The following is a 115,343-nucleotide window of genomic DNA, read 5'->3' on the forward strand; positions in this document are numbered from 1 at the left end:
AACTTTTGGTGCTATTCCTATACGATAGGTCTTTAAGTCCTCATCGTAAAAAGGAGTGATTCGCATCTCTATCTCTTCTCCATCACGTTGCAAGACAAGATCAAATGCTTCTCCGTTAGATTGTTGAAGATAGAAAGTTAAATCTTCAAAGATATGAACTTTATCTCCATCAATTTCTTTTATGACGTCTCCTGGTAGTAATCCCGCTTCTTGAGCCGGTTTTCCATCTTCTATAGTATCTACTGTGTTACTAATGTACCCACTGCTAATTGCAAAGATGAACAGAATACTGAATGCTAGTAAAAAATTCATAAATGGTCCAGCTGCTATAACAGCCATTCTAGCACCTACAGATTTTTGGCTGAAAGAACGTTCATCATGTGACTCTTCTTCTTCACCAAGCATTTTGCAAAATCCTCCCAAAGGTAATACGCGTAATGAATATTCTGTTTCACCTTTCTTAAAACTGAGGATTTTAGGTCCCATACCGATTGCAAATTCTTCTACAAAGATACCATTTTTCTTTGCAACAATAAAGTGACCAAATTCATGAACTAAAACTAATATTCCAAATACGATAAGAGCTACAATTATATTTATTCTGACCACCTTCCTTTCACAAAATTTCTAGTCCAATTCTCAACCTCTAATATATCATCTAATGTTGGCTCTAATATGTTTCTATGTGCATCCATTGATTGAAGAATAATTTCTGGTATATCAAGAAAACTGCATTGGTTATTTAGAAATAAATTAACAGCCTCTTCATTAGCTGCATTTAATACAGTAGGTTGAGTTCCTTTTCGAGCTAGAGCATCAAAGGCCAATTGAAGACATTGAAATGTTCCTTGATCAGGTTTCTCAAATGTCAAATCCTTTAACCCAGTAAAATCCAACCTTTGAAAATTGTTTTTAATACGTTTTGGATAGGTCAAAGCGTATTGTATCGGAACCCGCATATCCGGCTGACCCAATTGGGCCATGTAAGAACCATCCTGATACAATACCATGGAATGAATGATACTTTGTGGATGCACCACTACTTCTAAATCCTTTATATCCAAATCAAATAGCCACTTAGCTTCAATTACCTCTAACCCTTTGTTCATTAAAGTTGCAGAATCAATAGTAATCTTTTTGCCCATGCTCCAGTTAGGATGATTCAATGCATCACTTAGTGTTACATTTCTAAGCTCATTTATAGTCTTGCCCCTAAAGGGTCCACCAGATGCAGTAAGTATAATTTTTTCTACCTCTTTTGCATTATTACCTTGAAGACATTGGAAAATTGCAGAATGCTCACTATCCACTGGGTAAATCATTACACCATGTTGCTTAGCAAGTGGCATGATTAATTCGCCAGCAGTTACAAGTGTTTCTTTATTAGCTAAAGCTATATGTTTACCTGCTTCAATAGCTGCAACTGTTGGTCTTAAGCCTACCATCCCCACAATTGAAGTAAGTACAATATCAACTTCATCAAGAGTTGCTACTTCTATTAGCCCTTCAATCCCAGAAACAACTTTTGTCTCGACTAAATTGGTTCTTAATCTCCTTCGTAATTCAAGAGCTTTTTCATGGTCAGTAACCGCAACAACTAAAGGCTGTAATTCATAAATTTGTTGCTCTAAGAGTTCTATATTTGAATGAGCAGTCAGCCCAAGTACTTCCATTTTCAAGTTTTTTAGCACATCGATTGCTTGGGTACCAATGGACCCTGTTGAACCTAAGATGCTAATTTTCTTCATTCTATCACCTCAAATGCTTATATATCTTTGGTGTAATTGTAGCACTTCATAAGTTTACTTCTTAATTAATATATGCACTATACCACTATGGTTATGATGATATATACAAGAGGTGCTGTAAATAGTATGCTATCAAATCTGTCTAAAATGCCACCGTGCCCTGGTAGCAGTTTTCCAAAATCCTTAACATTAAAGTGCCTCTTTATAGCTGAAGCAGACAAATCACCAATAACACCAAATACTGATCCAAAAAGTCCAATAAGAACTGCCATAACTGGTAGCTGTGGGATTTGTACGCCAAAACCTCTTTGAATAATTAATCCGTAAACCAAACAAACGACTATACTACCAAATATGCCACCGATCAGACCTTCAACAGTTTTTTTGGGGCTTAGCTTTGGTGCCATTTTCTTCGTTCCAAATAAACGTCCCGCAAAATATGCAAAAGTATCACTGCTCCAAGCACTTAAAAAAATAAACCACACCAAGTAAAGTCCATTATCTCCGGTTCGAATAACATAAATTAATGACAATAAGACAGGCACGTAAATCAGTCCAAAATAAGTTGTACCTATATCTAATATACTATATTTTGGGTATGTGAATACTAGTGTTCCAAACAAAGTCACTATAAAGCAAAAGGATAAAACAAAAAAAAGTTGATTGTTAGGACCATACTCCACTAAGAAAAAGTAAAAAATAACAGTCGCCAACAACCCTAATGACTTAATTGGCTTAATTGGACCTTTAATAGCATTGTAAAACTCAAATAGACCAATTAAACTAATAGCACACAGTAATAAAACTAACATAGGACCACCTATGTAAATAAACGCAATAAATATAGGCGCTGCTATAATAGCTGTTAAAATACGAGTTTTCATAAAGCTTAGCCTCCTTAAATTGCACCAAAACGGCGATCACGAGTTTGATAATAATAAATCGCTTTATAAAGTTCTTCAGCATCAAAATCTGGCCATTTTGTTTCTGTGAAATAGAATTCAGCATAAGCTAATTGCCACAGTAAATAATTACTTAGACGCTGCTCTCCACTTGTTCGAATCAGTAAGTCAGGGTCTGGGAAATCCTTTGTATCCAGATGTTTATCCATAACATGCTCGTCTATTTCATCAACCATGAGAGAACCTTCTTTAATGTCTTGGCTAACTTTTTTTACAGCACGAACAATTTCGTCACGACTACCATAATTAATGGCTATGACAAGATTAAAAGTTCTATGATGCTGTGTTGCCTTGACTACATTTGCTATCTTCTTCTTTAAGTCATCATCCAGTCGTGATATATCGCCAATTACACTGATTTTAATATCACTATCCATTGCATCCTTACGATATTTATCTAATCCTTGTCTAAGAAGATTCATTAGATAAGATACTTCTTTTTCTGGTCTACTCCAGTTTTCAGTTGAAAATGCATAAACAGTCATATACTTTATACCACAACGAATTGCTGCATCTGTTACCTTCTTAAGCGTTTTGGATCCTTCTTTATGACCTTCCATCCGAAGTTTATTTCTTTCCCTAGCCCAGCGGCCATTACCATCCATGATGACAGCAATATGTTTTGGGATACTATTTTTATCTAGTTCATTATACCAATTTTTAGACATATCTAACCTCCAAAAACAAAGTATTGAAAAACTTTCCTATTCCAAAAAATCCCCCTCTGGTTAGAGGGGAAATTCTTACTTCATTACTAAACGGATAAAATATCTTTGCTCTTGTTATCGATATGCATGTCAATGTCTTTAACAAATTTATCAGTTAAGTCTTGAACTTCTTTTTCGTAATCAGCTAAATCGTCTTCAGTTATTTCATTATTCTTTTTCATTTTTTTGAAATGATCTATAGCATCACGACGAATATTTCTAATAGCTACTTTAGAGTTTTCGCCTTTTTTCTTGATGTCTTTAACAAGGTCTTTTCTACGTTCTTCTGTTAATTCAGGGAAAACAAGTCGAATAATTTTACCATCACTATTTGGTGTGATACCAACATCTGATGCTAAAATAGCCTTTTCAATTTCTTTAATGATACTTGCATCCCAAGGTTGAATCTGTAATAAACGAGCTTCAGGAACTGTTATATTTCCTACTTGCTGTAATGGAGTTGGTGAACCGTAATAATCAACTGTAATTTTGTCTAAGACATGTGGGTTTGCACGACCAGCTCTAATGGAGTTATAGTCGTTTTCAAGAGCATGAATCGTCTTTATCATTTTTTCTTCGTATTTCTTTAGTGCTTGATCAGGCATTTAACCATCTCCTCCTATTGAATAAGTGTATAAATAATAGTTTTACTACGTTCGAACTATAGTACCGATTTTCTTACCTTCTATTGCGTTGACGATACTATCTTCTTCATTGAGTCCGAAAATGAGTACAGGCATATTATTATCAGAGCATAAACTTGCTGCAGTTATGTCGATAACGCGCAAACCATTCTTTACAATATCACTGCACTGAATTTCGTCATATTTCTTAGCCTCAGGATTAACACTTGGATCGCTGTCATATACACCGTCGATATTTTTTGCAAACAATAAGATGTCACAATCAGTTTCAATACCACGCAAGGCTGCACCAGTGTCAGTCGAAAAATAAGGATGCCCTGTCCCACCAGCAAAGAAAACAACTGTACCATTTTTAAGATGTGATACTGCACTATCTTTAGAAAAGGTTTCTGTCATGGTTCCCACTGGAAAAGGAGTTTGAACTACTGTTTTAATTCCTACCCCACGAAAAACTTCAGATGCATAGATAGCATTCATAATAGTGGCCATCATACCAATCTGGTCTGCTTTTGTGCGGTCCATTCTTTCAGAACTACGCCCTCTCCAGAAGTTACCGCCACCGATAACTATTGAAACTTGTGTACCTTTATTCAGAATACGTTTGACTTGATCAGCAACGATTAATACGTTACCTTCATCAAAACCAAATCCTTTTTCTCCAGCTAAAGCTTCTCCGCTTAATTTAAGTAATACTCTACTGTACATGAGCGAACTCCCTTCAATAATAATGTATCACAGTTAAGTCTATTTGTCGAGTATTTTTAGACACCCATAGAAAGGGGAAGACCAATGATCTTCCCCCAGTAAAATACATTCACGTTTATTATTGTCCGATTTGTCTAGCAACTTCTTCAGCAAAGTTCTCTTCTTTTTTCTCAATACCTTCGCCAGTTTCAAAGCGAACAAAGTTCTTAAGTGTTACTTCAACACCAGCTTCTTTAGCAGTATTAGCAATATATTTTGCAACAGTTAAATCACCATCTTTAACATACGCTTGATCTAAGAGACATACTTCCTTAAGCTGTTTATTTAAACGACCAACAACCATTTTTTCAACGATTGCTTCAGGCTTACCTTCATTTAATGCTTGTTGCTTTAAGATTTCAGTTTCTTTTTCAATATACTCTTTAGAAACTTGTTCTCTTGATAAATATTTAGGATTAATAGCTGCAACTTGCATAGCAACGTTTTTACCCATTTCAAAAATAGCTGCATTAGGCTCAGAGCATTCTAACTCAACTAAAACACCAATTCTACCGCCACCATGAATATAATCAACAACCACTGTATTATTATCAATTTTTTCAAAACGACGAATAGATAAATTCTCACCAATCTTAGCTACTTTTTCTACTAAAACGTCTTTAACAGTCTTGCTTGCTTCAGCTGACCAAGCTTCAGATAAGAACTCATCAATATTAGCAGCTTTAGTATTAAGCGCTTGCTCAGCTACTTCTTTAACATATACTTGGAAATCTTCATTCTTAGCAACGAAATCCGTCTCTGAATTAACTTCTACTATAGCACCAACTTTGTGATCATCTGAAACAACAGTCTTAACTAAACCTTCAGCAGCAACTCTTCCTGCTTTTTTAGCAGCAGCGGCTAACCCTTTTTCTCTTAGAAATTCAACAGCTTTTTCAATGTCACCATTTGTTTCATTTAAAGCTTTTTTACAATCCATCATACCTGCGCCAGTTTTTTCACGTAACTCTTTAACCATGCTTGCAGTAATTGCCATATTCGTTACCTCCATTTATCTTCGTATCATTTACGTTTATCCTACACTCAGCTCTAACCATCTTTTACCTCTATAGGAAGATTTGAGTATTTAGTATGTGTAGACAAAAAGCTTCAACCGAATACAAAGTTGGCTGAATCGGCTGAAGCTTAATAACTTTTAAAGTTAAATTATGCGTTAACTTCTTCAGCTGCTGGAGCTTCTTCTGTAGCAACTGCTTCTTCTTCTATATGCTCTTGGCTTCCTTGATTTGCTTCTACAACAGCGTTAGCCATTGTTGCAACAATTAACTTAACAGCACGAATCGCATCATCATTACCAGGGATAACATGATCAACTTCTTCTGGGTCACAGTTAGTATCTACAATTGATACAATTGGAATACCTAAAATGTGAGCTTCTTGAATAGCAATTCTTTCTTTTCTTGGGTCAACGATGAAAATTAAATCAGGAAGACCATTCATGTCTTTAATACCACCAAGGTTTCTTTCAAGTTTGTCCATTTCATGTCTTAACTTGATAACTTCTTTTTTAGGTAAAACTTCGAATGTGCCATCTTCAGCCCATTGCTCTAATTCTTTTAATCTTCTAATTCTACCTTGGATTGTTTTGAAGTTAGTTAACATACCACCTAACCATCTTTGGTTAACAAAGTACATTCCACATCTTTGAGCCTCAGATTTAATTGCATCTTGAGCTTGTTTCTTAGTACCTACGAAAAGCACTTTGCCGCCTTCTTCAACAGTTTTTCGTACTACATCATATGCTTCGTCGATTTTTCTGCTTGTTTTTTGTAAATCGATGATATAGATACCATTTCTCTCTGTGAAGATGTATGGAGCCATTTTAGGGTTCCATCTTCTAGTTTGATGTCCAAAATGTACACCAGCTTCAAGTAATTGTTTCATTGAAATAACGCTCATAATATACCTCCGTAAATTGGTTTTTTCCTCCGCATTCTTCCACTAGAACAAAAGTAACTCCGCTACGTTTGCGCAGCAACTTGTTTCGGCAGGAAAGTTTCATTGACGTGAACGAAGACGCTTTTACTTCATTCACTTAATTCTGAGAGCTTTCCTAGAGAATTAGAAAACCCGATGGGCACCTTTCTAAAAATCCGAATGCGTGTGTTTTCTCAAACGCTATATAGTATAACACATGTTATGTGGTAAATCAACTAGTTCAAAGAATTTTTTACCTTTACTCTTAATGTTCTTTAAAAAAGAGTGAAATCAATAATTGAACTTCGCCCTTTCCTATATTGAGAGTTTTAGCAATTGTCTCGATATTCATACCTTTTTCATACATATCTTTTACACGTTCTCGTGTTGATAACTCTTCATCAAGAGTAGAAGGATCACTAATGACTTTTTGATTTTTCATAGGCTCCTTCAAAGGTATTTCTTGCAATTCTTTTAGTTTTCTTTCTTTTTCATCTATAATATCATATATTAGCATTAGTTCTTTCTGCTTTTTATTAAGCTCACTCATCATGTATTCATGAAGTTCATTAAGGTCTTTAATGGCTTGATTTGCTTCATCTAAACTTGGTTGCAATGCCTCATACTTCTTATCATTGTCATCATTTTTATACTGTTTAGGATGATCTTTTTGCATTAAAGATATAATGATGAGTACGATACCTATAATGAGTAATAAAATAATAAGAAAACTGATCTGTTCCATCCATTACACCTCATACTTTGACATCAAAATGACCTAAACTATAGCCACTATCCTTTTTCTTACTTTGTTCCTTTTTGTTCTTTTGCTGTTTACCTTGTTTTTGTTCCCTATTTCGCTTCTCTTGTTCTTTATTAAACTTAACTCCATTACTTTCATCTTGGGCTATGACTTTTTGTTGATTCTTCTCATTTTGCTTATTTTGAGCCATAGAGAGATTAAACTGTTCTTGATTAAACTTATGAGACTCTTGATGACTTTGTTTACTGATTTGGCTTGATTTCGGTATCATTACTTGCATATCTAAAGGTCGAATTGGCATAGAACCCCTCCTTAAAATGCGGCAACTCTTACTTCTCCGCCTTCCAGAACTAAAGTACATCTGTCAAGTTGATTACGTATAACTAATGATTGAGAACCTATAGTAGCTACAGTTCCAGGATAAATTGATGTTGCAGCTCTTATTTTACCTTCTCGCACATTTTCAATAAGAGGCAATAGCTGCATAACAATATTTTCAGCAGCCTTTGATTCTTTGATCAACTTTTCTAATGTTTTATGACTTTTTTCTAATACTTGAATGCGATCAGGTTTTATTATTCCCTTTTGACGTCTGTCTTCTAATACTTTTATAATTTGCTTTAACTTTTTAATTTCATCTTCAAGTTGACTTTTTTTCTCCTTGAACTCATGGTATTTTTCCATGATATCTGGGTCAACACCCACCTCTATAAAGGTTTTAGTTCCCATGGAAGTTCCAATTACTTTTGTAGAAATTTCCCGGTTTGCCTGTACCTTTCCTCCAGATATCAGTCCCTTGCCATTTACAATAATAACATCATTACAACTAACTTCACTATGTAAAATGGAGTTGGTGTTAATAGCAGCATTAGCTTTAACGAAAGCATTGGATATATACTTAACCACCAAACTTCCGTTACATATGACTCTTGCTTTGTCCATTCCCTGTACACCACCACGAATGACAATATTTCCACCCGCTAGTAATGTAGCACCTTCAACGAGTCCCAGTACCTCTATATTCTTCTTTGCTTTAACTGAGAAGCCACTCAATACATTACCTGTTACCATTATACTACCATTATAATTAACATCACCTGTAGCATGATCAACATTACCATTGATGGTTAATACCTCATTGACCACCACTTTATCATAGATGAGGTCTACATGACCTTCTACATCCGATACCAGAGTTTTTCCACCATCACTTGTTGAAATATTAGGACCATGTTTCGGAAGGATTGCCTTTTTCACTGGCGGTGGCTGTATTGCTTCACCATATATATCAGTACCTTCTTCACCTTCTTGTTCAGGTTGTATCCTAACAATCACATCTCCTTGTTTAACATTATTAATGAGGTTTAGATTATGAAAATCTACTGAACCATCATCAAGGAGTGATGGTTTGATCAATTTATTTGTATTAAATTCATAAATTATTTTACCATCGATACCGTTTTTGGCGACTTCACCATGAGCAATCTCATATGCCTGATTTAAGATAATCTCTTGCTTTAATTGCTCAATAACTTGAAGATCTATACCAAATACAATCCCACTTTCACATATAACTTCCTCAATGTGTTCAAATGTTATTTCTTCTTCATCAACTGGAGGAAGTACAATTAATGTTGCGAGTAAATTATCTTGTGAAATACTTAATTGTATGCTATCCTTCATTTACATCCCCTCCAAATTTTATCTTAGACATACGAAAATAAATAACTTGCATATCTGTTTAATGCTTCTTAAACTGTTATGTTACTGTATATTAACTCCATTCAGTTCAATAGGCTATTACTGAATTTTCCTAGTACATCAACGTTTCTATATATAATGTCATATTAATTGCGAATAAAAGCTAATTTACCACGTAATCGAGATAAAGCCTTTGAGTGTAACTGAGAAATACGGGATTCTGATACGCCAAGTATAAGACTAATTTCTTTTAAAGTCAATTCTTCATAATAATAGAGTGTAATAACAATTTGCTCTTTTTCAGGTAAAAGATCAATCATATCACCAAGTATATGAATCGTTTCATTTTTTTCCATGACTTTTTCTGGTTGATATTCTGAATTATCTTTTAAATTAAAGTGATTACCATTATGCTGCTCAACATAATCCTCTAAGGATACAAGATTGGATATATTGGTATCGGAAACTAATTTATTGAATTCTTTCATATTCATATTGAGTTGGGCTGCAACTTCTACATCTGTGGCTGGTCGGCCAAGTTCTATTTCAAGAGATGTATATGCTTTTTCTAGATCTTTTTGCTTCTGTCTCAAGGATCGGGGTACCCAATCAATCTTTCTTATATTGTCTAAAATAGCACCTCTTATACGAAGTGAAGCATATGTCTCAAATTTAACACCCTTGTTTAAATCATACTTATCCAATGCGTCAATAAGTCCAAAATAACCGTATCCAAGTAAGTCATCATATTCAACATTGTTACCAAGATAAATATTAAGTCGGCCAGCTACATACTTAACTAATGATACGTATTCCTCTATAAGCTTTTCTTTACTATCGCTACTATGAGTTTTTTTATACTCAATCCATATTTTCTCAATATTTTTATCTGGCATAGCTGCCCCCAATACTAGAAGTTATTTATTCTTCACCTTCTAAATTTTGTGGTGTAGTTTCTAACTCTTCTGTTTCATCGATCATTGCTTCATCTAAATCATCAACCACTTCTTGATCATTTACATTCTTCATTATATTGAACAACATCTTTCGTACAAATAAACCTATAAAATAAAAGCTTAATATAGCCAACACAATCTTAGTAAAGAAAGTTATGACATCATCTTTAACGGCAATACTTACAATTCCAATAAGTATACCAGCAACTAATGCTAATATATGATGAATATATCTTATCATTATATATCTCCTTAAATGGTCTTTATCCCCTTACCGATACTTTTAACAATGAGATCTCCATTTTCTGTATTAAGCTCTATGGTCCGCCCATAGTTTTCCCCTGTATCTTCTGCGACAATAGTTATCCCTAACTCAGCTAAGTTTGCTTTTGCTGCTTGAGCATTTCTGTATCCTATTTTCATTAAATCACTGCTTGTGTCGAATTTGAACATTTGGGCACCACCTGCTAGTTTAGCCCTGATTCTGTTCTTATTTGCTCCAAGTCTAATCATGTCATCAAGTAGTTTTTTGGATCCAGTGTCAACAAATTTGGCGATATTTTGGTTATTATTGATGAGTTTACTATCCGGCAACATAGCATGTGCTAACCCGCCTATTTTAGTAATAGGGTCATACAGTACTATTCCAACACAAGAACCCAGTCCAAGTGTTGTCAAACGGTCTGGGTATTTACATGTTTTTAAGTCTGCCATTCCTACTTTAATTACAGTACTCACGTTATATGACCCCTAAAGAACCTAACACAATATTAATGGAGTCTATGTCAGGCACAAAGAGAAAATAACCTTGTACTTTATCAACTTCATCACCAAAATCTGTTTGTATTAATAATACTGTATCACCAATTTTACCAAATTCTATCGCTGGAACACTTAGTATGGCTGCTGCCATGTCCATAGCCAAATAAGGAACTGATGCAATCATTTTCTTATTTGTAAGCTGCGCTAAAGAGTTTAAATAAGCCCCCGCAATAATGTTCCCTATCTCCTGTAATGCAGAAATCTGCATTTCACTAAGTTTATCATCTGTTGATTCCATTCCCATTAGCAGATTAACAAGTCGTGTAGCATCTGCTATGTCTAATACAAACATCATGATGCCATTAACATCACCAGTGACATTTAATAAGACGGCAGCAACTTGCCTCTCTTCACCACCTAAGACATTAGCTACATCTTTAAAGTCTAAAATATTGACTTTAGGAGTGGCCATGTCTACTTTTTGATTAATCAAACTGGATAAAGCCGTTACAGCATTACCTGCACCAATATTACCCAATTCCTTTAGAACATCAATCTGCATATTATTTAAGTCGTCATAAGTATATTGCTCCATCGAAATCTCCCCGCATTTTTAGATTTTAATTATTGTCCACTAAACCACTAACATTTAAAATGACAACAATATCACCGTCTACTTTTCCAAGGGCTTTTATGTACTCTGAATTGATTTTACTTGAGAATTCATGAACATTTTCCATATCAGAAGTGTCTAAATCCATAACCTCTTTAACTTCATCAACAATTAAACCCATAACATTTTTCTTCGTCTTCACTATGATAATACGTGTATCATTGGTATAGTCATCTACACCCATATTAAGCTTATCACGAAGACTCATCACAGGTATAATATCGCCTCTTAAGTTGATTACCCCCTTAATAAAGGTAGGCGCTTGAGGTACACGAGTTATCCGTGATAATCGCTCAATAACTTGTACTTGCTGTATATCTACACCATATATTTCTTGGTCTAATCTTACTATGACATATTGTTTTTGTTCCATAAAACTCCCTCCAACTATACAAGTGAATTAATATCAAGAATTAATGCAACCTCACCATCACCTAAAATTGTTGCCCCAGCGATTAATTTAATGTTGCTTAGGTATTTACCAAGAGACTTAATAACAATCTCTTGCTGACCAATTAAGTCATCCACAACAAAGCCTGCAAGTTTTTCACCCTTTTTAACAATAACAACTGTAATTGCATCTTGATCTTCTTGATCCTTCTTCACATGTAAGATTTCATCTAATCGAATAATTGGTATAACCTTGTTTCTTAAAATAATAACTTCATTATTTTGGACCATTTTAATGTCCTTAGAATCAATTTTTTCTATTGTTTGGATAGTATTTAATGGAACTGCATATTTCTCTAATCCAATGTTCACCATTAAAGCTTGAATAATCGCTAAAGTTAATGGTAAACGAATCGTGAAGGTACTTCCTTTACCTGGTTCTGTATCAACTTCAATGCTTCCTCCTAAAGCTTGGATTTTAGTCTTAACCACATCTAAACCAACGCCTCTACCAGAAACATCTGTAACTTCCTTCGCTGTACTGAAACTAGGCATGAATAAGAAGTCCATAATTTGTTCTTTCTTAAGATTTTCTACTTCAGTCGAACTGATAAGCCCATTATTGATAGCTTTCTCTTTAATCTTATCTAAATTAATGCCTTTACCATCATCTTTTACTTCAATAAGCACGTTATTACCATCTTGGAAAGCTCGAAGTTTCATATGACCTTCTTTGTTTTTACCTTTGGCTACCCTTTCCCCAGGGGTCTCTAGACCATGATCGGCTGCATTTCTTAAAAGATGTAATAGCGGATCTCCTATTTCATCAATAACAGTTCGGTCAAGCTCTGTTTCTTTACCAGACATCTCAAGCTTAATTTCTTTGTTGAGTTTTTTGGATAGGTCTCGAACCATTCTCGGGAAACGGTTGAAGACTTGCTCAACTGGTACCATTCGAACTTTCATTACTGCATCATGAAGATTAGTAGTAATTCTTTCAAGATATTCTACAGATTCATTAAAACTACTGTTTTGCTTTAATCCATCTATGTTCTCGAGAGAGTTCTTAATGATAATAAGCTCGCTGGCTAAATTCATTAAGATGTCCAAGCGTTCGATATCAACACGAACAGTTTTTGCTGTTTTAGGCTTCTCTTTCTTTTCTTTTACAGTTTTCTCTTCTTTTGTAGCTTGTTTATCAACTACCTTCTCAACAACTTCTTCTTTAATCTCCGCTTCATCAATTAAAACTTTTTCTATTTCAGATAGATTTTCTACGACACTGAGTACTTTCTCTTTAGATTCTTTAGTTAATACAAAGAGGGAAATATCTAAATCGAACTTTTCATCTTCAATATCCTGAACTTCAGGTATTGTCTTAACAATCTCGCCGATCTCTTCTAATGCCTTAAAAAGAACAAATGCTCTTGCAGACTTTAAAACACACTTTGGTGATATATACACAGTTAACCCAAAGAAATTGAAGTTTTGAGATTTAGCTTGTACAACAGTTCCCCTTACATAATTATCAAAATTAACTTGGGTAAACTTCTTTTCATACTCATTTTCTTCATCTTCCAATGTTTGTACTTCTTCCACTACTGGCTCAGCAACCACCTCTACAGCTGCAGCAGCCTCATATGTACCTTCAAGTATTTCATTAAGTATACGTATAAGATCATTATGCTCTTCAGCACCTTCAGAACCTGTTGAAGCAATCTCCTCATTATACCCTTCTAAAGCATCAAGGGACTTAAATAAAACATCAATTAATACCGTTGTAACTTTAAAACTACCATTTCTTATTTCTGATAAGACATTCTCCATATCATGAGTTAATTTTTGCATTTTTGTAAAACCCATGGTTCCCGCCATACCTTTGATGGTATGTGCAATTCTAAAGATTTCATTAATTAAGTTTTCATCTTCTGGATTGTTTTCAAGTTCAAGAATACTCTCATTGAGATTCTGTAAATGCTCTTTAGCTTCCTCAATAAAAATATCTAAATATTGTTCCATATCCATTATATCACCCCAATTTTATCATTAAGTATATGGCTAATATTCTTTAAATCAGTTACTTCATTAGCAAGGCCAAGATCTATAGCAGCCTTTGGCATCCCAAAAACTACACAGGAATCTTTATCTTGCGCTATAACATAACTCTTTAACTTTGTTGTTAATTCCTTTAGACCTAAACTGCCATCGGCTCCCATTCCAGTCATAATAACATCAATAGTATGATGCTTAAATTCATTGGCAACAGAAGTCATCATAACATCACATGAAGGTTTATGACCTCTTACTTTTTCAGAGTCGTCTAGCAATATCTTATACTTATAAGTACTCATACGTTTAATGACCATATGCTTATCCCCAGGTGCGATATAAGCAACACCTTTTTTCAGTATCTCACCATCTTCTGCTTCTTTCACATGTATTTCACTCATAGTATCTAATCGTGAAGCTAATGAGGCTGTGAAACCTTTTGGCATATGTTGTACAATAAGTATTGGTGCATTAAATCCTTTATTAATATGACTAATAACTGTTTGTAAGGCTTTCGGTCCACCTGTTGAAGTCCCAATTGTGACTAATTGATCAATGTGATCACTAAAAACACTCATATCAAGGTTTTTATCTTGCTTAACTTGTATAGGTTTAGCTTGTATTTTAAATTGTGATTTTGCAATCTTCCATGAAGGAATATTAGCAGCTGTCACAACCTTAGATATCAAATCATTTTTAATTTCCTCTGAATTAATACTAAATATATTTTCTGGTTTTGTAATAAAGTCAACTGCTCCTAAACTTAAGGCTTCTAAGGTTTCTTTTGCTCCCTCAGTAGTTATTGAACTGATCATAATTGCAGGGATTTTATCAGTCTTGTATAATTCCTTCAACATTTCAATCCCATTCATTTTGGGCATTTCCACATCAACTGTAATAACATCAGGTTTATTATTCTTAATCACTTCAATAGCTTCAAGCCCATTAGAAGCTTTACCGATGACATCACATCTTCCGTCTGACATGATGAGATCGGAGAGAATCTTTCTCATAAATGCTGAGTCGTCAACAACAACTACTTTTATCTTTTCTGTCATGTTATCTCTCCTTATTTGCCCTTCTGTTTAACTTGTTGTTCGAAAACATACCGAATGATTTGCTCACGATGTCTAGGTGAAATATTAATAATTTTTACTCGATTCACATATCGTTTACTGGCATCATACAAGGATTCAGAATCAATAACTGTCCCCTCTACAAACACTTCTACTAACTCATCTCTTATTTCTAATTCCATTTGTAACTTAATTGTTGTACCTTTTTCATATTGATTCTTTGTTAAGAATTTAAAGCCACCACCACTTATATTTACAATAACCGCCTCTTCAGGTAAGTCATTGATGAGTTCTTTTTTAGGTCCCTCAATAATATAGTCTGTGATTTTTATGGGTACTAGGCAATCTATCCTGAAATAATTCCTTCGCTGAATCTTTCGCATATCATCAACATCTATTTTAATATGAAGTAAAAATAAGTTCCCTTCCCTGCTTCTTTTAACAATTTCAGGGTTTGTTCGATAAATGGCTTGATCTGTATATATGTCAAAGGTATATCCCTTCCCTACAGAAAGTGGTAGAACACGACCAAGCTTTATTGGGGCTGATATTAAAATTTCCTCACCCTTAATTTCTTCTACTTGACTAAGATAATAAGTTTCACCCTTTTTATGAACAGGGTATATTTTAACTTTATCACCGGGTTGAAAAATATTTTCTAGCATGATGACCTCCATTAAATTCTAATACCAAGAATGCTCTTAACTATGGATTTAATTGATTTCTGTTCTTGATTAGTTTCTGCTGTTTCGATTAATTCTGTTGCAATGTCATGAATTGATTTTGAAGCTTTACTATTTGGAGCTGCTATAGTCACTGGAGATTGTTGCTTCACAGAGCTTCTTAAATGCTTGTCAAATGGAATATATCCTAAAGGATTTATTCGAATATCAAGAAATCTAGTAATAGCTGTATTGAGTCTTAAAAAGACTTCTTCAGACTCTTTGTGATGATCCACCATATTAGTTATAAGATGTAACTTCATTTTTTTTTCATTATAAACTTTTTCAGCGATTAAAGATTTTATTAGAGAATAGGCATCAGTAATGGCTGTAGGATCAGGCGTCGTTACAACAACAATATCATCAGATATACTCATAAAACGAAGTGCTGTATTTTGCAAGCCTGCTCCAGTATCAATTATTAAAACATCTGCATTCTCAGCTAGCTGATTAAAACCACTTATCAAATTTTCATATTCTTTATCTTGAACGTTTTGAAGTTTATGAACATCGTATGCACCTGATATAAATTGAACTCCTTCTGGTCCTGATGTTAATACTTCTGTAATTGGCATATTCTTTTTAATCAAATCTATAAAACTATTACGAGCAACAGTGTTGAGGATAACATCAATATTAGCGAAACCAAAGTCCGCATCTAAAATAACTGTTCTTTTCCCCATACGCTGAAGGCTTATAGCTAGATTTGCTACAAAATTAGATTTACCTACACCACCTTTGCCACTGGTAACAGTAATGATTTTCATGTTGTTGTTTACCCTAGTTGTCTTATTTTCTTTCATCATTTGACGTAACCGAGTAGCTTGATCAAGCACCAAAATCGCCTCCTAATAAAAGCTTTGCAATGTGATGGGGATCGACTACTTCTATATCATCAGGTACATTTTGGCCTGTTGTAATGTAAGATAGTTTGACACCATACTTACTCTTAATATTTAAAATACTACCTATTCCATTCGTTTCATCCAATTTGGAAAAGATAATTTTTATGTTACCAAAATAACTGTAGCGTTCCACAATGTCTATCATATCTTCATACTTAGTTGTTAAACTAATAACTAAATATATCTCCATTTCACTTAATGTATTAATCATTTTAATTGTATCATTAAATTGATCCTCATTCTTCTGAGAAGCTCCAGCAGTATCGATTAATACAATATCTTTATCATTAAAATGTTGAATAGATTCGCGTAAGTCAGTACTAGAATACGCTACTTCAACAGGGAGGTTTAGTATTTTTGAATAAGTTTTTAATTGCTCAACTGCCGCTATTCGATAGGTATCTGTTGTGATCAATCCTATTGTTTTATTTTGATTAATTAGAAGCTCAGCAGCTACTTTAGCAATGGTTGTTGTTTTCCCAACACCAGTTGTCCCTACAAAGATAATAACCTTCTGATCTGAAGAGGGTTTGATTATTTCAGGCTCATCTAGCAATTTAATGATTCTTTTATAAATTGTTGTTACAACATCATTCATATCTCGTGACTCAATGCCTTTAATTAACATTAAAGCTAAATCATCATCAACATTTTTTTCTTTGAGGTGATTGTAAATTAATTCTACGACCTCATTTTTATATTTTATATTATTATCGTCATTTTTTAAGGATTTCTCCACCTGAATTAGCTTTTCACTCATAATATTTTCTAATCTGTCTAATTTCTTTTCCAAATTTGTAAAATTTTCTGATTGCATAGGTATATTGTCATCTGTATTCTTATCCTGTTCCTCTACAGCAGCTAGAACTTCGACTGAAGATTTGACAAAAAAACGCTTAAAGCCCTTTGGTTCTATCTTTTTAATATTCAATATAACTGCATCAAGTCCAAGATCCAATTTGACTTGTTCGATAGCCTGTTTTTCAGTTGATGCTGTATATTTTTTTATGTTCATGCTATTTTCACCATCCCCACTGCTTGAACTTCTACACTAGAATCCAGTTCATTATAGGATAATACGATCAAGTCAGGTAAGATATTTTCTGTCAATCGTTTGAAGTATAAACGAACGATTGGTGATGATAAAACAATTGGCTGCTGACCTGTCGATGTAACTTTTGCAACTTCTCTTTTCAATCCATCATAAATCTTTTGAGTTGTCAATGGATCAATTGCAAGATAGGAACCTTGCTCTGTTTGTTTAACAGAATCCATAATCCTTTGTTCCAACCCAGGATCTAATGTAATGACATTATTCTTAGGGTTATCTAAGAAAGTCTTAGAGATGTTTCTCTTCAATTTCTGGCGTACATACTCCGTAAGAATATCAACGTCCCTATTAGAAGCACCATAATCGGCTAATGTTTCAAAGATTGTTACTAAGTCTCTAATAGAAATACCTTCATTTAATAAGTTCATAAGTACTTTTTGGATTTCTCCAACACTCAATAATTTGGGTACCAGCTCTTCTACAAGAGTAGGGTGCTTTTCTTTTACTGTATTGATAAGTGTTTGCACATCTTCTCTTGTAAGCAGTTCATCTAAATTACGCTTAATAATTTCTGTTAAGTGTGTTGCAATTAATGATGGTGGATCTACAACAGTAAAACCTAATGCTTCTGCTCTTTCTCGTTGGCTTTCAGAAATCCATAAAGCTGGCAAACCAAAAGCTGGTTCAACGGTTTGAATACCATCTACCTCTTCTTCTATATAGCCCGGATTCATGGCCATATAGTGATCAAACATTATTTCACCTTTAGAGACTTCTACACCTTTTATATTAATTGAGTATTCATTTGGATTGAGTTGAATATTATCTCTCAGACGAATGACAGGAACAATAGCACCTAATTCTAGAGCAATTTGCCGACGTATCATAACAACACGGTCAAGCAAGTCACCACCTTGATTCACATCAGCCAAAGGAATAATACCATAACCAAACTCTAAAACGATTGGGTCTACGTTGATTAAAGAAACGACATTCTCAGGTCGTCTTATTTCTTCAACATCCGTATCATCTTCTGTTATTTCCTCCTCAACAGATTGAACCTTTAACTCTCGAATCATGCGATACCCTGCAAAAAGTATGAGAGAGCCCACACCCATCATAAGAATTTTGGGTAGTGGTAAGAGTATCCCCAAAAGAATCAAAATACCTCCAGTTAGCATAAACACTCTTGGCATCGAAAACAATTGCTTTTGTATTTCTTCACCAACGTTGGCGTCCTTCGATGCCTTCGTAACTAAAATACCCGTTGCAAGAGAAATCATTAACGCAGGAATCTGACTTACCAAGCCATCACCTACGGTCAATATGGTATAGTTGTTTAAAGCTTCATTAAAACTACTACCATTCATCATAATACCTATACCAATACCACCGATAATATTAATGAAGGTGATAAGTATCCCAGCAATAGCATCTCCTTTAACGAACTTACTGGCACCATCCATAGCACCATAAAATGAAGCTTCTTGTTGTATTTTCTGACGTCGTGTTTTAGCTTCTTGATCATCTATAAGACCTGCATTCAAATCGGCATCAATGGCCATCTGTTTACCAGGCATCGCATCCAAAGTAAATCTCGCTGATACTTCAGCAACCCTTTCAGCACCTTTAGTGATAACCATAAATTGTACAATAATCAAAACTATAAATACAATAATACCTACTATAAAATTACCACCAGCAACGAATTCACCGAATACTCGAATGACTTGTCCTGCTTCACCATAAGTCAAAATCAATTTCGTTGAAGCAACATTCAAAGAGAGGCGATAAACCGTCGCAAAGAGTAACATAGTAGGAAAGGTAGACATTTCAAGTGCTTCAGTTGTATATAATGCATTAAATAATACAAAAAGTGCAATAGCAATGTTAAAAATAATAAAGACATTAAGTAGTTCACCTGGTATAGGTACAATCAATAAGATGACTGCCCCTATGACAAACAGACCTACTAATATATTGGATGGCTTCATACCTAAACGTCCTCTCTATACGCCTTTATGTTTAAGTCGATAAACAAAGGCTAATACTTCAGCCACGGCCTGATATAATTCAGGCGGTATCTCGCCACCAATGTCAACTGTATAATATAAAGTTCTAGCCAAAGGTTTGTTCTCAACAATCTCTATTTCATGATCTGTTGCTATTTCTCTAATTCTTTTAGCAACTAAATCTGCTCCCTTAGCTAAGACAATTGGCGCTGTCGATACATCGGCATCATACTTAATGGCTACAGCAAAATGTGTTGGGTTCGTGATAACAACATCTGCTTTAGGTAAATCCTGCATCATTCTTCGCATAGAAACTTCTCTCATCTTCTGACGAATTTTACGCTTAATCTCGGGATTACCTTCTTGCATTTTATATTCTTCTTTAATTTCTTGTTTGGTCATCTTTAAATTTTGCTCATGTTCATACTTTTGATAAGCATAATCAATACCTGCTACGACCAAGTAAAAGACCCCAACTTTCAGACCAATCTCAACTGTGAAATCTATTAAAATAGTTGTAATCTCTATCACTCTATAATCAAAGAGATTTAGAATTAAATCCATTTGGTCTATAAGAGTTGAATAAATAATAAATCCTATAATTGTCAATTTAAGTACTGATTTTACTAATTCAACTAAAATCTTAAGTGAAAATAATCTCTTTAACCCCTTTATTGGATTCAATCTGCCAAAGTTAGGTTTTAGAGGTTTTAACGTTGGATGCCATCCAACTTGAATAAAACTGGATATAAATGCTACTAAAAAACCGACTAGCATAAAGGGCAGTACGATAAGTAAAACTTCTTTAAAAGCATCACTTACAAAAGTAGAAACAAAACTTGGATTATGGAAATCCGTTGTTTCACTGTATTGAAACATTTGAAAAGATTTATAAAAAACCTGTTTCATCTTTTCAAAGCAATAAGCAATAAATATTCCCACACTGGCAAATACAGCAATAAAACTTAAAGCGGTGCTAATTTCATTACTTTTAGCAACTTGTCCTTCTTCTCTTGCTTTTCTACGACGCTTTGGGGTGGGTTTTTCCGTCTTTTCTCCACCTTGTCCTTCTTTCGCAAAGAATTGCAAATTATACGCTATGATTGGATATGATTTCATTGGATCAATCCTTCTAAAACATTAAAAAATGCATCATTCATCATTGTATACAGATAGTCCGCTATATTAATGATAATCGGACTTGTTATTAGCAATATGATTAATCCCAAGATGAGTTTGATTGGCAAACCCACTACAAACATATTCATTTGTGGTACAGCTCTTACTAATATCCCCAGAGCTACATTTACAATAAACATACACACTAAAATGGGACTTGCTATTTTTACTGCTAAAATGAACATGGTTGTAAAAAACTCGACTAACGTTGTAAATAATCCTGATGTAATTCCTGCTTCGCCCAGCGGTAAAGCTTGGAGACTAAATACCATCCCTTCGATGAGATAAAGATGTGCATTAATCACCAACATGACTGTTAATAGTAATAAATAGTAGAAATTACCCATTAAAGGTACTTGTATCTTAGCTACTGGATCCAGCACGTTAACCATGCTAAACCCTAAATTGAAATCCACTATTTGACCAGCTAGATATAAGCAAGTAAAAACCAAATAAACAGTAAAACCTAAAGCTGCTCCTGTCATGAATTCCTTTAAAATAATTATTGCATATTCAAAATCTGTTTGAAAGACCACTGTATAGTCAGAAGGTAGAGTAAAGTAAGCTAAAAGGCTTAAATAAAAAGCTAATGCTACTTTTACATAGGGTGGTACATTACTCCCACCATAAAGCGGTGCTAACATGATAAAGCTAGAAAATCTAACTAAAATTAATAAGAATATTGTTAAATCTACCATTTGATCCATGGACAATTACCTTATGTATGTTGAGAAATTAGTAAACAACTCAACTATTAATCCTTCTAGATTACTTAACATATAAGGCCCGAATATTAACAAGCCAGCAAACACAGCAAGTATCTTTGGTACAAAGGCAAGAGTTTGTTCTTGTATCGATGTAACCGCTTGAAAGATACTTACAATCAGTCCTACACTTAACGCGAGAAGCAATAAGGGTGCTGCAGTGGTTATAACTGTCCATATAGCTTTTGATACGATTTCTAAAATCACTTCTTCTGACAATTAAAACACCTCTTTACTGAAAGGTTTTCATTAATTCTCCAATAACTAAACCCCACCCATCAACTAATATAAACAGTAATATCTTAAATGGTAATGATATCATTACAGGTGGTAACATCATCATACCCATTGACATAAGCGTAGAAGCAACAACCATATCAATGACAATAAAAGGTACATAGATGATAAATCCTAAAATAAAAGCTGTTTTTATTTCACTGATGATAAATGCTGGTATAAGGACAGTAGTTGGCAGTTCTTCCCTTGTAGGATACCCGTCATAGGCTGTTGGCTCTAAGACTTCTATTCCAGCAATATCACTAAATAAAGCTAATTCATCAGCACCAACTTGACTAAACATAAATTCACGCATGGGTTCAATAGATCGCTCCATGACTTCTTCTTGGCTAATAACTCCCTCTGTATAAGGTTGGAAAGCATTTTCATTAATTTCACTTAATGTTGGTCCCATAACGAAAAGTGTTAAGAATAAAGCAAGACCAATTAAAACCTGGTTAGGCGGTGATTGCTGTACACCTAACGCAGATCTAACAAAGCTTAATACAATAATAATCCTTGTAAAGGATGTTGTTGTCACAAGAATAGCTGGTATAAGTGCTATGATCGTTAATAAAAATAGCATTTGAAGAGAAGGAATTACAGACTGATCATCACCAGAGTTAATGGTCACTTCCATTAAGGAATCCACCGCTTCTGTAGCATGCACTTCCATGACATAAGAGTTTCCTAAAAAAAGGACTGTTAAGAAAAGTATTCCTACAATCAGAAGCCGTTTACTCTTTATTGTCTTCATTACCTACTACCTCCTGATTGTGTTCTTTAGTCATATTATGCAATAATCTTTTAAATGAAACTTCTTTATGGGAAATCTCTGTCAAATCAATCTCATTTTCATCAATCTCATCTATTTTTGTGATGTTATCTTTTGTAACAGCAATAGCATAATACTTATTTCCAACTTGAATCAATTGTATCATTTTATGAGGTGCTATTTGTACAGATTCAATGACCTTCAAATTTTTCTTTCTCTGAAGGCTTGAATTCTGTACAGATATAAATTTACTGGCATAATAAGCTAATGCTAGTACAATTATAAAAACAATTAGCATAAAGGCCAAGTCTAAAACACCAGTTTGTGTACTTAAAAGGCTATGTATACCCATAGTTTCCCTATCCAATAACCTTATTAACAGCCTCTATAACACGGTCAGCTTGGAAAGGTTTTACGATAAAATCTTTTGCTCCAGCTTGAATTGATTCAATTACCATTGCTTGTTGTCCCATTGCAGAACACATAATAATATTAGCATTACTATCTTTTGAGCGAATTTCTCTTACTGCATCAATACCATCCATTTCAGGCATTGTAATATCCATAATCACTAAATCAGGGTTTAATTCCTCAAATTTTTGAACAGCTATTGCTCCATTTTCTGCTTCACCTACGACATTATAGCCGTTTTTACCTAAAATATCTTTTATCATCATTCTCATAAAAGCTGCATCGTCAACAATTAAAACATTTTTCCCCATTGTTTCTCCTCCAACTAATAAAGATTTATTTTCTTATTAATAATTTCAGTAATTCTTATAGCAAAGTTCTCATCGATTACAACAACCTCACCTTTAGCAACCATCTTACTGTTCACTAATATATCAACAGGATCACCTGCCAACTTATCTAATTCTACTATGCTACCTGGTGCAAATTCTAATATCTCCTTAATGGGTCGTTTTGTTCGACCAAGTTCAACAGAAATCTGTAATGGTACATCCATAATGAGATCAATATTTTCGTTATTACCAGGCGCGCTATGGGTCTCAAACTGTTGAAATTGAACAGGCTGAACGTCGACATTTCTGCTAACATTGTTCATAGTATCATAATTATTATAATCTACATTCATGTTATCCACCCTTTGATTATTTTGATTGACTGGCGGCGGCATTGGTGGTGCTTGTGGCGGCATTTGACTCTTAACTTCAGGTTGCTTTACTTCGCTTTGTTTGACTTCATTGCCAAGTTCTTGTTTGATCTCTGTATCTTGTGATTGCATCGCCTCATTACTTATACCCTGCGATTGTATTAAATTGCTATATAAATCCTTAGCAAATTCCACAGGATATATCTGCATCATAACACTATCGATGAGGTCACCTATCACCATATCAAATTGTATTTGAACAAATTTATCACCCACTAGTTGCGCTAAATTTGTATCTTTCATGATTTCAGGTAAGTCTTGTAATTCAAAATCAACAATCTGTGCATGTGGGGGTTGAATATCTATTTTTTTATTAAACATGGAAAACATTGAAGTCGATGCTGATCCTACCATCTGGTTCATTGCTTCACATATTGCTGATAAGTGTAAATCTCCTATAGGTTCATCAAAATCTACATTTTTGCCATCACCACCCATCATGAGGTTAGTAATAATCTTGACATCAGTATCCTTTAATATCATGAAATTAGAACCAACTAGACCTTCTTTGTATTGTACTTCAATGACAACACATGGCCGAGTATAGTTCTTGCTGAACTCTTTCCAGTCCGTAATATTGACACTAGGGGTCGTTATACTTACCTTCTGATTAACGAGGGATGATAGGGTGGTAGCTGCTGTACCCATATTGATGTTGGATACTTCACCTAAAGCATCCTTTTCATCTCCATCTAACATCGCTTCGGCTTCTGGTTCATCTTCCTGCATATTCAGTCCTAGTAGAGTATCTATTTCTTCTTGCGATAACGCATTACCCATCGAACTCCTCCCCTCTGATGACTTCTTGTATTTTAATAGCCTTATGATTATTCACAACACCAGGGCTACCAATATACTTCATAAATGAGTCGACAAATACTTCAATATGATCATCTACCGCTTTATCGAGCTTTACTACATCACCAACTTGTAGATTTGCAAACTCGCCTACAGTTAACTGTGTAGTACCAAGTTCTGCACGACACATCAAATTCGACTTCTTGATATTTTTTTCAATGACTACATCATAGTTACTTTCATCTTTCTTCTGCAAATTGGAAAACCAATGCTTGGTGTTTAATTTATCCATAATCGGCTCTATAACCATATAAGGTATACAGATATTAAACATTCCTTGTACCTCTCCAATTTGCAAGTCAATCGTTACCAAAGCAACCATTTCATTATATGAAATCATTTGAGCATATTGCGGATTAGTCTCTATCTTTTCAAGGTCTGGTCTTAACTCAATAACAGACTCCCAAGGTTCAACCAATAAATCACTACATCTTGACATGATTCGTTCAAGGATTGCAATTTCTATCTCAGAAAAATCACGCCCCCCATCCACGGTTTTACCTTCTCCACCAAGTAATCTATCAATTATAGAATAACCGATATTATTTGATATTTCAAGTAAAATTGAGCCTTTCAAAGGATAAAAATCTACAATTGCTAGTATCGTAGGAATCGGTAAAGAGTTAATGAATTCTTGATATGCTATTGCCTCAACACTTAAAATCTCTGCGCTTACTGGGGACCGAAATAGGACAGTGAAATTTGTCACCATTAAGCGAACATAATTTTCAAAAAGCATTTCTAATGTTCTTAATTGCTCTTTAGAAAATTTGGAAGGTCTGGCAAAATTGTATTCTTTTATCAGTTTCTCATCACTTTGATTGCTTTTCTTGACCTCATCGGCATCTATGCTACCAGAATTCAATGCCGACAGCAGATCATCAATTTCGCCCTGTGATAGGATCTCAGACAACAACATCACCTCCTAGCTTAGTCGTGAAAATACCCCGGAAGATCAACTTCTACAAAACAATCGCTATTAAATTCCTTTTTTAATAATTCAAGTATTTCTTCTTCTAAAATTTGTTTAGAGTCTGTTCTCTTTATCTCTTCGTAACTCTTAACACGAACAATATCATGGATATCGGATATGATCATATCAATTTTATTCGTGTCTAATAAAAACTCTTTAACACTTTCATAGTCATCATGTTTAGTGTTAAGCACAACAGTAATATCCACTCTAAGCGTATGTTGTTTACCATTTTCTATGGCATACACATTGCTTATTATTGAGTCTGGTAGTTTTACAGGATCAATATCTTGTTCTGTCAGGGATATCTGCCCACTATCGTATTCTTCTTCTGCTGTTTTATTGCTATCGCCACCTAATGTAATCAATGCAAAGATAACAAGTGCGATTGCGATAATAACAGTTAATACAATATTAATGGTTATCATACCTTTAACTTTGTCCATAAACATTCTCCCCTTGCTAAATATACTGAATGATCAATATATTAGTAAATATTTAGGGCATATACAATAAATTCAAACTAGTAAAGATACTGCTATGCCTTATTCAGCAAGAATTTCGTCAAATTCATCCACGTAGATATATATTTCTACACGTCGATTTTTAGCTCGCCCCTCATGCGTGTCGTTAGAAACGATTGGAGAATACTCGCCTCGTCCATCTGCTGAAATTTTCTTTGGATCAAAACCTTGTTCTTCTATTAAATATTCCGCAACAGATATAGCTCTAGCAGAGGATAAATACCAGTTGGACGGATATTTTTCAGTATTAATTGGAATATTGTCTGTATGACCTTCGATTTTAATCTGATTTTCTCTATACTTTATTAATTCTTTTGATAAAATTTCTAATATGCCAATAGCATCAACTTTAAGCTCTGCTTGACCAGTATCAAATAAAATTGTATCATCAATTAATTGAAGCTTTATGTAATTGTCTTTAGCCTCAACAGCTATTTGATCTTCTAAACCATTTTCAGCTATAAAATCCTTAAATTCCTGCACCAATTCTTCTAAATTATCCCCTTCTACTTCAGGGTCCATATTAAGGTGCTCATAATACATAATCTCAAAATCAGGTAATTGATTAATACCATTACCAATAGCAGTTCCTTTACCAACTGTTTCTGCTCCCATAAACATATTGACAGAGTTATTAAAAGAGTTAATAAACGCTTGAAATTTCTCAGCATCTATGGATGACATGGAAAACAATACAGCGAAAAAGCATAGAAGTAATGTTACTAAATCAGAGTAGGTAGCCATCCACTCAGGTGACCCCTTTTTAACGTTACCCTGCTTCTTTCTTTTCATCTAAGCACCTACTTCCTCACCAGCATCCTCTTGAGCACCAATAGATTCTCGAACTGATGGAGCTAAGAAAGCTTTGAGCTTTTCTTCAATAATTCTTGGGTTCTCACCAGCTAATATAGATAACAACCCTTCAATGAGTAATTCTTTAGTAGCTATTTCAGAATCACTACGTTCAGCAAGCTTAGCAGCAATAGGATTTGCAACAAAGTTTGCTAATAGGGAACCGTACAATGTGGTTAAAAGTGCTACAGACATGTTCGGTCCAACTGAAGCTGGATCTTCTAACTGCTGAAGCATATTAACCAAACCAATGAGGGTACCTATCATCCCCCATGCGGGTCCAAAAGTTGCTACGTCTTCCCAAAATTTTTGATTTTTCTTATGTCTTGATTCAATAAAAACCAATTCTGTCTCAAGTACATTACGCACAAGCTCCGCTTCCGTACCATCAACAATCAGAAGAATTCCTTTTTTGACAAACTCATCTTCTAATTCTACAGCTTTTTCTTCAAGAGCTAAAAGCCCTTCTTTTCTTGCAACATTGGCAAGATCAATAATCATGTTAATAATGTCTGGTTCCTCAACAGTATCCTGATGAAACGCATGTCGAATAACCTTAAGACCATTCAGAAACTTTGTCAATGGGTAGGAAATAAGCATCGCTGCTGCTGTACCACCAATTGTAATCATGATGGATGCCGCATCAAAGAATGTCGTTAACTGCCCTTTTAAAAGTATAGAAATGACAATAAAAACAATTCCCGATACAACTCCAATAATAGTAGCTAAATCCAAAGTTTACACCTCACTCTATTATGAAATTCAGAAACCCCTAACCATGATGATTAATCATGTCATAAAGCTGATCAACCTTCTCCATGACAATATATTTTTTACCTGTTGTAGTCTTAACGACTGTATCGGGTGTTTCTTCAATGGTTTCTATAAGCTTTTCATTGAGTAAAATTCTTCGTCCACCTAATAATGTCACATAGATCATTCTTTCACCTCATCATGTAAGGAATGCTAAGGTAGGTTGTTACCTACCTTAGCAGCCACATTTATCGTACAAGACCTACTAGCTCTTGTAGCATTTCATCGGAAACAGTGATGATACGTGAATTGGCTTGATAACCTCTTTGAGTTACGATCATATCTGTAAACTCTTTAGAAAGGTCTACGTTTGACATTTCAAGAACCCCAGATGTTAAAGCACCGCCAGTAGAAGTAATATCATCCCCAATGCCATCAAAATCACCTGAGTTAGGTGTAGCTTCAAAGAGGTTGCTACCTACTTTTTGTAAACCAGCAGGGTTACTAAACGTAGCAATAGCTATTTGCCCCAAGCTTTTTGTTTCACCATTACTATATTTACCAGTTACAATTCCATCTGCTCCAATGGTAAAACTAGATAAAGTACCTGCTTCGCGACCTGCTCCAAAACCTTGTGAATCCCCTCTACTAGACTCAACATTGCTCTGTCCAGCATACATTGTCATACTGCTAAAGTCAATTATCAAATCATTAGGAAGAGAATCCTTAACAACATCTAAATTTGCAATAGAAATAGAATCTGTTACTGTTGCAGAGTCATCACCAATACCACTGAATTTACCTGTAGTTGTGTCGAAGAAGATCACAGTATCAGTGCCTAAACTATTAACTCCTTGCATCATTTGAATACTTGCTGGTGGTGAATTTTCAAAATCTACAATAATATTACCATCAGAATCCTTAAGTTTTTCTAAATTTAAGCTCACCTCACCTGGATTTGATCCTGGACCAGACGATTCTTTAGCTAATGAATATTCCATAGTATATTTATAGCCCATCTCATCGTAAAAACTTGTAGTAAAAACATATCCAGTTGTGTTACCAGAATCTAACCTTTCATCATTCTCTTCAATATTACCATATACTGTTGCCTTAGTCGTACCAACAGGTTCAGAATAAGCTTGATCAGGCGAATAAATCTGCAAAGGATCTACTTGACCTTGAACAATTTTTCCATCTTCATCAACTGGCCATCCTTGTAAGGTCATCCCATCTGGTGTCGTTAAATAGCCAGCAGAGTCCACTTGAAAAACCCCAGCTCTTGTAAAATATGTACCTGAAGCATCGCCTACCACAAAGAACCCATCGCCTTCAATCTTCACATCAAGTGGGTTATCGGTACGTTGTGCTGCTCCCTCTGTCATCAAAGTATCAATGGAGTTAATACTTACTCCTAAACCTATTTGCATGGGGTTTGTACCACCAGATTCTGTTTCAGGGTTTGATGCTGAAGCCCCTTGCAATGTTTGATAGTACATATCACTAAAGGTAGCTCTTTCAGATTTGAAACCAACAGTATTAACATTGGCAATGTTATTACCTATAACATCCATTTGAGTCTGATGAACACGTAAACCCGATACACCAGCATACATGGAACGCATCATAATGTTTACCTCCTTATGGGTGCATCATTACTTCAATCAATCGGTAATGAATAGCTTCCTCAATGAGGTCCAGCTATATTAAAATTGCACCATCAATTTTAGAAAATATTTGATTCTGTTGTTCTTTCTTGACAGCTGTAATGACTGTCTTATTCTTTACGTTAACAACTAAAGCTACATCATCAATTAAAACTAAGGAATCCTTTATTCCCTTCTTTTCAGCTTCTTTAACACCTTCATTAATACGAGTCAATTGTTCATCTGAGAAATTAATATCTCTAGCATTTAAACGCATTGACGCATGCTTAGTAAATGTTAACTCCTCTTTTTTTAATAATTGCTGGGATAGTACTTGATCAAATGTTGCTTGTGCTTTAAAACTGTTGGGACGTTGAGATTTTTTTGCTATGTCATTAACGTTGTTATTATTAATCCGATTTTGTATAACCAACATGTCTTTACTTAACATAACAACATCTCCATAACTTTTCTTTAAGCATCACCGTCACCTGACTCAGGTGTTTCAGCTGGCGCTTCACTGAGTACTTCTTTTACATTTGATAAGTCAATCTTATCTTCACCAATGGACAAATAAAATCTACCATCTTCTAAAGTTACCTGTTCAACAATACCTTTAACTTCTTCAACCGTTTCAGTTGTTTCACCATCTTCAGATTCAACATACTTCTCCCCAACAGCATACTTACCAATAAGAGAAAAAGCATTTCCTGCCTGAAGTTGCTGGATCTTAGCAAGTTCTTCCGCAACTATTGCATATTCAACCGCGCTCACAGATTCTAATGGAACCTCCTTTTGGTCAATAACCACATAGGTTTCACCATTTTGATAGAAGGTACCTTCTATAACGCCTTGAATATACTCTGTTTCACTGGTATTAGGATTCATATAAGCAGCATAACCATACTTACCAATCATGGCATTACCATTGTATTGACTAAATTGTGTATTAAGATTCTCCATTTGCTCTAAGGATGAAAACTGAGCTAATTGAGCTAAATAATCTGTGTCTTCCATAGGATTAAATGGGTCCTGATATTGCATTTGAGTAACCAAAAGCTCTAGAAAAGCATTCTTTCCAAGATCACCACCAACGGGTTCAGAAGTTGTTTGATAGATCGTGCTCTGGTTATTTGAAGTCTCTATAATTCCATTATTATTCGTAACATCTACATAACTTGTATTATCTGACATTTTTTCACCTTCCTTCTAAGCTGAAAAATCCACAGTATGTTGCTCTTCCATTGCAATATTTTCTTCTACGACTTCCTCTTCTTCTTCGGAAGTTCCAGGGATTGAAGCAATTCGTCTGTTATTCTGATTTTGATGTTGTTGTTCAAAACTGGATTGTCCATCTTTTCTCTGATCAAAATAACCATTATCAGCAACAGACACTTCAATATCATCTACATTAATGCCTTGCTGTTCGAGGGTAGTTTTTAATTGGAAAAGATTCATCTCAATAGCTTCCTTAACTGTGTTATTTTCAGCAACAAATTGAGCTGTAACAGTACCTTTATTCGTTGAAACTGAAAAAACTAGATTACCAAGATGTTCAGGTTTTAATCGAATTGTCATTGAAGTCATATCAGCTGAACTTGTAACTGCAATACGATTAACAATTTGCTGGACAATTTCTTGCTTCAATAACCTTTCCATATTCTTATCTCCCGTTTGATCAACTATCTTATCTTTCATCACTTCAATAGTATTCAATTTGTTAAGAAATAAGTTAGTTTGTTCTTTGGAAGATCCATTTGATTCACTTTGATCTTGTTTAGCAGTATCTTGGCTTGTTTGTTGTGGTACCACATCGTTGTTATCCTCAACTTCTACTACAATTTGCTCATTTGTCAAACTAGTTGACTGATCAATCATCTTATTCTCTGTCTGGCTCATCTGCTCTAAAAGTTGCTGAAACATTGGATTTTCATCAACTAATGTAGCATCAACTTGCTTCAAATCAACACCAGTAGCTAATAAATCTTGAAGCTTTAAAGCTATGTTTTGTAATTGGTTAAGAGTTTCCATTAAATCAGGCTGCAAAAGTAAATCCATTGGACTCTCTAACTCATACTGATCAACTAAAAACTGAGTGAGAACTTCCATATCATTTGACTGAAGAAAAGCTAATAAAGCTTGTATCGTTTCATTAGGTTCTAATTCTTCATTATCCATAAGCTTTTTAATGGCTTCAGATATGGCTTTTATCTCTTCTGTAACCTCATCAAGATCTGTGAGCTCTTCTTCTTTTGATGAAACCTCTTCTTTCATACATGAAGTCATCTCATCTTTAGTATCCTGAACTTTCGCCTCTTGCTCATCACTTACTTGAGGTTTTTCTTCTTCAGCGTTAATCGCCTCATTTGACTTCTCTTGTTGATCCAGATTATCCTTATAAACATTTTCAAATTCTTTATCAGTGGAAGCTACATTACTAATTGGTTGATTTTGAACCTCTTGTGTTCTAGGTTGCACTAACATAATCCCTTGACTCATTTCACCCCTCCTTTCATCATTAATAAGTTACTTATTTATCATAAACCTAATGGTTTATAACCCATGTTTATGGTTGGCTTGGAGCTAAATTCTTAGTTATTCTTGCCGCGTTGTTAGGATCCATGTTTTCCATGATTTTAGCTCTGCTTTCTGTACTTATATTCTCTAGAATAAGAATAACAAGTTCCATATCTGATGAAGTAATTTCAGTTAAAACTGCTGCCGCACTCTTCTCATCCATTTCTTCATATGTCTTTACATACTCATCAATATCCTCAGAATATTTTGCATCTGTAACTGCTTCCTTATAGAGTTTTTCTGCATTTTCAGGATACATGACCTCGTAAAATTTGATATATTCATTGACAGCAGGTGCATACTCACTGTTGACAAGCATAGCATCAAATTCTTCCTTCTGCTTTTTAAACATAAGTTGCTCATCTTCAAAAGCCTGTAAACGCGTTATCTCTTTATCTTTATCTACACTAGCTTGCTGAATTGTATTAACCTCTTCCTGGAGAGCTTTTATTGTCGCCTCTTTCTCATCAATGAGAGCTACGAAGTCTTCTTCAGTCCACTCAGCATATGGCGATACTTCTTCAACAGGTACTAGATCTTCAAATAATCCTACTTTATTGAGGGTTGGTACTAAAAATTTATCCGTAACCCCTGCCACATTGAAATAAAATAAAGCAATTATACCTGCAATAATTGCCAATGTTATAATACCAGCAATCATCAGCCCTTTCCCAGAGCTTTTTTCTTCATTTTCAAATTCATCCATGATTTCACCTACCTATGATGTAGCGTACTTGTAAGAAACAAGTTGATCAATCATCATTTGCTCTTGCTTTTTAAGGACTTTTTTATGAGCCTCCATGTGTTGCTCCTTAAGTACTTGAACTGATTTCTTTTTTCTCATTGCATCAAGCATATCCGATTTTTTTTCCTCTACAATGATTTGATGCTTTTCTAAAGAATCCTCATGCTGGATAAGCTCTTCCTTCTTATGATTAAGATAGTGATGAAACATCATTAAATCTTTTGCATTAATAACGCCAGTAGATGCTTCTCTTGAAGAACGGATAATACCATCAATCTCATTTTGGCAACAAGAAATATGTTCCTCTATACGGTCTTTTTCTATTAGCGCATGACCATATTCAGTTTTCTTTTGCTCTTCTACAACTTCTCGATAGTCAAGAACAGGTTGTAAACGGAAATTAAACTTACTCATCTATATCACCTATGATATACAATTTATAAGACCTTCTAAAGAGGCATTATAATCAAAATTTTCATCAACGGATTGTGTCAGGTAATTCTTAATGTTATCTATTTTTGATATCGCTTCATCAATTTTTGGATTACTGCCATTGACATAAGCTCCAATGTTAATTAAGTCTTCTGCTTCTCCATAGGTTGCTAATAAGTTACGCAGTTCTGAAGCTGCTTGCTTGTGGTCAGGAGAAACAATATCATTCATCACCCTTGACACACTCTGAAGTACATCGATACAAGGATAGTGGTTCTTATGTGCTAATTTCCTAGATAGTATGATATGACCATCTAAAATACCACGAGCTGTATCGGATATCGGCTCATCCATGTCATCTCCATCCACTAAGACAGTATAAAGGCCAGTAATGGAGCCTGTATCTGAATTTCCCGCACGTTCTAATAGTCTAGGCATAAGACCAAATACAGAAGGTGGATAACCTTTTGTAACAGGTGGTTCCCCCGTTGCTAAACCAATCTCCCTTTGAGCCATCGAAAAACGAGTAAGTGAATCCATCATTAGTAAAACATCTTTACCTTGATCTCTAAAGTATTCTGCTACAGCTGTAGCCGTATAGGCCGCCTTTAGGCGTACTAACGCAGGTTGATCAGAAGTAGCAACAATGACAACGGATCGTTTCAAACCTTCTTCACCTAAAGACTTATCCATGAATTCCTTAACTTCCCTACCACGTTCACCAATTAAGGCAATAACATTTACATCTGCACTCGAATCCCTTGCCAGCATTCCCAGTAATGTACTCTTACCTACTCCTGAACCAGCGAATATACCAACACGTTGACCTTTCCCTATGGTTATTAATCCATTCATTGCTTTAACACCCATATTCAAGGTTTCATCAATTGGCTTTCTCTTCAGTGGATGCGGTGCACTATTGCTAATGCTATAGGACACACTGGTATTTAAATCACCATAGTCATCAATAGGATTGCCTAAGCCATCTAAAACCCGACCTAAGAGTTGCTCCCCTACATCAACAGATAGTGGCGTACCCGCCGATTCAATAATACTACCAGGATGAACACCACTCATATGACTTAATGGCATGAGTTGAATATTATTTTCTTTGAAGCCGACCACTTCTGCTAACAAGTCCTCAGACCATTTAGATTTAATCTTACATAAACTCCCTAAAGGTACCGATGGTCCTGATGCTTCAATAGTCAAACCAACAACTCGTGTTATTTCTCCATAGCGTCTTACGTAATCTTTTTCTAGCAATTTATAATACTTATCAAAATTTATTGTCTGATTCAAAACATCACCTTTTGTGATTACTTTTTTCTACTCTTCTAAAGCAATAAGGTCTAAATATTCTCTGACACCTTTTATCTGGTCTTTTACACTAACATCTAAATTACCAGCTGGTGTCTCGATAATACAATCGCCCTTTAACATGGTTTGATCTTCTATAATCTCAATCTCAGTATCTTCACTTATACCTGAGTACAACATGGATTTATTGTCTTTAAGGAAAGTGTACTGTTCTCTACCAACTTTTACTTTAATACTTTTACTAAGCTTTAACTCGGAAAAGGCTCTTCGTATCATAAAAATTAATACATCATCATTGTACTTGACTTGTGTTCCAATGACTTTGCTGACTAACCCCTTAAGGAGTTGAACCATATGAGGTTCTACTGCAGCAATCTTCATATCAGCTTCTTCCTTTGCATGTTTCAGGGTTCTTTCAGCCTCATCAAGAAAACTCTTTGCTTCTCTAGCCGCTTCCTCTTTACCTGATTCATACCCTATGCGCTGAGCTTCTTCCAATGCTGTCTGCCGCTCTTCTTGTATCTTTAGCTCCGCTTCATCAAGCAATTTCTTAACTTCAGCTTGTGCTTCAATGAGCATTCGCTGAGATTCCACCTTTGCTGATTCCAGTTCTTTCTCAGCTTCCGCCAAAATAGCTATTCTTTTCTTGTCTAGCTGATCAATATCTTCTGATAGACGTTGCATTGAAGCTACAGCTTCAGTGGCCAATAGAACTTTTTCATTACCCATGATTATCTGATTAGCTTTTATTAAACTAGACAATTATTTCATCTCCTCCACCACGTGAAACGATGATCTCACCAGAATCTTCTAATCGTCTAATTGTATTAACTATCTTTTGTTGAGCTTCTTCAACGTCACGTAATCTTACAGGTCCCATGTACTCCATATCTTCTTTAATCATCGTTGCTAAACGGCTTGATAAATTTTTAAGAACAACATTTTGAACTTCTTGTCCTGATGATTTCATGGCTAAAGCTAAGTCTGCATTGTCAATTTCTCTTAGTACACGTTGAATTGAACGATCATCAAGTGTAACAATATCTTCGAATACAAACATCTTTCTTTTAATTTCTTCAGCTAATTCCACGTCATCCACTTCAAGCGTATCAAGAATATGTTTTTCTGTTCCTCTATCAACCGAACTTAAAATATTAACAACTGAATCGACGCCACCAACGATGGTATAATCTTGACCTTCGATTGATGATAACTTCTTCTCAAGTACTCGTTCAACTTCTTTAATTACTTCTGGAGAAGTCCTATCCATTTGCGCAATTCTCTTAGCTACATCTGCTTGTTTTTCCTGTGGTAAGGCTGACAGAATAGCTGACGCCTTATTAGGTTTCAAATAACTCAAAATCAGAGCAATTGTTTGTGGGTGCTCATTTTGAATAAAGTTAAGGATTTGACTAGCTTCTGTTCGTTGAATGAAATCAAAAGGTCGAACTTGTAAAGCAGAAGTAAGACGGTTAATGATTTCATCTGATTTATCATTACCAAGTGCTTCCTCAAGTAATTGCTTAGCGTAGTTAATACCACCTTCTGATATATATTGTTGCGCCAAACAAATTTCATAAAACTCTCTAATGACTTCATCTTTAACTTGTGGTGAAACACTTCTTATATTGGCTATTTCAAGAGTTAACTGCTCAATTTCCTCTTCTTTTAGATATTTAAATACTTTTGATGACTTTTCAGGACCAAGAACAATTAATAACATTGCAGCTTTTTCTAATCCTGAAATACGTTCTCCTGTCATATTCATTCCATCACTCCCAATCTTGGCCTAACCAATTTCTTAATAATTGGGCAGCTGCTTCTGGTTTTTCATCAACAAATCGTTCAATTTCTTTCTTAATACCTGTGCTTTCATCGTCCTGAATTTCTTCTACTTCTTCTTCAATGTTCTTGGACAATAATTCTTCTACAGATAATTCTGGTATAATTTCTGTTACTTCCACAGGCTCAGTACCTTTGTAGATGACATAAGCAAGCATTACTACAAGAAAAGCAACTATTAAAATTAACAAATACTCTTGATAAGGTATATCCGTCGTTGCTTTATCTATAAATATAGGTTGAGTCACACCATAGATTTCAACTTTATTAATACCTGTTGCATTTTTACTGATGCAATGACTGGGTCATTGACAACAAAATCTTCTTCTGTAATCGTAGCCTTATAATCTTCCCACGTCGTTCCTGCTAATTGACCACTTTCTTCTAAAATAGCTTCATCATAGATTGTATAATTAATTAATTGAACTGCAATAGAAGAGTTATCGTACTTAATTTCACCAGGACTGTTAGATTCATAAGTTACGTCTTTATTATATATATAGTCTGCTGATTCATTTTCTGTTTCTGATTCTGATTGTGTACCTGAATTGCTGGTGGCATACTGTGTTGCTTCTCCTGGATTAGAATCGATACCAGGTGCACCACCGGTTTGCGTATTTGTAGTGGATGAGCTTGAATTAGTTTCTGAATTTATTAACCCTGTATCAGAGCCATCCCCTGTCGGATTACTATAAGTTTCCTTGGTGGATTGATACTCGTTATAATCAAATACTAAATTAACCTTTGCAGTTACCCGATCATAACTTGATGCTAGAAGTTCTTCTATCTTTTTCTCTAGCAAATCCTCCTGCTTAACCTTGTTTTGAAATTTTTTATCAACAATAGCTGATTCTTGATCTAAATCTCCACCATACAAAGTATCACCATCATGGTCAACAATTGTTATGTTTTCTTCTGATAGATTTTCAACACCATTGAGGACAATACCAACAATGCTGTTTACTTGACCTTGCTCTAACTTCTTGGATGTTGTTAAAACAACACTAGCCTTAGATTCTTTAACATTGTTTTGATACAAACGATCATAATCTGGAATTTCTAAGATAACGTTAGCATCTTCAATTCCATTTATTCTGATTAATGTTTGCTCCAGCTCTGTTTCCATGGCTTGATGGAGTTTCTCTTGTTTAATATTTTCAGTATCTGTCATGCTACTGTTATAAGCATCTTCATATGTATAATCACTGGAAGGTAATGTCGTATCAGCTAACAAATATTTAGCTTGCGTTTGATACTTATCTTCAACCTTAATAGTCCTTCCATCATCTGTAGCTTCATAAGCAATACTATTTTCCTGTAACACTTTGGTAATAGCCGAAGCTTCTTCCATCGTCATCCCTTCATAAAGCGTCACCATATTGGGGCGAGTTGCAAAATAAACAGCAGTCGATAAAAATATAATGATTAAAACCCCTAATACGATAATAGTCGTTCTTTGTCTATTATCGAATTTGTTCCAATAATCGATGATCTGCTTCGAAAGCTTCTCAAAAAACTCGCTCATTCATTCTCCTCTTTCCTGTTCATTCTGCACTAAATCTGCATCCTCATGATCTCATTAAAAGCTTCAAGCATAGTATCTCTAACTTTCACGGTAAATTGAAGAGCAACATTTGCTTTCTCCGTTGCAATCATGACACTTGCAATATCATCGGTTTTCCCTAGTACAAAATCAGTGCTGATTTGCTCAGCTTCTTTTTCTAGTTGATTCGTACTATTCCAAAGATTTAGTGCTTGATCAAGATACGTATCAAAGGCAAGACCCTTAGTAGACGTCTCTTGAACCTGGGCTATCTTCGTAACCCCAGAGGTCACACCATTAATCTGCATTAACAATTCCCCCAATCATCTACTTTCCTATTTCAAGCGCTTTCATTGCCATGCCTTTAGTTCCGTTTAATACAGTAACATTGGCTTCATAAGCACGACTGGCAGATATCATATTTGTCATTTCTTCGATTATATTTACATTAGGCATATTAACATACCCTTCAGCATTTGCATCGGGATGACCAGGATCATAAACTTTAACGAACGGACGAGAATCTTCAACAATAGCAGTTGCCTTAACACCTGATGTTGTTGGTTGATTTGTCATTTGAGATTGTAATACTTCCTGAAAGGAAGGTGTTGCTTCTTGGACTAAGATGACTTTTCTCTTATATGGGTCACCACTTTCTGTACGCGTTGTGTTCACATTCGCAACATTCTGTGATATGACGTCCATCCTTAGCCTCTGAACTGTTAGTCCACTTGCTGTAACATCCATTGCACTAAAAATAGACATATCAGCACCTCCTTATTACTTGGCATTTAAAACTGTGTTGATCTGTCTAAATTGGTGAGATACTTGACTTATAACAGCGTTATAATAAAGCTCATTCTGAGCTCTTTTAGCCATTTCTACATCAATATCCACATTATTGCCATCTACTCGATAAGCTAGATTAGATTGATCTTCAACAACTTGAGGTTTAGTGTTTTGAATCATATCATCTGTAAGATTATTTGTTTCTGATGCTTGAATAAGATATTCTTCAAAGATAACATTATTCTTTTTGAAACCAGGGGTATCAACATTGGCAATGTTATTTGCAATAACCTGATTTCTCATCCAAGATGTTTCGAGAGCTTTTGACAATAGACTGACTTGACCAAACATGGATGTACTCATCTTTTCACAAACACCTCCTTCACGGATTCGTAATTTCCTAGCAATTTCTTCTTTACTTAACAAAACTATCTAAAATTTTTGTTAAATTTTGATTACATATATATATTAATAAAAATATGTAGATAAAGCAACTGTTTCTGCACAAAATTATTGGATATTCGAAAATTTTACCATATTAACATCCATATTCTACATATATTGGCATTAAATTCAGCTTTTTATGACTATCGCTATTAGTTGATAATTATTATTTATTTTATAAATTGATTGCCCATACTCTTGTAAAAGCCTATATACTAGATTTTTGCAATAGAAAAAGCTAGTATTATTCAATACTAGCTTTAAAATTCTTAATGTCAATTATCTTCTCATTTTGTCAAGTTCATCCAATAAGACTTCATTTAAAACTTTGATATACGTTCCTTTCATACCTAAAGAACGTGATTCAATAACACCAGCACTTTCAAACTTACGTAAAGCGTTAACAATAACAGATCTGGTGATACCTACTCTGTCTGCGATTTTACTCGCAACAAGCAAACCTTCCATTCCATCCAGTTCTTCAAATATGTGTAATATAGCTTCCAGTTCTGAATAGGATAATGTTCCAATGGCAGATTTAACAATAGTTGATTTTCTAATCTCTTCAGCGCTTTCTTCATTGATGGAGCGAATAATTTCGAGACCAACAACAGTCGCAGCATATTCAACCATAATTATATCTTCAACATCAAATTCAATGTGATTTTTATATAGGAACAAGGTTCCTAGCTTTTCTCCACCTGCATCAATAGGTGAGATAACAGCTTTAAACTTATTTAATTCGTTTTGATCTTGTAAACCAATTGATTCTATCTCTATATTTTCTCTTGTATTGATTACAGATATAAAATTGTTACTTAATTGTTTATCTAAATATGATCCAATTGTAGTTTCTTCTAAATCCTTGATCATACCCATATCTTCATTTTGGAATAGACCAAGAACTTTCCCCTTTTTAGAAATAACCATTACATTGGCGTCGATAACATCTCCCAACATCTTACATATATCATTAAATATCACAGGTTGGAAGCCAGTTCTTTGTAGTAGGCTATTTACCTTCCTAATTTTTTCTAACAAATCAACGCTCATTTAAAAATTCACCTCATTTTAATCTTTCAAGTATTTTATTTTTGCTGTCATTCGAATTATGATTGACATAATGAATCTGAGAAACGATTAAATGTTTCTTTTGTTTAAAAGTTTCTAAATTGTTTTAATTTTTAAAAATATCACTTTTATTATATTATCATTTTTTATTACAAAATACAAGGGCAATTTTTAGTTTTTTTCCGCATAAATCTCATACTATAATCTACAGGATTGTTTACTTCAATTGCTTATTATTCTGTAATTGACGAACTTTCATACCCCAGATACAATATAAGATTCAAATTTAAAATGAAACTACAGCATATTGTATCTGGAGCATTACTTATATTTTAATCATCTTTGCCATCATTTTTGATAATGACATCGCATTCTTTATTATTACATTTTAATGTCTTAGCACCCTTTTCCACGAGTATATCGCCGCACTTTTCACATTTTTGATCAGTAGGCTTATTCCACGTCATGAACTCACATTCTGGGTTATTCTCACACCCATAGTAGCGTCTACCTTTTCGTGTTTTCTTAATAAGGATTTTACCATTACACTTTGGACAATGAGCATCTGTTTCCTCATAGTAAGGTTTTGTGTTTCTACAATCTGGGAAACCAGGACATGCTAAGAATTTACCATGTCGCCCAAATTTAATGACCATATTTCGACCACAATTTTCACAAATGACATCTGTCTCTTCATCTTGTATCTCTATCTTGTCTAATTTTTCTTCAGCGTCATTAATACATTCATCAAAAGAAGGATAGAAATCTCTTAGAACTTCTTTCCAAGGAATGTTACCTTCTTCAACCTCATCTAATTTATCTTCAAGATGAGCTGTGAAGTCAACATCAACTATATCTTTGAAATAATTTCTCATAATATCATTAACAACTTCACCAAGTTCTGTTGTACAAATAGCTTTACTTTCTTTAGTCACATAATATCGGGATAATAAAGTTGTAATGGTTGGTGCATAAGTACTTGGTCGACCTACACCCTTTTCCTCTAAAGTTTTTACCAATGAAGCTTCAGTAAATCTCGCTGGAGGTTGAGTGAAATGCTGCTTACCTTCTATATTAATGAGGTTCACTTGCATACCCTCTTCTAACTTATTCAAGATACCAAGCTTATGCTGTTCTTCACCATGGTCATAGACTTTCAGAAAACCATGGAATGCAATTGAAGATCCTGATGCATTAAATTGATAATCTTTAACAGCCAATTTAACACTATAGGTATTGTATTTAGCTGATTGCATTCTACTTGCAAGAAATCGGTTCCAAATAAGCTTATACAAGCGATACTGATCCCTAGAAAGTGACTCTTTAATACTATCAGGTTCTAAGTCTACATAAGTAGGTCGAATAGCTTCATGAGCATCCTGCATGTTTTTCTTATTTTTATATTGATTGTCATCACTCTTTACATATTCTTTCCCAAATTCATTTTCAATATAGGTACACGCTTCTTCATGAGCCTCTTTAGAAATTCGAGTCGAATCGGTACGTAAGTAAGTAATTAAACCGATTGATCCTTTCCCCTTAACATCAACACCTTCATAAAGCTGTTGAGCGATACGCATGGACTTTGAAGTTGTGAAATTTAAGTATTTTGAAGCTTCTTGCTGTAATGTACTCGTTGTAAAAGGAGGTGCAGATTTTTTAGTACGCTCCCCTTGCTTAACTTTAGATACCTTCCACCCTTCCCCTTCAATATCCTTCAAAATTTCATCAACTTGTGATTGAGATGCCAATTCAATCTTTTTACCATTTTTACTATGAAATTTTGCTTCGAATTTTTGTCTTTTATTTTTCAATGAATGCTCTGATTCAATTGTCCAATATTCTTCTTCGATAAAGTTTCTGATTTCTTCTTCGCGATCACATACTAATCTCAATGCAACAGATTGAACTCTTCCTGCTGATAGTCCCTTCTTTACTTTTTTCCATAAAAGCGGACTAATTTTATAACCTACAACCCGGTCTAAAACACGTCTTGCCTGTTGAGCATCAACACGACTCATGTCAATATCACGAGCCTGCTTGATGGAGTTCTTAACTGCTGTCTTCGTAATTTCATTGAATGTGATTCTCGCAACATTTTTATCTTCTAATCTTAAAGCAGTAATAAGATGCCATGAAATGGCCTCTCCTTCCCGGTCCGGGTCAGTTGCTAGATAGATCTTATCCACTTTTTTGGCATCTTTACGTAGCTTTGTTAAAAGTTCGCCTTTACCACGAATAGTTATATATTTGGGTTCAAAATCACTTTCAATGTCAACCCCCATTTGACTTTTTGGTAAGTCTCTTACATGACCATTTGAGGCTTCGACTTTATAGGAAGAACCTAAAAACTTTTTAATGGTTTTAGCTTTTGCTGGTGATTCCACAATTACTAAATATTTAGCCATAATAACCTCTCCCCTTTTGTCACATTTTTTTGATAAATCTTTTGCCAGGTAACTGTTCAATATATCCATCTAATTCTAGAATTGTAACAATATGCTGAATTTGAGTTATTGACATATTAGTTTTTGCACATAACACATCAATATGTAATGGTTCTAAACCTAGATTATCATAAATCATTTTTTCATCTTTTGCAAGTTCTATTTTTAATTTTGTCTGATAATTTTCATTTATTTTCGGATAATTCAGGTTAAAATCCAATAAAATATCTTCACTGGATGTTAGAACTTTAGCTCCCTGTTTAATGAGCCAATTAGCTCCTTCAGAAGTTTTTGATAGAATGCTCCCCGGAATTGCATAGACATCTAATCCCTGTTCCAAAGCATGATCTGCAGTTATTAAAGAACCACTTTTTAATGCTGCCTCAGCTACAATGAGAGCTCTACTCAGTCCACTGATAATTCTGTTTCGTCTTGGAAAATTTTTAGCTAGTGGTGGTGTTCCTAATGGAAATTCACTTATAACAGCACCATGCTCGGTAATAGAAGCCATAAGTTTATTATTTTCCTTAGGATAGCAGATATCTAAACCACATCCAAGAACTGCTATGGTTTTACCTCCACCTTCTATAGCACCATTATGCGCTGCGGTATCAATTCCTCGAGCCATTCCACTAACAACAGTTACACTTTTTTCGACGAGCTCTTTAGATATTTTATAAGCAACATACTTTCCATATTGGCTGCACCGTCTGGCTCCGACGATACCAACTTTTAGACTGTCGACAGGTATTTCTCCTTTGACATAGATAACTTGTGGCGGGTCATAAATATTTAATAAAGAATCTGGATATTTCTGATGATCAAAAGTTATATATTGGATCCCAAGATTCTGCAGCTTCTCTTCATAGGCTAATAAATCATCCAAATTTTTGTTTTCAAAAAGTAGATTTATGTCCCTTGGTAATAATTCTTTTACATGACTAAATCCTTCCCTATTTGCATTCCAAATATCCTCTAAATCTCCAAAGTGAGCCTGCAATTTTTTTATCTTTTTATACCCGATATTAGGAGTCTTGTTCAACCATAACCAAATTAAATCTCTTCTCATCGCATCTCCTTGAACAGAATCTCTTCATTAATAGAATAAAGAGATTCCCTTTCCCTATAAAATTTTCTTCCTCCAGTAGCTAGTTATAAATGTCTTATTTCTATTTTGTGTAGGTAACATTATTAACTTGATATCGTAGTGCAAATTTCCTACTCCAAAATATATTATATTATATAAAGAATAGTTTAATTTGTACAGCATATATTGAATTTTCTATAATTTTGCACATTTTTCATTACAATATTTTGTAACTTATGATATAATTAGTATTAATATTTTAGTATAGAAAAATTCTCATTTTGCTGAACCAAAATGATTCAGTAAAAAATTGTAATTATCTTTACTTGCTCGAAAATGTCACTTTTCGCGTAGAAATTTATTTCTCAACGTCAAGGAGGATTATCATGGTCAGCACCGTAAATAGTGCCACATTAATGGGGATTGATGCTACTATCGTAAAAGTAGAAGTTGATATCTCTGACGGCTTACCAACTTTTGATATTGTAGGACTTCCAGACTCATCTGTAAGAGAAGCTAAGGAACGTGTTAAATCCGCTATTAAAAACTCTGACTTTCGTTTTCCAATCAAACGACTAATCGTTAATCTATCACCTGCTGACATTCGTAAGGAAGGTCCAAGATTCGACTTACCTATTGCTATGGGTATTTTAAAAAGTTTAGATATTATCACTGAGGATTTAAGTCATCAGCTATTTGTTGGTGAGCTTTCATTAGAAGGTCACATAAGACCAGTGAACGGGATTCTTCCTATTATAAATAGCGCCTACAAAAATGGTATAACGGAATGCATAGTTCCTCTAGACAATGCAGAGGAGGCTGCAGTATTAGAGCATATGAGTATTATAGGTGTAAACAACCTACAGCAATTAGTCAACCATCTTAATAAAAAACTCCTCATCTCTCCAACAACTCTAGATCCTGGGAAATTACTTAATCATACTGAAAATCATCCACTTGATTTTTCTGACGTAAAAGGTCAGCAACATGTTAAAAGAGCCTTAGAAATTGCAGTCAGCGGTTATCATAATTTACTATTAATAGGCCCCCCTGGCTCTGGTAAAACTATGATGGCTAAAAGAGTTCCTAGCATTATGCCTGATCTTTCTTTAGAAGAAAGTATTGAAATCACAAAAATATATAGTACTGCCAATCAATTACCAGCAAATCAATCACTTATTAGTAATAGACCTTTTAGAGCACCTCATCACACTGTTTCATCTTCAGCTTTAGTCGGTGGCGGTTCTTACCCCAAACCTGGAGAAGTTAGCCTTGCCCATGGAGGTGTATTGTTTCTAGATGAAGTAGCAGAATTTCCAAAATCTGCTCTAGAAGTCTTAAGACAACCCATAGAAGATAAAATTGTCACTATTTCCCGTGTGCAAGCTACCTATACATATCCCTCAGATTTTATGCTTGTTTTAAGTTTAAACCCATGCCCTTGCGGTTATTTCCCTGATCAAGAACGCTGTCATTGTACCCCTCTTCAGATTAAAAGATACTTGAGTAAACTTTCCGGTCCCCTTCTAGATCGAATTGACCTCCACGTGGAAGCTGCTAATATAGACTATTCAGATTTACATCAAGATGGGACAACTGAATCCTCTCAATCTATTAAAGAAAGGGTATTAAATGCCCATCAACTTCAAAAAGAACGCTATCGGAGTGAAAATATCATATTTAATAGTCAGCTCTCCCCTAAAATGCTAGAAAGATATTGCAAACTGAATGAATCAAGTCAAAAAATATTGGAGCGTGTTTTTAAATCTATGAAGCTAAGTGCTAGAGCTTATCACCGTATTATTAAAATAGCTCGTACCATTGCAGACTTGGATCTATCAGAGACTATAAACACCCATCATATAACAGAAGCTATCCAATACCGCTCCCTGGATAAGAAGTATTGGAATTAAAAAAAAGCCCATGAGTGGCTGAAATCATCCACATATGGGCTTACATAGTGTTTAAAAATTAATATATTATTATTTGCTTTTATTTTTTATGGATGTCTTTAGATACTCTTTTTTCTTAACCGTTAGTTTAATGTATTGTTCCTGATTGATCTTCCCCTGTTTAAATAGTTTATCTGCCACACCTATGAATTTTTCGCATAGACCTTGATGTTCAAAATTTCCACTCCGCCCCCTCCCTCTAGATATAAATACATCTAATTTTTAGTATGTTTTTATAGGATATAGGATAATCGTGATAAAATTGCGTTGATTATAAGCATTGTCATCTGTATTACTTTCTATAAATAATAACATCAAACAAATAGTTATTCATGTCCTTTGTATAAACCACGTATTGATTTTCAGATTGTTGAATAAGCACGTCTTCTTTTGATAAATCCCTGCTGTTTAATTCTTGCATTAAATAATAATCTTCTCTCCGGTTATCTTCTTTTGGTGAATGTTTTTCAACTAGGGTATTTATATAGGCTATAGGTATTCTTTTGATATTGACTCCAAAAACTTCACAAGGTATCCTACCTTGATCAATCATGAGATGAACATCTTTTGGTGTGATTTTTAAGATAGTTGCAACTTCTTTGACTGTGTAGAATTGTGCATCTATATATTTATTCATTCTGTATTAATCTCCCCATTAATTCTTTCAAAGTAATCTAACTAAATCTTTATGACATTCTATTTACTCAGCTGATTTTCTCTCTACTTTATTTATATGTATCTTCTTTATATCAAAGAATCATGAAAATTAGTATACTAAATTGACTAATGCCAAGTTAAAATTGGAATAGGAATGCAGGATGACTTGTGGACAAATACGAACATTCCTATTCTATAAAAGAATTAGGAGTACGTGCTACAATAGCACCTACCCTCTATAACTTAGTAAACAATAATATCCTCATATCTATCTATTTTCTAGCCATTTAACGGAACTAACATCTTCTATTGGATTGTCTCGAATATTTATTATTTCCAAACTCTCTATCTCCTTTAAAACATTTATATTACTAATTTCATTATTATTAATTGATACAATCGTTAGATAAGGAGGATTACCTAATTCATCAATATGTTCTATCTCATTATTATCTAAGGATAGTATTTGTATATAATCAAGACTACTAATTGAAGATATATCTTTTATTTTATTATTATTCAAGTTTAAAACAGCCAATCGTTCTAAGTTTTCTAAAGAACTTATATCTGTTATCATATTAGATTCTAAATTTAATTGCCCTAAATTCCTTAGATTCTTAATAGCATCTATGTTTTGTAATTTATTGTTTGAGATATCCAAAATTCTTAGATTCATTAATTTATTTAATGGTGTAATATCTTGTATGTTGTTGCCACCTAAGTATAACCTTTTTAAACCGATTAAACTTTCTAAAGACCCTAAATCCTCTATCTGATTATTGACTAATGATAGGTCCTTCAATCCCTTCAAATATTCAATACCATCTATATTAGAGATTCCATAGTCTGATAATGTAAAACTCTCTATAGCCATAACATCTTCTTCAGTAATATCGCCTACAGGTTTATTAATATGATACCGTATCATTTTTTCTAGTATAGGATCTGAGAAGGTGATTGGTTCTACTGATTGATCTGGTTCAGTGAATATTTCTACTGTTCTTGTATCGTTATCCCAGTTTACTTTAGCTCCTAAAGCCTCACTTACAAATCGAATAGGGACATATACTCTATCTAACTTCAATGTAGCCTTTGTATCCATTCTTATGACTTCGCTAAACATTTTCTCACCGTCTTCGTCTAGAGTTTTTGCGTCAATTTTATCTTGGTCAACTCTTAAAGTCAGTAATCTATAGTTATGATTTATATAAACTTCTTTAAGCTCCTGATTCCAATTGACTTCTGCACCTAAAGCCTCCATTAAAAATCTAACTGGAATCATTGTTCTTAAATTTTCATTTATATATGGCTGTGCATCTTCAAACGTAACTTCCTCATTATTTAATTCAATAAATACTTCCTTATTCCCATCATCATTTCCAGAGGCATCCACGAAAGTTAACCCTCTCAAACTATCTATAGGATCAAGATTTTCTATATTATTATTGGATATGTATAGATATTCAAGACTTTCCAAATTGACTAATTCGTCAATATCTGCAATTTTATTATCTGATAGATTTAAATAATGTAATTGCGTTAAATTAGATAAACCACTTATATCTATGATGTTATTTCTAGAGATGTTTAAAAATTTTAAACTTAGTTTTCCTAAGGGATCTACATCCTTTATACGATTATTACTCAAATCAATATAGACTAAACGTCTAAAGTTTTCTAATGAACTCACATCATCTATCTTATTATCATTGATAACAAGTTGGTTTAATCTTGAATCAGATAAGAAAGTTAATGGTATAATGCTCTCTATTTCATTATGCGTTATCTCTAATCGAATCAATCTATCTAAGCTCTTTACTGGACTTATATCTTTAATCTTGTTCCTATTTATAACTATCCATTCTAAATTTATAAGATTCTCAAGTGGGGTAATATCATTAATCTGGTTATCACTTAAATATAAATGTTTTAAAGTTGTAAGGGTTTCTAATGCTGATATATCTTCAATATTATTACTATCTAAAACTAACACCTCCAAAAATTCTAGGTCCTTTAATGGACATATATCTTTTATGTTGTTGTAACCTAAATTTAAATATTTCAAATTAGTAAGGTACTGTATTCCCTCTAAATTATTAATACCTGATCTTAACAACTCTAATTCTGTTATTTCATCGACATCTTCTAAATAGATGTTTCCTGTGGGCTTATTAATAATACCTCTTACAGCATCTTCGACTCTAAAGTCTTCAAAAGTAACAATTTCTTGTGGGTCTTCTGCTTTTATATCTACCATGAAAATCAATAAAAAAAGCAAGAGAACACTTGTAATAATTTGGATTTTTTTCATTATATTCCTCCTAGTACTCTATGTAAGTCCATTTAATATTTTATATAGCAACTTATATATATACAAGAGAGTTAAGCATTTTTAGTATATGTAAATTATGGGAATAGTTAATCCATAATATAAAGGCACATGATTCAGTATTAATACTGCTAATCATGTGCCTTATTTTCAATTCAAAAATATGTATCTTTAAAAAATTATTTAACTTTTTATTCTAACACTATACTATCTAATCTCTTCACCTAATCGATTCCAAACGTCTAATTCCAAATCAATTTCGCCTGAATAGTAATTTGGGATGCTGCCTATGTACCATAGGGATATCCCGCCAAGTCCTTGTTCTTTAACCAATTTTAATTTGGATTCAACACTGGTCCAGTCTTCATACCATATTGTATTTAGATTACCTGTTTCTTTATTTGTATATAAAATATAGGGGTTAAGAGAACTTTCCCCACGTCTCACTATGGTATCATAGGCTTGTTTATTGGTTATAACTTCATTTAAAGCTCGATCATAAATCATGCTATATGTAGGATGATACGCTTGACCATCCACATACCCATTAATATTTTCCCATTGTGTCGATGCAAAACTAATCTGGAGTAGCCCCTTTTCTATTAAACTTGAATCTGATAGCCCCCCTTTTATACGGCTGATATCCTGACTGATTGTATTGATCGGTGATTGAGGGGATAGTACTGGTTCATTACCATAAAAACCATTTATCCATTTAGCCTCATAGTCATGTGCCATTAAAATAACATAATCAGCTATTTGAAAGATCTCATCATGTTGATAGTGATTATAATTAGTTGATACAGGCACAGTGACATAAAGCTGTTTATTAAGCACTTCGAGTACTGCTTTTAAATCTCTTAGGAACTGTAAGTAAGACTGTTGATAGTCCTGGTTAACAAACTCAAAATCTATTGTCACAGCATTAAAATCCAAAGCAGCTAGAATAATCTGATTCATAATTTCCTTTTCCCTAAAAATAGTACCAAAATTATCTTCAAATTGAGATAATGGTGCATAAACCATAAGGCTGCTATCAATTGAATGAGATTTCATATTATTTAGCACTTCATCAGAACCTTCAGGTCTATAATAATCGTATAGTTGGTCACCTAGTCTTCTCTCTTGTGTCAGAAAGACTTCACCATTCTCTTCATCAATTGTACTCCACCCAAAGGAAATATGATCAAAATTATTGATCGATTTATCCTCAATCATTTGATTAAAGCGAGTATTGGAATTAATGGCATAGAAACCATGTATAACTTTATCGTCCAATAGCTTTTCTTCTAAAACTAAGGTAGCTTTCTCACTGAATTGGGAATTAACACCTACTTCTGCACTATGTACAACATTAGCTGATATCATAAAAAGGATTAGATATAAACTGGCTTTTTTGATATACTGCATCTCCACACCTCCTTTTTTACTTATTATATACTATATTTCTAGTTTATTCAATTAATTAAAGTCAGATACATGATATACTCATAACAAAAAATGGTACACATTACCACACCATCAAAGAACGAATGTAGCTCCGCTGCGTGTATTTATGAAGTTTGTGTTGTTAGGAAGGTTACTTAGTATCAATTAACTGTTTCTAATTGGTTGATTATACGACTTTCCTATATGATAAAAAACTGCCCCAACGAGACAGTCAATTTGATCTAAATCTATGATCCTTTAATCATTTTATTTAATTCCTGCATAAAGGTATTGATATCCTTAAATTGTCGATATACAGATGCAAATCGCACATAAGCTATTTCATCGATTCCTTTTAAACCTTCCATAACATATTCACCAATCTGAACGCTATCTATTTCTTTCGCCATGGAATTGAGTACTTTATTTTCAATATCTTCAACTAATCTTTCTACATCTGTAACAGAAACAGGGCGTTTATGGCAGGATCGTAGAATGCCATCCATTAGTTTATCTCTGTTAAATGGCTCTCTTGTTTTATCCTTTTTTATCACCATAAGTGGTATTGTTTCAACTTTCTCATAGGTAGTAAAACGTTTATTGCATTTCTCACATTGACGTCGTCTTCTAATTGATATATTTTCTTCAGACGGTCGTGAATCAATAACTTTCGTATTATCATATCCACAAAAAGGGCATTTCATAATATTCCTCCTTCTCCAGCTAAATTAATACATTTGAATGGTTCCTAGTTTAAACTTATAGAACCTTATACAGTTGAAAATCAAGATAATCCGCAGAAACAAGATGATAATGAGTTTTCCCATGCTTACCAATCAAACTACTATCAAATGATAGTTGACCATGAAGGTGGCCATAAACAACCTTGTCTACTCCATAAGCTCCCATAAGCTCGGTAAATCCTGATATCTGTTTTTCATCATTAGTTGGTGGATAATGCAGCATAGCAATGATGTACGTGAATCCACCTTTAACTGCGTGATTTAGAGATAGTTCAAGACGCTGTAGTTCTCGTTTATAGATTTTTTCATCTTGGTCAGTAAACATACGTTGATTAGGGCATGTCCATCCCCTAGTACCACAGATTGCAATGTTGTCAATGGTATAGAAATTATTCTGCAAAAAAAACATTTTATCAAACATACTATTCAGCTTAGTGATGGATTTCCACCAATAATCATGATTACCTCTTACTAATACCTTATAACCCGGCAAGGCATCAATCCATCCTAAATCCTCCATGGCCTCTTCTAAGGTCATAGCCCAAGATATATCACCCGGTATCAAAACTAAATCTTGCTCCTTGATGGTCTCCTGCCAATGCTCCTTAATCTTAAGCTCATGATTAGTCCATGCGTCCCCAAAGATACCCATGGGTTTATTAACATTGAAGCCTAAATGTAAATCTCCTATAGCATATATCGCCATATATATCCTCCAAATTGTTAGTACCTACTTCAAGAAGTAATTTGATCTTATTTAAAGCCATAACGTTATCTTTTAACGATTTAGGCTCTGAGCATCAAATACCTCTGCTATAACATCTAATTGTTTATTAAATTCTTGCAGCTTTTCAAATGAATCTTGTCTCAAAATATCTAAAAACTGAGCTTGAATTCTCTTAGCTTCCTCAATATTTCCAACATCATATATATTTTGTATATTATTAACGATATCTGCTACTAATGTAGATTTAAGCTTAAAAAGATTCTGAGCTTCGACGATTTCGTTGCGTATATAGGACATCTCTTGATCTAAACTATGAGCAGCATCTGCTGCATGTATTAACTTGCCTAACAATTCCTCTGGTATCTTTCCATTGTATTTATATTTTAATGAATGTTCTATTGTTGCCCAAAAATTCATTGCTAGCGTTCTTATTTGTATTTCTGCTAATATATTGAATTCACCTAATGCAGTATGCACCGGATATTTTATAATGACATGATAACTACGATAACCGCTTTTCTTCATATTCGAAACATAGTCTTTCTCTCGAATAATCATCATATCTTTCCCAGCTCTATCACGAATGAGCTCTACTACTTTATCTATATCTTCAACAAACTGACATATAATACGAATCCCAGCGATGTCCTCGATTTCTTCTCCGATTTTTTCGAATTCTATTTCTTTCTTTCGTGCTTTCTCTATAATACTAGATATCTTTTTTACTCTTCCAGTTACAAATTCAATTGGTGAATAGTGTCCAAGTCGAGTGTACTCTCTTCCAACACTTTCAAACTTCACAATGAGTTCCTGGACGGCTTGTTCATAAGGTATTAAGAGTTCTCTCCAATTTTGCGTTTCCATATACCTTCCTCCATTCGTGTACATATATATTATATCATAAATAGTATTAAAATGTTAAATTTTTGCCTATAATACACTAGTCAGAGTAAAAAACTAATTGCCTTTTTCTTCAACATATCTAAGGATATAATAAGGGTTAATCCAATATTCTTCATCTGTAATATTTCTTAACATAATACCGAGATGTAAGTGGACCGGAAACTGGCCTGTAGTACCTGGAACTGGGCTATAACCGGTATCACCCATGTAACCTAAAATTTCCCCAGCTTCAATTTTTTGCCCAACTTCCATATCCTCTCGATAACTGTCTAAATGAGCGTAGTAAAAATAATTCCCACTAGGGCTATTAATACCTATTCGCCATCCGCCTTTTTCATTCCAACCCATATTGGCAACTGTACCATCTGTTATACTTAATATTTCTAGTCTTCCTCGTTGATTTTTAGTATCCATAATATCTGTTCCTAAATGAAGTCGATTACCACCATAGGTCCTATCTGCGCCATAAGAATCCTCATAATAAAATTCTTCTTGATTGCCTTTGACTGGGAAACATTTCACATCTGCTAAAGCTTGCTCAAGTATCTCCCCTTGCTCACTATAGATTTTTTCTATTTTCATTTTATCATACCAATGTAGGCTTTTAATGAAGGCATTGATATCTTCTATGTTATAGCCCTTTAAATTATAGTCCTTATTAGCATAATAAGCTGCTAAATAACTATAATAATCAACGTCTTCTATTTGTCCATAGTTTTCAAAATATGTAATGACATTTCTATTAATATAAAAGTACTTAAATTCCTCATAGGGCATTAAAATCTTATCATAGTTCTTAATAAAAATAAATGATAAAACGAAAAATAAAAGCAATAAAATTGCTTTTAGATTTAAAATCCTTGTCTTTTTTCTTCGTCGTTGATATTTCTGTTTTCTAAATGCTGCTTGCCTCCTACTTTTTCTTAATCGCCTAGATCTATTCAAATCATCACCCGTTCTATTATCCCTAACTGTATGACTCTATACATTTTATTATCTTAGTGATGATTTTATACCTCTCTCTATCTCCTCTTACTTAATTCCTTATCAATATCATTCCAGTCAATACCAAGTTCTACTAATAAAACTGTGATATGATACATTAAGTCTGCGACTTCATAAACAACTTCAGAAGACTCATTATTTTTTGATGCAATGATTACTTCTGCACTTTCTTCACCAACTTTTTTCAGTATTTTATCAATTCCAGTATCAAGTAAATAATTCGTATAAGACCCTTCTTTTGGATTCTCTTTTCTATCATTAACTACCTTCATTAAATCTGATAATACATCTTTCATTTATATATATCCACCTTCCTATAGAAACATGTTCTGTGATTGGTGTGACAAGCTGGACCGACTTGATCTATAAGAGCTAATAGACAATCATTATCACAATCGATTAAGAGTTCTATTAAGTCCTGGGTATGTCCTGATGTTTCACCTTTTTTCCACAATCCTTTACGACTCCTTGAGAAAAAATAAAGATCTCCTGTACTTATAGTTTTTGCATAAGCCTCATCATTCATATAAGCTTGCATTAGTACCTCTTTGGTATCAAATTGTTGTACAATGACTGGAATCAATTGATTTTCTAAAAGCTTCAAATCCTTAAAATCCACTATTCATCACACCCTAACTGGTATATTCTTCTTATTTAAGTAACTCTTCAACTCACCAATAGTCAGTTCTTTATAATGAAATAATGAAGCTGCTAAGGCTGCATCGGCTTTACCTTCTTTAAAAACATCTTCAAAATCTCTTAATGATCCAGCACCACCCGATGCGATAACAGGTATGGATAATTTTTCTGATATACACACCGTTAAATCTGTATCAAAACCACTCTTTGTGCCGTCTTGGTCCATGCTTGTTAATAATATTTCTCCAGCTCCTAATCGTTGAACCTCTTTTGCCCACCATAATGCATCTATACCAGTATCTTCACGTCCACCTTTTATGTATACATTCCAGCTACTGTCATTCCTCTTTGCATCAATAGCAATAACAATACACTGCTTTCCAAACCTCTCACTTGCTTCTTTTATTAATGCTGGATTCTTAATAGCAGCAGTATTTAATGAAACTTTATCAGCTCCGCATAAAAGCGCTTTTCGGATTTGCTCTATTGAACTGATACCACCTCCTACAGTCAATGGAATAAAAATCTCCTTAGCTGTCTTTTCAACAATATCATAAATGGTTTCTCGCTCTTCATAAGATGCCGTAATATCTAAGAAAACTATTTCATCAGCCCCACAAGCATTATAATGTTTAGCAATCTCAACCGGATCTCCTGCATCTCTTAAATCCATAAAATTAACACCTTTTACAACTCTTCCATTATTAACATCTAAACAAGGTATGATGCGTTTTGTAAGCATTTCCTGACCACCTTCCTCACTTCTACTCATCCCCTTGATTGACTAAATCTAAAGCAACTTCTAAATCGATATGCCCAGTATAGAGAGCTTTACCTATAATCGCACCATCAATAGCAGCTTCTTTTAAGCTAATCAAATCAGCTACATTAGAAACTCCACCAGAGGCAATTACTTTCATCTTGGTTTTATTCTTCAATGTAGTAATTTCTTTAATATTGGGACTGCTTAACATACCATCACGCTGAATATCAGTACAAATGATAGTTTTAACACCTATTTTCTCCATGTCTCTGGCTAGTGAAAGGATGGGTACATTACTAATGTTCTTCCATCCGTCAATAGCTGTATAACCATTCACACCATCAATACCAACAACTATCTTCTCTGGACCAAATAGACATAAAGCTTCTTTGACTAGTTTAGAATTCCTTAAAGCTACTGTTCCTAATATAACACGACTTATCCCTACAGCTAATCGTTCTTCAATATCTCGGATGCTTCTAATCCCTCCGCCAAGTTGTACAGGTATTGTTACATTCTCCAGAATTTCTTCTATTGCTTTTCTATTACTAAACCTTCCATCTAAAGCGCCATCTAAATCCACTACATGAAGATATTTAGCTCCTTTTTCCTGCCATTCTTTTGCTGCTTTATAAGGCTCTAAGTGGTAGATTGTCTGATTATTAAAATCTCCTTGTCTTAGACGAACACATTTGCCATCTTTGATATCAATTGCCGGATAAAGAATCATAGTTGCTCACCTCCAATAATTGCAAAATTTCTTAAAATAGTTAAACCTTCTTCACCGCTCTTTTCAGGATGAAACTGTAACCCATACACTCTTCCCTTTTGAATCCCAACAGTTTTATGACCTCCATAATTAACAGTTGCTATGACATTTTTGGGCGGAGTGGAAACATAATAAGAGTGTACAAAATAAACATAAGGCTGTTTCAGATCACCCCATATAGGTGAATCGTCTATTAAACTAAGCTGATTCCATCCCATGTGGGGAACCTTCTCTACTCCCTCAATTGGAAGGACTTCACCATCGATGATGCCTAATCCTTTATGTTCGCCATCTTCTAAGGACTTCTCTACTAAGAGTTGCATCCCTAAACATATTCCAAGCAAAGGTTTATTTTCTTTGACTGCACCTACAATAAAATCATCTAGCTCATATTGCTTAATCTGTCTCATTGCATCCTTGAATGCCCCTACTCCAGGTAAAATAAGACTGTCAGCTTTTTTTAGCTCATTAAAATCATTGCTAATAAAACTCCTAACACCTATGAAATTCAGTGAATTGGTAACACTTTTCAAATTACCCATCCCATAATCAATTATTCCTATCATCCTATCCCCTCCAAAACACCTTTGGTCGATAGTGTACCTTTTATTCTGTCATCGAACTGTATCGCATTAGAAAGTGCCTTAGCAAAGGCTTTAAACATTCCTTCAACCATATGATGATTGTTTATACCTTCGAACATATGGAAGTGTAAATTCATACCTGAATGTGTAGCAATTGCTCTAAAAAATTCATCCACCATTTCTAAGTCCATGCCACCGACACACTCTTTTGTAAAGACTACATTACTACAATAATAAGGGCGTCCAGATAAATCGATTGCACAGCTCATAAGAACTTCATCCATTGGTATCATAGAAGAACCGTAACGTACTATACCTTCACAACTACCCAAAGCTTTGCTAATAGCTTTACCAATAACTATACCAACATCCTCAATTGTGTGGTGACAATCTACCTCTAAATCACCTTTAACTTCAAGAATTAACTGCATAAACCCATGCCTAGCTACCTGCTCTAACATGTGATCAAAAAAGCCAATACCTGTTTTAATCTTTGATGCTTCATAGGTCTCAAGAGTTAGTTGACATCTAATCTTTGTTTCATTGGTTTCTCGTTCCACATAACTTTGTCGTATCATCCATTCCCCCTCCTAATTCCATCAGTTTCTTGAGTAATACTTCATTTTCATCTTTTGTGCCAATGGTTATGCGATAATATCCCTTAATGTTATCAATGGTCTTAATCAAAAGACCATGTTCTTTTAAATACCCATGTAAGTCATAATCTTTGGTTATAACAAAGAGAAAATTTGCCTTGGATTCAATAACTTTTAATCCTCTTATATCTTTAATCTTCTCGTAAAGCTGGTTACGTTCACTAATGATTTCTGCAACATTGTTATCAATAAATTGTTTTTTCCTCAATAGAATTGAAGCTAATTGTTCACTGAGGGTACTAAGGTTATAAGGCGGCTTAGCTTTTTCTATATCATTGATTAATTCTTCATGAGCTACTCCATAACCTACACGTATACCAGCTAATCCAAATCCTTTAGAAAATGTCCTCAAGACAAGAAGATTTTTATATTTATTTGTATACCTAATAGCTGAAAAGTTCATGAACTCACCATAGGCTTCATCCATTATCACGAGACATTTTACAGATTCCATTATTGTAATAAAATCTTCTTCCGAAAATGTTGTACCTGTAGGATTATTTGGTGAACATAAAATGAGAACTTTAGGATTAACTTTATTCATAAACTCAATTATTTTGTTAGCATTATATTGAAAACTATCATCTAACGCAAATTCTATTGGTTGGCCATGATTTAATTTTGTACTCAACTTATACATGCTAAAAGACGGATTTGGAAACATAACCTTTTCACCTGGTTTAATACAAAGCCTCAAAGTAAAATCAATGATCTGGTCTGAGCCAACACCGATAATAAATTGATCCACATTCAGATGATAGTTTTTCGCCAATTCAGCCTTCAGTTCATTACAATCTGTATCTGGATAGCGGTTATAAGCATTATGATCCCTGCACCAAGATAAAAATTTTTCATGAACCTCATCTGGAAGCGGAAAGGGACTTTCATTAGCATCCAATTTAATGGCATCTATATCATCAACATGATACCCTTTGAATCCTACTAAATCATCTCGAATGATTTTCATTTCAAAACCTCACTTTCACTGCATTAGCATGGGCAGTTAGCCCTTCTTCTTCAGCAATGTGTAAAATATCATCTTTTAACCTCATTAAATCTTCTCTAGCAAACGCTATTAAACTACTTCTTTTAATAAAATCGCCTACACCTAATGGTGAAAAGTACTTCGCTGTACCATTTGTAGGTAGAACATGATTAGGTCCAGCCATGTAATCCCCTAAAGGCTCAGGTGAGTATTCCCCCAGAAAGATAGCTCCAGCATTCTTAATGAGAGGAAGATAATTCATGGGGTGCTTCAAGCATAATTCAAGATGCTCTGGTGCTATCATATTACTGATTGCTATGGCTTCTTTTATATCACTTACAACATAGATGACACCATTGCTTTCTAATGATTTTCTGATTATATCAGCTCTGGAAAGCCTCTTCATTTGCAAATCTATCTCATCAAGAACACTTTTTGCTAAATTCATAGATGTTGTGACTAAAATAGATTGGGCTAGCTCATCATGTTCAGCTTGAGATAGTAGATCTGCAGCTACAAATCGAGGCTCACTTGTTTCATCTGCAATAACAAGAATTTCACTTGGTCCTGCCACAGAATCGATACCAACATCACCAAATACTTGCTTTTTTGCAAGTGCAACATATATATTGCCAGGTCCAACGATCTTATTAACGGGTTTAATTGTTCTAGTACCATAAGCTAGGGCAGCAATGGCTTGAGCTCCTCCTACTTTAAAAATCTTATCAATTCCTGCTTCTCGTGCTGCTACAAGAATAAGAGGATGTATGCTACCATCAGGATTAGGAGGCGTCACCATTGTAATATCTTCAACTCCAGCAATCTTAGCAGGTAATGCATTCATTAATACCGAGGAAGGATAGGCAGCTTTACCACCTGGAACATATAAACCAACTTTCTCAATAGGTGTTATTAATTGTCCCATCATAGAAGCTTTATCTCTATCAAACCAACTATAAACCTTTTGTTTCTGATGGTAACTGCTTATTCTTTCTTTAGCTTTTTTTAAAGCTTGGATCACTCTCTCTGAAACTAATGTGTATGCACGATTAAATTCTTCTTCTGTAACTTGTAATGACTCACTCAATAATTCAATACCATCATATTTTTTTGTGAATTCCAAAAGTGCATCGTCACCATTCTTCTTTACTTCACATATAATATTTTTGACTTGCTCTTCATAATTGGTATAATCAGTCTCTTCTTTTTGATATGTAAACGTTTCTGTATTCTGTAGATTAACAATTTCCATCAAATTTATTCACCTCGCTCTAAAAATATTGGATTAGCATCTAATAAAAAACTACTTAAGTAGGATGGCTTTTTTTAAATGCTCTATTAGGTAACTAATTTGGTTACTTTTCATTTTGTAACTCACTCGATTGGCAACTAATCTAGCCGAAAGCGAACAGATGGTTTCATAGATTTCTAAACCATTTTCCTTCAATGTCGTACCGGTTTCAACAATATCAACAATGACATCTGATAAGCCTATTATTGGGGCTAGTTCTACAGAACCATGTAGCTTAATGATTTCTACAGGTTGATTCTTTTGATGTAAATAATAGTCCGTTGCAATAACAGGGTACTTCGTCGCTACTTTTATTCTTTGATTTTCTTTTTGGTCTATTCCTTGCATACCTGCTACTACCATATGGCACTTTCCGAAACCTAGATCTAGTATTTCATATAGATTTCTTTTTTCTTCCAGTAAGGTATCCTTCCCAACCACTCCTATATCAGCAACACCATAGTCAACATAAGTTGGAACATCACTAGCTTTTGATAAAAAATACTTGACCTTAAGTTCTTCATTTGTGAAGATTAGTTTTCGACTATCATCTTCTGACTTTTTTAGAGGTATACCTGCCTCATCAAATAAATTTAATGTTTTTTTAGCCAATCTTCCTTTCGCCATAGCTATTGTTAAATATTCCATCGCACTCTCTCCTAATTCAATTCTTTTAACAAAGCATCTATTGTTTCTTCATTCTCAATGTAATGAGCTATACCTTTCTTAAGACATAGTTCTTCGTAATACATGCTGTCTTCTTGTTTACTTCTTAAATCAATACTTTTTCCTAATCGTTTTAAACTGCGACTTAGCAAATTGGCTTTATAAAAAGTATTTTGATCATAACAGATCATGTAATCACATCTAGTATCACACGGATTTAGATTTTGAGTATCCATCGCATTGACTAATTCATCTATATTGATACCAAAGCCAATAGCTGGTTGCGAGTTTGCAAATTGATTTAATAATTCATCATATCTACCACCTAATAAAATCGCATTACCAGTTCCATATGTTACTCCTCTAAAAAGGACACCTGTATAATAATCAAGACGTTTTACCATACTCAAATCAAATGCTATGTACTTTTCATATCCTAATTGACGAATCATATGATATATTTTGCTCAACCGTTGAAGAGCATCAAGGGCCTTTTCATTATTTGTTAAGTCTTGAATCTCATTGATTATTTCTAGACCACCAAATAGTTGAGGTAACTTAAGAAATATTTTTTTTAAATCTTTTGATATAGGAATGTTTGAGAATACCTCTTCAATAGCAAAATAATTTTTGCTATCAATGAGTTTTTGTAATTGGATGCCCATATCTTCTTCAATATCGCCTTCTTCTAATAATCCTTTGAAAAAATTAACTTCACCTATATCAATCTGAAAATCTTCTAAACCGCATTCCAAAAGTGATTCTATAGCTAATAAAATCAATTGAACATCTACTTCTAATGATTGATCCCCTACCCATTCAACCCCAGCTTGTGTCATTTCATTAGCTTTTCCAGTAAAGCTATTCTGATAGCGAAAGGTTTGCCCAATGCTATATACCTTAACTTCATCCTCTTTCCTAAGATGACTAACTGCTCTTGCAATTGCCGGTGTGAAGTCTGGTTTTAGAACTAAAACATTTCCTTTTCTATCTAATACTTTATACATGTCATTTGATACAAGATGAGCTCTCTCATCTGAGTAAACTTCAATAAATTCTAACGTTGGGGTTTCTATTGGCTCAAAACCATTTTGAAGAAATACATTCTCAAGGGATTTCACTACAGCTTTTTTATTCATTAAACCATGCCCCACAAAGTCTTTGACACCCTCAGGTGTATGAAATTTTCGATTCATTATTATATCACCCACTTCATTATGATAAAGCGCTAAAGCATTTCATTTATTATATGCTACAAATCTATCTGACGTCAATAGATATTTTTCTTTTTATTGAAGTTTTTTCTTTTTGTTGTTATTATAAAAGAGTTGTCATATGCCTTTAGAAACATATTAATTAATAAAATGATCTAGGAAAGGAGATAATGCGATGAAAAGTAAAATAACCCTAGCTTACTTATCCATTATTGCTACATGTACTATTTGGGGCTTGTCTTATTTAAGTTCAAAATATCTTTTAGATACTTTGCATCCTATGAGTTTAGCGTTTTATCGCTTTATTATTGCTATTATTATCATTCTGTTTATAAATATAATATTTAAAAATAACCTTAAGATACATAAAGCCGATTTACCTCGTTTTATTACATGTGGCATATTTGGAATTACCCTGTATTATACTTTTGAGAATTATGGTATTGAGCTAACATCTGCTTCAATTGCATCCATTATAATTGCTACAATCCCAATTATATCCATGTTAACGAATTTATTAATTATGAAAAATAAAGTTACTCCTCGTATCATTGTCAGTGTCGTTTTATCCTTTATAGGTGTTACCCTAGTCATTGATAAAGGAGATCAAAGCAATGTATCTACACTTGGAATAGTTCTTATGATGTGTGCTGCCTTCTCATGGATTATTTTTAATTATTTAACAAAGCCACTATATAAGAAATACTCTGAATTAACCATTACGACCTATCAGATTATCTTTGGATCAGTAGCACTATTACCCTTTGCATTATTCAACCAACCAGATTTTCATTCTTTTAGTGCCGTTATGTGGGGGAATCTATTTTTTCTAGGTATTTTCTGTTCAGCTGTTGGCTATTTCCTATACATCTTTGCTTTACAGAATTTGAATGTGACCCTAACAACCTTATTTGTAAACTGTATTCCCCTTGTTTCTGTCACAAGTTCTGTTATTCTTCTCAATGAGCACCTATCAATCATGCAATTATTAGGTGGTATATGCATCATTATGGCAGTACTTATATCTACCATTAAGAAACAACCTCCTTTGCAAGTAAGCTAAGTATTTAAAAGAACACAGGACAATTTATTATCCTGTGTTCCTTCAATATACATTATATTTTAGAGTTTTCTTGTATAGCGCTAAAGGACATTTTAAAGATCGTACCTTGATCAAATTGACTTTCTACTTGTATCCTTCCATTATGGGCTTCAACTAATCCTTTAACAATTGAAAGTCCTATACCAGCACCACCTGTTTTTCGACTTCTTGAACTGTCTGTCCGATAAAATCTTTTGAAAATAAAATCTAGCTGTTCTTTTCGCATCCCTATACCTGTATCCATGATTTCTACAACAACATCATCTTTTTCCTTATAGGCTTTAATCTCAACTCCACCTTGATCTGTATACTTTAAACTATTCATTAATAAGTTAATAAAAATTTGTTTTAACCGATTACTATCGCCAATCATTACAAGGTTATCTTCAAGATTAATTTTCAAATATAAATCTTTTTCTTGATACATACTTTCAAAATTAACGCATATTGCTTTAATAATATCCTTCAAATCAACCTTTGTTAGTTCTACATAAAATCCAGCTCTTTCAATCATAGCTAAATCATTTAAGTCATCTACAAGAGTTGTTAAGCGAATAATCTCGTCATAGCAACGACTAAGACGTTCTGGAGATGGTTCCCAAATTTTATCGATTAAAGCCTCCATATGACTTCTTAAGACTGCTAAAGGGCTCCTCAACTCATGAGCTATATCAACTGTCATTTGTTGCTGATAATTCTCTTGAATTTCTAGTTCATTGGCAAGTTCTTCTACATCTTTTGAAAGTTCCCTTAGTTCGAGTATATCAGTATTAATAGAGCTAACTTGCTGGTATTCTTTTTTATAAATATTGGCCGTCTGTTTTTTTATACTCAGGATTGGATTTACTATTTTTTTGCTTATGATCTTACTTATAAATAATGTTGCAACTATTGCAGCAATGAATAGAAATACAAATATAACGTTCATTGTTACTAAAAAATGGCGATCTATCTCAGAAATATTATTTGATAAAACACCAACTTTTGCTTGATACATAATGTCTGAAGAATCTATGCTATAAGACTTGTATACTAGATTTTCCTCATCCATAGGTATGAGAGGCAGTGCTCTCCTTGGTTTGGTTATAAGGAGCTGGTTAGCATCTTCTCCTTCTGGCGGAGCTGATATCATACCTTTCCGCATTGAAGCACTTTGATAAACTACCTCTTCTTCCAAAGTAACTGTCACAACCATCTGATAAGCATTAACTAATCGATTGAGTAGCTGAAACTCTTCCTGGGTTACTACTTGATCTTCGACAGTTTTTTCAATCTGAGCAATGACTCTATCAATATCTTTATCTCTTGAATCATCGATATAGTTTTTAAAAATAAATTGAAAACTTAAATTTAGAAGCAATACAGTTACGCCTAATACAAGAATCGAAAAAGTAAGGATTTTAATATGAATAAAGCGGTTAAGAGGCTTCATGGTTATTACCTCCAAATCGATAGCCAATACCATAAACTGTCATAATGTAGCATGGTTCAGATACATTGTCTTCGATTTTTTTCCTTAAGTTCTTAATGTGACTATCTATTGTCCGATTATATCCCGAAAACATATAACCAAAAGCCTGTTCTATAATTTGATCCCTAGTAAAAACATACTTTGAATTGCTGGCTAACACTAGCAAAATATCATATTCATTAGGTGTCAAAGTAATGAGTTGATTTTTTTTATAGACTTCACGTGTATCCTTATTAATGCGCAAATCACCATCATTATAATTGAGTATATGCTCACTTTTTTCAATACCTGAAACACGTTTGAAAATACTTTTAACCCTAAGTACTAATTCTCTTGGGCTAAAGGGCTTTGTCAAATAATCATCTGCACCAAGTTCAAATCCACTTATGCGACTTTCTTCATGGACTTTTGCTGTTAACATTAGTATGGGAACATTTGATACTTCCCTAATTGACTTACATATGTCTTCACCAGATAAATCTGGCAACATTAAATCTAAAATAATAAAATCCGGTTTCACTTCACTAAAAAGTAATAAGCCTTGCTTTCCGTTGGCTGCTGTAAAAACATCAAATCCTTCTTTTTGCAAATAAGCTTGGACAACTTCTAATAAACCAAACTCATCATCTATTACTAATATTTTTTTAGACATAACGCCACTCCTTTTGAACACAATAATAATTATAAAATAATTAGATTTATAAGAATATCTCATATTGTATAGAATTTCTATGTATCGATTGATGGTTACACTTTCCTATTCTTATATTATACCTTATTATTATGTAGAAAATATGAAGAATCCACATAGAAAGTGACAAAAAAAGTGACTAGCGTCACTTTTCAAGAATGTGCAGGAAAGTACAATTCCTTGCTTGATCATTTCGCGTAACGAAATCTATCAAATCTAATGAGGTTCTATGCCTCAGAGCTTTTATAAACAAGAAGTAAACTTTCCTATTCCAAAATAAAAAATGAGACATGTTATTCATGTCTCATTACTTGCTATTAGTCTTCTACTTTAACTACTTCTCTTTTATTGTATGTTCCACATGATTTACATGCTCTGTGTGACATCATTAATTCACCACATTTGCTACACTCAACTAAGTTAGGAGCAGTTAATTTCCAATTAGCTTTTCTACTATTTCTTCTTGCTTTAGAAATTTTTCTTTTTGGTACTGCCATTTCTACACCTCCTTATACACTGATGACAAGCTTGCCTTATATAAGGTATCTATTGCTTAAATTAAGTCTTTAAGAACAGATAGTCTTGGATCAACATCTGTTGCAGTACAACTACAACTTTTCTTATTTAAATTAATACCACAACTGTTGCACAATCCTTTACATTCTTCATCACAAAGAACATTTACAGGAATGCTTATTTGTAGTTCTTCAAGTACTACACTTGTCAAATCAACCAAATTTCCTTCGATAATTTGGATGTCATCCTCTTCAAAAGTCTCAATGTTATGTGCACTAAACCTTTGAGTAAAATCAATGGTAATTGGATATTCAACAAATTCGGTACAACGACCACACTGCAACTGAATGATGGTTTTAATACATCCTTTAAATTGAATAATTTGATTTCCAACGTTGGTAAATGTACCAACAAGATCAATTGGTTTTAACAGTTTATAATGATTTTTCCCATATCGAATATGGGTCATTTTATCATCTATCGCTTTTATATCGAGAGATGCGGTTTCATCTGATAAAACACTACTGATATTAAATTTAAACATACTTATACACACCCTTAAGACCACTATAATATTATACATATAGCCTTAACATTTGTCAACAAATTATTTATTGGTTTTCAAGCTTTTTCTAGGGCATTAAATTGTAATCATTAACACATTTTCTAGAAGTGCATGAAAGTTTGGTAAGGATAGATAATAAGAGACTGTGAAGCAACTTCCTCACAGTCCTTTATCTCGTCTTATGATTAAAGTTTAACTATTTCTTTTGTATCTCTAGCAATCATTAATTCTTCGTTAGTTGGTACACATAGTGCAGCAACTTTAGAATCTGCTGTAGAGAATACACGCTCTTTACTTCTAAATTTGTTAGCTTCTTTATCCACTTTTAAGCCTAAGAACTCAAGGTATTCACAGATTTCTTGACGAACTAATGGATTATTTTCACCTAAACCAGCTGTAAATACTATAGCATCTAAACCATTCATTGCAGCAGCATATGCACCTGCATATTTAGCTACTCTGTAGTTACATACATCGTTAGCTCTCTGTGCATCTTTATCTCCTTCAGCTACACCATCTTCAATAGCTCTGAAGTCACTAGAGATTTCAGAAACACCAAGTACACCAGATTTTTTATTAAGTACATTCATCATTTCATCAATGGATATACCTTCTTTATCCATAATGAATTGAATGATAGCAGGATCAATATCACCACTTCTAGTACCCATAATTAAACCTTCTAATGGAGTTAAGCCCATAGATGTATCTACAGATTTACCACCATCAACAGCACAACAAGATGCACCATTACCTAAATGACATACAACGATTTTTAACTCTTCAACAGGTTTACCTAAAATCTCAGCTGTTCTTGCAGAAACATATCTATGGGATGTACCATGGAATCCATAGCGGCGAACACCGTATTTATTATAGTATTCGAATGGTAAACCATAAAGATAAGCTTTTTGAGGCATTGATTGATGGAAAGCTGTATCAAAAACAGCCACCATTGGTACGTTAGGTAATAATTCTTTACATGCATTAATACCAATTAAGTTTGCTGGATTATGAAGTGGTGCTAAGTCAGCACAGTCTTCAATTGCTTGAATAACTTCATCATTAATTAGAACAGAACTTTTGAATTTTTCTCCACCATGCACAACACGATGACCTACAGCTTGAATTTCGCTCATATCTTTAATAACACCATAATCATCACTTGTTAATGCAGCGATTACCATTTCGATAGCTTTTTGATGGTCTGGCATTGGCTCTTCGATAATTATCTTATCGCCACCCTCTGGTTTATGCTTTAAGCGTGAACCTTCAATTGCGATCATTTCTGCAATACCATCTGCTAAGACAGATTCATCTGTCATGTCAATTAATTGATACTTTAATGAAGAACTACCACAGTTAATAACTAATGTTTTCAATATATTCTCTCCTCCGTACTTGTTTTAGGCATATATATGCCATGTTGAATAGTTTATAAAGTGCCTTCGCACTATGGTTATTAAAAATTATTGATTATCTGCCTGTACAGCAGTAATCGCTACAACGCCAACGATGTCATCAGCACTACAACCTCTTGATAAATCATTAACAGGTTTAGCAATACCTTGAGTAACGGGACCATAAGCTTCAGCTTTTGCTAGTCTTTGAGTTAATTTATATCCAATATTACCTGCATCTAAATCAGGGAAAATTAAAACGTTAGCTTTACCAGCTACGCTACTATCTGGAGCTTTAGAAGCACCAACTTTCGGTACTATAGCTGCATCTAATTGGAATTCACCATCTAATTTTAAATCTGGTGCTAATTCTTTTGCAATATTTGTAGCATTAACAACTTTATCAACGTCTGGATGAGAAGCGCTACCTTTAGTTGAAAAGGATAACATACCAACTACTGGTTCTTCACCTACAAGCTGTTCAAATGACTTTGATGAGTTAATAGCTATATGTGCTAATTCCTCAGCATTTGGACTAGGATTTAATCCTGCATCAGAGAAGATAAATTTACCCTCTGCACCATATTCACAGTCAGGTACAACCATCACAAAGAATGATGAAACTAATTTAACACCTGGAGCTGTTTTTAAAATTTGTAAAGACGGTCTTAAAACATTAGCTGTAGAATTACAAGCACCAGCAACCATACCATCTGCAATACCTTTTTTAACCATCATGACACCAAAGTAAAGCGGATCTTTTAATAAATCAGTTGCCTTTTCTTTATCTACACCTTTGTGTTTTCTTAATTCAACTAGAGTCTCAACAAAACTGTCGAAGTCATCATAGTTTTCTGGATCAAGGATAGTAGCTTTAGAAATATCTAACCCCTCAGCTATTTCCATTACTTTACCTTCTGATCCAACTAAAATTACATTTGCAATTTGCTCTTTCAAAATTTTATCTGCTGCTTCAACAGTTCTTCTGTCATAAGCCTCCGGTAAAACTATTGTTTTTTTAGAAGCTTTCGCTCTAGCTTTAATGCTCTCTAAAAAGTTCACTTTAAATATTTCCCCTTTCAACATGCTGAAATATACATAATTTCTCCAACCAATAATTTTATTATAAACAAAATGTTCATTGTATACAATACCCAATAGATAAAATGATTAATTTTTTTTGTTTTATCGATAGAATAATTTAAGGTTTAAGGTTATAATATAAAAGAAATACATAGGCTTTATAATTCCTTTAAAATTAATATAAAAAATTTTAATTTGACAAATACATACTAAACTACTCGAGGTGCAATAGATGAAAATAGTTGGTTTAATTACAGAATATAACCCTTTTCACAACGGACATTTATATCATTTAAATAAATCAAAAGAAGTAACAGGAGCAACATATAGTATCGCAGTTATGAGTGGTAACTTTGTTCAAAGAGGTTGTCCTGCTTATGTTAACAAATGGGTTCGTACGCGTATGGCTCTTGAATCTGGGGTGGATATGGTTATAGAAATACCTACTTATTATTCCACTGCAAGTGCAGAATTATTTGCTATGGGATCTATTAGTTTATTGAACGCGACAGGTATTGTCGATTATGTATGCTTTGGAAGCGAAGCTGGTGAAATCGACTTCATCAATCATGTTGCAACAATTTTAGCTAATGAGTCAGAAAACTATCAAAAGGTTCTCAAAAAACACTTACATTCAGGTGATAGCTTTGCAGTAAGTCGTACAAAATCACTTTATCAGATCATGCAATTAACTTATGAAATGGAATACTCCTTTGATGATTTTAAAAATCTATTATCTGCTCCCAATAATATTTTAGGTATTGAGTATATCAAATGGCTTAAAAGATTGAATAGTAACATTAAAGCCGCAACAATTCAGAGAGTGTCTACTGGTTATCATGATCAAAGTGTAGCTTCTGATATTGCTTCTGCTTCTGGGATTCGTGAGGCATTAAATAACAACAGTCTTCTAGAAGATATTCGTCATACTATGCCAGATCCTACCTACCGCCAACTTATAACCGCTTTTGAGGAAGGGTTATGTCCTATTACTTTTGATGATTATTCCACAGCTCTACACTATGCCATAAGTCTATTAGGACCAGATCGCATGAAGGATATATTTGAAATATCTGAGGGTCTAGAGAATCGAATTTACAAACACAGTCATAGTCAATTTCTTATATCCGATTTACTAAAAGGACTGAGTACTAGACGTTATACCAATGCTCGCTTAAATAGAGTATTGCTCAATACTCTATTAGGGATAACAAATGAAAGATTCAATTACTTCCGCTCATTGGGTGGGCCTCAATACCTAAAAATTTTAGGTATTCGCAAAGAGAGTGATCTTTTATTTAAGATGCTAAAAGAAAAAGCCAAACTCCCTTTGATCACTAATATGGGTCGTTCTATTGCCAAACTACCTTTCCCTGCTCAAGAAATGCTAAAAGATGAAATTACTTTTAGTGATATATACACCTTAGGTTATAGGAATAAAAAATATGTTACAAAAGAATCGGAATTTAAGCACCCATTTATCGTTGTATAATGGCATTCGTTAATTGATAAAAGCACCCGACAAGGTGCTTTTTAATCATTTTCATGAGCCTTATGTGATGTAATCAAAACTAATAGTGCCCATAGCATAATCAATAGGAGTATCAGTGAAAAATTATCTATTGCTGCCCCAACATAATAATTGAAATTGAAAGTTGGTACCAGTTCCTCAACGTCAATAAAGTATGGTGTTAAAAAATAAGTCAGTACTGCCGCTATACATCCTTGTAAACATTTAGCCTTCATATAGGAAGTAAAATTAAGTCCAGATCCTTTAATTACACTTGCCGTTTGTGCATGTATGGAAAGCCCGCTCCAAGCAATTAAAAAACTCACAAAACTTAGTTGAAGTGGTATAAACATGGGCTCCTTCGCTATTAATGAGATACCATTTGTTATTTCAATAAATCCTAAAATAAAAGATTCTAAACTTGTTGTAGACATATGAAATGCTTTAAACAAGAAATCTAGGGGTCCTAATAACAAAGATAATATGCCATAGGTTTGAATAAGCTGCATGATGACTGAAAATAGAATTACAAAACCACCTATAATGAGCATCAATTCCATACCACTCTTTATACTATTGCCTAGAAGCTTACCAATGTCATACTGCTTACTTTGTTTATGGGGTAGCATTCTTTTAGGTCTATAACTTTGATGTGGTATCCTAAAGCGAAAAATGAACCCAACACATAGGCTAGATAAAAGATGTGTAAGCAATAGTAAATAGCCTGATTCAGGCAAACTAAGCATACCTACAGATACCGTCCCAAGAATAAATAGAGGACCTGAGTTATTACAAAAATTAAGTAAATGTTGTCCTTCATCTTTTGATATGTCACCTTTATCTATTAAATCTACAATGATCTTTGCACCGACAGGATAACCTGATGTTATAGATGATAACCAAATAAATCCAGCACATCCTGGTAGGCAAAAGATTTTTTTCATTATTGGTTCTAAAAACCTTCCGACAACTTTAAAAAAATCAAGCTCAACAAGTAGATTCATAAGTACTATAAAGGGGAAAAGTGATGGTAAAACAGCATTTAACCATAATTCTAAACCATTATGGGCTGCTTCTACAGTTATCTGAGGAAAAATAAAGATTGAAATAACGAATACAAGAATAAAACTAATGAGTAACGTATATTGACGCATATTAAAACCTACTCTCCTGGGACATATCTTGATATACCCTATTCAGTAAAGTAGGTAAATATGCTCTTGACATTTACTTTTTTTGCTTCTCGTCTGTTTTACTTATTTTCTTAGTATGGACATTCAGTTCTCTTCTATTACTATGTATAACTTTTAACTGATCTACCATGTTTTTCTCGATATGTTGGTATTGCTGATTGATGGTCTGCATACTCTTATTTATTTGTTCCTCAAGATTCATGAGCATTTCATCAACATATTCTTTTGCTCCTAAACGCATTTCTCGTGATACTTTTTTTGCATTTTCAATGATTTGCTCACTTTGCTCATAAGCTTTTCGAGTTATCTCATGTTCATTAACAAGCTTTTCTTTCTCAGATTCTGCTTCATTACGTGTTAAATCTGCATCTTTTTGTGCCTCAACTAATATTTTGTTACGTTCTTCCATGACCCATTGGGATTGCTTTATCTCATTAGGAAGTTTTAATCTCAGGTCAATAAGTAAATCATAAATTTCATTTTTTTCTAACATTATCTTACTAGAAAAAGGTACAGTTGCACTATTATCTAAAATCTCTTCAATTTGTTCAAGTATCTTTTCTATATTCTCCATTGTAACCTCCTATTTAATATATTTAACGATCTCTTCTGGTACTAAATTTTGAAAAGCTCCATCATGCTTTATAATTTCCTTAACTAATGTTGAACTAATATATGAATAATTGATATTAGTGACTAGAAAAATCGTATCTAACTCAGGATACATATTTCTGTTCGTTTGAGCCATTTGCATTTCGTATTCAAAATCATTAACACCTCTTAAGCCTCTAATAATTAATTTCGCATCTATTTGACTAGCAAAATCAACTAATAAGCCGTTAAAAGGTTCTACTCTAATACATTCAATATCTTTCGTAACATCTCTTATCATGGCTATGCGCTCTTCAACTGTAAACATTGGTATCTTAGAACTGTTATTTAATACTGCAATGACTAGTTCATCTACTAAATCTACTGCTCTTTTTATTATGTCAAGATGTCCAAGCGTAAGGGGGTCAAAACTACCTGGATAAATACCTCTTCTCATCTTACTTCCTCCTGTGACAAAAACGTCATTGTTGTTGTTTTGTATTTCTTCTCTTTATATATGTTAAATCCTTCTTCGCTAATGAAATCTTCGCTACTATGCTCAACAATAATAAAACCTTGATCATTTAATAAATGATTATCTCTAATGAGAGAAAGGGACTGATCGATTAAATCACTTTTATATGGAGGGTCCATGAATATAATATCAAAGTTTTCTCCTTGATCTCCAAGATACTGAAGTTTATTCACTACATCTCCTTGTACAACTGTTGCCTTATCAAATAACTTAGTTTTATTTAAGTTTTGTTGAATGCATGCTAAAGCCTCATGATGATTGTCAATAAAAACTACTTTTTTTGCTCCTCTACTTAAGGCTTCTATTCCCATTGCACCACTTCCGCTAAAAAGATCTAAGAAAGTAGCACCTGGCAAATCAAAATTTATCATGTTAAATAGTGTTTCCTTAATCCTATCGGTTGTAGGCCTTGTTTTATTACCTTCTGGTGTAACCAATTGAATGCTTTTAGCTGTACCTGAAATAACTCGCAAATAACTCACCTTATTTCTACTGAAAAATACTTATATTTTGGCTGGATATTAATCCCTTAGTTTTATAATAAGTTCTTGTCATTGATGTCTAAGTTCATTATGGAATATTGCTTTAGTTAATAAAGGATTTTATAACCATCTACTATTATTTTATATTAAAATGTATAAATGTCAACAATTTAGCCAATAATAAAGTTAAATCCCCCATAATACTCTTTTTTCATTTCTCCTCTCCTTCTTATTCATTATATATGAAAGAAGAATTTATAGTTTTTTTGTAGACGAATGAGTTTATCTCATTCGTTATTTTTTTTGTAGGAAATTACTACCTCATTTATTTTGATACATTGTTTATTTCCTTTTTAACTTAGAAAAAGCCCTTATCGGGCTTTTCCTAAACTTACTGGCTTTTAATTAGTTGTTTAACATTCTAAATACATCTAAAGTACTATTACTTTGGTGTATATCCGCCAGACATTTCTTGTTCTGCTCTTTCAATCATCTTTTTAACCATATATCCGCCAACATAACCATTTTGAGCAGATGTTAAATCACCATTATAACCTTGTTTTAAAGGTACACCAATTTCATTTGCTACCTCATATTTGAATTGGTTTAATGCTTCTCTAGCTTGTGGAACAACACTCTTGTTTGCCATTATATATACCTCCCAAAAGTATTATGAAAAGTACTAGTATCTTCTCATTTCAGCTAATTACTTATAGTTTTGTAATCAGCCCTTGCGATAAATACTGTGATTTATCACATTAATAGGATGTGTAGATTTCAACTTATTATAAGTAGTAAATTTTGTTTATATTTCTATATTTTATAAATAAAAACTATAAAGGGTCATTAATGAGTATATCCAAAATGAATACTTTTATGTGCCAAATTTCTCTAAATAAAACCATCATTTTTCTAAAGTGTAACATAGTTTTCGGAGTCTTTAAAATACATCTCAATCCGTTTTTTCAAATCCTTATTTGATTCCAGCTCTAAATGAGGATCCAATTTTATGGTCTCTTTAGCAGCCTGCTGTGCTTCTTTAAGTATGTCCATATTTTCATATATATTCGCTACTTTAAAGTTTGGCAATCCATGTTGTTTGAGACCGAAAACATCTCCAGGTCCTCGTAAACTTAGATCAACTTCAGATAAACGAAATCCGTCATTTGATTCTGTCATAATCTTCATGCGTTTATTCGTTACTTCGTTTTTTGAATCTGTAATCAATATGCAATAAGATTGATGTCTACCTCTTCCAACACGTCCTCTCAACTGATGCAATTGAGCTAAACCAAAGCGCTCAGCGTTCTCAATGAGCATAACAGTTGCATTGGGAACATTTACACCTACTTCAACAACTGTAGTTGATACAAGTACCTTAATCTCATTATTTGCAAAACGTGATAGGATATCGTTTTTTTCTTTCGCTTTTTGTTTACCATGTAAATAAGCAATAGGCAAATCAAATACTTCACTTTGCAGGTATTCTGTATATTGAACAACAGCCTTTAAGTCACTTTGTTCATCACTTTCTTCTACCATAGGACAAATAATATAAGCTTGGCGTCCTTCCTCAACTTGTTCCCGTATAAAACTATAAATACGCTGATGATAGGACTTGTTAACACTATATGTTTTAATTACCTGTCTACCAGGCGGTAATTCATCAATAATAGAAATATCTAAATCACCATAGAGAATGAGAGCTAATGTTCTTGGAATGGGTGTCGCAGTCATAACTAGGATATTTGCCTTATTATTCTTTTCAGCTAATGCAGTTCGTTGCCGCACACCAAATCGATGCTGCTCGTCTGTTATTACTAAACCAAGTGCTTTAAAACTTAGTCCTTCTTGTATAACAGCATGTGTCCCGATTACCACATCTATTTCACCTGATTCAAGTTGCTCATATATCTTTTCTTTATTCTTCTTTGTCACTGATCCAACGAGCAGGGCTAAACGAATATTGAAGGGCTCTAGTAATTTGGTAGCCTCTTCATAATGTTGTTTGGCTAAGACTTCAGTTGGTACCATTAAAGCTCCTTGATACCCATTCTTGACTGTTTGTAATAAACCTAATAATGCAATAATGGTCTTACCGGACCCTACATCACCTTGAACAAGACGATTCATAATACCTTTTGATGCTAAATCATCCTTTATCTCTTTCCATACATTATTTTGTGCTTTAGTTAAGCTAAATGGTAATGTTTGAAGGAATCTCATTTCTTCATCTACAGGATTGAGTATAAACCCTTCTTTTTTATTTGATAAAATATTTTTAATCTGCATAAGACCGACTTGAAGGGTGTAAAATTCCTCAAATACAACCCTCTTTCTGGCAAGCTCCAAGTTTTCATAATTATCGGGATAATGTATCTGATCGATTGTAAAATTATAAGCCGCCAAATGATATTTTTCTCTTATAAATTCAGGAATAAAATCAACTAATACGTTACTACTAACGCTTAAAGCCTGTTTTGTAAGACTCCTTACAATCTTTTGAGATAATTTATTGGTTAGAGGGTATAGAGGATAGATGGCAGTTGACTCAACTTGCCCGCTCTTAATAAAATCTGGAGATTGCAATTGCATCTGTCCATACTTAAAACTAACCTTCCCTGTAAAATAATTCTCTTCACCAAGTTTAAGATTATTTTTCATATAGCTTTGACCAAACCAGAGTGCAAATATAAAGCCAGTAGCATCTTTTAATTTTACCTTTGTAACCATCAGGCCTCTTTTTTTTATATTCTGCGGTATTGTACATACTGTAGCTTTAATCGTGACCAGTTCTCCAATGGTAACTTCATTGATTTGCGTCACATTTCGGCGATCTTCATACTCTCTTGGATAATAGGTCAGCAGATCACCAACTGTTTCAACCCCAACACGTTTGAAAAGATTAGCTCTTTGCTTACCAACCCCTGATAAGGTTTCTATGGAACTGTCCCAGCTCATTTATTCACTTCCTATCTAAGTATTGAATTAGAAGTCAAATTCAATATGTATCCTTAATTATATAAATTTAATCATACAGCGATATAAGAAAAGCCAGCGATTAAGCTGGCTCAAATAATTTCTTATTCTACTGAGAATATATAATAATATAATGGTTGCCCACCATAATGTACTTCTACTTCACACTCATCATATTCTTCTTCAAGATAATCAGCAATCTGCATAGCATCTTCTTCTGAAACGTCTTCACCATAATAAATGGTAATGAGTTCACTATCTTCATCGATAAGTTTATCAAACAAATCTTTAGTTGATTCTTCTAATCCCTTACCAACAACCATGATCTTATTATCACCAATACCTAGAATATCATCTTTTTCAATTTCCTTATCATCAATCATGGTATCCCTAACAGCAAATGTAACTTGACCTGTATGAACATCATCAAGACAGTCTTTCATATTATCATAATTATTTATTGCAGAACTATTTTCATCAAAATTAATCAAAGCAGCTATCCCTTGAGGAATCGATTTAGAAGGAACAACATGTAAAGCTTTCCCTTCCACTAATTTAGCAGCTTGATCAGCAGCTAAAATAATATTCTTATTATTAGGTAATATAAAGACGTCTTTAGCATGTACTTGATCGACAGCTTTTAAAATATCTTCTGTACTAGGATTCATGGTTTGACCACCTTCAATAATGTAGTCAACGCCTAAGCCCTTAAATATTTCTTTCAGCCCTTCTCCAATGGATACCGCTATAAAACCAACATCTTTTAGTTCAGTTGGTTGAACGGTTTCATTTTCATCTATATTCAATTGACTTTCATGTTGTTCACGCATATTGTCTATTTTAATGTTCGTTAGTTGTCCATACTCTAAACCTTTTTGTAAAGCATTTCCTGGGTCGTTTGTATGTACATGAATTTTAATAATGTCATCATCACAAACAACAACCACTGAATCCCCGATACTTTCTAAGAAGTCTCTAAATTGTAACTCCTCTTGAAACTCTTTATTTGTGTTGATAATAAACTCAGTACAATATCCAAACTTAATATCCTTTGGATCAATCATTTCTTGTGGACGAGCTTTTTTAACAGGTGCTTCTTCAACAATTAAATTCTCAATTTCTTCACCTTTAAGCACTGCTAAAGCACCTTTAAGAATAAATAATAATCCCTGACCACCAGCATCTACAACACCAGCTTGTTTTAAAACTGGTAACATATCCGGAGTCTTTTGTAATACTTCTTCTGAATATTTGATTGTCTCTTCTAATACGAACTCAATATCGTTAGAATCTAGAGCCAATTGCATTGCTTTTTCTGCGCCCTCACGTGCAACAGTTAATATTGTACCTTCTTTAGGTTTCATAACAGCTTTATATGCAGTTGCTACTCCTTTTTCAAAGGCATTAGCTAATACTGTTGTATCAATGGACTCTACACCAATGAGACCTTTATAAAACCCTCTAAATAACTGGGAAAGAATAACTCCTGAGTTACCTCTAGCTCCTCTTAGAGCCCCTGAGGAAAGCGCCTTTCCAACATCTTCAACCTTATCTGATTCAACCTTTTGAACCTCTTTGGCTGCCGCCATTACAGTTAAAGACATATTTGTACCTGTATCACCATCTGGAACTGGAAAAACATTGAGTTCATCTACATAATCCTTGTTTTTCTCTAATAAACTTGCTCCTCCAATGATCATTTTCTTAAGCAATGTTGCATTAATGTGCTCACTCACATTAAGTACCTCCTAACAAGAAACTAAGACTGTGTAATGTAATTAATCGACTCTTACACCTTCAACAAATATATTTACTTTTTCTACATCAATACCGATCATATCTTCCACTCGATATTTAACAGTTGAAATTAAATTATCTGCAATAGCAGATATCTTAGTACCGTATTCAACAATAATATGCAAGTCTAATGTAACCTTATTATCTTCTAGATTAACCTTAATACCCTTAGTTAAGCTTTCACCTAATAATAATTGTACAAGTCCATCAGTTACATTAATAGAAGCCATTCCAACAACACCGTAACATTCTACAGCTGACAATCCTGCAATACGTGCAATAACCTCATTATCGATAATAACTTCGCCGTATTCTGTCATTAATCTACCTGACATAATTTCCCTCCTATTCTATTTTGATCTCTTATCTAATAACGAGACCTCATTAAAGGTATATGAAGATATACCTGACCTTAATCCATGTTGAGTTGAATTTGATGCTTACTATCTTTATTATTAGTATAATCAAGTATTGAAAGTATAAACATCTCAATTTATACACTTCTCAATACGTTCAACTATATGTAGCTTGAAAAAAGCTAAGAAACTAATTGATTTCGGCCTGGATAAGTAAAAAGAGCCTCTATCCTTTTGTTATTATAACATTTTTTTCACATTTACAAAATATTTTTTTTCAAATATCTAAAAAATAATAAATTAAACCTTGCAATCAATAGATTATTTTGTTAGAATAGATGTGTTGTATATGGGTAGGTAAATAGCACTTGATTTAAGCAAATAAGATTTAAGGAGGTGCACTGGGATGGCAAAATGTGATGTATGTCAAAAAGGTGTTCATTTTGGTATTAAAGTGAGCCATTCACATAGAAGATCAAATAAACAGTGGAAACCTAACGTTAAAAAGGTGAAAGCCATAGTTAATGGTTCTCCAAAAACAATTAATGTTTGTACAAGATGTTTAAGATCAAACAAAGTTGAAAGAGCTATGTAATGATTATCCCTCTATTAGAGGGATTTTTATTTGTCTTTTTTATTATAGCTAAAAAAATTGGCTTCCATTCTATTAAACCCAAAATAAAGCCGGTTCATCCATGAGATGACACCGGCTATTTTTCTGATTTAAAAATAAATATTTCTTAATTATACCTTATCCCATTCTAAAGAGTTTTCGTGTTATAAACCCTAAAACCTTTGGCATTTTGATTAAATAAAACTTCATATCAAAACCTCCCTAATAACAGCATTTAAACAAGTATATTCCAGTTATAATTGATGCCAATCCAAGAACCACAACGAAGAAATCACTTGATATAAATGTAGAAAAAATTAATCCAGTTCCTACGCTACATAATATAATTCCACACAGCCTTTTTCTTCCAGCTATCATTACTATTCTCCTACTATAGGTTTCTCTAGTATTACTTTATTATATTCTATTCAATACAAAATGTTACAGAGTATAACCTAACCTCACTGAAATTCATCTTACTTGAGGAAGACTTAGTGGTTTTCTAAAAAATAATGTGGGCTACAATAACAATAATTGGAAGTGTTATTAATGTTCTCTCTAGGAATATGACGAATAACTCTTTAAAATTCACTGGTATTTTTGACCCTAGAATTAATCCCCCTACTTCTGACATGTATATTAATTGAGTTACAGATGTCGTAGCAATAATAAACCGAGTCATTTCATTCTCGATACTAGCGGCCATAACTGATGGTAAAAACATATCTGCAAACCCAACAATTAATGTCTGCGAAGCCTCTACAGCTTCTGGTACCTGCAATAATAGTAAAAGTGGTATAAAAGGCATACCAAGATATTTAAATAATGGTGTATATTCAGCAAGAATGAGCGTGAAAGTCCCCATAGCCATGACGATTGGTATGACTCCAATCCACATATCCAAAACATTCATTGAGCCTTGCAAAATAAACTCTTTAACCCCTTTACTTTTACTACTTCTCGCAATTGCCTTTTCAAGCCCCCAGCTAAATGACGTATAACCCTCTGGAATTAACTCTTTATATTCATTTTTTTCGCCTGATATATAAACATCTGCTTTCCTCGATAGAGGTGGTATTCGAGGTATTATGATAGCAGCGACTATACCACATAAAAGAATCGTTAAGTAATAGGGTATAAATAGGTTTTCTAGACCCACTTGGGCTATGACTACTAAGCTAAAAGTGATCGACACAAAAGAAAATGTGGTTCCAATAACTGCAGCTTCACGCTTCGTGTAATAACCTTCTTCGTATTGCTTACTTGTCAATAATACACCGATTGTGCCATCGCCAAGCCATGAAGCTATGCAATCTACAGAAGATCTTCCAGGTAACTTAAAAACGGGACGCATAACCTTTGTTAATAAACTTCCAACAAACTCTAGTAAACCAAAATTCAATAATAGAGGCAATAACATACCTGCAAATAAAAATACAGCAAATAGGACAGGTAACAGGTCATATAGAAGTAATCCACCTGTATTTTCTGACCCAATAAAATCTGGTCCCACATTGTATAATGTACATATAACAAAAATTGACCCTAACACTCTGGCTACCATCCAAATCTTAGATGGATTAAAAAGAGCGTTTAAAAATGGATTATTAATAATAAAGTTTGGTTTTAAAATTTTTGTATAAATACTTATTATACATGAAAAGGTAATGATCATTGTTAGAATACTAGGAAGTGAATCCGCTAACCACCCTTGAATAAAGTTTGAAAAAATAGCAACAGGAATAATAATATGTCCTTCGTAAGAAATGGGTGTCATAAACAAAACTACCCCTAATAATGATGGTATTAAAAATTTAAGCAATCCTTTTTTAATCATAATGTATGCCTCCGATGTCGATTTTTGAAACAATATACATTATATCGTATAATTATAAGTTGTCAAGTATTATCTGAATGGCAATATAGATATCCTAGCTTAATAGTGATTTAGTTAAAATAATTACAGTCACTACAAAACGAAAACTCCTAAGGAATTCTACAGAGCTGCCTGTCATGAAAGTTGAGCTTGACTTATATAGAAATGAAATCAAGTAATTTTTCCTTATGCTATGAGTTTCTCTTATTCTATTTGATGATATACTTAAATTTTACTCTTAATTTTTATGAAAGCAAAAAAACACATGATAAGTGCTATTACTTATCATGTGCATGACTAGTCTCTTGATTGTATAATAACTAAAATACCGCCTTTGGTACTTATTGTGACTTCATCTCCAACTATCTCATTACTTACCCCCAAAGCTCTACCATATGTAAGGGTATAATCCTTTAATTCATACTTAAGCCCTGTTGTAGTCAATCCTTTCACTTCAGAAGTTAAAGGAATTAGAGAAAGATATTGCCCATATTGTTTCTCAATAACCCTATCTCCTTGTATAATTTGTATATGATTATGATCATCAATAATTTGGGCTGTAATATTTTGATTCATTGCTTGCACGAGACTGTGTATGTTTCCAAGCGTATGATCTAAACGTGTACCTGTACCTCCCAGTATGATAATATCTTTAGCCCCTCTTTTAATGGCTTCATTCAAGGCCAGTTCCGTATCCGTATAGTCTTTATCCGTAGGATACCTTAAAACTGTTATCTTTTTAGCCTCGTACTCTGATAGTAATTCATGATCACAACTATCGAAGTCCCCCATAATTAAATCGGGATTTCGACGCCATTCCTTCATGTGTCTTAGTCCACCATCAGCACAAATAATATAATCTGCTAACTTTATCGTTTCATCATATTGTTCATAATTTTTAATCATACCACCAGTTATAACAATAATTGTCATGGTCTCACCTTCAATGCTTAAAGCCTACTATTTATACTGTTGAAAAATGGATTTGAAGGAGCTGATTTCCCCAGCTACATCTTCTGCATTGAAAATTGCAGACCCAGCAACAATGACATTAGCTCCAACCTTTAACACTTCATCAATAGTCGATGAATTAATTCCTCCATCAACTTGAATATCAACATTTAAATTACGCTTATAAATACAATTGGACAAATACTCAATTTTAGGTAACATGGATTGAATAAACTTCTGACCACCAAATCCCGGATTTACAGTCATAACTAGAACCATATCTACTTCTTCTAATACATATTCAATGGTGCTAATAGGCGTCGCAGGATTGACAGCTACTGCTGCTTTTACACCATTTTCTTTAATATTTTGAACAGTACGATGTAGATGTTTACATGCTTCTTGATGCACAGTAATAATATCTGCGCCAGCATCAACAAAATGCTTAATGTATTGATCTGGATTTTCAATCATCAGATGAACATCAAATACTTTATCCGTACAGCTTCTTAAGCTTTTTACCACAGCAGGTCCAATAGTAATATTTGGCACAAAATGCCCATCCATGACATCAATATGAATGTATTCACTTCCAGCCTCAGATATCAACTTAATATCTTCTCTAAGGTTCCCAAAATCCGCAGATAATATTGACGGTGCTAATTTTATCATATGTCTACCTCCACCTGTTTCTATCTTGATAATCTTTTAGTTCATCGTATAGTAATTTATAATCTTTATAACGTTGTTTAGAAATTTCCTTATCCTCTACGGCATCTTTCACACCGCAAACGGGTTCATGAATATGCATGCAACCTTTAAATTTACAATAGGGCTCATGCTCATTAAATTCAGGAAAATAATCTTTTAACTCTTCATAAGGTATATGGAACAAATTAAGAGACGAAAATCCTGGTGTATCTACTACATAACCTCCAGCTTCAAAAGGCATCAACTCCGCATGCCTTGTTGTGTGTTTTCCTCGTTCTATTTTCTCACTTATTTCTCCTGTTTTTAACTGCAAATCTTTACTGACCATATTCAGCATAGAAGATTTGCCAACTCCTGAAGGTCCAGCAAAGACAGTTGTTTTATCAGTTAATACTTCTCTCAGAACTTCTTCACCTATTTGCTTTTTTACACTTGTATATATAACCTTATAGCCTGTTTTCAAGTAATCATCGACTAATCCCTTAAGTTGATCTTGACTAATTAATTCTACTTTATTAAAACAAATGACTACATCAATTCCCTGTTCTTCAGCTAATATTAAGAATCTATCCAATAATGAAAAATTAGGATCAGGCTTTTTAGCTGCAAAAACAATAATTGCTTGATCTACATTGGCTACTGTTGGTCGAATTAATGAATTTTTTCTAGGAAAGATTTCATTAATATACCCTTTCCCATTCTTACCAATTTCAAATTCGACTTCATCACCAATAAGAGGTGTTATGTTCTTTTTCCGAAAAACACCCCTTGCCTTGCATTCTATGATACCTTTTTCTTTTGTGTCCACATAGTAAAAACCTGCTATACCTTTTATTATCTTACCTTGCATGCATTAAGGCTCCTTATTCAAACGATACGGGGTCTTGTCGTACTAATTTCCCCTCTAAGTAAATTAACACAGTTGCATTTCCATTTCCTTTTGCTGGCACCTCTATAGGGAAGCTCTCATGAGTAATTTGGTCATTGAAAATAGGAACTAAATCGACTTCGTCTTCAAACTTAAGAACAACTGTTAATTGACCACTTTCCAGTTCGTCACCTAATAAGTCTGGAATAACGATAGTTTGACTTTTTAAATCTTCCGTACTATCATTACCTGTTTCATTATCATCATTCTGGCCATCATTTCTCTCTTCATCAATTGGTTCAATCTCTAATTCAGGTGTTTCAATGTTTTCTTCATCATCTTTATTAGGATCTGGACCAAGACTTACAGCTAAATCCACCACATAACCAGCTTTTACTTTGCTACCAGCCTCTACTGTTTGAGCAATGACATAGCCTTCTTCTACAGTATCATGATGATAAGGATTAATTTTACCTAATACAAGACCAACATTAGACAGTTCAGCTATTGCTTCACTCTCTGTTAAATCTTTCACTTTAGGTACAATTATTTTATTATCCTCCTTCCCATTACTCACCATAAGAGTAATGGTTTCACCCCTACTAACTTTTGCATTAGCTGATGGTGATTGGCTAATAACATTACCGGCTTGAACATTGTCATCATAAGTAGTTATTACTTCCACTTTAAGACCTTTATCAATAAGAGTCGCTTTTGCAGCTTCGTAATTTTCATTAGTAACAGGAGGTACATCAATTTTCTCTTCACCTAAACTCACAACAACTTCTACAACATCACCTTGTTTAAGAACTGTTGAAGCACCTTGTACTTGTTCGACTATGTCACCTTCATCGTAAGCATCAGCATATTGTTCACTAACTTTTTTTATCTCTAAGCCCATATCATTTAACTGTTGTTTTGCTTCTTCAAAAGAAACACCTTTTAAGTCAGGAACTTGCACGTTACTAATAACAACTGCCGGTTCATTAGGATCTGCTGCGTTAAATATATTCAAGGCTGCATATACTAAGAAGCTAATAATAATTAATGAAGTAACTACAGCACTAATCACAACAACTTTATCATTCTTCCCTGAATCTTCTTCTATATCATTATCGTTATCTTCAATCGATGTTATTTCAAAATCTGCTGTCTCTTCTTTTATTTTACGTAAATCATCACCTGTAATATTAATTGTAGGTGAATCCATTGCATCTACCATTTCAACAAAGGTATTATTGGGATCCTCTAAGGCCTTTTTCATATCATCAATGATCTCATTGGCTGTTTGGTATCGTCTTTCAGGTTTCTTAAGAGTCGCTTTCATAATAATTGCCTCTAAACTCTCCGTCACCTGTTCATTTGCAGTACTTGGTCTTGGAAATTCATCTTTGATATGCTGGATAGCTACAGTTACAGGACTCTCTGCCTGAAAAGGTACAGTATTTGTAACCATTTCAAACATGGTTATCCCTAGTGAGTATAAATCACTCTTTTCATCAACATAGCCACCTCTGGCTTGTTCAGGAGAAAAGTAATGTACTGAACCTATTGCATTAGCACTAGATGTAATAGTAGATGTTGATGCTGCTCTAGCTATTCCAAAATCAGTTACCTTTACATCTCCTTTGTGAGATATAATGATATTTTGTGGCTTAATGTCCCGATGTACTATTTTGTTAGCATGGGCTACCTTTAAAGCTTTAGCAATTTTAATTGCAATTTCCAAAGTTTCTTTTGAAGATAAAGGTCCATTAATCCTTACATATTGTTGTAAAGTTTCTCCTTCGATTAATTCCATGACGATATAATGCGTACCGTTATCGCTCCCTACATCAAAGACATTGATAATATTGGGATGCGATAAACTTGCAGCAGCTTGAGCCTCTACTCTAAATTTGGTCACAAAGGTATCATCATTAGCAAATTCTTCTCGTAGAACTTTGATAGCAACAAATCGATTTAATTTTTGACATTTTGCTTTATATACAACTGACATACCGCCAGCACCTATTTTTTTAATGATTTCATAACGATTTCCCAAAAGTGTACCAACTTCTAACAATTCAATTCACCTACTTCTTTTTGGGTTTCTATTAATATAACGGATATATTGTCATAGCCGCCTCTTTCATTAGCTTCTTCTACTAATACGCGGCATGCTTCTTCAACGCTGCCTGCTTGATCAATAAGTTTTTTCATTTCTTCTTCATCAAGCATATTCGTTAAACCATCGGAACATAACAATATATGGGTCATATCTTTACAGTCGACAATGTAAGTATCTACAGTAAGATTAGATTCTACTCCTACCGCACGTGTAATTATGTTCTTTTTCGGATGATTCCTAGCTTCTTGTTCTGTCAGTTCGCCACCTTTAATCATCTCCTCTACAAGGGAGTGATCTACAGTGACTTTCTTAATCTCTTGACCAATTGCATACAAACGACTATCACCTACGTTTGCAACGTAAAGTTCTTGGGTATCCATTTTATAAGTAGCGCATATAAATGTTGTACCCATTCCTTGACAATGGGGATCATTCAAAGATTTATTGTAAACCAATCTATTAACTTTTTCAATTCCTTTATTTAACACCATCTCTATATCACATGGTTGATTCTCTTGTTCTCGCAAAAATACTAGAAAGTATTCTATGGACAATTGGGATGCTAATTCACCCGCATTATGCCCCCCCATACCATCTGCAACAATATACAAATTAGGTAAACAACCAACCTCATCACTGGAACAAAATATATTATCTTGATTGATTTTTCGTAATTTGCCTGTATCACATAAGCTGGAATAGCGCATATTACCACCTCACTTAATCAAAGAATTACATTAATTCTCTTAATACTACTTCTCTTTGTCTTGATAACTCTTTCTTAGTTGTCCACAAGCTGCATTAATATCACTACCAAGTTCTCTTCGAATGGTTACATTAATGCCTTTTTTCTCTAGTTGACCAGCGAAAGCTTGAATGCGTACTTCACTACTCTTCTCATATTCACGTTCTATAACATCATTTACGGGTATAAGATTGATGTGTGATAAACGATGCTTCAGTAGACGCGCTAACTCATTAGCACAGGCATCAGTATCATTAACACCTCGAATAAGCGCGTATTCATAGGTTATTCTTCTATTTGTACTCTGGGTATAATAATCACAAGCGTCAAACAAAGTTTGAATACTGTATTTGCGATTAATAGGCATCATACTTTGCCGTATATCATCGTAGGGCGCATGAAGAGATACCGCTAATGTAATTTGTAAATTAGCCTTCGCAAGTTTTCTAATTTGTTCTGCAAGTCCACATGTAGAAACTGTTATGTTTCTTTGACCTATGTTTTGTCCTTCAGGTATATTAATTAACTCAATGAATCTCAATAGATGGTCCAAATTTTCTAATGGTTCACCACTACCCATAACAACAACATTTCTTATTTTAATGTCTTTTTCTCTTTGAATTGTATATATTTGAGCTAACATCTCACCGCTAGTTAAATTCCGTTCTAACCCATCAATGGTTGACGCACAGAAGTTACATCCCATACGACATCCCACTTGCGAAGAGATACATATACTATAACCATGTTTGTACTTCATTAGTACTGTTTCAATGATATGATGATCATGTAATTGAAATAAATATTTTATAGTCTGATCTTTTGACTCTAATCGTTCCAAAACATTCATGGATGTAATATAGAAGTTCTCGTCTAACTTGTCTATCAACGATTTCGATAAATTGGACATGTCACCAAAATTGGTTACCATCTTTTCATGAAGCCATTTAAATATCTGTTTTGCTCGGAATTTCTTCTCATTCAATTCAATGAGAGCTAATTCCAATTCTTCCATATTCAAAGCATTGATTTCTTGTTTCATCTTCTTAATCCTTTCGAATCATTTTAGCGATAAAGAAACCATCTGTCCCATGTTCCTGTGGTAAAAGTTGTACATATCCATTATCAATAGTATCACAATCTAAAGATTCAGGCAAATGTTTCTTCAAACTCATACATTCATATGGATAATTCTCAGTGAACCATTTGATATTATCGCTATTCTCCTTTTTATTGATGGTGCAAGTGCTATAAATTAGAACCCCACCCTTTTTGACATACCTAGCTGCCACACTTAAAATTTTTCTTTGTATCTTAATTAATGATTGAATATCATCTAAGTCTTTATTTAATTTAATTTCAGGCTTATTATTAATAATCCCCAACCCCGAACAAGGAGCATCCACAAGTACTTTATCAGCTTTCTCAATTAAAGTTTCATCCAAAACTGTTGCATCACCAACCTCAGCTTTTACAGAAGTTATTCCAAGGCGTTCACAATTTTCTACTATTAACTCAATTTTATGAGCATGTAAATCTTTGGAAATAATCATACATTGGTCATCAGTCCATTGGGCTATATGAGTTGCCTTACCACCAGGTGCCGAACATAAGTCCAAGATAACATCACCTTTATCAGGTGCCATTGCATAAGCGACTAACATAGAACTCTCATCCTGTACAGTAAATAAACCTTCTTCAAAGCCAGGTAGATTAGTAACACTGGATCCTTTCTTGATGTGAAAGGCTTCTTTCGTGTATTGGCCTCTATCATATTCTACACCTTTCTCATCGAATAAACTTTTCAACTGATCAGGTGTGGTTTTTAATGTATTGCATCGAAGAGTCACACCTTTTGGTTGGTTCATTTTATCAAGAAGCTCTTCCAGAGCTCTATAATCCTCTAATTCACTATACCAAATTTCTAGAAGCCAGATTGGGAATGAATATTTAATGGATAAATACTCTAAAGGTTGCTTTTGGAAATCTGGCAATTTAACTTCTTTATCGCCTCTAGCCACAGATCGGCATACCCCATTGACAAACCCTGCCAATCGTCCATATGGTGTTTTCTTGATTAATTTCACAGCTTCATTACAAGCAGCAGAATCTGGTACCTTTTCCATGAACAATATCTGATAAATAGACATACGTAAAGTTATGAGAATCAAAGGCTTCATCTTTTTAGTCTTCACCTTTGAGTAAGTATTTATGACATGATCGATGTAATAAGTATTCTGTATCGTTCCATATACAATCCTTGTTATAAAACTACGATCTTTTTCTTCTACATCATATTGATTAAAAAATCGATTAATCGTTAAATTACTGTAAGCTTCTTCATAATAGACCGCTTTTAAAATATCCACCGCTATCTTTCTAGCATTATAAAACACGTTTACAATACTCCTTTCCTGCTCTACAAAGCAAAGAGCGTTACCAAAGTAACGCCCCTCTAGTTAATCTAATCTCTATTTCCAAATAAAATAATTAACCTTATAAATGATAGGAATGTTGCTACTGCTGCTGCTACATATGTCATAGCTGCTGCAGACAACACTTTCTTGGCTTGCTCAGTTTCATCTTGAGACAAGTAATTATGGCTACTTAATATTTGAAGTGCCCTACTTGAAGCATTAAACTCAACAGGTAATGTTACCACTTGGAATAATAGTACAGCCCCAAATAAAATGACTCCAATTTGAACCAATGGTCCTGCAAACAAAAGCCCTAATAGAATAATAGGGAATGCTAACTTTGAACCTAAGTTAGCAGCAGGCAAAATAGCATTACGTATGGTTAGAAACGCATAGTTCTTTTGATGTTGAATAGCATGACCTACCTCATGGGCTGCAACACCAATAGCCGCAACTGAGCGACTGGCATAAACTGAATCGGATAGACGTAACACTTTATTTCTTGGATCATAATGGTCCGATAAGTTCCCACGAATATGTTCAATCCGTACATCAAATAAACCTGCATTATCAAGAATTTTTCTAGCAATCTCTGCACCTGTATAGCCGCTAAAACTTGTGACTTGACTATACTTAGTAAAAGTACCTTTAACTTTTGCCTGTGCAGCCAATGAAAGAACCATTCCAATTAAAATTAAAAAATATGTTGGATCATAAAACATATAAAACATATTATACATAAGTTACCACTCCTTAGACATTTACTCCTAATACAGTTGTAGTATCTACTTGATAACCCTTCAAAAATTCTTTAACAGGCATGCGTTTTCTACCTTGTAATTGAACAGTACAGATTTTAACTAAGCCATGTCCTGTTTTAACAATTAGATTATCATTTTCAATATCTACAATTTGTCCTGGTAACCCCTCAATATCTTTTTCATGAACAGCCTTAGCTCCCCAAACCTTTAGAATCTTACCATCTAAATAAGTGTAGGCACTTGGCCAAGGATTAAGACCTCTGATGAGATTAACTATCTCTTCATTACTTTTTCCCCAATGGATCAAACCATCTTTCTTTTTTAAGATTGTTGCATATGTGGATAAAGCATCATCTTGTTTCTCTCTAGGTGCTTCATTCTTCTCAATGAGTTTTAGGGTATCAATGAGCACTTTAGCACCTACAACAGACATTTTATCATGTAAACTACCTGCTGTATCTTCATCAAGGATAGCAATCTCTTCTTTTAAAATCATATCCCCTGTATCCAACCCAACATCCATGTACATAGTTGTAACACCTGTTACATGTTCACCATCAATGATAGATCTTTGAATTGGTGCTGCTCCTCTGTACTTAGGTAGCAAGGAACCATGAACATTAATACAACCATATTTAGGAATATCAAGCACTTCCCTAGGAAGAATTTGACCATAAGCTATCACAACGATAACATCAGGCTTCATCTCCTTGAGTTTTGCGATAGTCCCCTCTTCTTTTCTTAATTTTTCTGGTTGAAAAACTGGAATATTATATTTTAAAGCAACTTCCTTCACCGGTGAAGGTGTCACTTTGTTACCTCTACCTCTAGGTCGATCTGGCTGAGTTAACACAGTTACCACATCATACTCCTCAATTAAAGCCTCTAATGTAGGAACTGCAAAATCTGGAGTTCCCATAAATACAACTTTCATCTATTGTACACTCCTTTTATACTTTCCATCGGTCAGATGATTCATTATGCTCTAATCGTTTACATAATCAATCACTTTATCAGTAAATAATACGCCGTTTAGATGATCGATCTCATGACAAAACGCTCTAGCCAATAGTCCTTTACCTGTCATCTTTTGTTCATTGCCTTCACGGTCAGTAAACTTGACTGTAACTTTAGCAGGTCTATTGACAGTACCAGATACACCTGGGATGCTCAAACACCCTTCAATTTCACATTGCTCACCATTTTCAGATGCTATTTCAGGATTAATCATAATAATTGGACCTTCGCCAATATCAATGACTATAATTCTTTTCAGAATGCCTATCTGTGGTGCGGCTAAACCAACACCATCGGCCTCATACATAGTATCTAACATATCATCAATAAGTATTTGAATTTTTTCATTAATTTCTGTCACAACTTTAGATTTTTTGCTAAGAATGTCATCATTGTCTTTTCTAATTTGTCTTAAAGCCATTTTAACCCTCCTCTCCAATTCTATCAGCTAAACTTATTACCTCATTTAATGTATGATTAAAGGATTTAGGTCGTACAATAAAGTTACTGATTTATTATATTTATAAAAAACTTTCATACAGTACTCAGCATAGTTTTTTAAACGTCCGTAATCTTTATGCTTAACAATTATATGCCATCTGTAATTATTTTTCAACTTACTTAAGTTAGCCGGTGCAGGTCCGATTATTTCAAACCCCTTAGTCGCACCATAATATTGCAAGATACTATATAACGTCTGAATGGACTCAACAACCAATTTTTCTGAATGATGCTGAATGAGAAAAGTAAGGATATTTGTAAATGGTGGATAGTCCATATTCTCTCTAAATAAGATCTCTTGTTGATAAAAAAGATCATAATCTTGATATAACGCTGCCTGAACGGCATAATTTTCGGGACTATAGGTTTGTATAATCACCTCACCAGGATATTTGTTTCTCCCAGCACGACCAGCAACTTGTGTTAACAGTTGAAATGTTCTTTCAGCCGCTCTAAAATCAGAACTGTATAGAGACATATCTGCTGCGATTACACCAACTAGCGTTACATTAGGAAAGTCCAAACCTTTTGCAATCATCTGTGTACCAATTAATATATCCGCTTTTCCTGCTTTAAAATCATGATAATACTTTTCGTGTGCATTCTTTTTCGTTGTCGTATCTAGATCCATTCTTAAAATTCGTGCAGTAGGAAATGTTTTCTCAATTAAGTACTCAATTTTTTGAGTACCTACGCCAAAATACTTAATGTACTTCGATTGGCATGAAGGACATTTTTCATGAATCCCAACTTTGAGACCACAATGATGACATTGCATCTTATGGTCGCTTCTATGGTATGTGTAAGGTAAATCACAATTGGGACATTTCAAAACAAATCCGCAACTTCGACAGGAAACAAAAGTTGAATGCCCTCTTCTGTTCAAAAATAAAATAATTTGCTGACCTTTTTCTAGTCGATCTTCTATGGCTTCATGTAAAGAACGGCTAAATACATTCTTGTTGCCATTTTCAAGTTCAATGCGCATGTCCACTAATTCTACTTTTGGCATGGCTCCAGCCACACGTTTTTGCATGGCTAAATAGCTCATATTGCCCTTGGATGCTTCATAAAAGGTGTTTACAGAAGGTGTTGCCGAACCTAATAATAGAACTCCGTTTTGCATTTCACAGCGTTTCTTTGCTACCTCTATCGTATTATACTTAGGATGAGTTTCCGATTTATAAGATAGCTCATGTTCTTCATCAATAATAACAATACCTAATTGACTAAAAGGTGCGAAAACTGCAGATCTTGGTCCTAGAACAACTTTTATTTGCCCATCTCTCGCGCCCTTCCAAACAGTAAGTCTCTCAGTTTGATTTAAGCGGCTATGGGTTACACCCACTAAGCTTCCAAACCTGCTTTTGAACTTGTGAACCATCTGAGGTGTTAAGGCGATTTCTGGCACCAATACAATCGCTTCTTTTCCTTGGTGTAAGACCTCTTCGATAAGCTGCATATATACTTCTGTCTTACCACTTCCAGTAACACCTTGAAGTAAATACTGGCTAAATTTATTTTCACATATTGACGAAATAATTTTATTATAAACTTTTTGTTGCTCATACCCTAAGGTTAAAGGCTCTTCCAACAAGAATTCTTCGTCATCATCTTCTTTATCTCCAGGTTCGCTATAACGAATAATTCCCTTCTTTAGCAACGTATTAATAACCGATGCTGGTATCATTCCCTTTAGACTCTTTACATTTGTTACACCATGACAATAAAGGTAATGAAGCAATTCATACTGGCGTTTATAACCACGTTTCTTAACTTCCTCTATAACTTTATCAATAGTATTGTAATCAGCTATGTCTAGATAGCGTTCTGCATTAATTAATTGTTTTGGAATGATGGTCTGTAAACATGAGGAAAGAGTAGCTAAATAACGATCTTTCATCCACCTAGCTAAAAGGATTAATTCTTCACTAATAGCTTCTTCCTCATCCAACACTTCTTTAATGGTCTTGACCTTATCTTCTTCCCATGAAAGATGTTGACCTATACCAATTATATATCCTGTTTCATAACGATTCCCATATCCAAATGGAACGCTGACACGTTTACCTACTTGTGCTTTTTGAATCAATTCAGTAGGAATTTTATATTGAAAAATCTTATCTAACGTTGCAACGTTGATGGATATGATCACATCAGCATAGGTATTTTGCATGAAAACTCATTCCTATTCATCTACTCTAAATAAATTTAATTTACCGTCTTTCATTTCATTAACTGCTACACTTAATGGTTTTTTACCTTGCACGTTAACTAATGCTTCATCACCTTGTATAATTTGACGTGCTCTTTTAGCTGTGGCGATTACAATTGAGTAACGGCTTTTTATAGCTTCATCACCATTTCTCTTAATCTCCTCATTAATAGTTTCCATTAATTCCGTATAAGATGGATGTAACATTTAATCGACTCCTTCATTTCTATAATTTCTATAATTTCTATATGACTTTTTATCAGGTCAAAGCCACAAATCACTAAGTGATATTTTCTTCACACTTGCTTATATGATTTTGATCAAATTTCTCTATTCTTATTATTCAGAGAGTACAGTCATAAATTGCTCTTTTAAGCGTTCAGGTAATTCCATAGCATTCTTCACATGCATGTGTTCAGATACAACAATGGTATGAATATCTTTTGCACATTGTTTTACATCTTCATTTATAACAATATAATCGTAATCTTTAATCATGTCAACCTCTTCATAGGCTCTTTGAATACGTTTTTGAACTACTTCAGAGGTTTCAGTCCCCCTACCTATAAGACGCTTCTTCAATTCGTTAATACTTGGAGCAGTAACAAAAATTAATATTGCTTCGGGGCATTGTTCTAAAATTTTAAATGCTCCCTGAACTTCTATTTCTAAGATGACGTCTTTCCCTTCATTAATGCGCTCATAAACGAAGTCTTTTGGCGTTCCATAATAATGATTACAATATTCTGCCCACTCAAAAAATTTTTCTTTTTTGATCTTCTCTTCAAAATCCTCTTTGTCTATAAAAAAGTAATGCTCTCCATTTCTTTCATTCATACGTGGTTGTCTTGTAGTTGCAGAAATAGATAAAGCATAGTCGTATTGTTCAACTAATTCTTTAACAACTGTTCCCTTCCCTGCTCCAGAAAATCCAGAAATAACGATTAGTAAACCTTTGTGACTGTTCATAATATCCTCCTCGTAACTTAAGCAAATCATTTTCTCTAAAGTTCCGTTGAACCTAATCCCTCAGAAGTAGGTTTATCTTTACTATTTAACCGATGTGCTACTGTTTCTGGCTGAACAGCAGATAATATGACATGGTCACTATCAGCAATAAGAACTGCTCTTGTACGACGTCCATAAGTGGCATCGATTAACATTCCCTTTTCCCTAGCTTCTTGAATAATTCTCTTAATAGGAGCCGATTCTGGACTAACTATTGCTATTAATCGATTGGCTGCAACAATATTACCAAAGCCGATGTTGATTAGCTTAATAGCCATGTAAAACCACCTCTTACCCTATTCGATATTTTGTATTTGTTCTCGTATTTTTTCAATTTCTGCTTTTAATTCTATAGCAAACCCTGTGATTTGTAAATCATTAGCTTTAGAACCGATCGTATTCGCTTCTCTATTCATCTCCTGAGCAAGAAAATCTAATTTACGTCCAACTGATCCCTTAGCTTGTAATGTACTTCTTACCTGCTTGATATGACTTTCAAGACGAACGAGTTCTTCATCAATAGCGCAACGATCAGCAAATACTGCGACTTCTTGAGCTATGCGATTTTCATCAACTGTATTATCTGATAATAATTCTTGTAGCCGACTATTAAGTCGCTCACGGTATTCTGTAACAACTAATGGTGATCTTTCTTCTATCTGTTTCGTTAACTCTTGCATATGATCTAATTTAGTATTTAAATCTAGGACTAAAGATGCCCCTTCTTTTTTACGCATTGCAATAACATTCTCAACTGCCTGAGTAATTGCAGTACTGAGAACCTCCCAAATGAGCTCTTCATCATATTTTTGTTCTTCTAATTTAAGAACTTCTGGGAAGCGTGAAAGAATGGATAAGTTTAAATCATTTTTAATACCGTACTCTTCACCTATTAAGCCAAGTTTATCTTTATATTCTTTTAAAAGTGGACCGTTCACTTTTACGCTACTGGACTCTTCAGATTGGTCTTCATAACTAATATAAACATCAATTTTTCCTCTTGAGATATATTTTTTCAATAAGTTTTTAACTTCAGATTCTAAAAAACTAAATTTCTTAGTCATTTTTATGTTAAAATCGCCGTATCTATGGTTAACTGTCTTCACTTCAACAGTAAACTTCTTATTCTCTTTCATATGTTCACCACGGCCGAACCCTGTCATACTTTTTATCATCATTCTCATCTCTTTTCTTTTAACATAAATATGTCAATCAATATATCAAGCTTTTCAATTCATCCTTATTATTTGATTGTACTTTATATCCTATCCTTGTATTATAAACTACTCTTAAACTAACGTCAACAAGTATACCTGTTAACAATTTGAAAATAATACACATAAGTGATATACTAATTTGGATATCTTAATGAAAAGTTTCATTATAATATGAAAAGGCTTCAATTATTTATATTTTAATAAATAATATCAACTTAATAAATGGGCTCTAACTGAATTGTTTACTGTAAATAATCGAGGTTAATAATATAGCATAAAGGAGTGATTCAAATGGCCTTTGACGGTTTATCTGTATATACCATCGCTCATGAACTGAATAACCTTCTTGCAGAAGCAAGAATTGATAAAATACATCAACCAGAACGTGATGAATTAATTATGGCTATACGAAGTAAATCAGGCAACAAGAAATTATTGTTAAGTTGCAGTTCAAGTAACCCACGCATTCATCTAACTGCAATTAAAAAGAATAACCCGGATCATCCACCCATGTTTTGCATGTTACTTAGAAAACATTTAGCAGGTGGAAAGCTATTAGACATAAGGCAGGTTGAATTTGACCGAATCATTGAAATGACCATTGAGAATAAAAATGAAATGGGCGATTTGTGTAAGAAGCGTCTTATCATTGAGATCATGGGTAAGCATAGTAATATCATCTTAGTAGATGATGAAAATAATGTTATTGATAGTATCAAACACATTACACCAGATATAAGCTCTGTTCGAGTAATTTTACCTGGGGTATTGTATACTTTACCACCTCAAAATAAGCTAAACCCAATGGAAGTAAACAATGAATTTAGGGCTTATGAATACTTAAAGCAAAAAACTTCGGAGCTTCATAAAGGTATTTATCAAACTTTTAATGGCATTAGCCCACAAGTCGCTACTGAAATACTGAGTAGGTCTGGATTAGATGGTTCTATGCATTGCAGCGAGGTAACAGAAATACAATTCCATCAACTTTATAGTACCATCAATGATATTATGGATAACTTACAACGTGGGGAATTTGACTTCAGTGTGTATATGAGCAATAGTAAGATGGTTGATTTTTCATCTATTCCTCTTACTTATTTCTCTGATCATAGTAAAAAAACATTTGATGATTTTTCTACCCTCTTAGAGTATTATTACCGGGAAAAGGATCAATATAATCGTTTAAAGCAAAAGTCTTATGATTTGAGAAAAATGCTTCATAATAATATTGAACGCTGCTATAAAAAGAAAAATCTCCAAGTTAAACAATTAAAAGATACCAAAAATAGAGAGCAATACAAACTCTATGGCGAGCTCATTACTGCCCATATATATGCTATCCAAAAGGGTGATGAACAACTAGAAGCTATGAATTACTATTCGGAAGATACTGAGACTGTTTCCATTCCATTGAATCCTAACTTCACACCTTCTGAAAATGCTCAAGCTTACTATAAGAAATATAATAAAGCTAAAAGAACTGAAGAAGCAACTATTGAACAACTAAAACAAACTGATGAAGAAATTGAGTATTTAGAATCATTAATGACCTCTCTTGAGATTGCTGAGAATGAGCAAGACCTGGTCGATATCCGTAGAGAACTTTATAACGAAGGTTATGGTAAGAAACCCAAAGAAAAAGGAAGAAGACAACAGAAATCCAACCCATTGAAATTTATAACTTCTGAAGGTATCGAGGGCTATGTAGGCAAAAACAATACACAAAATGATCAGTTAACCTTTAAGACTGCAGCAAGTGGGGATCTTTGGTTCCACACTAAGGATATACCAGGTTCTCATGTGATCTTACGCACCAATTTAGGGGAGTATACAGAGCAAAGTATTTTTGAAGCAGCTACTATTGCAGCCTACTATAGTAAAGCTAAAAACTCCAGCACTGTACCCGTTGATTATACTGAAAAGCGGCATGTTAAAAAGCCAAATGGTTCAAAACCCGGCTTCGTGATCTACTTCCAACAGAAGACCTTGTATGTAACCCCGGAAGCAGAAACTGTTAATCAGCTTATTAAGTCTGATATCTGATATAAAAGCACTCTATATGGGTGCTTTTGTTATACATTCTATTCTTTCAGCTCTTAGGTAGCTTATAACCATGGTATTCTCAATTGACAAAAACAAAAACACCTAATGTTTATTGATCTAATAAATACTAGGTGTTTTAATCTTTTCTTATATTAAGATACTTTCATCTCTAATCTTAATCGATCAGCGATAAGAGCGATAAACTCACTATTTGTTGGTTTGCCTTTACCATTGTTAATGGTATAGCCAAATAACTTATCAATGGTATCCACTTTACCTCTTGACCAAGCTACCTCAATAGCATGGCGAATAGCTCTTTCTACACGACTTGGCGTCGTATTGAACTTTTTAGCTATGGATGGATACAATTGCTTAGTGATTGAGTTAAGTATTTCCATATCCTCGATTGCCATCATAATAGCATCTCTTAGGTATTGATACCCTTTTATATGAGCTGGGATACCAATCTCATGAATAATATTGGTAACTTCTGTTTCTAAGTCCTTAATAGGACCTGATGATAATGAACTCTGATGCAATAATGAATTATTATGTGAAACTGATTTTATTATTTTAAACGAGCCATTAAGTTGACGTATTCTTGTGATAAGCGTATCCAACTCAAATGGTTTAGCTATATAATAATCTGCTCCTAGCATAAGAGCTCTTTCAGTTATCTTATCTTGACCAACAGCAGATAACATAATCACAGTTGGGAATTTGTTAACCTTTGTTTCGCTTAATTTTTCTAGGACTCCCAATCCGTCAAGATGAGGCATTATAATATCAAGTATTACAACGTCAGGTTCTTTTTGCTTGATGAGCTCACAAGCTTCTAATCCATTACCAGCTTGTGCAATAACTTCCATGTCTAGTTGATTATTGATGTATTCAGCTAGTATCTCTCTAAATTCTCGATTGTCGTCAGCTAATAGTATACTTATTTTACGATTTTCCAACGTTTTACCCCCTTAAACCTATTACCAGTCGTTTATTTGGTAATGTTATATATTTCCATTATATACCTTTTCCTTCATAAAATCAACATTAATTTTAAATTACTTTCAATTTTCATTAATATGCCAAATGAATCATATTCAATTTTATATTAATTCTCAATTAGCTTTTCCTTTTTAAGCATGTTTTCTATATAAATTCCGTAACCTTTGGATGGATTTTGTACAAACACGTGAGTGACTGCTCCAATGATTTTGCCATTTTGAATGATTGGACTTCCACTCATCCCTTGAACAATTCCGTTAGTCTTATTCAATAGTTGATCATCTGTTATTTCAACAACCATCCCTTTAGAGTTAGCATTATTAAAGTTTGAGACCTTAGTTATGTTCACTTGATAATCCTGGATCCCCTGTCCAGCAACATCAGTTAGAATATAAGCTTCTCCCTCTTTAACTTCATGTTGTAATGCTATAGGTAATGTACTCTGCTTCAAAAGTTCGCAGTCTTTATTATTGATTTTACCAAAGATTCCCTCATTACTATTAACTCGAACATCACCAAGTATATTTCGATCATCACTAAGTATGACACCCTCTATTTCTCCTGGTGCACCCTTTTCACCTCTAGTTATGGAAATTATATCAGCATTAGTGATCATTCCATCTTTTAAGGACATCAATTCCTTTGTATCCACATCTGTTATCCCATGACCTAAGGCTCCATATAACATGGTTTTAGGATTAATATAGGTAATTGTACCTATACCTTGTGTATTATCTCTCACCCAGATTCCAAGCCTATATTCATGATCAGAAGAACTTTTCACTGGTTCTACAACCACATGTTTATAAGCACCAGATCGATTAATCTTTAAATCTATAGGAACACCATCACTGTTTTCTATAACATCTATTAAATCATATTTATCCTTAAGTAAGCGATCATTAGCTTCGATTATTAAATCCCCAGTATAAAGTTTTCCTCTGCAAGGTTCATAATACTTACTATCATCACCTTGAACAGATCCCAACCCTAATACAAGTATACCATCAGTTTCCATTTCCACCCCAATAGTTTTACCACATGGAATAAGTTCATAAGGTTCAATTACATCAACATTAACTTGTTTAATGGGTATAATTCCAAATAATTTCAAACTTACTTTATATTCCCCAATTTCATTAAACGTAACAGTAAATGGTTTGTTAATCTCAATGTTATCGTTTGGTTTCATATAATTCTCGTTAACATATAAGATTTCTTCTTCTACTTGTATTTCAGCCTCAAGTGGTAAAAGAAATTCCAATGAATGTTCTTTTCCTAATAGAAAATTAATATTATTGGGAATCACATATTGTAATATAAAATAAGGTGATGCTAGTAAAACTAAAAAAATAGATAGTATAATTCCCCTTAGAATCTTTTTCTTTCTCTGTGTCATTAAACAATCACATCCTGTGAATAATTCCTGTTGTTCAGGTCATTTTTTCCAAAGATTAATTTATATACAAATATAAATTAACCTTTTTCTAAAAGGATTATACTAGTTATTAATACCTATACATTTAATTTCATGGTATCTTAGTTAAGCCATGATTAAATTGAAAAAAGTAAAAAATTATAAAAAAAAACACATACTATAGTATGTGTTTTTTTCATATCTAAAATAAAAGAAACTAATATTTAATTATTACTTTTTATTCTATTTGCTAAATTAATGATCTCTCTTGCATTTTCTAAAGTTGTTTCTGTAATGGAAGCACCGCTTAATAATCTAGCCAGCTCTTCTTGACTTTCAAGGTCATTAAGTCTTCTCACTTGAGTAGTGGTTTTCGAACTATTACTTGTTTTTTCGATTAAAAGATGTTCATCTGCCATGGCAGCTATCTGCGGCAAATGGGTGATACAAAGGACTTGATGGTACTCTGCAATCATGTTGAGTTTTTCAGCAACTTTTTGAGCAGTTCGTCCACTTATGCCAGTATCTATTTCATCAAAAATCAAAGTAGGTATTTCATCTATCTCAGCCAACACCGTTTTTAGAGCTAGCATAATACGACTCATTTCACCGCCTGATGCTATATCTGTAAGTGGCTTAACGTCTTCACCGATATTGGTAGATATAAGGAATCTAACATCATCATAACCTGTGTAAGTGAATCCATTTCTTTTATTAACTTGAATCACAAATTTTGCATAATCAAATTGGAGTGTCTTCAAGATATTTTCAATTCTTTCTTGAACATTTCTTGCAGTTTTTACTCTTACAGCATTAAGTGATTCACATACTTTTAAGATTTTATTCTTATAATGACTTAATTCCTTTCTAAGTCGTTCTAATTCTTCCTCAATATCTAATAATTGTTTTAGTTCTTTGCTAGCTTCATCATGATAAGCCAAGACTTCTTCAATGGAGTGACCGTATTTTCGTTTCATCTTTTGAATAACATCTAATCTGCTTTCAACTTCCATTAATGAGTCCTCATCATGATCAATGGTATTTATGTAATCTCTGACATCAGAAGAGACTTCCTCTAACCAAATACTTGCATTCTCAAGGTTGTTTAAGGTTTCTTTCAAGTTATCATCGTAAGTCACCATTTCTTTTAGTACTTGTATACAATCATTCACATTGGTTAGAACGTCCATGTTTGTATCAAAATCACCTTTAAGGCGTGTATGAATCTCATTACATCCATCATATAATCTTTTTGAGTTCATTAACCTTTTTCTTTGCTGTAGTAAACGATCATCTTCACCTTGGATTAAGTTAGCTTCATTTATTTCTTTGATTTCATACTCAAGGATACTTATTCTTCTTTCTTTCTCTTGATCGCTAACTCCTAGTTTCCGCATCTGAGTTTCTAAAGCGTGATAGTCATTTAAAAGCACTGATAATTTATCCAAGCCTGGCTTAAGTTCATCTTTACAAAACATATCCAGAAGATCGATGTGTTTCTGTTCATCAAGTAATGATTGATGTTCGTGTTGACCGTGAATATCAATTAATAAAGATGCTAATTGCTTAACTGATTGATTAGTGACTGTTTCACCATTGATTTTACTGTGACTTCGTCCCGCACTTGAAATGACGCGACTAATCACAATCTGCCCATCATCTCCACAGCTAAATCCTTGACTTCTTATTTTCTCGACGATAGGAGGTTCCACTTGAAAAAGTAGTTCAACACTTCCTTTTTCTGTTCCTTTTCTAACCAAATCCTTAGCTCCTCTTTGCCCTAAAGCTATGTTAATAGAACCTATTAGTATAGATTTACCAGCACCGGTTTCACCTGTCAAAATGTTTAACTGATCGTTAAAATCAATTGCTACTTCATCAATTAACGCAATATCTTTTACATATAGATGTTGTAACATCTATCTTCCCCCTAGTGATTCGAATTTACAACTCGATTGATCTTTTCCATTAAGTTAACAGCATCATTTTCACTTCGTGTTGCAAGAAATATAGTGTCATCTCCAGCTATAGAACCAACAATTTCTTTAAAATCGAGGGCATCAATAGCCGCTGCAACTGCCATAGCCATACCTTGAAGAGTTCTAACAATAACTAAATTCTGTGCCTTATCCATATTATCATAACCATCTATAAGGACATTGATAAAGCGTTCATTAAAGTTCTTTTCCTGCTCTTTTAAAATAGCATATTTGCCTGATCCATTCTCTGATTGCACTTTAGTCAATTTCAACTCGCGAATATCTCTTGAAACTGTAGCTTGTGTTACGAAAAAACCTGAGTCCATTAGCATTTTTGCTAATTCTTCTTGAGTTTCTATCTCATGATTATTAATTAATTCAATAATTTTAGATTGCCTAGCTAGTTTCATTACTACCACATCCTTACCTTAGCATTTTTTCTCTCAGAATATCGTAAAAGTTATTATCTGTTGTTTTAATTAACTTAGCTGTTTCTTTGGCTTTCGTTATGACAATTTCATCTTTATAACCAACTTCAAATCCTCTTTGCCCATCAATGGTTAACATGATTTCGCTATCACGTTGTTGTGTATTAGAACCTATAATAATTCTAATCTTATCCTGACTGGATAAAACAATTGAACGAATATATAATGAGTGAGGACATATAGGTGTAATCACCATCATCTCATTACTAGGGTTTAATATAGGTCCGCCAGCAGATAGATTATATGCAGTTGATCCTGTCGGTGATGAAACAATAACACCATCAGCTGTAAAAGTATCAATAAATCGATCATTAATATATATATGAAGGTCAACCATTCTTGAAAAAGCTCCCTTAGTTACAACGACGTCATTGAGAGCTATATGTGATTGCACTTTTCTTTCTTGCTTTGATGTTATACTAAGCATCATGCGTTCATCAATTTCGTAATTATTGTTAATGATTTTTTCAAAGGATTCACGTAGATTATCTATCTCAACTTCTGCTAAAAAACCTAGTCTTCCTAGATTAACGCCTAATAAAGGAACTTGATATCTGGCAACCTTCCTCGCTGTACTTAAGATCGTACCATCACCACCAATAACCACAACCACATCCATGTTGATTACATTGCCAAAATCAATTCCTATTACTTGTTCATCCATAATCCTTGCATCTTCAGTCAAAACATATGCCTCTTGATTTAAATCCTTTAATAGCACTAAAATCTGCTTAGTTATTCTATAGTCTTTATCTTTAGATTTGTTGGGCATTACAACAAATTTCATTTTATCACCTACACTAACATTTAAGAGAATTTAATACTCTCTATCTTTAGTATTTAATAAAGTGTCTATTCAGTTATTCTCTTATTTGACAAGGTTCTCATGGGATTTTGATACCATATCATCAACAAATTTCTCAATTGAGGATAAATCCATTCCTTGTCCCACCTTGCTAAGATGTAATAAATACTCAATATTTCCTTCTGGTCCACGTATTGGTGAAAAACTGAGTGCTTTGATAACAAGTTCTCTGTTCATCATTTGACTGATCACTCTATTAATAACCTCTTTATGCACCTCAGGGTCTCTAACGACACCTTTCCTACCTACTTTTTCACGTCCAGCTTCAAACTGTGGTTTGATAAGACACACAATTTGCCCCTGCTCTCCAAGTATGCCAACCACTGCATCCATTATTTTATCTAATGAAATAAAGGATACATCAATAGAAGCAAAATCCACATTTTCGCCTAAATCTTCAGGAGTAACGTAACGCACATTCGTCTTTTCCATACATACAACTTGCGGATTGTTACGTAAACTCCAAGCTAATTGTCCATAGCCTACATCTATAGAAAAAACTTTCTTAGCACCGTTTTGAAGCATACAGTCCGTAAAGCCTCCTGTAGAAGCACCTATATCTGCACAAGTCAATCCTGTTAGTACTAAATCAAATTCTTTTATAGCTTTTTCCAATTTAAGCCCTCCTCTACTTACATAAGGTAGAGGGTTTCCTTTTATTCTTATCTCAGCATCAATTGATACTTTTGTACCTACTTTATCTTCTTTTTGATTATTGACTAAAACATTTCCTGTCATAATTATTGTCTTTGCTTTTTCTCTGGATGGTGCCAAGTTTCTTTGTACCAATAGTACATCTAGTCTCTCTTTTGCAGCCATAACTATTTATCTCCTATATCTAATGAACTTAATAACTTATATGTTTTAAGTCTTATCTTCATCTTAAATTTACTCTTATTTTAAATTAACTTACTTTCAATGTATTCAATTATACTATCAGCATTCAAACTAAACTTCCCTAACATACTTTCTCGGTCTCCATGCTGTATATAGGCATCTGGCAAGGCGAATGCTTTAACATGTTCTGGACATTTCCCTTGCTCAACAAGGTGATTAATAACCTTCATACCAAAACCACCTGTTTGAACATTTTCTTCTAAAGTAATCAAGATCCTATGATTATTAGCAATCTCGTTATACAATTCATGATCAATAGGCGATGCAAACCGACCATTGATTACTGTTGGTGAATATCCCTTTTTATTTAATCGATCTACTACTTCTACAGCTAAATCATTCATTGCACCATATGCAACTATGGCAATGTCATGACCATCATATATTTTCTCAGCCTTACCATATTCAATTGGCTCCATCATATGGCTGAAACAACTTGATACTTTTCCCCGTGGATAACGAATTGCAACGGGTCTATTATGCTCTACTGCAAAAGTCATCATCTTCTTAAACTCTACTGCATTTTTAGGTGCCAAAACTGTTAAGTTAGGTACATGAGATAGATAGGAAATATCAAAAACTCCTTGATGAGTTTCTCCATCAGCTCCTACGATCCCTCCCCTATCAATAGCGAAAACAACAGGTAAATTCTGAATACAAACATCATGTATGATTTGATCATAGGCTCTTTGTAAGAAGGATGAATAGATGGCTACTACTGGCTTTAAACCCGAAATAGCCAATCCTGCAGCAAATGTCACTGCATGTTGTTCTGCTATCCCTACATCAAAAAAACGATCTGGATAAGCTTTAGAAAACCCGTGAAGACCTGTTCCTTCTGGCATAGCAGCTGTAATAGCCACTAGGTCCTCATGTTTACTTGCTAATTCCATCATGGTATTACCAAACACTCCTGAATAAGTAACCTCTTTAGTCTTATTTAAACGACCAGATTTTACATCAAAACGAGGGACAGAATGGTATTTACATGGCTGTTTTTCTGCCGGAGGATATCCTTTACCCTTCTGAGTTTTTACATGAATGAAAACAGGTCCTTTAACTTTCTTTGCACTATGAAATGCAGTAATTAAGGCCTGTATATCATGTCCATCAATTGGACCAAGATAATTAAACCCTAGCTCCTCAAACAATACACCGGGAACTAGTAGATAACGAATAGATTCTTTAGCATTTTTAACAGATTGGACGATACCACTACCTATACCTGGAATACGTTTTAGCATGTTTTCGATATCTTCTTTTACATTAAGATATGTAGGTTCAGTACGTATATCACATAAGTATTTGGTTAACCCGCCAACATTTTCGGAAATAGACATTTGATTATCATTTAATATCACAATCATTTTAGATTTTGAACGCCCCACATTATTTAAGGCTTCAAAAGCCATACCACCTGTTAAAGAGCCATCTCCTATAATGGATATAACCGAATAGTCATCTCCAACTATATCTCTAGCTTTAGCAATACCATAACCTGCTGATATTGATGTTGAACTATGACCCACATTAAAAATATCATGAGCACTTTCTGATGTCTTTGGAAATCCACTTAATCCATCTTCCATCCGAAGCCGATCAAACTCTCCACGTCTGCCTGTCAATAGCTTATGAATATAAGCCTGGTGACCAACATCCCATATTAATTTATCTTCAGGTGAATTAAATACATAATGAAGTGCAATGGAGAGTTCTACAGCTCCAAGGTTTGCACTTAAGTGCCCACCAGTTTGACTTATGGAATGTATTAGGAAATGTCTAATCTCATGAGCTAATTTTCTTAGTTGTTTTTGAGGTACTTTTTTTAAGTCATCAGGTGAATTTATTTCTTTCAATAAACCTTCCATTGTATTCACTCTTTCTATCAAAATATTAATTTGTCTTATATTATTCTATTATTAACGATATCAAGTAATTTCATAATAACTTTAACATATCTATTCATTTCTTAAGTTAGGACTAGGACTACTTTCTTAATTATATGCCCTAAACATTATAGTAATATAAATTAAGCATATATGCAAGTTATACCAAATATACAACCCAAATTATTCATGTTAACGATTGATGATACGTGCTGATTTTGGATTTATAAGAAAACTCATTATTTTTAATCATACTTTATGTTACTAAATCACATATTTGTATCTTTACTATAAAAAAGACACATGATGAATGGAATGTCTTCAACATGTGTCGTCGTTTTAAGATGATTTCTTTCTTTTTGGTAAAATCAATTTAACATAATGTAAAACAGTTGCTATTTTATATACAAGATAATTAGATCGTCGAATAGCTATTTCTTTTCCAATAGCCTTTCCCCCAACTGTAATGGATGCTATTATAGCTGAAAATAGGATACTTAATAAAGTACTCTTAAAATCTTCTGCATCAAATATTATTTTAGCCACAATGGCTGTACTTGCAGAACCTGAAATGATTCCACATATGTCACCGATTACATCATTACAAAAGTTGGATACGATACTTGCATTACGAATTAGCCAAATACTCTCTTTCGAAGCTGGAACCTTACTGGCTGACATAGAATGAAAAGGTGTTTCATCAGCAGCAGTTACAGCTATTCCTAACACATCAAAGAATATTCCGACAAAGACTATAAGCAATAAGATGATTGCGGCAATAGGAATTGATACAATTTCCATGAAAATTAACGATACATAGGAAATAATACTAGCAATAAGAAGAGTTACACTTGCTATAGTTTTAATCCAAGAATAATTTATTTTATCGTTACTCATATTGCTCGATCTAAATTTAATCTTTACTTTCTTTTGATTCAATATGATACGCCTTCCTTTGTTTGCAACTTATGTATATAAGAATAAACTAAAGACAGCATACTTGGTAAATTTTGCGGCATATAGTCCAGCAGGTTTTCCCAAATCCATACTTTTTTGTCGCCAAAAAAGCGGTTTCCCTTTAAATGAATTCCTATGGTGTCACCACTCATAGAGCTAGATCGCCTTACAACCACACTGTAATCCCAAATACACTTCATAAAGAACAGCCTAGGAGTTTTCCTCAACAATATTCTCGATTCCTAGCCTCTTTTGCAGTTAGTATGTTTCAATGCAGTGCAATGAACTCTTTGGCCGAAGAGACCATTGCATAGAGCAATATCCCCACACTTCCACGCAAGGCAGGCTACGCTGTCCACAGCTAATGAAAAACCGCATGACAGGTTTAATCCTACGCCGTAAGTCAGATTCAATGAATGCCGCTCACATACGTAGGTCTCCGCGATAAGAGGGTCAACGCCCACATGCCCTTGTGGATCGCCCTAATATCTTAACTCCCAGCATAAACCCGTGGCGGGGCGCCACCAGCCAACACCAGGAACTTCATCGATATGCCCTTTAACGGATTTTTAGGCCCGTCTTCAGAAACGAAAATATTGACTAGAATACTGTATCTTTAGCTTATCAATAATCTTAATCATATCAGATTTATAATTAAAATTCAATAAAATATTTCTTTTAATCTTTGGTATGTCTTCCATCTCTTAGAATATAATATGCTTATACTATAATCACGTACTAAATAATTTTATAAAGCAAATTACATTTAATTTGTTCTATAAATTAAATAATAGGCCAAATCTTTTAAAAATTGAACTCTCTCAGCTGGATATCCATCCAAACAAGCTATAGCTTCCATTGTCAAGGAATGAACTTTTTCCATAGCCGGTTCTAGCCCAACCATTGTAACATATGTTTTTTTCTGATTTTTTTCATCACTGCCTATTGGTTTTCCTAACTGTTCCATGGTACTCGTCACATCTAAGATATCATCTTGTATTTGAAAGGCTAAACCCAATTTCAGTCCAAACTCTTCCATATTACAAATATCTTTTTCAGAAGCACCAGCTAAAACTGCTCCTGCTACTAAAGCAGCTTGAATAAGTTTTGACGTCTTTTTCTCATGGATATATGTTAACTGGTCAATGGATATTATTTTACCTTCTGAAAGAATATCAACTACTTGACCACCAATCATACCTCGTGTACCTGCTGATTCTGCAATAACATGCATAGCTTTAATTTGTTCACGCTTTTCCGTCTTCATACATGCCAGTGACATAGTTTCATAGGCTAGATTAAGTAATCCATCTCCAGCTAAGATAGCCATGTCTTCACCATATACTTTATGATTGGTTAACTTCCCTCTTCGATAATCGTCATTATCCATTGCAGGAAGATCATCATGAATGAGTGAATAAGTGTGTATCATTTCTAATGCTGCTGCAAATGGGTAGACTTCTTCTTCGTCACAGTTAAAAAGCTGAGATGCTGTAAGCATAAGTAATGGTCTTAAACGCTTCCCCCCTGCAAAATAACTATAGGACATGGCTTCATAGATAATTTCATCATAACCTTTAATGTTAGGTATATATGCTTTTAATCTTTCGCTTATTTCTATTGCTTTTCTCTCTAAAGTAGTTTTCAACATTTACTTACTCCTTTATAGGACAATGAGTTGTTTTTCTGCTTCTTCTAGTTTAAGATTACACTGTGTAGATAATTCTAAGCCTTCTTTATAGTATTTTATTGAGTCTTCTAAAGGTAATTTCCCGCTTTCAAGCTTTTCAACGATTTCTTCTAATCGTTTCATTGCTTCTTCAAAAGTATATTTTTTTTCCATTTCACCATCTCCTAACCGTGTTATTCTTCCTTCTGCTTAACTAAAGCTACTACATTTCCATCTTTTAGTTTTATATTAATAATCTGATTTTTTTCAACGTCATTTATTGAAGCTAAGTTATTCCCATTTTCATCAAAAAGCATAGCATAACCGCGTTCAAGGTTTCTCTCAGGTGATAATAAACTTAACTGATCAGTCTGTGCCTGAAGTAATAGTTTCTTCTTGTCAAGAGAAGCTTTCATAAACTGTATGAGTCGCTTATCTAGAAAATCTAAATACTGTTTATGTTGATCTATCATATTGGAAGGGTTTCGAAAAGCTGGGTGATTAGAGAAATAGATTAACTTCTCTCTTTTTTGGTTGATTTGATATTCCATTCCTTTAACCAGTCGCACTTGAAGATTATTGATTCCCTCAGCTAATTCTAATAACGAAGGTACAGCTAATTCCGCGGCTGCAGAAGGTGTTGGAGCTCTTAAATCTGAAACAAAATCTGCTATCGTAAAATCTGTCTCATGACCTACAGCTGAAATAACAGGGATATTAGATGCCACAATAGCTCTTGCAACTACTTCTTCATTAAATGCCCACAAGTCTTCAATAGATCCTCCACCTCTACCTACTATTAAGACATCAACAGGATGATTATTATTAAACCTTTCAATAGCTTCCCTTACGCTTTCTGCGGCATCCTTACCTTGAACTAGTACTGGTATAAGGAATAATTGCACTCCAGAGTTTCTTCTCTGAGATACATTAACAATATCTCTGATAGCTGCTCCTGTTCCAGAGGTAACTATACCAATTGACTTAGGATGCTTTGGTATTGTTTTTTTTATATCTTGTTCAAATAAGCCTTCTTTCTGCAGTTTTGCTTTAAGCTGTTCAAAGGCTATAAAAAGTGCCCCTTGACCTTCTGGTTCCATTTCTGTCGCATAAAATTGGTATTGACCCGTTTTCTCATATAATGAAATATAGCCCTTTGTAATGATACTCATACCATCTTCTGGTTCAAACTTAAGATTAGTGGCATGACTTCGAAACATAACTGCTGAAATAGCTCCATTGTCATCCTTCAAAGTAAAATAAAAATGACCTGAACCATGCTTTTTTAAGTTCGAAATTTCCCCTCTTATCCAAAGATTGTTGAGTAATGAATCATAAACAAAGAGCTGCTTAACATAATTATTTATTTGTGTAACAGTAAATACTTTTCTTTCCATCATCTTCTCCTCTACAGTATGAATTGAATTAGTAAATTACCTATGATAGTAATTTATGATTAATTCAATAGAAAAATCAAGTAAAGATATTGAACTTCAATTTTACTCCAATTAAAGTTCAATATATATTCCATTCAAAGTTACTATCAGTGCTTTTCATTGATAAATAAACGTAATTCCTTGAGTGTAGAGTACAACTTGAATTTGAATGTCTACTTGTTAACGATATTTCCTAGTACACCATTAATGAAAGATGGTGCATGATCGCCACTATATTTCTTGGCTAGGTTGATAGCCTCATTAATGGCAACATTTGTAGGAATCTCAGTCGCAAACTTGATTTCATATACAGCTAGTCTAAGAATTGTTAAGTCAAGTCGAGACATACGATTAAGTTTCCAACCTTTTGATGCATGTCCAATAATCTCATCAATTTCTTTTAAATGCTGTCTTGATCCTTTTACTTCGTTGGTGATAAATCCAATATCATCGTCACTTAATTTATCCTTCACACAATTTTCAAGGTGTATATCAATCACTTCATCAAGTGTATAATCATCGTGAAAATCTACCTGATATAAAATTTTAAGTATATGTTCTCTAGCTATAATCCTACTCATTTTACCCTCCTAATAATATCTATACAATAAGTATGGACTTTTTTTAGCTGATTCTTTCATAAAAACGAATAGATTCGATTAAATATAAAACCCTTAAATATAGGATGACTATATTCAAGGGTCAGCTTACAACATTATATTATACACTATATCTTATAATTTTCAAAGAGAAATTAATCAACTTTCGAAATAAAATGAATCAAATTCTTAGTTTGTTTTATTCATCTTAATACCTAATACATGTAAATTCACTTCTTTAACATGAAGACCAGTCATATTTTCCACGGCAGATTTGACTTTTTGCTGAATATCATTAGCCACTTGTGGGATTTTTACACCATAGTCAAGATGAACATCAATATCACAGATGATTTCATTATCAGCAATATCAATCGTTATACCTTTAGCTAAGTTCTTCTTGCCTTTACGACCTGTCATAGAAGAACCACCGAGGTGCTCTACTCCTTCCACCTCATTGGCAGCAAGGCCAGCAATAATAGCAACAACTTCATCAGCTATGCGCACTTCCCCAACTTGATCTGATTCATGTATAGTAACTGAATTTCTTTCTTCCATAATTAAGACCTCCATTAATCCTTTGTGTTTAAGACCATTATATCAAATGTCCAATTATTTGCAAGACCCATTTAGCTTTGTGGTCTAAATGAGCTAATATGTATTTCTTCTACACTCTTACCGGTTGCTCGTCGAACAGCATCAGTTATCTTAGCGATATCTTGTTGTGATAATTCTTGCTTATCAACAACAACATTTACTAAACCCGTTTCAGCAATGCATACGTAAACTTGATCAAATCCTTTTGACTTAACTAAGGCTTCTGCATCTGTTTCCTTAATCATGCGATCATTGAAATCTAACAATCTCTGTGCAGCATCAGCTTTGTCTTCTTGAGACACATCGTTATTATTAATGACATTGTAAATATTATCAATTGATTTAGCTCTTGTTTGCTCACGGCTCAATTTCAATTGACTAAAATGACTTGATACAACAGCTGAACTATCAACTAATACTGCAGCACCCGGTTGATCGATATCATCTTTGTTACTTTCCTCAACATTCACTTCCTCTTCACTATCGGTACCTTCTTTTTCTTCGTTTTCGTCACCATCTTGCTCAGCATTATCTGCACCATTAGCATTTGTAGGTACAGTTACATCAGGAACTTCAAATATTGGGTCAAAAGCTAATTCTTCGCTGATGGCACTATTAGTCTCATAGGCTTCATGATTTACACCCACATTATCGCTCATGGTCTCTTCCACTTTATCATTGTAATTGATATAACCTGCTATAATAATCATTATGACCAACGCTGTTATGATTATTTGATTTTTCTTTGCATTATACATAAATCTTCTCCCCCATCATTTCATTTTTACAACTTGCACTTTATGAGCTGGAATATCTAACAAAATCACTGCTGCATTTGTTAGCGTCTCTTTTACAATTGGGTCGTCACCATTTTCAGCTAAAATTAAAACTCCCTGAACAATAGGCATGGTCTCTTTTAAGACAATAGGTTCTGAACTGCCGTCAGGATTATTGGTTAATACAGTTTCTTCGCTTTGCGTTTTATCAGTAGAATTTCTGCTTCCTCCACTGCTGTCTTTTTCTTCCATGATTGACTCACCGGATGGTACATCTTTGTTTAATACAATTTCCTTGCTTGACTCAATGGTAAGTAAGATATCAACTTTACCAACACCATGAATATTAGATATAGTATCTTCTAACCTACTCTCAAGTCTTTCCTCATAGGAAATTGTTTTCGACGTATTAACAGTGTCAATCGAAGGTTGTATATTGTCTACTTCACTCTCTGTTATATTTTTATTCGCAAAAGTAAATATTATGACACCTAGAGCTAAAATAATTACGACATACCAAAGCTCAACTCTCGTGCCGTCCTCACCTTTTTTAAACAATCTATCAAACCACTTCATCAATCTCCCACCTTTTTGGTTTCATATATATGTATCTTAATCGTATCTTTATTGATTTTATAGTAATCAACTAAGATACCCTTTACCTTATTTTCAAGAAGTATATCTTGATGTTGAGTAGGTTCTTTTGATCCATTTATGTCAACAGAATCTATAAGAATAGGTTCAACAATTTGCTCGTCTTCACCTGCTTCAACTGATGATTCTCCAATTGTCAATTCCATATTCTTAATTTCACCATACTGTTCATCATCTTCATAAAATTCAATTTTACCTTTGAATAACTTTATATTATTACTGTTTAATACTATCTCTATTTGGTCAAGAACCATCATTTCATATTGCTCTCTTACGATCGCTTTTTGCTTATCGTTATAATGATCTAAGCCAGTTTTCACATTTTCCTGTTGGATCAGCAAATTGCTATTCATCGTACTCATCGTTAAGTAATTATCTAATCCCATTATGGAAAAGAAAGGCTCTATGATCACTAATATAAATATCAGACCTAGTATTAACTTAATGTACTTTTTATATTTCTGATTGGGCATGATCAACTCGATAATAGAAATAAAAATGATGAATACTGCAATGTTATAAACCCATGTTTTTAACCATCCTACCACCTAACTCACCTACCTCATCATCATAGTCATATTGGTTGTTGTTACTAGGATTGTTATAGAAGCAATAAATAAAACCATGACTGTGATTAACACCCCTAATAACATACCACTGTAATCACCTATGCCAGAAAGTCCTTTTACAATTCGTTCATCTGCTAAAGGCTGTACCAATGAAGCACTAATTTTATAAATAAAATAAATGGCCAGCAGTTTTATGACTGGTATGATACACATTATTAGAATGATGATGATAGCTCCTATACCTACAGAATTTTTTATAAGAACGGAGCAATTGAGTACAGTATCTACCACTCCTGATAAAGCCGTACCAACTACCGGTATAGAACTCATGGCATATTTTGCTCCCTTATTAATAATCCCATCAACCATATTAGGTATAATGTTGGTCACACTCATAATAAGTGAAAAAACTACGATAGTGTATTTTAAGGCTTTGTTAATGACAACCTTCACAAAACTTAAAAGATGACTAAGTATATCTTGTTTGGAAATATTATTAATTAACTCTAGGATCACTATGAAGTAAATAATTGGAAGGATATATGTTTTGATGATATTGACTAATACTTCAAGTGTGAATAAGACAGCTGTACCTTGAGCTGTCCCAGCTGTAATATTACCGCTTACCATAACCAGCATTAACATTGTTGGTAATATACTTTCCATCAAAGCATATAACTCATTAATGGTTCCTGTAACCAAATCAATAACGACATCAAAAGACTTAAAGAGAATTAATATTAAGGTTACATAAACAACGTAAAAGCCCATTTCTCCAACAGCAGTCTTCTTAAATGAAACATCTATGTTTTTAAGTATCTGGCTCATAACAGCCAGCACGATAATCTCGCCCATCAAAATACCCAATGCATTCAATTCTTTAAGAAATGTGTTAAGAAAATGTTCCATAAAAGATATCAATGAAAAGTCAAGTTCTCCTTTAATCAACTGAGTCAATAATTCCTGAAAATTAGCAACGTTAAAATAGTCCCATATATAATCTTGCCCTAATACTGCATCAATTTCTTCAAAATCAATGATAGCCATTTGTTCCTCTAATATGGTGTCGATGTCACTTGCATTGGCTTCAATAGAAAAGCAACTAAGAAATAGGATAATCAGAATTATCCACCTCGTATGTCTCATGACTTTAACCCCTTTTTTATCCGACGTTTCTTCTGCAAACTTTGATATTCTAGTAATCAGCCTAACTCAAAAGTTTTGATACTAAATCCAACAGCGTCATGACGATAGGTAATGATACAACTAGGATAAGAATTTTTCCTGCAAACTCAATTTTCATGGCTATTGCTCTCTGATCTGCATCCTTGCAAATCTCCGCTCCAAATTCGCTGATATAGGCTATACCGATTATTTTAAAAATAATTTTGATATAGCCTGCATTTAGATTAATGCGATCTGCTATATCACTTAATACATTTATTACAACTTCCAGCTGACTTAATATCATAAAGAATATAATTATTCCTGTTATCATACTGATATAGATCCCAAACTCTGGATTTTGCTTCTTTAATACTAAAATTAATATTGTGGAAACAAAACCAATAGCAACAATCTGAAAGATAGCCATTTTTTTCATCTCCTATAACTGGAATAAAGTCTGAACCGTGTTGAATAAATCACTTATGTATTGTAACACCCAAAATAACACAACCACTATACCAGCTAAACTCGTTAACATTGCTAATTCTTTTTTCCCTGAATTCTGAAGTACCATGTTTAACGCTGCTAGTACTATGCCAACAGCAGCTATTTGGAATACAATTTCTATGTCCATCATATATCCCCCTTATTTCAATCTGATTCTAGCTTTTCAAATTATATTAAAACAATGACAACTAATAATCCCATTAAAATACCTAATGAACGGTACATTTTTTTATTATTGTCCTTCGAATTATTAATAAGTACAATTTCATCATCAAGATAATCAATAAAAAGTCGTATATTTTTATGTTGCATGGACTTATCCAAATAACCAAGATTCTTTCCAAAATCTCTTATATATTCCCAATCACTATCTGTAAGATAAGCTTGGTTAACATAGACCTCACATTTCTCATTCCATATAGTCACCAGTGGCTTACCAGTCCGTTTTGATAACTCCACTGCTATGTCCATCACCCAATTATTAAGTGGTGCATCTAAACGCCCAGCTATATGTTCTAATGCAGCAACAAGGGATGACGAATATTCAATTTCTGAAGCTAACATAATAGCCATTTTTTTGACACTTAATAACTCTTTTAAGCGATATTCATCCAGTTTACTAAGATAAAAACCCAGTAAAGAAGAACAAGCTAGGATTACAGCCATGCAAATATACTTAATAAACATAATATTTTCCTTCTTTCTTAAAGATTTCTGAGCCTTTCTCATTGATTATTGAAGTGACTGTACCTACACTTCTCGAATTATCAAGGAAAATAATCCGTTCAAATATTTTATCTTCTAGCAATCTATTTAGGACAGGCTTACGACTTATATCCTCGTATGAATAACCGTGAACCGTACAAATGAGTTTGATACCTGCATGTATAATATGTTGAATAGCATGAAGATCTTCTTCCGAACCTATTTCATCTACAGCAATAACTTGTGGTCCCATTGATCTTAAAAGCATCATCATACCCTCTGCTTTCGGACATCCATCAAGTACATCTGTTTGCAACCCAATATCTTTTTGAGGTATACCTTTATAGCATCCAGCTATTTCAGAACGCTCATCAACTACTCCTACATTAATTCCTAGCTTATCTGCTATCTGTCGAATTATATCTCGTAATAATGTTGTTTTACCACATCTTGGAGGTGATACTATCAATGTATGATAAATGGAATTCTCATTTTCTTTTATGAAAGGCATTACAAGATTGGCACAATCTATAACCTCATGGGCAATTCGTATATTCATACCAGAGATATGACGAATTGTACGAACGCTACCTTTATCTAAAATAGTCTTACCTACGATACCAACCCGATGTCCTCCCTTAACAGTTATATAACCCTGTTT

124 protein-coding genes (2 of these 124 running past the window's edge) are annotated in these 115,343 nt (G+C 33.9%); 5 read left to right on the forward strand and 119 right to left on the reverse strand.

Features of this window, described 5'->3' with window-relative positions:
* The 51 genes from rseP to dprA all read right to left on the reverse strand — a co-directional run.
* Nucleotides 1–609 carry the 5' portion of an RIP metalloprotease RseP gene (rseP, locus tag C1Y58_RS19465; protein ID WP_105618019.1) on the reverse strand. The gene continues 435 nt to the left of window position 1, outside the view, so the window shows 609 of its 1,044 coding nt (coding positions 1–609); its start codon is at nt 607–609; its stop codon lies off the left edge, out of view.
* Nucleotides 597–1,748, reverse strand: coding sequence for a 1-deoxy-D-xylulose-5-phosphate reductoisomerase (locus C1Y58_RS19470; RefSeq protein WP_105618020.1), 1,152 nt, complete (start codon nt 1,746–1,748; stop codon nt 597–599). Before C1Y58_RS19470 ends, rseP begins: the two co-directional genes overlap by 13 nt.
* Nucleotides 1,749–1,825: 77 nt before the next feature.
* Nucleotides 1,826–2,632 carry a phosphatidate cytidylyltransferase gene (locus C1Y58_RS19475; protein WP_105618021.1) on the reverse strand — a complete coding sequence of 269 codons (807 nt, stop codon included), beginning with the start codon at nt 2,630–2,632 and terminating at the stop codon, nt 1,826–1,828.
* A gap of 14 nt (nt 2,633–2,646) precedes the next feature.
* A complete protein-coding gene (locus C1Y58_RS19480; RefSeq protein WP_105618022.1) occupies nt 2,647–3,378 on the reverse strand; it encodes an isoprenyl transferase in 732 nt (243 codons plus the stop codon).
* An 86-nt stretch (nt 3,379–3,464) separates the two neighbouring features.
* Nucleotides 3,465–4,022: a ribosome recycling factor gene (gene frr, locus C1Y58_RS19485; RefSeq protein WP_105618023.1), complete on the reverse strand. Its 558-nt coding sequence runs from the start codon at nt 4,020–4,022 to the stop codon at nt 3,465–3,467.
* 45 nt (nt 4,023–4,067) lie between these two features.
* Nucleotides 4,068–4,766 carry a UMP kinase gene (pyrH, locus tag C1Y58_RS19490; RefSeq protein WP_105618024.1) on the reverse strand — a complete coding sequence of 233 codons (699 nt, stop codon included), beginning with the start codon at nt 4,764–4,766 and terminating at the stop codon, nt 4,068–4,070.
* Between the two features lie 118 nt (nt 4,767–4,884).
* Complete coding sequence (gene tsf / locus C1Y58_RS19495) at nt 4,885–5,802, reverse strand: translation elongation factor Ts (protein ID WP_105618025.1); 918 nt, start codon at nt 5,800–5,802, stop codon at nt 4,885–4,887.
* Between the two features lie 170 nt (nt 5,803–5,972).
* On the reverse strand, nt 5,973–6,725 hold the full coding sequence (rpsB, locus tag C1Y58_RS19500; protein WP_105618026.1) for a 30S ribosomal protein S2: 753 nt from the start codon (nt 6,723–6,725) through the stop codon (nt 5,973–5,975).
* A 283-nt stretch (nt 6,726–7,008) separates the two neighbouring features.
* Complete coding sequence (locus C1Y58_RS19505; RefSeq protein WP_105618027.1) at nt 7,009–7,488, reverse strand: DUF6115 domain-containing protein; 480 nt, start codon at nt 7,486–7,488, stop codon at nt 7,009–7,011.
* Between the two features lie 10 nt (nt 7,489–7,498).
* Nucleotides 7,499–7,807, reverse strand: coding sequence for a hypothetical protein (locus C1Y58_RS19510; protein WP_105618028.1), 309 nt, complete (start codon nt 7,805–7,807; stop codon nt 7,499–7,501).
* An 11-nt stretch (nt 7,808–7,818) separates the two neighbouring features.
* Nucleotides 7,819–9,189, reverse strand: coding sequence for a DUF342 domain-containing protein (locus tag C1Y58_RS19515; protein WP_105618029.1), 1,371 nt, complete (start codon nt 9,187–9,189; stop codon nt 7,819–7,821).
* A 164-nt stretch (nt 9,190–9,353) separates the two neighbouring features.
* Entirely contained in the window at nt 9,354–10,103 is a 750-nt protein-coding gene (locus tag C1Y58_RS19520; RefSeq protein WP_105618030.1) for a FliA/WhiG family RNA polymerase sigma factor, read from the reverse strand.
* Between the two features lie 25 nt (nt 10,104–10,128).
* Nucleotides 10,129–10,404: a hypothetical protein gene (locus tag C1Y58_RS19525; RefSeq protein WP_105618031.1), complete on the reverse strand. Its 276-nt coding sequence runs from the start codon at nt 10,402–10,404 to the stop codon at nt 10,129–10,131.
* A gap of 11 nt (nt 10,405–10,415) precedes the next feature.
* Complete coding sequence (locus C1Y58_RS19530) at nt 10,416–10,901, reverse strand: chemotaxis protein CheD (protein ID WP_105618032.1); 486 nt, start codon at nt 10,899–10,901, stop codon at nt 10,416–10,418.
* 1 nt (nt 10,902) lies between these two features.
* A complete protein-coding gene (locus tag C1Y58_RS19535; RefSeq protein ID WP_105618033.1) occupies nt 10,903–11,520 on the reverse strand; it encodes a chemotaxis protein CheC in 618 nt (205 codons plus the stop codon).
* Between the two features lie 25 nt (nt 11,521–11,545).
* Nucleotides 11,546–11,971: a chemotaxis protein CheW gene (locus C1Y58_RS19540; RefSeq protein ID WP_242985441.1), complete on the reverse strand. Its 426-nt coding sequence runs from the start codon at nt 11,969–11,971 to the stop codon at nt 11,546–11,548.
* Nucleotides 11,972–11,985: 14 nt separating this feature from the next.
* A complete protein-coding gene (locus C1Y58_RS19545; protein WP_105618035.1) occupies nt 11,986–14,013 on the reverse strand; it encodes a chemotaxis protein CheA in 2,028 nt (675 codons plus the stop codon).
* The gene (locus C1Y58_RS19550) at nt 14,013–15,095 is read right to left on the reverse strand and encodes a protein-glutamate methylesterase/protein-glutamine glutaminase (protein WP_105618036.1); all 1,083 of its coding nucleotides are present in this window, start codon (nt 15,093–15,095) and stop codon (nt 14,013–14,015) included. Before C1Y58_RS19550 ends, C1Y58_RS19545 begins: the two co-directional genes overlap by 1 nt.
* A gap of 11 nt (nt 15,096–15,106) precedes the next feature.
* Nucleotides 15,107–15,778, reverse strand: a complete 672-nt coding sequence (locus tag C1Y58_RS19555; protein ID WP_170311639.1) for a flagellar brake protein — start codon at nt 15,776–15,778, stop codon at nt 15,107–15,109.
* An 11-nt stretch (nt 15,779–15,789) separates the two neighbouring features.
* Complete coding sequence (locus C1Y58_RS19560) at nt 15,790–16,671, reverse strand: MinD/ParA family protein (protein ID WP_105618038.1); 882 nt, start codon at nt 16,669–16,671, stop codon at nt 15,790–15,792.
* Nucleotides 16,664–17,755, reverse strand: coding sequence for a flagellar biosynthesis GTPase FlhF (flhF, locus tag C1Y58_RS19565; RefSeq protein ID WP_105618039.1), 1,092 nt, complete (start codon nt 17,753–17,755; stop codon nt 16,664–16,666). Before flhF ends, C1Y58_RS19560 begins: the two co-directional genes overlap by 8 nt.
* Nucleotides 17,752–19,785 carry a flagellar biosynthesis protein FlhA gene (flhA, locus tag C1Y58_RS19570; RefSeq protein WP_105618040.1) on the reverse strand — a complete coding sequence of 678 codons (2,034 nt, stop codon included), beginning with the start codon at nt 19,783–19,785 and terminating at the stop codon, nt 17,752–17,754. Before flhA ends, flhF begins: the two co-directional genes overlap by 4 nt.
* Nucleotides 19,786–19,800: 15 nt before the next feature.
* On the reverse strand, nt 19,801–20,922 hold the full coding sequence (flhB, locus tag C1Y58_RS19575; RefSeq protein WP_105618041.1) for a flagellar biosynthesis protein FlhB: 1,122 nt from the start codon (nt 20,920–20,922) through the stop codon (nt 19,801–19,803).
* Nucleotides 20,919–21,689, reverse strand: coding sequence for a flagellar biosynthetic protein FliR (fliR, locus tag C1Y58_RS19580; protein WP_105618042.1), 771 nt, complete (start codon nt 21,687–21,689; stop codon nt 20,919–20,921). The genes flhB and fliR overlap by 4 nt, the downstream gene beginning before the upstream one ends.
* Before the next feature lie 6 nt (nt 21,690–21,695).
* A complete protein-coding gene (gene fliQ, locus C1Y58_RS19585) occupies nt 21,696–21,965 on the reverse strand; it encodes a flagellar biosynthesis protein FliQ (RefSeq protein WP_105618043.1) in 270 nt (89 codons plus the stop codon).
* Between the two features lie 13 nt (nt 21,966–21,978).
* Nucleotides 21,979–22,779 carry a flagellar type III secretion system pore protein FliP gene (gene fliP, locus C1Y58_RS19590; protein ID WP_105618044.1) on the reverse strand — a complete coding sequence of 267 codons (801 nt, stop codon included), beginning with the start codon at nt 22,777–22,779 and terminating at the stop codon, nt 21,979–21,981.
* Nucleotides 22,760–23,149: a flagellar biosynthetic protein FliO gene (gene fliO / locus C1Y58_RS19595; RefSeq protein ID WP_105618045.1), complete on the reverse strand. Its 390-nt coding sequence runs from the start codon at nt 23,147–23,149 to the stop codon at nt 22,760–22,762. Before fliO ends, fliP begins: the two co-directional genes overlap by 20 nt.
* 7 nt (nt 23,150–23,156) lie before the next feature.
* Entirely contained in the window at nt 23,157–23,519 is a 363-nt protein-coding gene (locus tag C1Y58_RS19600; RefSeq protein WP_105618046.1) for a response regulator, read from the reverse strand.
* A gap of 14 nt (nt 23,520–23,533) precedes the next feature.
* Nucleotides 23,534–24,751: a flagellar motor switch phosphatase FliY gene (gene fliY, locus C1Y58_RS19605; protein ID WP_105618047.1), complete on the reverse strand. Its 1,218-nt coding sequence runs from the start codon at nt 24,749–24,751 to the stop codon at nt 23,534–23,536.
* Entirely contained in the window at nt 24,744–25,742 is a 999-nt protein-coding gene (fliM, locus tag C1Y58_RS19610) for a flagellar motor switch protein FliM (protein ID WP_105618048.1), read from the reverse strand. Before fliM ends, fliY begins: the two co-directional genes overlap by 8 nt.
* Nucleotides 25,743–25,759: 17 nt before the next feature.
* A complete protein-coding gene (locus C1Y58_RS19615) occupies nt 25,760–26,248 on the reverse strand; it encodes a flagellar basal body-associated FliL family protein (RefSeq protein WP_157950210.1) in 489 nt (162 codons plus the stop codon).
* Between the two features lie 99 nt (nt 26,249–26,347).
* Nucleotides 26,348–27,118: an OmpA/MotB family protein gene (locus C1Y58_RS19620; RefSeq protein ID WP_105618050.1), complete on the reverse strand. Its 771-nt coding sequence runs from the start codon at nt 27,116–27,118 to the stop codon at nt 26,348–26,350.
* Entirely contained in the window at nt 27,119–27,913 is a 795-nt protein-coding gene (locus C1Y58_RS19625; RefSeq protein ID WP_105618051.1) for a motility protein A, read from the reverse strand. It lies immediately after the preceding gene.
* Nucleotides 27,914–27,950: 37 nt separating this feature from the next.
* Entirely contained in the window at nt 27,951–28,118 is a 168-nt protein-coding gene (locus C1Y58_RS19630) for a flagellar FlbD family protein (RefSeq protein ID WP_105618052.1), read from the reverse strand.
* A gap of 61 nt (nt 28,119–28,179) precedes the next feature.
* Entirely contained in the window at nt 28,180–29,559 is a 1,380-nt protein-coding gene (locus C1Y58_RS19635) for a flagellar hook protein FlgE (RefSeq protein ID WP_105618053.1), read from the reverse strand.
* 73 nt (nt 29,560–29,632) lie between these two features.
* Complete coding sequence (locus tag C1Y58_RS19640) at nt 29,633–30,028, reverse strand: TIGR02530 family flagellar biosynthesis protein (protein ID WP_105618054.1); 396 nt, start codon at nt 30,026–30,028, stop codon at nt 29,633–29,635.
* A 23-nt stretch (nt 30,029–30,051) separates the two neighbouring features.
* Nucleotides 30,052–30,771 (reverse strand): flagellar hook assembly protein FlgD, encoded by a 720-nt coding sequence (locus C1Y58_RS19645; RefSeq protein WP_105618055.1) that lies wholly within the window; start codon nt 30,769–30,771, stop codon nt 30,052–30,054.
* A 15-nt stretch (nt 30,772–30,786) separates the two neighbouring features.
* Nucleotides 30,787–32,076 (reverse strand): flagellar hook-length control protein FliK, encoded by a 1,290-nt coding sequence (locus tag C1Y58_RS19650; RefSeq protein ID WP_105618056.1) that lies wholly within the window; start codon nt 32,074–32,076, stop codon nt 30,787–30,789.
* Between the two features lie 67 nt (nt 32,077–32,143).
* On the reverse strand, nt 32,144–32,860 hold the full coding sequence (locus tag C1Y58_RS19655; protein ID WP_105618057.1) for a MotE family protein: 717 nt from the start codon (nt 32,858–32,860) through the stop codon (nt 32,144–32,146).
* Nucleotides 32,861–32,872: 12 nt separating this feature from the next.
* Nucleotides 32,873–33,313 (reverse strand): flagellar export protein FliJ, encoded by a 441-nt coding sequence (fliJ, locus tag C1Y58_RS19660; protein ID WP_105618058.1) that lies wholly within the window; start codon nt 33,311–33,313, stop codon nt 32,873–32,875.
* Nucleotides 33,314–33,322: 9 nt separating this feature from the next.
* Nucleotides 33,323–34,633: a flagellar protein export ATPase FliI gene (gene fliI, locus C1Y58_RS19665; protein WP_105618059.1), complete on the reverse strand. Its 1,311-nt coding sequence runs from the start codon at nt 34,631–34,633 to the stop codon at nt 33,323–33,325.
* 27 nt (nt 34,634–34,660) lie between these two features.
* On the reverse strand, nt 34,661–35,413 hold the full coding sequence (locus C1Y58_RS19670; RefSeq protein ID WP_105618060.1) for a FliH/SctL family protein: 753 nt from the start codon (nt 35,411–35,413) through the stop codon (nt 34,661–34,663).
* A complete protein-coding gene (fliG, locus tag C1Y58_RS19675; RefSeq protein WP_330404484.1) occupies nt 35,406–36,419 on the reverse strand; it encodes a flagellar motor switch protein FliG in 1,014 nt (337 codons plus the stop codon). Before fliG ends, C1Y58_RS19670 begins: the two co-directional genes overlap by 8 nt.
* Before the next feature lie 4 nt (nt 36,420–36,423).
* The gene (locus tag C1Y58_RS19680) at nt 36,424–36,741 is read right to left on the reverse strand and encodes a hypothetical protein (protein WP_105618061.1); all 318 of its coding nucleotides are present in this window, start codon (nt 36,739–36,741) and stop codon (nt 36,424–36,426) included.
* A complete protein-coding gene (gene fliF, locus C1Y58_RS19685) occupies nt 36,738–38,018 on the reverse strand; it encodes a flagellar basal-body MS-ring/collar protein FliF (RefSeq protein WP_105618062.1) in 1,281 nt (426 codons plus the stop codon). Before fliF ends, C1Y58_RS19680 begins: the two co-directional genes overlap by 4 nt.
* 29 nt (nt 38,019–38,047) lie before the next feature.
* Entirely contained in the window at nt 38,048–38,359 is a 312-nt protein-coding gene (fliE, locus tag C1Y58_RS19690) for a flagellar hook-basal body complex protein FliE (protein ID WP_170311640.1), read from the reverse strand.
* Nucleotides 38,360–38,363: 4 nt separating this feature from the next.
* Nucleotides 38,364–38,801 (reverse strand): flagellar basal body rod protein FlgC, encoded by a 438-nt coding sequence (gene flgC, locus C1Y58_RS19695; protein ID WP_105618064.1) that lies wholly within the window; start codon nt 38,799–38,801, stop codon nt 38,364–38,366.
* 15 nt (nt 38,802–38,816) lie between these two features.
* The gene (flgB, locus tag C1Y58_RS19700; protein ID WP_105618065.1) at nt 38,817–39,188 is read right to left on the reverse strand and encodes a flagellar basal body rod protein FlgB; all 372 of its coding nucleotides are present in this window, start codon (nt 39,186–39,188) and stop codon (nt 38,817–38,819) included.
* Between the two features lie 360 nt (nt 39,189–39,548).
* A complete protein-coding gene (gene codY, locus C1Y58_RS19705; RefSeq protein WP_105618066.1) occupies nt 39,549–40,322 on the reverse strand; it encodes a GTP-sensing pleiotropic transcriptional regulator CodY in 774 nt (257 codons plus the stop codon).
* A gap of 350 nt (nt 40,323–40,672) precedes the next feature.
* The gene (gene topA / locus C1Y58_RS19710) at nt 40,673–42,748 is read right to left on the reverse strand and encodes a type I DNA topoisomerase (RefSeq protein ID WP_105618067.1); all 2,076 of its coding nucleotides are present in this window, start codon (nt 42,746–42,748) and stop codon (nt 40,673–40,675) included.
* A 19-nt stretch (nt 42,749–42,767) separates the two neighbouring features.
* Entirely contained in the window at nt 42,768–43,856 is a 1,089-nt protein-coding gene (gene dprA, locus C1Y58_RS19715) for a DNA-processing protein DprA (protein ID WP_105618068.1), read from the reverse strand.
* Nucleotides 43,857–44,260: 404 nt separating this feature from the next.
* Here dprA and C1Y58_RS19720 point away from each other — a divergent pair, with 404 nt between their 5' ends.
* Complete coding sequence (locus C1Y58_RS19720; protein WP_105618069.1) at nt 44,261–45,787, forward strand: YifB family Mg chelatase-like AAA ATPase; 1,527 nt, start codon at nt 44,261–44,263, stop codon at nt 45,785–45,787.
* 331 nt (nt 45,788–46,118) lie between these two features.
* Here C1Y58_RS19720 and C1Y58_RS19725 read toward each other — a convergent pair whose 3' ends face one another.
* From C1Y58_RS19725 to hisZ, 17 genes are all read right to left on the reverse strand, one after another.
* On the reverse strand, nt 46,119–46,463 hold the full coding sequence (locus tag C1Y58_RS19725) for a helix-turn-helix domain-containing protein (RefSeq protein WP_105618070.1): 345 nt from the start codon (nt 46,461–46,463) through the stop codon (nt 46,119–46,121).
* Between the two features lie 288 nt (nt 46,464–46,751).
* Nucleotides 46,752–48,794: a leucine-rich repeat domain-containing protein gene (locus C1Y58_RS19730; protein ID WP_105618071.1), complete on the reverse strand. Its 2,043-nt coding sequence runs from the start codon at nt 48,792–48,794 to the stop codon at nt 46,752–46,754.
* Nucleotides 48,795–49,019: 225 nt separating this feature from the next.
* Nucleotides 49,020–50,222, reverse strand: a complete 1,203-nt coding sequence (locus C1Y58_RS19735; RefSeq protein WP_105618072.1) for a glycosyl hydrolase family 18 protein — start codon at nt 50,220–50,222, stop codon at nt 49,020–49,022.
* Nucleotides 50,223–50,488: 266 nt separating this feature from the next.
* Nucleotides 50,489–50,944 carry a transcriptional regulator NrdR gene (nrdR, locus tag C1Y58_RS19740; RefSeq protein ID WP_105618073.1) on the reverse strand — a complete coding sequence of 152 codons (456 nt, stop codon included), beginning with the start codon at nt 50,942–50,944 and terminating at the stop codon, nt 50,489–50,491.
* Nucleotides 50,945–50,999: 55 nt separating this feature from the next.
* Complete coding sequence (locus C1Y58_RS19745; RefSeq protein WP_105618074.1) at nt 51,000–51,689, reverse strand: metallophosphoesterase; 690 nt, start codon at nt 51,687–51,689, stop codon at nt 51,000–51,002.
* A gap of 72 nt (nt 51,690–51,761) precedes the next feature.
* On the reverse strand, nt 51,762–52,574 hold the full coding sequence (locus tag C1Y58_RS19750; protein ID WP_105618075.1) for a GTP pyrophosphokinase: 813 nt from the start codon (nt 52,572–52,574) through the stop codon (nt 51,762–51,764).
* A 93-nt stretch (nt 52,575–52,667) separates the two neighbouring features.
* Complete coding sequence (locus C1Y58_RS19755) at nt 52,668–53,558, reverse strand: M23 family metallopeptidase (protein ID WP_242985442.1); 891 nt, start codon at nt 53,556–53,558, stop codon at nt 52,668–52,670.
* A gap of 77 nt (nt 53,559–53,635) precedes the next feature.
* Nucleotides 53,636–53,914 carry a phosphoribosyl-ATP diphosphatase gene (gene hisE / locus C1Y58_RS19760; RefSeq protein WP_105618076.1) on the reverse strand — a complete coding sequence of 93 codons (279 nt, stop codon included), beginning with the start codon at nt 53,912–53,914 and terminating at the stop codon, nt 53,636–53,638.
* The gene (hisI, locus tag C1Y58_RS19765) at nt 53,911–54,237 is read right to left on the reverse strand and encodes a phosphoribosyl-AMP cyclohydrolase (protein ID WP_207655787.1); all 327 of its coding nucleotides are present in this window, start codon (nt 54,235–54,237) and stop codon (nt 53,911–53,913) included. Before hisI ends, hisE begins: the two co-directional genes overlap by 4 nt.
* 6 nt (nt 54,238–54,243) lie before the next feature.
* Nucleotides 54,244–54,999 (reverse strand): imidazole glycerol phosphate synthase subunit HisF, encoded by a 756-nt coding sequence (hisF, locus tag C1Y58_RS19770; RefSeq protein WP_105618181.1) that lies wholly within the window; start codon nt 54,997–54,999, stop codon nt 54,244–54,246.
* A 22-nt stretch (nt 55,000–55,021) separates the two neighbouring features.
* Nucleotides 55,022–55,750, reverse strand: a complete 729-nt coding sequence (gene hisA, locus C1Y58_RS19775; RefSeq protein ID WP_105618078.1) for a 1-(5-phosphoribosyl)-5-[(5-phosphoribosylamino)methylideneamino]imidazole-4-carboxamide isomerase — start codon at nt 55,748–55,750, stop codon at nt 55,022–55,024.
* A complete protein-coding gene (hisH, locus tag C1Y58_RS19780; protein WP_105618079.1) occupies nt 55,747–56,355 on the reverse strand; it encodes an imidazole glycerol phosphate synthase subunit HisH in 609 nt (202 codons plus the stop codon). Before hisH ends, hisA begins: the two co-directional genes overlap by 4 nt.
* Complete coding sequence (gene hisB / locus C1Y58_RS19785) at nt 56,352–56,951, reverse strand: imidazoleglycerol-phosphate dehydratase HisB (RefSeq protein WP_105618080.1); 600 nt, start codon at nt 56,949–56,951, stop codon at nt 56,352–56,354. Before hisB ends, hisH begins: the two co-directional genes overlap by 4 nt.
* Nucleotides 56,914–57,996: a histidinol-phosphate transaminase gene (gene hisC / locus C1Y58_RS19790; RefSeq protein ID WP_105618081.1), complete on the reverse strand. Its 1,083-nt coding sequence runs from the start codon at nt 57,994–57,996 to the stop codon at nt 56,914–56,916. Before hisC ends, hisB begins: the two co-directional genes overlap by 38 nt.
* Before the next feature lies 1 nt (nt 57,997).
* Entirely contained in the window at nt 57,998–59,266 is a 1,269-nt protein-coding gene (hisD, locus tag C1Y58_RS19795) for a histidinol dehydrogenase (protein WP_105618082.1), read from the reverse strand.
* Nucleotides 59,267–59,317: 51 nt separating this feature from the next.
* Nucleotides 59,318–59,953 carry an ATP phosphoribosyltransferase gene (hisG, locus tag C1Y58_RS19800; RefSeq protein WP_105618083.1) on the reverse strand — a complete coding sequence of 212 codons (636 nt, stop codon included), beginning with the start codon at nt 59,951–59,953 and terminating at the stop codon, nt 59,318–59,320.
* An 11-nt stretch (nt 59,954–59,964) separates the two neighbouring features.
* Nucleotides 59,965–61,167, reverse strand: a complete 1,203-nt coding sequence (gene hisZ, locus C1Y58_RS19805; protein WP_105618084.1) for an ATP phosphoribosyltransferase regulatory subunit — start codon at nt 61,165–61,167, stop codon at nt 59,965–59,967.
* Between the two features lie 193 nt (nt 61,168–61,360).
* Here hisZ and C1Y58_RS19810 point away from each other — a divergent pair, with 193 nt between their 5' ends.
* Nucleotides 61,361–62,248 (forward strand): DMT family transporter, encoded by an 888-nt coding sequence (locus C1Y58_RS19810; protein ID WP_105618085.1) that lies wholly within the window; start codon nt 61,361–61,363, stop codon nt 62,246–62,248.
* A gap of 52 nt (nt 62,249–62,300) precedes the next feature.
* Here the strand turns inward: C1Y58_RS19810 and C1Y58_RS19815 are convergent, their stop codons facing one another.
* The 6 genes from C1Y58_RS19815 to pta all read right to left on the reverse strand — a co-directional run bounded on the left by C1Y58_RS19815 (nt 62,301) and on the right by pta (nt 67,992).
* Nucleotides 62,301–63,719, reverse strand: a complete 1,419-nt coding sequence (locus C1Y58_RS19815; protein ID WP_170311641.1) for a sensor histidine kinase — start codon at nt 63,717–63,719, stop codon at nt 62,301–62,303.
* On the reverse strand, nt 63,706–64,410 hold the full coding sequence (locus tag C1Y58_RS19820; RefSeq protein WP_105618087.1) for a response regulator transcription factor: 705 nt from the start codon (nt 64,408–64,410) through the stop codon (nt 63,706–63,708). The genes C1Y58_RS19815 and C1Y58_RS19820 overlap by 14 nt, the downstream gene beginning before the upstream one ends.
* A 356-nt stretch (nt 64,411–64,766) precedes the next feature.
* Nucleotides 64,767–64,946 carry a 50S ribosomal protein L32 gene (gene rpmF, locus C1Y58_RS19825; RefSeq protein WP_105618088.1) on the reverse strand — a complete coding sequence of 60 codons (180 nt, stop codon included), beginning with the start codon at nt 64,944–64,946 and terminating at the stop codon, nt 64,767–64,769.
* A 56-nt stretch (nt 64,947–65,002) separates the two neighbouring features.
* On the reverse strand, nt 65,003–65,509 hold the full coding sequence (locus C1Y58_RS19830; protein ID WP_157950211.1) for a YceD family protein: 507 nt from the start codon (nt 65,507–65,509) through the stop codon (nt 65,003–65,005).
* Between the two features lie 206 nt (nt 65,510–65,715).
* Nucleotides 65,716–66,912 (reverse strand): acetate kinase, encoded by a 1,197-nt coding sequence (locus C1Y58_RS19835; protein ID WP_105618090.1) that lies wholly within the window; start codon nt 66,910–66,912, stop codon nt 65,716–65,718.
* An 87-nt stretch (nt 66,913–66,999) separates the two neighbouring features.
* Entirely contained in the window at nt 67,000–67,992 is a 993-nt protein-coding gene (gene pta, locus C1Y58_RS19840) for a phosphate acetyltransferase (RefSeq protein ID WP_105618091.1), read from the reverse strand.
* 253 nt (nt 67,993–68,245) lie between these two features.
* On the opposite strand from pta, the gene C1Y58_RS19845 reads away from it, so the two are divergent.
* On the forward strand, nt 68,246–69,505 hold the full coding sequence (locus C1Y58_RS19845) for a nucleotidyltransferase (protein ID WP_105618092.1): 1,260 nt from the start codon (nt 68,246–68,248) through the stop codon (nt 69,503–69,505).
* 41 nt (nt 69,506–69,546) lie between these two features.
* Here the strand turns inward: C1Y58_RS19845 and ylbJ are convergent, their stop codons facing one another.
* The 8 genes from ylbJ to C1Y58_RS19885 form a co-directional block, all read right to left on the reverse strand.
* A complete protein-coding gene (gene ylbJ, locus C1Y58_RS19850; protein WP_105618093.1) occupies nt 69,547–70,677 on the reverse strand; it encodes a sporulation integral membrane protein YlbJ in 1,131 nt (376 codons plus the stop codon).
* Between the two features lie 73 nt (nt 70,678–70,750).
* Entirely contained in the window at nt 70,751–71,290 is a 540-nt protein-coding gene (locus C1Y58_RS19855) for an ATPase (protein ID WP_105618094.1), read from the reverse strand.
* Nucleotides 71,291–71,299: 9 nt separating this feature from the next.
* A complete protein-coding gene (gene coaD / locus C1Y58_RS19860; protein WP_105618095.1) occupies nt 71,300–71,764 on the reverse strand; it encodes a pantetheine-phosphate adenylyltransferase in 465 nt (154 codons plus the stop codon).
* Nucleotides 71,761–72,324 carry a 16S rRNA (guanine(966)-N(2))-methyltransferase RsmD gene (gene rsmD / locus C1Y58_RS19865; RefSeq protein ID WP_330404487.1) on the reverse strand — a complete coding sequence of 188 codons (564 nt, stop codon included), beginning with the start codon at nt 72,322–72,324 and terminating at the stop codon, nt 71,761–71,763. The genes coaD and rsmD overlap by 4 nt, the downstream gene beginning before the upstream one ends.
* A gap of 442 nt (nt 72,325–72,766) precedes the next feature.
* Nucleotides 72,767–72,973 (reverse strand): alpha/beta-type small acid-soluble spore protein, encoded by a 207-nt coding sequence (locus tag C1Y58_RS19870; protein ID WP_105618097.1) that lies wholly within the window; start codon nt 72,971–72,973, stop codon nt 72,767–72,769.
* A gap of 263 nt (nt 72,974–73,236) precedes the next feature.
* A complete protein-coding gene (gene recG / locus C1Y58_RS19875) occupies nt 73,237–75,285 on the reverse strand; it encodes an ATP-dependent DNA helicase RecG (RefSeq protein WP_105618098.1) in 2,049 nt (682 codons plus the stop codon).
* 122 nt (nt 75,286–75,407) lie between these two features.
* The gene (locus C1Y58_RS19880) at nt 75,408–77,003 is read right to left on the reverse strand and encodes a DAK2 domain-containing protein (RefSeq protein WP_105618183.1); all 1,596 of its coding nucleotides are present in this window, start codon (nt 77,001–77,003) and stop codon (nt 75,408–75,410) included.
* 78 nt (nt 77,004–77,081) lie between these two features.
* Complete coding sequence (locus C1Y58_RS19885; RefSeq protein ID WP_105618099.1) at nt 77,082–77,435, reverse strand: Asp23/Gls24 family envelope stress response protein; 354 nt, start codon at nt 77,433–77,435, stop codon at nt 77,082–77,084.
* Between the two features lie 427 nt (nt 77,436–77,862).
* On the opposite strand from C1Y58_RS19885, the gene rpmB reads away from it, so the two are divergent.
* Nucleotides 77,863–78,051 carry a 50S ribosomal protein L28 gene (gene rpmB / locus C1Y58_RS19890; protein ID WP_105618100.1) on the forward strand — a complete coding sequence of 63 codons (189 nt, stop codon included), beginning with the start codon at nt 77,863–77,865 and terminating at the stop codon, nt 78,049–78,051.
* A gap of 520 nt (nt 78,052–78,571) precedes the next feature.
* Here the strand turns inward: rpmB and C1Y58_RS19895 are convergent.
* The 16 genes from C1Y58_RS19895 to C1Y58_RS19970 form a co-directional block, all read right to left on the reverse strand.
* Complete coding sequence (locus C1Y58_RS19895; protein ID WP_105618101.1) at nt 78,572–79,906, reverse strand: YjiH family protein; 1,335 nt, start codon at nt 79,904–79,906, stop codon at nt 78,572–78,574.
* Between the two features lie 336 nt (nt 79,907–80,242).
* On the reverse strand, nt 80,243–80,878 hold the full coding sequence (locus tag C1Y58_RS19900) for a thiamine diphosphokinase (RefSeq protein ID WP_105618102.1): 636 nt from the start codon (nt 80,876–80,878) through the stop codon (nt 80,243–80,245).
* A gap of 27 nt (nt 80,879–80,905) precedes the next feature.
* Entirely contained in the window at nt 80,906–81,568 is a 663-nt protein-coding gene (gene rpe / locus C1Y58_RS19905) for a ribulose-phosphate 3-epimerase (RefSeq protein WP_105618103.1), read from the reverse strand.
* A gap of 4 nt (nt 81,569–81,572) precedes the next feature.
* On the reverse strand, nt 81,573–82,457 hold the full coding sequence (rsgA, locus tag C1Y58_RS19910; protein WP_105618104.1) for a ribosome small subunit-dependent GTPase A: 885 nt from the start codon (nt 82,455–82,457) through the stop codon (nt 81,573–81,575).
* Nucleotides 82,458–82,470: 13 nt separating this feature from the next.
* The gene (pknB, locus tag C1Y58_RS19915) at nt 82,471–84,540 is read right to left on the reverse strand and encodes a Stk1 family PASTA domain-containing Ser/Thr kinase (protein ID WP_157950212.1); all 2,070 of its coding nucleotides are present in this window, start codon (nt 84,538–84,540) and stop codon (nt 82,471–82,473) included.
* Nucleotides 84,534–85,292 (reverse strand): Stp1/IreP family PP2C-type Ser/Thr phosphatase, encoded by a 759-nt coding sequence (locus C1Y58_RS19920; protein ID WP_105618106.1) that lies wholly within the window; start codon nt 85,290–85,292, stop codon nt 84,534–84,536. Before C1Y58_RS19920 ends, pknB begins: the two co-directional genes overlap by 7 nt.
* Nucleotides 85,293–85,337: 45 nt before the next feature.
* On the reverse strand, nt 85,338–86,372 hold the full coding sequence (gene rlmN / locus C1Y58_RS19925) for a dual-specificity RNA methyltransferase RlmN (protein ID WP_105618107.1): 1,035 nt from the start codon (nt 86,370–86,372) through the stop codon (nt 85,338–85,340).
* Nucleotides 86,373–86,376: 4 nt separating this feature from the next.
* On the reverse strand, nt 86,377–87,726 hold the full coding sequence (rsmB, locus tag C1Y58_RS19930) for a 16S rRNA (cytosine(967)-C(5))-methyltransferase RsmB (RefSeq protein WP_157950213.1): 1,350 nt from the start codon (nt 87,724–87,726) through the stop codon (nt 86,377–86,379).
* 68 nt (nt 87,727–87,794) lie between these two features.
* Complete coding sequence (locus C1Y58_RS19935; RefSeq protein ID WP_408646607.1) at nt 87,795–88,478, reverse strand: zinc metallopeptidase; 684 nt, start codon at nt 88,476–88,478, stop codon at nt 87,795–87,797.
* A 22-nt stretch (nt 88,479–88,500) separates the two neighbouring features.
* On the reverse strand, nt 88,501–89,442 hold the full coding sequence (fmt, locus tag C1Y58_RS19940) for a methionyl-tRNA formyltransferase (protein ID WP_105618109.1): 942 nt from the start codon (nt 89,440–89,442) through the stop codon (nt 88,501–88,503).
* Nucleotides 89,443–89,493: 51 nt separating this feature from the next.
* Nucleotides 89,494–89,946 carry a peptide deformylase gene (gene def / locus C1Y58_RS19945; protein ID WP_105618110.1) on the reverse strand — a complete coding sequence of 151 codons (453 nt, stop codon included), beginning with the start codon at nt 89,944–89,946 and terminating at the stop codon, nt 89,494–89,496.
* Between the two features lie 45 nt (nt 89,947–89,991).
* Nucleotides 89,992–92,202, reverse strand: coding sequence for a replication restart helicase PriA (gene priA, locus C1Y58_RS19950; protein ID WP_105618111.1), 2,211 nt, complete (start codon nt 92,200–92,202; stop codon nt 89,992–89,994).
* A 12-nt stretch (nt 92,203–92,214) separates the two neighbouring features.
* Nucleotides 92,215–92,448 (reverse strand): DNA-directed RNA polymerase subunit omega, encoded by a 234-nt coding sequence (rpoZ, locus tag C1Y58_RS19955; protein WP_105618112.1) that lies wholly within the window; start codon nt 92,446–92,448, stop codon nt 92,215–92,217.
* Nucleotides 92,449–92,580: 132 nt separating this feature from the next.
* Nucleotides 92,581–93,210, reverse strand: a complete 630-nt coding sequence (gene gmk / locus C1Y58_RS19960; protein WP_105618113.1) for a guanylate kinase — start codon at nt 93,208–93,210, stop codon at nt 92,581–92,583.
* A 35-nt stretch (nt 93,211–93,245) separates the two neighbouring features.
* Nucleotides 93,246–93,527 (reverse strand): extracellular matrix/biofilm regulator RemA, encoded by a 282-nt coding sequence (gene remA, locus C1Y58_RS19965; RefSeq protein WP_105618114.1) that lies wholly within the window; start codon nt 93,525–93,527, stop codon nt 93,246–93,248.
* 18 nt (nt 93,528–93,545) lie between these two features.
* On the reverse strand, nt 93,546–94,427 hold the full coding sequence (locus C1Y58_RS19970; RefSeq protein ID WP_330404489.1) for a YicC/YloC family endoribonuclease: 882 nt from the start codon (nt 94,425–94,427) through the stop codon (nt 93,546–93,548).
* 330 nt (nt 94,428–94,757) lie between these two features.
* Between C1Y58_RS19970 and C1Y58_RS19975 the strand changes: the two genes are divergently transcribed.
* On the forward strand, nt 94,758–96,512 hold the full coding sequence (locus C1Y58_RS19975) for an Rqc2 family fibronectin-binding protein (protein ID WP_105618116.1): 1,755 nt from the start codon (nt 94,758–94,760) through the stop codon (nt 96,510–96,512).
* A 152-nt stretch (nt 96,513–96,664) separates the two neighbouring features.
* On the opposite strand, the gene spo0A is transcribed toward C1Y58_RS19975, so the two are convergent.
* From spo0A to spoIIIAA, 21 genes are all read right to left on the reverse strand, one after another.
* Nucleotides 96,665–97,471, reverse strand: coding sequence for a sporulation transcription factor Spo0A (gene spo0A, locus C1Y58_RS19980; protein ID WP_105618117.1), 807 nt, complete (start codon nt 97,469–97,471; stop codon nt 96,665–96,667).
* 149 nt (nt 97,472–97,620) lie between these two features.
* Entirely contained in the window at nt 97,621–98,913 is a 1,293-nt protein-coding gene (gene spoIVB / locus C1Y58_RS19985) for a SpoIVB peptidase (RefSeq protein ID WP_105618118.1), read from the reverse strand.
* Between the two features lie 242 nt (nt 98,914–99,155).
* Entirely contained in the window at nt 99,156–100,850 is a 1,695-nt protein-coding gene (gene recN / locus C1Y58_RS19990; RefSeq protein WP_105618119.1) for a DNA repair protein RecN, read from the reverse strand.
* 11 nt (nt 100,851–100,861) lie between these two features.
* Nucleotides 100,862–101,320 carry an arginine repressor gene (gene argR / locus C1Y58_RS19995; RefSeq protein WP_105618120.1) on the reverse strand — a complete coding sequence of 153 codons (459 nt, stop codon included), beginning with the start codon at nt 101,318–101,320 and terminating at the stop codon, nt 100,862–100,864.
* 13 nt (nt 101,321–101,333) lie between these two features.
* The gene (locus tag C1Y58_RS20000; protein ID WP_105618121.1) at nt 101,334–102,185 is read right to left on the reverse strand and encodes an NAD(+)/NADH kinase; all 852 of its coding nucleotides are present in this window, start codon (nt 102,183–102,185) and stop codon (nt 101,334–101,336) included.
* An 81-nt stretch (nt 102,186–102,266) separates the two neighbouring features.
* Complete coding sequence (locus C1Y58_RS20005; RefSeq protein ID WP_105618122.1) at nt 102,267–103,082, reverse strand: TlyA family RNA methyltransferase; 816 nt, start codon at nt 103,080–103,082, stop codon at nt 102,267–102,269.
* Nucleotides 103,083–103,162: 80 nt separating this feature from the next.
* Nucleotides 103,163–105,028, reverse strand: coding sequence for a 1-deoxy-D-xylulose-5-phosphate synthase (gene dxs / locus C1Y58_RS20010; protein WP_105618123.1), 1,866 nt, complete (start codon nt 105,026–105,028; stop codon nt 103,163–103,165).
* 357 nt (nt 105,029–105,385) lie between these two features.
* Entirely contained in the window at nt 105,386–105,985 is a 600-nt protein-coding gene (locus C1Y58_RS20015; protein ID WP_207655789.1) for an Mg2+ and Co2+ transporter CorB, read from the reverse strand.
* Between the two features lie 784 nt (nt 105,986–106,769).
* Complete coding sequence (locus C1Y58_RS20020; RefSeq protein ID WP_105618124.1) at nt 106,770–107,654, reverse strand: polyprenyl synthetase family protein; 885 nt, start codon at nt 107,652–107,654, stop codon at nt 106,770–106,772.
* Between the two features lie 12 nt (nt 107,655–107,666).
* Nucleotides 107,667–107,846 carry an exodeoxyribonuclease VII small subunit gene (gene xseB / locus C1Y58_RS20025; RefSeq protein WP_105618125.1) on the reverse strand — a complete coding sequence of 60 codons (180 nt, stop codon included), beginning with the start codon at nt 107,844–107,846 and terminating at the stop codon, nt 107,667–107,669.
* 20 nt (nt 107,847–107,866) lie between these two features.
* A complete protein-coding gene (xseA, locus tag C1Y58_RS20030) occupies nt 107,867–109,069 on the reverse strand; it encodes an exodeoxyribonuclease VII large subunit (protein ID WP_105618126.1) in 1,203 nt (400 codons plus the stop codon).
* A 212-nt stretch (nt 109,070–109,281) separates the two neighbouring features.
* Nucleotides 109,282–109,689, reverse strand: a complete 408-nt coding sequence (gene nusB / locus C1Y58_RS20035; protein WP_105618127.1) for a transcription antitermination factor NusB — start codon at nt 109,687–109,689, stop codon at nt 109,282–109,284.
* A gap of 207 nt (nt 109,690–109,896) precedes the next feature.
* Entirely contained in the window at nt 109,897–110,265 is a 369-nt protein-coding gene (locus C1Y58_RS20040) for an Asp23/Gls24 family envelope stress response protein (RefSeq protein WP_242985443.1), read from the reverse strand.
* 71 nt (nt 110,266–110,336) lie between these two features.
* Nucleotides 110,337–111,062 (reverse strand): SpoIIIAH-like family protein, encoded by a 726-nt coding sequence (locus tag C1Y58_RS20045; RefSeq protein WP_105618128.1) that lies wholly within the window; start codon nt 111,060–111,062, stop codon nt 110,337–110,339.
* Nucleotides 111,063–111,077: 15 nt separating this feature from the next.
* Nucleotides 111,078–111,656, reverse strand: a complete 579-nt coding sequence (locus C1Y58_RS20050) for a hypothetical protein (RefSeq protein WP_105618129.1) — start codon at nt 111,654–111,656, stop codon at nt 111,078–111,080.
* Complete coding sequence (gene spoIIIAF, locus C1Y58_RS20055; protein ID WP_105618130.1) at nt 111,656–112,282, reverse strand: stage III sporulation protein AF; 627 nt, start codon at nt 112,280–112,282, stop codon at nt 111,656–111,658. Before spoIIIAF ends, C1Y58_RS20050 begins: the two co-directional genes overlap by 1 nt.
* A 9-nt stretch (nt 112,283–112,291) precedes the next feature.
* Entirely contained in the window at nt 112,292–113,449 is a 1,158-nt protein-coding gene (locus C1Y58_RS20060) for a stage III sporulation protein AE (protein ID WP_105618131.1), read from the reverse strand.
* Between the two features lie 61 nt (nt 113,450–113,510).
* Complete coding sequence (gene spoIIIAD / locus C1Y58_RS20065) at nt 113,511–113,897, reverse strand: stage III sporulation protein AD (RefSeq protein ID WP_105618132.1); 387 nt, start codon at nt 113,895–113,897, stop codon at nt 113,511–113,513.
* Nucleotides 113,898–113,909: 12 nt separating this feature from the next.
* The gene (gene spoIIIAC / locus C1Y58_RS20070) at nt 113,910–114,104 is read right to left on the reverse strand and encodes a stage III sporulation protein AC (protein WP_105618133.1); all 195 of its coding nucleotides are present in this window, start codon (nt 114,102–114,104) and stop codon (nt 113,910–113,912) included.
* A gap of 41 nt (nt 114,105–114,145) precedes the next feature.
* Nucleotides 114,146–114,664 (reverse strand): stage III sporulation protein AB, encoded by a 519-nt coding sequence (locus tag C1Y58_RS20075; RefSeq protein WP_157950214.1) that lies wholly within the window; start codon nt 114,662–114,664, stop codon nt 114,146–114,148.
* Nucleotides 114,654–115,343, reverse strand: the 3' portion of a protein-coding gene (gene spoIIIAA / locus C1Y58_RS20080) for a stage III sporulation protein AA (protein ID WP_105618135.1). 276 nt of this gene lie beyond the right edge of the window; 690 of the gene's 966 nt are visible here — the last part of the coding sequence; its start codon lies off the right edge, out of view; its stop codon occupies nt 114,654–114,656. The genes C1Y58_RS20075 and spoIIIAA overlap by 11 nt, the downstream gene beginning before the upstream one ends.

The sequence above is a fragment of the Vallitalea okinawensis genome, from assembly GCF_002964605.1.
Classification (GTDB): domain Bacteria; phylum Bacillota; class Clostridia; order Lachnospirales; family PQDH01; genus Vallitalea_A; species Vallitalea_A okinawensis.

Coding starts and splice junctions, on each gene's coding strand:
- nrdR (WP_105618073.1), bottom strand. CDS start 50,944: ATGAAATGCCCTTTTTGTGGATATGATAATACGAAAGTTATTGATTCA.
- hisD (WP_105618082.1), bottom strand. CDS start 59,266: ATGGAAATTGTTAATCTACAGAATACAGAAACGTTTACATATCAAAAA.
- tsf (WP_105618025.1), bottom strand. CDS start 5,802: ATGGCAATTACTGCAAGCATGGTTAAAGAGTTACGTGAAAAAACTGGC.
- C1Y58_RS19630 (WP_105618052.1), bottom strand. CDS start 28,118: ATGATCTATGTGACATTATTAGGTGGACGAAGAATTTTACTCAATGAA.
- C1Y58_RS19975 (WP_105618116.1), top strand. CDS start 94,758: ATGGCCTTTGACGGTTTATCTGTATATACCATCGCTCATGAACTGAAT.
- rpoZ (WP_105618112.1), bottom strand. CDS start 92,448: ATGTTACATCCATCTTATACGGAATTAATGGAAACTATTAATGAGGAG.
- C1Y58_RS19920 (WP_105618106.1), bottom strand. CDS start 85,292: ATGCGCTATTCCAGCTTATGTGATACAGGCAAATTACGAAAAATCAAT.
- C1Y58_RS19525 (WP_105618031.1), bottom strand. CDS start 10,404: ATGATAAGATATATTCATCATATATTAGCATTAGTTGCTGGTATACTT.
- C1Y58_RS20075 (WP_157950214.1), bottom strand. CDS start 114,664: ATGTTTATTAAGTATATTTGCATGGCTGTAATCCTAGCTTGTTCTTCT.
- C1Y58_RS20005 (WP_105618122.1), bottom strand. CDS start 103,082: ATGGCTGCAAAAGAGAGACTAGATGTACTATTGGTACAAAGAAACTTG.
- flhB (WP_105618041.1), bottom strand. CDS start 20,922: ATGAAATCATATCCAATCATAGCGTATAATTTGCAATTCTTTGCGAAA.
- C1Y58_RS19820 (WP_105618087.1), bottom strand. CDS start 64,410: ATGTCTAAAAAAATATTAGTAATAGATGATGAGTTTGGTTTATTAGAA.
- C1Y58_RS19640 (WP_105618054.1), bottom strand. CDS start 30,028: ATGTTAAGTAAAGACATGTTGGTTATACAAAATCGGATTAATAATAAC.
- fliY (WP_105618047.1), bottom strand. CDS start 24,751: ATGGGTAATGCGTTATCGCAAGAAGAAATAGATACTCTACTAGGACTG.
- C1Y58_RS19880 (WP_105618183.1), bottom strand. CDS start 77,003: ATGATCATTGGAGGAGCAAGTTTATTAGAGAAAAACAAGGATTATGTA.
- C1Y58_RS19550 (WP_105618036.1), bottom strand. CDS start 15,095: ATGACAGAAAAGATAAAAGTAGTTGTTGTTGACGACTCAGCATTTATG.
- flgB (WP_105618065.1), bottom strand. CDS start 39,188: ATGAGTACATCCATGTTTGGTCAAGTCAGTCTATTGTCAAAAGCTCTC.
- C1Y58_RS20050 (WP_105618129.1), bottom strand. CDS start 111,656: ATGAAGTGGTTTGATAGATTGTTTAAAAAAGGTGAGGACGGCACGAGA.
- coaD (WP_105618095.1), bottom strand. CDS start 71,764: ATGAGAAGAGGTATTTATCCAGGTAGTTTTGACCCCCTTACGCTTGGA.
- C1Y58_RS19615 (WP_157950210.1), bottom strand. CDS start 26,248: ATGGACAAAGTTAAAGGTATGATAACCATTAATATTGTATTAACTGTT.
- C1Y58_RS19515 (WP_105618029.1), bottom strand. CDS start 9,189: ATGAAGGATAGCATACAATTAAGTATTTCACAAGATAATTTACTCGCA.
- C1Y58_RS19520 (WP_105618030.1), bottom strand. CDS start 10,103: ATGCCAGATAAAAATATTGAGAAAATATGGATTGAGTATAAAAAAACT.
- C1Y58_RS19645 (WP_105618055.1), bottom strand. CDS start 30,771: ATGTCAGATAATACAAGTTATGTAGATGTTACGAATAATAATGGAATT.
- rlmN (WP_105618107.1), bottom strand. CDS start 86,372: ATGAAACAAGAAATCAATGCTTTGAATATGGAAGAATTGGAATTAGCT.
- C1Y58_RS19545 (WP_105618035.1), bottom strand. CDS start 14,013: ATGGATATGGAACAATATTTAGATATTTTTATTGAGGAAGCTAAAGAG.
- pyrH (WP_105618024.1), bottom strand. CDS start 4,766: ATGTACAGTAGAGTATTACTTAAATTAAGCGGAGAAGCTTTAGCTGGA.
- codY (WP_105618066.1), bottom strand. CDS start 40,322: ATGAGCGTTGATTTGTTAGAAAAAATTAGGAAGGTAAATAGCCTACTA.
- hisB (WP_105618080.1), bottom strand. CDS start 56,951: ATGATACGACAAAGTTATGTGGAACGAGAAACCAATGAAACAAAGATT.
- C1Y58_RS19735 (WP_105618072.1), bottom strand. CDS start 50,222: ATGCAGTATATCAAAAAAGCCAGTTTATATCTAATCCTTTTTATGATA.
- hisG (WP_105618083.1), bottom strand. CDS start 59,953: ATGGAATATTTAACAATAGCTATGGCGAAAGGAAGATTGGCTAAAAAA.
- frr (WP_105618023.1), bottom strand. CDS start 4,022: ATGCCTGATCAAGCACTAAAGAAATACGAAGAAAAAATGATAAAGACG.
- C1Y58_RS19745 (WP_105618074.1), bottom strand. CDS start 51,689: ATGGCGATATATGCTATAGGAGATTTACATTTAGGCTTCAATGTTAAT.
- flhA (WP_105618040.1), bottom strand. CDS start 19,785: ATGAAGCCATCCAATATATTAGTAGGTCTGTTTGTCATAGGGGCAGTC.
- C1Y58_RS20020 (WP_105618124.1), bottom strand. CDS start 107,654: ATGTTGAAAACTACTTTAGAGAGAAAAGCAATAGAAATAAGCGAAAGA.
- C1Y58_RS19720 (WP_105618069.1), top strand. CDS start 44,261: ATGGTCAGCACCGTAAATAGTGCCACATTAATGGGGATTGATGCTACT.
- C1Y58_RS19470 (WP_105618020.1), bottom strand. CDS start 1,748: ATGAAGAAAATTAGCATCTTAGGTTCAACAGGGTCCATTGGTACCCAA.
- C1Y58_RS20040 (WP_242985443.1), bottom strand. CDS start 110,265: ATGGAAGAAAGAAATTCAGTTACTATACATGAATCAGATCAAGTTGGG.
- C1Y58_RS19650 (WP_105618056.1), bottom strand. CDS start 32,076: ATGAGTCAAGGGATTATGTTAGTGCAACCTAGAACACAAGAGGTTCAA.
- C1Y58_RS19635 (WP_105618053.1), bottom strand. CDS start 29,559: ATGATGCGTTCCATGTATGCTGGTGTATCGGGTTTACGTGTTCATCAG.
- gmk (WP_105618113.1), bottom strand. CDS start 93,210: ATGAACAGTCACAAAGGTTTACTAATCGTTATTTCTGGATTTTCTGGA.
- argR (WP_105618120.1), bottom strand. CDS start 101,320: ATGAAACTAGCTAGGCAATCTAAAATTATTGAATTAATTAATAATCAT.
- C1Y58_RS19505 (WP_105618027.1), bottom strand. CDS start 7,488: ATGGAACAGATCAGTTTTCTTATTATTTTATTACTCATTATAGGTATC.
- spoIVB (WP_105618118.1), bottom strand. CDS start 98,913: ATGACACAGAGAAAGAAAAAGATTCTAAGGGGAATTATACTATCTATT.
- rpe (WP_105618103.1), bottom strand. CDS start 81,568: ATGATAAAATTAGCACCGTCAATATTATCTGCGGATTTTGGGAACCTT.
- C1Y58_RS19620 (WP_105618050.1), bottom strand. CDS start 27,118: ATGAAAAGAAAGAAGCAGGGTAACGTTAAAAAGGGGTCACCTGAGTGG.
- hisE (WP_105618076.1), bottom strand. CDS start 53,914: ATGAAAGATGTATTATCAGATTTAATGAAGGTAGTTAATGATAGAAAA.
- C1Y58_RS19725 (WP_105618070.1), bottom strand. CDS start 46,463: ATGAATAAATATATAGATGCACAATTCTACACAGTCAAAGAAGTTGCA.
- C1Y58_RS19750 (WP_105618075.1), bottom strand. CDS start 52,574: ATGGAAACGCAAAATTGGAGAGAACTCTTAATACCTTATGAACAAGCC.
- hisH (WP_105618079.1), bottom strand. CDS start 56,355: ATGATAGGAATAATTGATTATGGGATGGGTAATTTGAAAAGTGTTACC.
- rpmB (WP_105618100.1), top strand. CDS start 77,863: ATGGCAAAATGTGATGTATGTCAAAAAGGTGTTCATTTTGGTATTAAA.
- C1Y58_RS19600 (WP_105618046.1), bottom strand. CDS start 23,519: ATGGGGAAAAATGTTTTAATTGTTGACGATGCAGCTTTTATGAGAATG.
- C1Y58_RS19480 (WP_105618022.1), bottom strand. CDS start 3,378: ATGTCTAAAAATTGGTATAATGAACTAGATAAAAATAGTATCCCAAAA.
- recN (WP_105618119.1), bottom strand. CDS start 100,850: ATGTTACAACATCTATATGTAAAAGATATTGCGTTAATTGATGAAGTA.
- hisF (WP_105618181.1), bottom strand. CDS start 54,999: ATGCTTACAAAACGCATCATACCTTGTTTAGATGTTAATAATGGAAGA.
- C1Y58_RS19475 (WP_105618021.1), bottom strand. CDS start 2,632: ATGAAAACTCGTATTTTAACAGCTATTATAGCAGCGCCTATATTTATT.
- spoIIIAC (WP_105618133.1), bottom strand. CDS start 114,104: ATGGACATAGAAATTGTATTCCAAATAGCTGCTGTTGGCATAGTACTA.
- dxs (WP_105618123.1), bottom strand. CDS start 105,028: ATGGAAGGTTTATTGAAAGAAATAAATTCACCTGATGACTTAAAAAAA.
- C1Y58_RS19855 (WP_105618094.1), bottom strand. CDS start 71,290: ATGGAGAATATAGAAAAGATACTTGAACAAATTGAAGAGATTTTAGAT.
- C1Y58_RS20000 (WP_105618121.1), bottom strand. CDS start 102,185: ATGAAATTTGTTGTAATGCCCAACAAATCTAAAGATAAAGACTATAGA.
- C1Y58_RS19815 (WP_170311641.1), bottom strand. CDS start 63,719: ATGAAGCCTCTTAACCGCTTTATTCATATTAAAATCCTTACTTTTTCG.
- fliF (WP_105618062.1), bottom strand. CDS start 38,018: ATGAGCGAGTTTTTTGAGAAGCTTTCGAAGCAGATCATCGATTATTGG.
- recG (WP_105618098.1), bottom strand. CDS start 75,285: ATGAGCTGGGACAGTTCCATAGAAACCTTATCAGGGGTTGGTAAGCAA.
- ylbJ (WP_105618093.1), bottom strand. CDS start 70,677: ATGCGTCAATATACGTTACTCATTAGTTTTATTCTTGTATTCGTTATT.
- C1Y58_RS20045 (WP_105618128.1), bottom strand. CDS start 111,062: ATGTATAATGCAAAGAAAAATCAAATAATCATAACAGCGTTGGTCATA.
- priA (WP_105618111.1), bottom strand. CDS start 92,202: ATGCAAAATACCTATGCTGATGTGATCATATCCATCAACGTTGCAACG.
- fliJ (WP_105618058.1), bottom strand. CDS start 33,313: ATGAGTAAGTTTAATTTCCGTTTACAACCTGTTCTTGACTATCGAGAA.
- remA (WP_105618114.1), bottom strand. CDS start 93,527: ATGGCTATTAAGCTAATCAACATCGGCTTTGGTAATATTGTTGCAGCC.
- C1Y58_RS20060 (WP_105618131.1), bottom strand. CDS start 113,449: ATGAGACATACGAGGTGGATAATTCTGATTATCCTATTTCTTAGTTGC.
- C1Y58_RS19895 (WP_105618101.1), bottom strand. CDS start 79,906: ATGATTAAAAAAGGATTGCTTAAATTTTTAATACCATCATTATTAGGG.
- C1Y58_RS19730 (WP_105618071.1), bottom strand. CDS start 48,794: ATGAAAAAAATCCAAATTATTACAAGTGTTCTCTTGCTTTTTTTATTG.
- fmt (WP_105618109.1), bottom strand. CDS start 89,442: ATGAAAGTTGTATTTATGGGAACTCCAGATTTTGCAGTTCCTACATTA.
- hisA (WP_105618078.1), bottom strand. CDS start 55,750: ATGATTCTTTATCCGGCAATTGATATCAAAGATGGCAAATGTGTTCGT.
- dprA (WP_105618068.1), bottom strand. CDS start 43,856: ATGAGAAGAGATTTAATTTGGTTATGGTTGAACAAGACTCCTAATATC.
- hisC (WP_105618081.1), bottom strand. CDS start 57,996: ATGAAAATCATTCGAGATGATTTAGTAGGATTCAAAGGGTATCATGTT.
- fliG (WP_330404484.1), bottom strand. CDS start 36,419: ATGAATATGACAGGAGAACGTATTTCAGGATTAGAAAAAGCTGCAATG.
- C1Y58_RS19885 (WP_105618099.1), bottom strand. CDS start 77,435: ATGTCAGGTAGATTAATGACAGAATACGGCGAAGTTATTATCGATAAT.
- fliP (WP_105618044.1), bottom strand. CDS start 22,779: ATGAAGACAATAAAGAGTAAACGGCTTCTGATTGTAGGAATACTTTTC.
- fliO (WP_105618045.1), bottom strand. CDS start 23,149: ATGGGTATACATAGCCTTTTAAGTACACAAACTGGTGTTTTAGACTTG.
- C1Y58_RS19830 (WP_157950211.1), bottom strand. CDS start 65,509: ATGTTTAAATTTAATATCAGTAGTGTTTTATCAGATGAAACCGCATCT.
- flgC (WP_105618064.1), bottom strand. CDS start 38,801: ATGTCTATTTTTAGTGCAATGGATGTTACAGCAAGTGGACTAACAGTT.
- fliR (WP_105618042.1), bottom strand. CDS start 21,689: ATGGATCAAATGGTAGATTTAACAATATTCTTATTAATTTTAGTTAGA.
- C1Y58_RS19870 (WP_105618097.1), bottom strand. CDS start 72,973: ATGGCAAACAAGAGTGTTGTTCCACAAGCTAGAGAAGCATTAAACCAA.
- C1Y58_RS19845 (WP_105618092.1), top strand. CDS start 68,246: ATGAAAATAGTTGGTTTAATTACAGAATATAACCCTTTTCACAACGGA.
- def (WP_105618110.1), bottom strand. CDS start 89,946: ATGGCTTTAAGACAAATTAGAAAAGACAATGATGACATTCTTAGCAAA.
- xseB (WP_105618125.1), bottom strand. CDS start 107,846: ATGGAAAAAAAATATACTTTTGAAGAAGCAATGAAACGATTAGAAGAA.
- C1Y58_RS19970 (WP_330404489.1), bottom strand. CDS start 94,427: ATGATGATAAAAAGTATGACAGGGTTCGGCCGTGGTGAACATATGAAA.
- C1Y58_RS19535 (WP_105618033.1), bottom strand. CDS start 11,520: ATGGAGCAATATACTTATGACGACTTAAATAATATGCAGATTGATGTT.
- nusB (WP_105618127.1), bottom strand. CDS start 109,689: ATGAGTAGGATTATAGCTAGAGAACATATACTTAAAATTTTATATCAG.
- C1Y58_RS19510 (WP_105618028.1), bottom strand. CDS start 7,807: ATGCCAATTCGACCTTTAGATATGCAAGTAATGATACCGAAATCAAGC.
- C1Y58_RS19900 (WP_105618102.1), bottom strand. CDS start 80,878: ATGACAATTATTGTTATAACTGGTGGTATGATTAAAAATTATGAACAA.
- rpmF (WP_105618088.1), bottom strand. CDS start 64,946: ATGGCAGTACCAAAAAGAAAAATTTCTAAAGCAAGAAGAAATAGTAGA.
- rpsB (WP_105618026.1), bottom strand. CDS start 6,725: ATGAGCGTTATTTCAATGAAACAATTACTTGAAGCTGGTGTACATTTT.
- C1Y58_RS19540 (WP_242985441.1), bottom strand. CDS start 11,971: ATGGAACAAAAACAATATGTCATAGTAAGATTAGACCAAGAAATATAT.
- flhF (WP_105618039.1), bottom strand. CDS start 17,755: ATGAACATAAAAAAATATACAGCATCAACTGAAAAACAGGCTATCGAA.
- xseA (WP_105618126.1), bottom strand. CDS start 109,069: ATGGAAAGAAAAGTATTTACTGTTACACAAATAAATAATTATGTTAAG.
- hisZ (WP_105618084.1), bottom strand. CDS start 61,167: ATGAATCGAAAATTTCATACACCTGAGGGTGTCAAAGACTTTGTGGGG.
- rsgA (WP_105618104.1), bottom strand. CDS start 82,457: ATGCAAGGTAAGATAATAAAAGGTATAGCAGGTTTTTACTATGTGGAC.
- C1Y58_RS19555 (WP_170311639.1), bottom strand. CDS start 15,778: ATGCTAGAAAATATTTTTCAACCCGGTGATAAAGTTAAAATATACCCT.
- C1Y58_RS19935 (WP_408646607.1), bottom strand. CDS start 88,478: ATGTTTTATATGTTTTATGATCCAACATATTTTTTAATTTTAATTGGA.
- spoIIIAD (WP_105618132.1), bottom strand. CDS start 113,897: ATGGCTATCTTTCAGATTGTTGCTATTGGTTTTGTTTCCACAATATTA.
- topA (WP_105618067.1), bottom strand. CDS start 42,748: ATGGCTAAATATTTAGTAATTGTGGAATCACCAGCAAAAGCTAAAACC.
- C1Y58_RS19655 (WP_105618057.1), bottom strand. CDS start 32,860: ATGGATGAATTTGAAAATGAAGAAAAAAGCTCTGGGAAAGGGCTGATG.
- C1Y58_RS19810 (WP_105618085.1), top strand. CDS start 61,361: ATGAAAAGTAAAATAACCCTAGCTTACTTATCCATTATTGCTACATGT.